This window comes from Bartonella sp. AP4SXKL (assembly GCF_042195845.1).
GTDB lineage: Bacteria > Pseudomonadota > Alphaproteobacteria > Rhizobiales > Rhizobiaceae > Bartonella.
The window spans coordinates 115,343-230,685 of record NZ_JBHIPA010000002.1 but is presented as its reverse complement, the minus strand read 5'-3'; the positions used below and the strand labels follow the sequence as shown (position 1 = coordinate 230,685).

Here is a 115,343-nt window from a genome sequence, read left to right as displayed (position 1 = left end):
GATCCAACAAAAAATAAAGTATTTTTTCGTGTATAGAAATAAAGAGTTTTTGCACTCCAAAAAATAAAATGAAAAATTATAAGAAGAAGTGTTATAACAATACTACTATAGTATTTACGGTGTTTTACAGTTTTTTTTCGGTAGGTCTTTCGTTTTGTTGCCATTACTTTTATTTTCAGTTGCGTTTATTTTTTACAAAGAAACAAATATAAATTAGGAAACGAATATGAATCAGTTTTTACTTCCAGCCAGAGAGAAGTGCATTGACATTATTGATTTTTCCTTTCAAACTCCTAAAATGAGCGGCTTCATTATATCAATTTATAAGTTGATAAATCAACAAGAGTTCTTATCAACGTTTATTCATTTTATTTTATACAAATCTTTAATGTGTATAAAGAGAGCACCAAATGATTAGCATTCAAGATCATTTTGGTATTTGCAAACTGCATTATCACATATAATTATCTAAACAATAATGCCACGTTATTCTTCATTTTGGGGCATATGTTTGCCTATTATTTAAAATAAAATTGAAAATATTTGCCTATAACGCTAAAAAGATGACAATCATTATCTATTCTTTATAATTTACATATAGATGGTTACTTATCCATAAACGGTTTGGTAATAATAATTATCTCTTAATATTATTATATTTTGGTATAAATTCCTTCTATTAAATAATTTTCATAAGTATTAATTAAATTTATGTTTACAATGTTATAGAAAAAACTGGCTTGAGATGTAATCATAAGAGATGCAGTTATTTTTTGATGTTTTTATTGACAGGTTGACTATTTTCATAACATTCCAGTAAAAATTTTATAGATAATATAAATATTTTATCGACACTAGAGTCAGAATAACAGAGTTTACTCTTTTTAGCTTTTTCAACTAAGCTAAGATGGTGGACTATTATTTAAAATAATTATGTACACCACACGATTATCTCTCTCATTTTTTATCATAGTATGTTCATTAACATGACCAGCTTGTAAGTGTATAATTTTGATGTTAATTTTTTACTGAATAGACAATGTATCCCATTTTATACAGCGGAATTGTGCCATATTTATAAAAAAGCCAATGATATAGATCCAATACATGAATACTCAATTTTATAAAAAGCACATTTTATAAATTGTTTATAAAGCAACAGTGTATAAAATGCTTCTTTTATTGTATTTACCACTGCGGTACATTGATTGTCCATGATACGTTTTTTAATCAAATTATCATTTTTTTTATTTTTTATTTTTGTCATTATTTCATTTTTTGTAGCAGATCCAAGCAGTAATCATTCTTCTAGCCCCCAAAATAATGAGACAACAACGAGCGATGTGATTGTTGCTTTTAAGGAAGCCTTAAATGACTTAGGCGCATTTTGTGACCGTAATATAAAAACCTGCAAAGTAGGAAAATCCTTTTTAAGTTCACTTGGTGAGCGCGCATATTACGGTGCAAGAGCTGCTTATGAATATTTAGGGAACATATTAGGAAACAAAAATGATATCAGAGACTTCCCCTAATGTTTCTTACAAAATCGAAATACAAGAGTTCTTACAAAACCATGCAATGTTATCTTGAAATAAGGATTTTTAACGTTCTTCGTGTTATTTATGTTAGGAAGAATAAATATTTATTTTTTATAAGTGTATTCAAGAATGATTATTCAAACGAAACAGGACTAAAATAATGGCGGAAACAATCGGTAATATTATAGAGAACTTTTCGCTTTTGGATAATTGGGAAGATCGTTATCGTTATGTCATCGAGCTTGGCTATGAATTGCCACCTTTTCCAGAAAGCGCTCGAAACGATGCTCACAAAGTTCCTGGTTGTGTTAGCCAAGTGTGGCTTCTATCTTCACGTAATAACTCAAAAGATCCAATATTGACGTTTCAAGGTGATTCCGATGCTCATATTGTGCGTGGACTCATTTACATACTTCTTGCTTTTTATTCAGGCAAAAAAGCTTCTGAAATTCGCAATTCTGATGCTCAAGAGCTCTTTGAAAAACTTGGTTTAAATGAAAATCTTACACCACAACGATCAAATGGTTTGAAATCAATGATTAAACGGATTCGTAACGAAAGCTATATGTAATCCCCTTGGTAGAAATTGCTATATATACAAAAGCTTCACACAAAACATGTATACTAAAATCAACTTTATGCACGAAACCATTTTTTCGCAAAATAAGATTATTTAGTTTTTTTCCGTTTGCTTTTGCGTCCAAGCCCCATTTCTTTGGCCAAAGCCGATCGTGTTTTTGCATAATTAGGCGCCACCATAGGGTAAGAACTATCTAACTGCCATTTTTCACGATATTCCTCTGGCAACATTCCATAATGTGTCATGAGATGACGCTTTAGAGATTTAAACTTCTTTCCATCTTCAAGGCAAATGAGATAATCAGGAAATACTGAACGCTTCGGATTAACGGCAGGCCTTTGTTTTTCAACTTCGACTTCTGTTAACTCTAGATTCCCTGCTTTACGAAAAGCAGCATGGACATCAGCAATTAAACTTGGCACTTCAGTCGGTCGAATAGAATTATTACTCACGTAGGCAGCAACAATATCAGCAACCAATGTAATAACTAAATTGCTTTCAGTCTCTAAGACTGCACGATGTTCCATTCTTGTTTCCTTTAATTTAAAATTGAGTAATTCAAAATCGAGATATAGTGCATATACTCATGATATAAAGATCTCATGCACATGAGTTTCATATTGTACAAAAATCTTTTTTGTCAATTCAATTATTCTATAAAATTGCCAAAACACAAAAAAATCAAATAAATACCTATTTTTTGTCATAATATACAATAAGAAAAACGAAATTATTACATGCTAAAATATATTTTTACCCTATAACATATCATACATAATATATAATACATCACAAATATAAAAAAATATATGATAAAATTTATTTATTTTTTTTGAGAACGTAAAAATAAAATTACTAATTATAAAAATATAATATATAAATTATTATATTTTGTTTTGAATACTTATAGTTTAGTAAGTTTATGTTTAATAAGTTTTAAATTTGTTTTTATTATTTATATTTATAAAATTTAATAATAAAAAACATGATATATTATAAATATGACATAATAGTATTATTTATAATATAAAACTATTCATTAAAAGGAGATAGGACATTTTTATTTTTTATACAGTAATAATAATATTTTAGATATATTTATTCCTTTCTGTAAAATTATGCGATTATACTGTTTCAAAAAAAATCAATTCTTTTTCTAATAGTTTAATTGTTTTACCAGTCACTTTCATTATAAAAGTGGTGTTATATCCCTAGAAAACAATAGCTGTGATATGTAATGAACAGAAAGGTATTAGTTTTAAAAATTATCATGGTGCTATTTTTGCAAGTGAATAGAACTTATAGGTTTTTACACTTGCATCAATCATTGTGATTCTAACATATAAACGAAGCTATTAACATATTTTAATATAGGATTGTGTATGACTCGCACTTTTGCAATTCCTCCCAAAGCATCTAGAATCACTCATAAGGAAATATATCATGGTATTTTTCGTGATGATCCCTATCATTGGCTACGTGCGTCTAACTGGCAAGATGTTTTTAAAGATCCTAACTGTCTTGATCCCAATATTCGACATTATCTTGAAAAAGAAAATGCTTATCAATCAGCTCAAATGGCTGATACAAAACCATTACGAGATTTGCTTTTTACCGAAATGAAAAACAGGATCCAAGAGAATGATAGTTCTGTTCCTATAAAACATGGTCCTTTTGCTTACGGATTCTCTTATGTTACCGGAGGCCAACAACCACATTATTTTCGGACACCAAGGAATGGCGGAGAAAAAAACGTGTACCTTAATGGTGATGTCTTGGCAGAAGGCAAAGAATATTTCAAATTTGGTTCAGTTCAAGAATCTCCTGACCATACACATGTGGTATGGACCTATGATGACAAAGGATCAGAATTCTATACAGCTAAAATTCGTAATTTTGAGACATTGTCTGACTGTATGGACACAATTACTGATACATCTGGTCAAATTGTATGGGATGCTAGATCTGAAGGTTTTTTCTATACTAAGATGGATAAAAACCACCGACCTTCAGAGCTCTATTATCACCAATTAAACACAGATCAATCACAAGATAAGCTTATTTTTCGTGAAGACAATCCAGGTTTTTTCTTAGATGTAAGCGGTTCTAAGCTTAATGATGTTATTTATATTAATATTCATGATCATGAAACATCCGAGATCTGGTTAATTCCTGCTGAGGCGCCTTTTACTATTCCCCAATGTGTACGGAAACGACAAAAAGGTATTGAATATTCACTTACAGAAGGTGGTGATGTCTTTTATATTCTGACCAATTTAGATAATGCAAAAGATTTCAAAATTATGGTAGCGCCATATACATCTCCACAATCAGAAAATTGGTCTGAGTTTGTTCCACATCAGCTTGGGTGCCTAATATTATCCCATGATGCTTATCAAGATTTTCTTGTCTGGATCGAACGTTTTGAGGGGCTTCCACGTATAAAAGTAATGGAACGTACCACTAAACAAGTTAATTCCATTGCTTTTACTGAAGAGGCTTATTCTTTAGGTCTGCAAGGAGTTGCAGAATATAACAGTCCAACTATTCGTTTTTCCTATTCGTCTATGACAACACCTGATCAAGTGTTTGATTATGAGATGAAAAATTGTAAACGAATGCTTTTAAAAACGCAAATAATTCCCTCTGGGCATAATAAAGATGCATATGTAACACGACGTATTACAGCAATAGCAGACGATGGTGAGAAGATTCCTATTTCACTTTTTTATCACAAAAATACTCCCCTTGATGGTGGTGCGCCTTGTCTGCTTTACGGTTATGGTGCTTATGGGATCTCTATACCTGCCAGTTTCAATAGTAATGTACTTTCTCTAGTAAACAGAGGTTTTATTTACGCTATTGCTCATATTCGCGGAGGAAAAGAAAAGGGAGTAGAATGGTATGAGAAAGGAAAACATCTCTTTAAGCACAATACATTTACAGATTTTATTGCTTGTGGGCGTTACCTTGTAAACAATAAATTCACTTCTCACGACCGGCTGATTGCTCATGGTGGTTCAGCAGGGGGGATGTTGATGGGAGCCATTGCCAATATAGCTCCACAGGATTTTGCTGGGATCGTAGCAAATGTGCCTTTTGTTGATGTCTTAGCGACAATGTTAGATGCTTCATTGCCACTCACTCCTCCAGAATGGGCCGAATGGGGGAATCCTCTTGAATCAGAAGAAGATTATAAGCTTATTGCTTCCTATTCCCCTTACGATAATGTCAAAGCTCAAAACTATCCCCCTATACTTGTGATGGCAGGATTAACAGATCCTCGTGTAACTTACTGGGAGCCTGCAAAATGGGTGGCAAAATTACGAGACCTAAAAACAGACGATAATGCAATTTTATTACGTATTAATATGGATTCAGGGCACGCTGGTGCAGCTGGACGTTTTTCAAAGCTAGAAGAAGTTGCCTATATCTATGCATATATTCTAAAGATAGCAGGAAAAGACTTTTGCTAATCCATAATATTTTGGTATGAAAGTCTCCGATAATTTATTGGATTATAGGGACTTTCATACACTAAAAAATTATTGAGACAGTTTAAAATTCACATTCTTCATAAAGTTTCAAAACATAGTCCCAATTAATTAAATGGTCTACAAAGGCTTCGAGGTACTTCGGTCGAGTATTGCGATAATCAATGTAATAGGAATGTTCCCACACATCGACACCCAAAATAGGGTGAGCATTGTGAATTAAGGGATTTTCGCCATTAGGCGTTTTCATAATTTCAAGCTTGCCATCTTTAACAGCAACCCACGCCCATCCAGAACCAAATTGGGCACTAGCAGCAGCAATAAAATCAGCGCGGAATTTGTCGTAACCACCTAGATCAGCGTCAATAGCTTTTGCTAACTTTTCAGGAAGTTTTTGGCCACCACCATTTTTTTTCATCCAAAGCCAAAAGTGGTTATGATTGTAATACTGCGCTGCATTATTAAACAAACCAATATTTTTTCCAAAACTTTTTTTAACAATATCTTCAAGGCTTTCATTTTCTAAGCCTAACTCTTTCACAAAATTATTGGTGTTGGTAAGATAAGCGAGGTGATGCTTATCATGATGATATTCAAGCGTTTCGCGTGACATATAAGGCGAAAGGGCATCGTAATCATAAGGCAACGGGGGCAATTCAAAAGCCATTTAAAAATCTCCTCGATTCTAATTGTTAAGCTTATTTCATAAGCCTAATTTGCCATTTACCGCATTTAAAAGCAAATGTTGAATACCTAGTTTGTATGAAATAGTTTTAATGTCTCTCTTTTTGTAAAAGAAGCTTTTAGGAAATGTATATTCATCAATCAAAAAGGATATTGGTCTACATAAAGATTGCTTCTGAAGATTTTTTACATCTATGAGTGGGTAATAAATATCATTATCTTTTGAATAAAAAGTAAATGGAAATAGCTATTATTCCTTGTTTTTGTATCTCTATTTTTTCAAATACCATATAAAATGTTTTTAATTTTTGCAAAACTCTTCCAGTTTATGGGTGTATCATAATGTTTTCAACAGAATAATAAGTGTTATTTTTTAGGAAATATTTTTCAATGTGCTTGATTTTATTTTATGGTGCTACCCATGAATAATATAATGTAAAAATTAGTGGACATTACCATCTTTATGCTTAATGCAAGAGCACAGCAGCACTATCATACACTTACCGGTTGCCAATGTGGAGACAGTTTTTTTTAATTGAGCAAGATGGGATTTTAATATATCAAGAAAAGTAAATCATATGCAAATTTATTAGATACATGAGTAAACTGCAAGATTTTCATTTTCTGTTCCTAGAAAATCAATACAAAGAGCAAAATAATTGATGGATAAATGGTTCCTACTTATGTTAAAATCACAACTGTATATCAGTTTCTGCTACGAATTTGTATCGATGGCAATGCCATACAAGACTCAGAAATTTTATGATAAAAAAGTAAAGTCTTTGATTTTCAGATATTGCGTCCAAACACAGGAATCGCTATAAGGTGCAGGAGTCGCTATAAAGCGTGTTTTTTTGGGGTATAGCCAAGCGGTAAGGCACCGGTTTTTGGTACCGGCATTCCCTGGTTCGAATCCAGGTACCCCAGCCAGTTCCGGTAAAATGTTAATAAAAGTTCGGCTTGAGAGTGGATCAATCCCCTTAACTATCTATTGCTATTCATAGAAAGTCTGGTAAGCTGAAAAACACCTATTTGTAGCGGGTTAGCTCTAAATATGGTAAGGTTCTCTTGCTATAGCTATCGCTTAAAGAGCTCTTTTAAAAGATTCTTTTCTATAAGACGAGGGGTAAATGATTTATGCGCACTTGCTTTAGAAAAACTATTTGGCTGGATTTTGCGCTCTATAGCAACACCGGCGGGTGATTTTCCGTATTCCACCATCTTCATTACGCCGAACAGCGTAGCAATAATGCTGATTAGGAAACACATGCCGCTGCATGTCACGTACCATACCAGCAGCATGTCCATAGGGTGCCACACAATCAATAAACCACATATATTCTCCGCCTTGCCAATCCGCATCGGACAAAAGCTCTCCCTTTTCAAGCATAGATTGATGATTTTTCTCATCTAAAAAAGCCCAAGTGATAAAGGCACAAAATTCTCCACGTTCATTTTTATAGAGCTTGTATTGCCTAGTCTGTAAAGCTGGTCCTAAATTTCGTTCGATATCCTAGATTCGCCAGCGGCGGTATAAGGAAGATGTAAGCATTAAAACAACCATAGCTCCTAACGCTGTAAGAGGGTCTATGAATGATGATGAAGGATTTTTATGCACACACATTAATCTTTATCTTTCCTTTAGAGATTGTTCTAAAATTTTGGTGATAGGCTCAAAGAAATAAGAAATGAGACGCCGTTTTGAGGTAATGACATCCGTTGTCACAGTCATGCCAGGGATAAATTTAAGTTGTTTGTTATTCAAAGTGATATGATCTTGGTCAATTTTGATTAAAACAGCGTAGACACCATTAATTTCTTTATTATAGCGCGCTGTAGCGCCTACATTAACGACTGTACCGTGGATAACACCGAAACGTTCAGGCGGAAAGGCAGAAAACTTGATGTAAGCACGTTGGCCCTTTTCTAAAAAACCAATATCTCGATTATCAAAAAATGCTTCAATAATGAGACCACCCGAACCAGGGACAATACGCATGAGCGTTTTACCAGCCTCTACAAAGCCGCCCAAAGTATGGATACTTAAATCATCGATACGTCCATCAACAGGTGCATAGAGTGATAAGTGGTCAAGATGGTATTGAGTGCTATCAAGCTTTGCTTTTAATCCTTGAAGATTCAGTTCTGTTTCACGCGAAAGTTGCCGATAGCGGGCGATTTCATCGGAAATGAGACTTTTCCGTTGTTGGCGGAGGGTGTTTATTTCGGCGGCATTTTCTTCCAAACGTCTTTGATTGGTTAAAATTTCATGCTCGACATTTTTAAAATCATGTAAACGCTCTAAATAAACGGCTTGGCTAATGACTTTTGTTTCCATCAGGCTTTTTGCAGCCTTTAATTTTCCTTGGCTTAATTGACGATCATCTTCCAACCTATCTAATTGCGCATGTTGTGTTGCACCGCTGCGCTCGACGCGGTCCGCCTGTGCTTTTAGCGCTCTTAATTTATCTTGGAGAGATTGAAGGGTAGCGCTAATGAGTTTTTCCCCTTCTATTCTTGCAGTCGTGTTGCCAGAAGGAGGAGCTGGCAGATAGGCAAGCCCTTTGGTTACAAAATCTTTATCCAAAGGATTGCTTTCAGCAAGAAGTGTTGTAGGTATGTTATAAAGAAAAGAATAACCGGTATTCCACGGTAGGTTTGTGCAAATCAAAAAGGCCACACAGTATGGAGTTGTCCAGCCTTTTTATGCAAGCAAATGGGAAAATAACGCTCACTTTACAGCATTTTCTTAGAACTGATAACGTATTCCACCAGAAAAGCTCGCTCCTGTTATACCCGTTTTTTGTAGCTTTTGTTGGTAACTAACATCACCATGAAGTACGATATTGTGGGAGAGTTGTGCATTGATGCCCAAACCGCCTTCAATGGCAGTTCCGGCAGGATCAAGGTCAAATTCCTTACCAATCTGTATTTTCCCATCATCACTAAAGGTTTTAAGAAAGTTCACTTTTCCATAAAAAGAAAAGGGATAATCACTTTCGACAGAAACAGTTTTAGTTAAACGTCCGCCAATCCGAACCAACCATTGGGAAGGATTTTTCATATCAATTTCTAGATTATCAGCATCTTTCATGGTGTCAAACGACAATTGTTGATAAACAATTTGTGCTTGTGGCTCAAACTCTATCCCTGCCATTCCTGTAGCAAATTCTTTTCCAATGGTAACCAAAGCGCTCAAGGTTTTGGCACCCTTCAAGTTTGCGGCATTCTTGATATCAGCCGTAGTGATATTTCCATCGATCATGCCATAGGAAGTTAGGACATCGACATATAAGCCATTGTTGTGTTGTATACTGCCATAAGCTGTAACCGCCCATTTATTGAGTGTGCTTTTGTCTGCACCCTCCATATCCTTAGGTGTGAAAGAGAGTTTCCCATAGGTTCCCATAAGTCCAAAATGCATGGTGATATTTTGGCTTTCCATTGCAGCTAATGCACCACCTGCTTGTACGGCAGCATAGCGAATATCAGCGCCATAGCCATATTTGAAGAGACCACGCTCAGAGGTTAAGGTAGCATTGCTACCATAGGGTGAAAAGAAGAAAGAATAATTTTGTGTTGTACGGATATCAGCTAACAATTTGCTTTGCTTAGTAATGTCGGTAAAACCAGCGTAGAAGAGAGCGTTAGGCATCACGATATAGCTTGCCACTTGCGGTACGACAGCTTCCACATGTGGACCAGGGACAGAGCCACCGGAACCGCTACCGCCACCGGAGTCAAGAAATGCTTTATGCAAGCGAAAATCCCAGAAGTTTTCATTTTTTTCATCAAAGAGGTTTTGCTCAATATTGGCTGTGCCATGGCGTGATTCTGGTCCATAAGCAGTTAGTGTGTATTTATAAGGCAAACCATCTCTTGTGATATAACCATTGGCTAATTTGAAGGAGTCTTCCATCGCTTTTCCAGAGACTTGGATAAGGGAAATACCGCCTGTATTCGAGGGGGCCGCAGCATTTTCTACACTGTTTTTATCCCCTACATCACTCTTGATATAAACTGTTGTTGTACCTGATGCATCGCCATGAATGAGAACGCGATCGGTTTTTTGATCATCTACAGCAACCCCATCGTTCCATGCCATGTTAAAGTGGATTTCTGCGTTTCCAGAAGCGTTATAGATCTCTGGAGTATCTTTTTTACCAGAACCGATATGTAATGTGTGATAATGGTTTTCTACTGGCTTTTCAAAAACAATTTTGCTGTCATTGAGGTTGAGTGCAGAAACATCAGAACGTGATCTTTGAGTGATATCAAGTAACTTGCCCGCATCATCTTTTTCTTTTGTGCTGGTGTTCACAAACCATGTTGTATTGTTTTTGAGATCAAAGCTTGTTTGTCCATTTTCGTCATTTCTTACACCACCTTGTAAGACAGAACGGTCTGCGGAGAGTGAAAAGATTTGATTAGGTTTTGGTGTATCATGGATTATCCCTACGAATAACCTATCGGCTCTGATTTCTGAATCTTTGAGGTTGAGTTTACCATTTGATGAATTGTTGGCAACAATACCCGTTCCATCTTCGATGAGAAGGTTTGTATTGGTCAGGTTTATTTCTAAAGTTTGATCGTTTTTTGAGTTATCAAAGCGTATCCCATTGCGCTGTGCTTTTGCAGAAATATCTGTGACATCAATATGTCCGCCATCTTTTACGACAAATGCTGCTCCTTTTGCACTTACACTCCCTCCCGTCATTGTGATTTTGGCTTCTTCACCATCTACATGGAGTCCGTAATTTTTAGATGTTACTGTGACATTATCATTTAAAGTAATTGTGCTACCTTGCAGAGTTTGTACTTCTCCACCAAAGGAACCTCCGCCCATTACTGTTATTTGGGAATTATCATTAGCCAAGAGAGCTTTTTCTGCATTCTTAACGGTTACATTATTTAAAGAAACCATGCTTCCTTTGTCAGCACTTATTCCTTTCTCCATAAGAAAGCCATCTTTACCGCTTGATATTTTCACATCTTTCAGCGTGTTTTCTTTGCTTGTGGTGTCAAGGAATAATGCACCTACTGCTTCGCCTTCTGTGATTTCAATAGATCCTCCTGTCATCTTGATTGTCGCATTATCACTTTGGGCTTTAACACCGATCGTAGCATTTTTAATTGTTGTGTTTCCATTCAATTCAATGGTACTGGAACCTCTTGCAAATGCGCCGAATTTTTTTCCTTTTCCATTTGCTGTGAGAGCAACGTCTTTAACATTAATATATCCACCAGCTTTTGTATATAATACACTATTGCTACCGGTAACAGTTCCCCCTGTCATAAAAATTTTTGATTGCTCACCAATTGCATGGAGGCCATCACACTCAGATGATGTGATTTTAGCCTCATTGTCCAAAGTAATGGTACTACCACTTTGAGCATTGATTGCATCTTCTTTTGCCTCAAAAGATCCACTAGAAACCATTACTTGAGATTTGTTATCTGCATAGATGCTGCGTTTTGCTTTTGTGACGGTTACATTATTTAAAGTAATTATGCCTTTTATAGCGGAGATTCCTTTCTCCATAAGAAAGCCATCTTTTCCACTTGATATTTTCACATCTTTCAGCGTGTTTTTTTTTGCTTGCGGTGTCAAGGAATAATGCACCTACTGCTTCGCCTTCTGTGATTTCAATAGATCCTCCTGTCATTTGAATGACACCATTGTCTTTTGCTTCAAGTCCAATAACAGTCTCTTTAATGGTTGCATTATTATGCAAATCAATCATGCTGTTAGGACCAGTGGATTTTGCGCCTGTTCCTTTGTTATATGCGGTGAGAGTGATATCGGCGACATCAATATATCCGCCATTTTCTGTCAACAGAGCACTTTTTTTCCCCTTTACAGTTCCTCCAGTCATTGTGATTTTAGATTGTTCACCATCTGCATGGAGTCCATCATTTTTAGATGTTACTGTGACATTATCGTTTAAAGTAATGGTACTGCATTGTTTAGCTTGTACCTCACCGCCAAAGGAACTGACAGATATTATCACATGTGCATCAGAAGATGCTGCTACGGATAAATCTGCTTCATTAACGGTTACATTTTTTAAAGTAATTATGCCTTTTCTAGCGGAGATTCCTTTGCTCATCGAAGTGTTGTCTTTACCGCTTGATAATTTCACGTTTTCCAATATCGTTGTGCCACTGTCATCAGTGTCTGATATAACGCCATAATCGGCTGCAATAACACCTCCTATCATCTTAAATGTACTACCATGCCATATTCCAACACCACTATGCAGCTGAGTATCGTTTGCACTTTTAATGGTTGTATCCCATAACTCAATTGAAGATTGGGTTCTAAGGACTACAGCATCCAAATCGTTGTTTATTGGATGACCTCCGGTCAGTGTTAAGTTTTTACCGATGACTTTTCCACCATTTGTTGTTTGAATATATTCATAAGTCTTGTTTGATACGTTTTTTACTTCTCCTTTATCAACTTCAAGAGATTCAGCATGTACGTTGAGATTTTTGCCAAAAAGCATAATTGCTGCGATAGCTGTACAGGAGAGTAAAGATTTTTTAGACATAGCTGTTCCTCCCTTATAAGCTCCGCATGTTCTCCCCGCTTAGAAGTAAGGAAAATAAACAATTTAAATTTTAATTACAATACTTACCTATTAGTTAATTTGTTATTATTTATCAAATATTATAAATTTACTTTTTAATAAAATAAATCATTTTTATTGTTTAATACATAGTATATTAATAGTTAATATATATTAATACTTAAAATATTTTAAATAAAAACATCAAATGAGAGACAAAACAATATTTTTGTTATGAAATAAGTTAGGATTGAGATATTTTCGTTTAAAAGCTTTGTCCTGAAAGAGTAAAAGCACTTTCAGTAATAAGTAATAATAGTGCAAACAAATGACAGGTTGGTAGGGATTTTTCTGTTGGAAGTAAGTACAAGTTTCTACTCATCATCTTGAGAAAGAGGAAGTGACGAGATTTCTGTATCAAGCGCATCCATAAAATCGATAATAAAAACAGCATTAGTCCCCAAATCTCTTGGCGAATAACGAGAAGCAGAACGCATATCAACAAAAGTTGTATCCCCTTCACCAGTTAAACGAATAACAATATCTGAAATAAAGCCAAGGTAAAAAGTTTTTGCCATTGTTTCAATATAAAGCGCATCTTCTTCACCTTTAAACTTTTTTTGAGCCACAACTGGCCAATCATACGCAGCTAAAACATTGAGAACGGATTCGCGAATACGGTCAGGTGATCCATCATAACGGCGCCCCGATATTTCTGGCCATTGTGACATCTGTAATGTTGTTTGTTCAGTCAAAACACTTTTGAGCGGTAAAGCAATGCACAAGCTTGTAGGCATAATTATGTGTCTACAAACTTGACAGGAAGGTTTAGGTGCATAATTTTACAAAATTATATATTTAATTTGGATTTTTTTTTATGAATGAGCTTATTAGTATTATTGTAGAATTATTATTTTCTATAGGTGCTTTATTTATATTTTTCTATACATTGTTTTCATATTATAAATCTAAAGGTTATAGTAAAAAGGAAATTTGGAAAAAAATTTTGTTAAGAATATTTTTGTTCGTTATATTATTTTCTATAATATTTTTTATTTATATACGTTATTTCTATGAACAATGATTATTAATTATTAATTTATAATTATAGATTAATTTGGAAATTTTATTTTTATATTATTTTACTTTATTAACTTTTGTATGATATAATATATATTAATGTTTATTGTTTTTATATATATTTAATTTGGATTTTTTATGAGTGATATTATTCGTATTATTGCAGAATTATTATCTTCTACATGTGCTTTCTTTATATTTTTCTATGCAATGTTTTTACGGTATAAATTTAAAGGTTATAGTAACAAAGAAATTGTGAAAAAAATGTTGTTAAGCACATTTTTGTTCATTATATTTGTTATATTACTTTCTATAACAGTTTTTATTTGTATACGTTATTTATATGAAAAATGATTATTTATTATCTTTATATAATAATGTTTTTGATATTTTATTTTCAATATTTGTTTTTATATTTTTATTAAGTTATAGATAAAGTGATGACAGTTGGAAAAATAGTATAAAGGAAGCAATTAAGACATTTAGTGGGTTATTTTTGGCGTTTTGTTTTATTTATGTTGCGTTTAAATATATTATATATTAGTATTTATATTTAAGTTATGTTTGATGAAAAATTATTTTCATTTAAATAAGTTTCTATTATTTGTAATAATATATATTTTTTTTATTATTATGAAATTTCTTTATAAAATTGAAATAATCATTTATTGTAAAATACAGATGAATTTATGTGTATTTTATTGTTAATTTTTTCTGTAACTATATTACATATGCATCATATTTTATGATAAATGTATTTCATCTTTCTTGATGAGGGTGTATTTTTCTATTTTCATTGGAAAAATGCGCCTGTAAGAAATGCTTAATTTCCTTATTAGAGAAGTCTTCTTTCCTACTTTTATGATGAGATTTCTGAGCATAAAAAATATATGTAAAATCAATTATAGTATTTAAGTTTAGAATTTGAATTCAAATATTTTATCTATATGTCACGCGCTAAAAAGAGGCTATAAGTTGCTTTTGGGTGTTTAAAGAACTTGTCAGTAATGCTTATGGCCGTCGAGAGACGATAAATGTTTTGTGCGTTTCTGCACGTCTCAAAATTTATTTTTGAAATAAGCTAATTTAGTAAATGTAACTTACTATACTTCTAATCTCTACTAATTATCTTCAGAAAGAGGAAGTGAGGCGATTTCTGTATCAAGTGCATCCATAAAATCGATAATAAAAGCAGCATTTGTCCCCAAATCTCTTGGTAAATAACGAGAAGCAGAACGCATATCAACAAAAGTTGTATCCCCTTCATCAGTTAAACGAATAACAATATCTGAAATAAAGCCAAGGTAAAAAGTTTTGGCCATTGTTTCAATATAAAGCGTATCTTCTTCACCTTTAAACTTTTTTTGAGCCACAACAGGCCAATCATACGCAGCTAAAACATTGAGAACGGATTCGCGAATAAGGTCAGATGATCCATCATAACGGCGCCCTGACATTTCTGTCCATTGTGAGATCTGTATTGCTGTTTGTTCAGTCAAAACACTTTTGAGCGGTAAAGCATCACTGGGACGTATTGTGCGAAAAAAAGCCGGCGGGTTTTGTGTATCGGTAGAAATATCGTAAAGAGCCGGTAAGGTAAACCAAAGTCCAAAAAAGAGCATCAATGGTGTCGCAGTTATGAGTGAATAAACGATCCCTTTTAAAGCTTTCATTCCCCCTAGGGCTCCATAGACCCACAAACTATGAAGTGCTTTAAGAGCGAGAAAAAGAGAAATAATCACACAGCAAGTAGAGATTCCTATCAAGATTATGAAGTCGCTTACGTTAAGTACGGAAAAACGTTGTAAAATGACCGAAAATAATAAAATAAAGAAGGCTAAACCACCAAATCGAGGGGACCATACTGCTGCTCTTGAAATTAACCGAACATATCTCTTCTTCATGAAGTTTTTCCCCTCAATTGTAAACTATAAGCCAAGTTTTTTCAGAGTGCATATCTTACAAAAAGCTTATGCTCATAAAACAAAAATAAAGCACTTATTTTTGAGGTCAAGGATGCGTAATGTCTTATAAGTTTCCAGTGGTTATTTTAGCACTTCATTGAAGGTAATCAGTATTTCTTCTATAGTTTATCATGTCATTGATGCGAACTTTATGGGAATGTTTGTAAATAAAAAGAAGTAAACTCAAATAACAAGTTTTACAATTGTTAGCAGCATATTTTTTTAGAGCTTTACTCTTGATTTTTCTCTTCTGATTGCGGGGAGTTTTTTCTGTCAGATAATGCGTATCAAATAGGATATGATGATGTGCAATAGAGATTTCATTCTACCTCAATAAAAAATTGAGGGATCTACAATCAGACAAATCTGAATTCGAATATTCAATTAATAGAGAAAAAAGATAACCATTTTGATAGGCTTCATGTATTTTGTATAGAAAGTAAGGTGTTGTACAAATGAGAGGTTAGTCGGTTTTTATTCATAAAATATACGGCAGGTCGCAGATGAAAGGAAAGCTTCACTTTCTTTTTTCGCAAGGGAAGAAGGGACAAAAGTACGTAAAATAACAAACCCTTCATTCAAATTTTTAGCAACCAAAACTGAATTGGTATTTTTTTTAGGTTTTGATTTTTTGAGTTCTATGATTTGTATTGGTTTTCCAATGATAAGATCGAGTGTCGCATCAGGGGCTGTTCGGTCATTAAGGCTATAGAAAATAATTCCGTTGTGTGTGTAGGCTGCTAGTGACCAAAATTGTCGTGTTTTCAAAGCTTTTAAATGAACAGGTCCATTTTCAAGGTTAAATCTGCAGACTTTAAGAAGAAAGAGGGGATCAGCAGATTGTTGAATAGAATTATCGGGAGTAAAAGCAACAAATTGATAAGGGGCTCCGGATTTTTTAAGTGCTGTCCATATATTATCCTGTGCCCAATAGGGGATCAGAAAGAGAACGCAAATATGAACGATAATAGCGCCAATGATTGCAAGAAGTGCGGTATAAATAAATCTAGTCACAATTTATTTGTCCTGATGGGATTTGTTCTATTGATGGCATTGTAAGCTTTTGTAATGCCGTTGCAGAGATGATTGAGGTATCGTATAAGGTAAGAATAAGCCCGAATTCTTTTTGACTAACTGTTGCAAGCCAATTGCCGGCTTGCGGTGTGGGTGAAATATTGATGCGCAATGAGCCATCATGCTCATAGATAATATTGTCAGTGTGGAGTTCAAAAGGTATTTCTTTGGATGAAGTATAAGGTTTTAGGGATTTGTCAGCTGTATAAAGGGTAAAAAGACGGGTTTCAGGGATGGTGCCTTTGAGTAAATAATGACAGTGATGATGAAGTGGACGCCCTTGGTTATCTTGCCAAATCTGGAATTGAATACCTTCAGTTCGTCCGAGTGAAACAATGCCTTGTTTAGCGGTGCGGGCGCGGGTATAAGGATCCATATTGGCGGTTCCCATTTGGGGATAAGCACTCCATTTTCCAATTCTAAAGAGTCCAAAATGAGGAAAGGAATTGAGCACATAATCGACACTCAGTGTTCCACATAAAATGGAAAAAGCGAAGATAAAAAAGAAAATGGTGATATTAAAAAACATCAGTGAATATCTTGAATTCAAAATGTTGAATCTCCAGTTGTTTTCATTTTCAAAGAAATTGCAGATGTTTTTTTCAGATCTTTGTTAATCAATCGCACGATATTTAATGTTTCAGGAGAAAGCGTAGAGGGTATTGGAGGAGGAACTTCAGAATCTGCATGGGAAGAAAGTACTGGGGGCTGATAAGGAAGGAGAGAATCTTTAACACCATAGAGCTGTTTGAGCATGATATTTTGATGTGCAGCAAGCATGATGCGATGCCATATCATGGCAGGAACGCCACCCCCAAAAGCACGATTCATCGGTGAAAAGTTATCATTTCCCATCCATACCGCTCCTGTATAATTGCCTGTAAAGCCAACAAACCAAGCATCACGATAAGATTGTGATGTTCCAGTTTTCCCAGCGACGAGAGTCATGGTTAGAGCAGCACGCTTACCAGATCCTCGTGTCGTGACACCCACCATCATTTGGTTCATATAAGCTGTTGATTGTTCACTCAGAACTCGGTGTAGTTTTTTTCCGTTATGTTCGAAATCCCACACGACACGACCATCAATTGTTTTGATTTGCGTAAACCCATGACGATTACCAGCTATCCCGCCATTGGCAAAGACATTAAAGCCAGTTGCTTGATCCATGGGGGTCATGTTGGAAGTACCAAGAACCATTGTTTTGTGTGATAAAATATGCGCGTTAATCCCCATATTCTTGATGAGATCTATGATGGGTTGGGTATCACGGTTAAGATATTGATAGGTGAGATACACAGGGACTGTATTAATAGAAAAAGCTAAAGCTGTTGCTAAATCAATTTTTCCCAAATAACGACCAGAATTATTTTTTGGTGTCCAACCTCCCCAATTGATAGGAGCATCTAAAACGATTGTCGAGGGAGACAGTCCGTGTTCCAGTGCGGTTGCGTAAACATAAGGTTTGAATGAAGAACCAGTTTGCCGTCCGCCTTGTGTTGCTCTGTTAAATTGGCTCTTTTTATAATCTTGTCCTCCAACAATTGCGCATACGGCACCGTTATTATCGAGTATAACGGTGGCAGCTTGGGTTACGCGATATTGTTGACCATATTGATGTAAATGATATGCGATTGATTCTTCTGCTGCTTTTTGAATATTCGGATCAAGGGTCGTTTGAATAATTAAACTATGGCTTGGAAGTTGATTACGCATTTTTTTGACTTCCTCGAATGCCCAATCAAGAAAATAATCTGGCTGATTATTTTCTCTTTGGGGAAGTGCCTTAGCAGGGTGGCGATGCGCATTGATAATTTGGCTCTTCGTCATAAAGCCACTATTAACAAGATTAGAAAGGACGATATTGGCACGTGTTTGAGCTGCAAAGAGATGACTATGAGGAGCATATTTTGTTGGAGCTTTAAAGAGTCCTGCTAACATAGCAGATTCACTTAAAGAGACATGACGTATGTTTTTTCCAAAATAAAATTTTGCCGCTGCGGCAATACCAAAATTGTTTCCTCCCATATATGCTCGGTCAAGGTAAAGTTGTAAAATCTGCTTTTTGCTAAAATTTGCTTCTAGCCAAAGAGCAAGATAAGCTTCTTTGATTTTACGTGTTATGGTTCTTTCGTTTGTTAAAAATAAATTTTTAGCCAATTGTTGTGTGAGAGTTGAACCACCTTGCACCACACCTTTAGCTTGCATATTTTGTGAAATTGCCCGTGTAAGTCCTTGAAAATCAATGCCCCAATGATCAAAAAAACGACGGTCTTCTGTAGCGAGAACCGCTTTAATGACAGTGTCAGGCATTTCTTCAACGGGGACAGAGATTGCCGGCAGTGCACCACGGTGCCCAATGGAATTTCCATAGCGATCTAGAAAAAGAATGGAAAAGTTTTTAGGAGAAGACCAATCTGTTTTGGTCAGTTCAAAAACAGAAATGCCCAAAATAGTGAAAAGAGTAAATCCCATCAACCCTAATGTCAGTATTTCATCGAGAACTTCAACGATAAAACGTTTCCATCCTTGAAGATGAAAATTTTGTGAGACGATTTTTGCCTTTTTCCAGAAAAAACTGTTAGCAGAACGAATGTGATAAAGCGCTGTGTCTAATCGTGCGTCTAATTCAATGAGAGCAGGACTATGAAATGGCTTACGGTGTTGCCCTTTCTTTTTTTTAAAAAAATCAAACATTTAAAGAGAGCCTATGGCAAAGCAATACAACCAAACAAATCTACAATAATTATATGGAGTAGAAGTATTTTTTTTCTATAGTTCTAACAGAAAAAGAATTTGTTTTAGAATTATGCATTTTTTGTAAGATAGTATATTAATATTTTATTATTTTATTGAATAAATTTTATTCTCATTATTAAAAATATTTTTTTGATTTTTTAAAAATTTGGAGTAATGTTAATATGTTCTTCTGTAAGATAGAGGATAAATTGTTTTCATTTGTGATTTTTTAATCGACTAAAAAAAACCATTATTTCTTTTATCCTTTATCAAGGAAGAGAAGAGATGGGTTATTGAAATATTTATGATGAAAAAAAAATTCTTGTTCGTAATAATAGCAGCTTTTTTAGGAGCAGATTCTGTTCTAGCTTCTGGGTGTGCTGAAGTAGGTAAGAAGGCTGCCGCACAAGAGAGCGGGGTTCTCGTCCGTTCAAAACCGGTTGTTCAGGATGGAAAGGACATGTGTGCAATTGTAGTTGTTGTACCAGCCCGTAATGGTGAAAAGTTACGTCGTGTTGAGTTTTTTGTTCCTGCTGATTAGTCTTTAGCAGATGGTGTTGTGATGCGTATCTTAATCGTTGAAGATGATCGGAATCTTCACCATCAATTAGCAGAAGCTGTAAGACGTGCAGGATATGTTTCCGATAGTGCTTTCGATGGTGAAGAGGCTTATTTTTTAGGGAGCACAGAGTCTTACGACGCGGTGATACTTGATATAGGTTTACCGCAGATTGATGGTATTAGTGTTGTTGAAAAGTGGCGTCAAGAAGGGCTCTCCATGCCTGTTTTAATGCTAACGGCGCGAGACCGTTGGTCTGATAAGGTGCGCGGTATTGATGCTGGAGCTGACGATTATGTTGTGAAGCCATTTCATTTGGAGGAGGTGATGGCGCGCTTGCGAGCATTAATTCGTCGCACTACGGGACATGCGACAAGTGCATTATGTTGCGGAAATGTTTTGTTGGATACAAAGACGTCTCGTGTTTTTGTGGATGGTCAATTGATTAAACTAACATCTTATGAATTCAGACTGCTTTCGTATCTCATGCATCATTGTGACAGGGTCATTTCAAGAACAGAGCTTACTGAACATCTTTATGATCAGGATTTTGATAAGGATTCGAATACGGTGGAAGTCTTTGTAGGTCGGTTACGGAAAAAGCTTGGAATGAATTTGATTGAAACTATTCGAGGAATGGGATATCGCGTGAGAACGCGAGGTGATTAATGAATGTTTTTGAAGAGAATAATTGGTATAGGAGGTTCTTTTTTGTAATTACTCGATCTCTCAGTTTACGTGTTATGATCTTATCAACATTATGGGTTGTTATTTCTCTTTTATCGATTTCTGCAGTAAGTATTTTATTTTATAAGCGTTCGACTGAACAAAGCCTAGAGCGTATCCTTTCTGCTCAACTCTACAGTCTTATTGCAACAGTGACGGTGTCATCGGAAGGTACTTTGATAGGAGGGGCTGGGATTGATGATATTCGTTATTCTGATCCAACAACAGGATGGTATTGGGAAGTTGTTGCGATATCCCATAATTTAAAAGGAAGATTGACATCTCCCTCATTGGGAACAGGCGAGATATTTACACCAAGTGATGTTGATATACCTTTTGACAATAAATTCTTTCGCTCTTATCGGATAACGGGGAACAATGGTCAAAAGCTACAAGTGATTGAGAGTGATGTTGTTCTTGATAATAAAAATCATATTGCACGTTTTCGGCTTGTTGGGAATATCGATGAAGCTCATGCCCAGGTAAAGGAATTTAAGCGAACTTTGCAAATTTTTCTTTGGAGTTTCGGTATCGGGAGTGTTCTTATTAATATTGCTATTATTTTCTTTAGTTTTCAACCGTTGAAGCTTATTCGACGTGCATTGAATGATATTCGCGAAGGAAGAGTTCATTATGTGAATACGGATTTAGTAAGCGAAGTGATGCCGCTTGTACAAGAGATGAATGCTCTCATTAATAATAATCAGCGTATTATCGAGCGATTTCGCACACAGGTTGGTAATCTCGCGCATTCATTGAAGACGCCTCTATCCGTGATTATGAATGAGACAGATAAGATGCGCGGAGAAAAGGCTAGTTTGTTGAGAGAGCAAACGCAAATAATGCAAGCTCAAATCAATCATTATCTTCAGCGTGCGCGGATTGCAGCACAATGCGATAGTGTTGTCTATCATACGTCTGTTCGCAGTGTGCTTGAACGCTTGGTGCGGGTTATGAAAAAGCTTAATCCTGAAAAACAAATTCAATTTATTATGGATGTTGATGATATTGTTTTTTCTGGAGAGAAGGAAGATTTAGAAGAAATTATAGGGAATTTGATTGAAAATGCTACTCAGTGGTCTCGCGCAAAGGTTTTGATCTCTTGTTGTTTAGAAGAAAATGCTGAAGAAACAGAATATTTTAGCATCTTTGTAGAAGATGATGGTCCTGGTTTAACAGAAGACAAAATTGATGAAGCATTAAAAAGGGGGCGGCGGTTTAATGAAAGTAAACTAGGGTCAGGCTTAGGGTTAGCAATTGTTTCAGATATGGTCAGTGAATATGGTGGGAATCTCTTTTTATCCCGTTCTGATTTGGGTGGGTTGTATGCAAAAGTTTTATTACCTAAGATGGGAGAATAACATATTTTCTCCTTAAGCAAGAAATGTCTATAAAGTTTGTAAAGCAGTATTTTCAGATAATACATCAAAGAGTAGGGAAACATTGTTTTTAGTTTCTTTGTTTAATTGATATATATAATAGATTTTATAATATTCTCCATGAAAAAATGAATTTTTATTAATTCACATCACTTTTCTCATGAAGAGGATAAAATGTAAGCGAGTTATTCTCTGTTCGTATTGGAAAAAAACGATATGCTCTTATTGATTTTTGCAGCATTTTTTCTGATTTTTCTGGCAAGTGTTCTTTTTCTTTCACTACGTTTTGATGATGAGATAAAAAAAGAATGGAAAGTTCAAACCGTGGATGGTTATAGAAGCCATAAGCGTATGATTGAGTTTAACAAGCTTTATATGCATTATAAAAAAAGAAATATTCTTAAGGCTTTAAGTATCTTGTTTGTTCTCCTTATGACATGGAATATTTATGGGCTGACAGGCAATCCAGAAGTGAAAAGTTATTTTTTTAGCGAATTAATGGATAAGGATCCTCAAACTCTTAGTAAGCAAGAAAAGCTTATTCGTTTACAAGTGCTTTTTTTCCGTGCACCTAATGATGGCAAGCTAGCAGATGCGTTAGCGGTAGGGTATCTCGAAGAAAGCCTTTTTCAAGAAGCAGTGAATACTTATTTAGATGCACTTCGTTTGAATGGAGAAACAGCTCCAAGGCTTGTAGGATACGGTTTAGCATTGGTTGGTTATGAAGGGGGAGTGATAACGCAAGAAGCGCAAAATGCTTTTCAAAAAGCAGCAGATTTAGCGCCAACAGATTTTTATCCACGTTTATTGCTAGCCGATGCATTGCATCAAGCAGGAAAAACTGCACAGGCAGTGCAATTTTTACAAAGCTTTCTTGATACAATGCCTGAAAATTTTTCAGGACAATCACGTGTTAAAAAAATGATGATTCAGTTACGTGATTTATCGAGTAAGCATACAAAGAAAAGAAATCTTGCACCTATGTAGAAGATGTGCAAAGCTCTTAAAAAATAAAATATTGATACTTAATTATAACGTATTTAAAATTTTTTCGCAGAGTGTCTATGAACAGTCAATCTTTAAAGAATTCTGCCTCATGGAAGGTTATTTTAGAGCAGCGAAAAAAAAAGCGCTTACTGATCATATTATTATGTTGTTTGGTTATGACAATTGCAGCAAGTCTCATAGTGTATGCAATGCGTCATGCGGTCAGTTTTTTTAGAATGCCCTCTGAAATTACAAGAGAAGATATTTTAACGGAGCGCCCTTTGCGTTTGGGTGGCTTTGTTGAAAAGGGAACTGTTCAATATGTTGGAGAGAGAGGCGTTGTTTTTTTTGTAACGGATAACAAAAAACATGAAAAAGTAGTTTTCAATGGTGCCTTACCGGATCTTTTTCGTGAAGGTCAGGGGGTGATCGTAGAAGGGCATTTCGATAAACAGGGCTTTTTTATAGGGATGCGTATTTTAGCAAAACATGATGAAACTTATATGCCTAAAGAAACAGCTGATCGTTTGAAAAAACATTACATTATGGAGAAATAATTCGATTGTGCTTGTCGAACTGGGTCATATTTTTTTAGCTGCAGCATTTTCAGTAAGCTTATTAGGGGCATTTTTACCTGCTTTAGGTTTTTGGTGGAGAGAGCGTTTGTTAATGCAAACAGTTGTTCCTCTAACATATATCACTTTTACATTACTGCTTTTATCTTTTTTAGTGATAATTTATGCTTATGTCGTATCTGATTTTTCTGTTTTGAACGTTGTTGAGAATTCTCATTCAGAAAAACCGATGCTCTATAAAATTACAGGTGTTTGGGGCAACCACGAAGGCTCTATGTTGTTATGGGTTTTAAGTCTTGCTTTTTTTAGCGCATTGATGGCTTTTTTTAGCCAACATTTGCCAGAAGATTTTAAGACGCTTGTTTTAATTTGCCAAAGTTGGATTACAACTGCTTTTCTTTTATTTATTCTTTTTGTATCCAATCCATTTTTACGCGTAAATCCACCAGCATTGCAGGGAAATGGTCTCAATCCTCTTTTACAAGATATCGCATTAGCAATTCATCCACCGCTACTTTATTTAGGTTATGTCGGTTTTTCACTTTGTTTTTCTTTTGCCGTTGCGGCATTGATTATGGGACAGGTTGATAGAATTTGGGCGCGTGGGATTCGTCCGTGGCTTTTACTTGCTTGGTGTTTTTTGACATTGGGTATTATGGTTGGCTCTTATTGGGCTTATTATGAGCTAGGATGGGGGGGGTATTGGTTTTGGGATCCTGTTGAAAATGTTTCGTTTATGCCGTGGCTTTCAGGAACGGCTCTTTTACATTCTGCTCTTGTTCTCGAAAAACGAGAAATATTGAAAAGTTGGACTCTGTTTTTAGCGCTGCTTACTTTTTCCCTTTCTCTGATGGGAACTTTTCTTGTGCGTTCTGGGCTTTTAGTTTCTGTTCATAGTTTTGCTGTTGATCCAGCACGCGGGCAAGCAATTCTTGCTCTTTTATTTTTTTTTACGGGAGCTGCTTTTCTTCTTTTTGCTTTGCGTACCCCTATTTTAAAAACAGAAAGATTTTTTCAACCAATTTCACGTGAAGGGTTTATTGTTTTAAATAACTTGTTACTGACAACAATAACAGCAACAGTATTGATTGGTACGCTTTATCCTTATTTTATTGAGATATTAACAGGGCAAAAAATTTCTGTAGGGGCTGCTTTTTTTAATCTTACCTGTGGACCGCTAATGGTTTTGCTGTTGTTGTTTGTTCCATTTGGGACAATGATGGCATGGAAACGCGGTGATTTTCTTGCAGTTTTTGAACGCTTGTGGTTTGTTTTTGTATTGGTTGGTATCGTCTGTTTTATAATATTCTATGCGACATCTGTGCGTGATATTTTTGCAGTTTTAGGGATTGGGCTTTCAGCGTTTGTTTTTTTAGGCAGTTTAGCGGATCTATGGGGAAAGAGTGGATATGGCAAGAGAGCTTTTTCAGTACGCGTTAAGAGATTTCTTGGATTGCCATGGTCTACTTTTGGTGCAGCAATAGCACATATGGGATTAGGCGTTACATTATTTGGTATTGTTTGCGTAGCAAGTTTTGGGCAAGAACGTATTTTAATCATGAACGAAGGGGATAGGGTGACGATAGCGGATAAAACGCTTCATTTTGATGCAGTGTATGATGGTGTTGGTTCGAATTATTCGACAATGGAGTTTTATTTTAAAATATATGAAAATAAAAACATTGTAGGTCATGTAACAGCCTCAAAGCGATTTTATTCAAGCCAAAATACATCAATAACAGAAGTTGGTCTTAAAAATCATGGCTTATCACAGCTATATATTGTACCGGGACATATTGATAATCGGGGTCTCGTTGTGCACGTATGGTGGAAGCCTTATGTAATATGTATTTGGTTAGGGGCATTCATGATGGCTATGGGGGGATGTCTTTCTCTTTTGGGGTATTGGTTTCGCATTGGCATGTACAATAGGGTAGTGCTTGCTTTAAATTTTTGGAAAAGACATTGAGATGAAAAAAATTCTTTGGATTGTATTTTTTTTAATTGCAACGTTTCCTTTTCGATTAGCAATAGCAGTAGAGCCGGATGAGATTTTAAAGAATAAGATTCTTGAAGCGCGAGCACGCCATATTTCATCGCATTTACGTTGTCCTGTTTGTCAAAATCAATCAATTGATGATTCAGATTCTGCTTTAGCACGTGATTTACGGCTTTTAATTCGGGAAAGGCTAAAAATGGGCTATAGTAATCAGCAAGTCACTGACTTTCTTGTTGAGCGATATGGTGAATTTATTCTCTTGAAACCACCATTGAATAAGATAACTTGGTTTTTATGGTTCTCGCCTTTGATCATTATTATCATTGGCGTAAGTATCATATTTTTCCACTTCAAACGAAATAATCATGAGTTATGTGAATGAAAAAGAACAGTCAAAAATGTCATTGCATTAAAAAAAATGTTACATAAAAGAAAAAAATCAGATCATCTGCAATGAGCAGACAATCTTATTGTAATTATATTAGGGAATACTGAAACCTTACAAAACTTTAATAATTTAGACAGAAAACGGTAAGGTCTGGTATTTTATAAGTGATCGGAATTGAAATAAAGGTATGATTGAATAGGAGCATAGAATAAATGGTTAAAAAGGCTTTCTTTAAAACATTTGTCGCAGTGAGTTTTTCTGCGATATTGGAAAGTGCACTGTTTTTTAGTGGATGTACATCAAGCTTGTGGATGACAAAGGCTCATGCAAGTTCTGTATTTACTTCGTTAATGCAACAACAGGGATTTGCCGATATTGTTGCTCAAGTGAAACCAGCCGTTGTAGCAGTACAAGTAAAGAGCAATAAAAAGAAAGAAGATAGGTTCTTTAGCAACTTTTTTAGTGGTCCAGGACTTGATCAATTACCAGATCAGCATCCTTTAAAAAGATTTTTTAAAGAGTTTTATGATTTTGATAAACCTAAAAATAAATTTCCGCACCAATCGCAGAGACTCCGTCCTGTTGCTTTTGGATCGGGTTTTTTTATTTCGTCTGATGGTTACATTGTGACCAATGATCATGTGATTTCTGACGGAACAAGTTATACTGTTGTTCTTGATGATGGTACAGAATTGAACGCAAAGCTCATTGGGAAAGACCCCAAAACCGACCTTGCCGTATTAAAAGTGAATGATAAAAGAAAATTTTCTTATGTTGATTTTGGTGATGATTCAAAGCTTCGTGTTGGGGATTGGGTTGTTGCCATTGGGAATCCATTTGGTCTTGGTGGAACTGTGACAGCAGGTATTGTTTCTGCACGTGGACGTGATATTGGCACTGGTGTGTACGATGATTTTATTCAGATTGATGCTGCTGTTAATAGAGGAAACTCTGGTGGTCCAACGTTTGATCTTAATGGAAAGGTTGTTGGGGTTAATACAGCAATTTTTTCTCCTTCTGGAGGAAATGTTGGGATTGCTTTTGCTATTCCAGCAGCGACTGTAAAACAGGTTGTACAACAACTTATTGAAAAAGGTTCAGTTCAACGTGGTTGGTTAGGTGTTCAGATTCAGCCGGTAACAAAGGAGATTTCCGATTCAATAGGATTGAAAGAAGCCAAAGGTGCTTTGGTTACTGATCCGTTAAAAGGACCGGCAGAAAAGGCTGGTATTAAAGCGGGTGATGTAATTATTTCAGTGAATAATGAAAAAGTTGCTGATGCGCGTGAGCTGGCGAAACGTATTGCAAATATTAAACCAGGAGAAATGGTAACCATAGGGATTTGGAGATCAGGTAAGGAGGAGAGTATAAAGGTTAAACTCGCTTCAATGTCTGAAGATGAAAGTAAGAAAGAGACTTCAAAATATTCAAATGGACAGAGTGATTTAGATGAAACATTGGAAGATTATGGTTTGATTGTTATGCCTTCTGATGATGGTGTAGGGGTTGTCGTAACGGATGTCGATACCGATTCAGATGCTGCAGATAAAGGGATACGCCCTGGTGATATCATTGTGACAGTAAATAATAAACCAGTTAAACGAGTCTCTGATATTATTAACACAATCAAAAATGCTCAGCAGTTAGGACGAAAGGCTATACTCTTACAAGTGCGAACAAATGATCAAAATCGTTTTGTTGCTCTTCCAATTTTCAAAAAATAAAGCTTTAGTTGTAGGACAAATATTTATTAAACATTTGTCCTACAACATAATAAAATAATGGAGATACGTTTTATGAAGATACTCGTTATTGAAGATGATCATGAGACGGGGCATTATCTCGAAAAAGCATTTTTGGAAGTAGGGCATTCTGTTGATGTTGCTTATGATGGAGATACGGGATACGCTTTAGCAACCACGGAAAATTATGACGTTATGGTTGTTGACCGAATGCTTTTGCATCGTGATGGTCTTTCTATTATTGCTGAATTGCGCGCTAAAGGCAATGAAACACCGGTTCTTATTCTGTCTGCTTTAGGGCAAGTTAATGATCGTGTAACGGGGCTGCGTGCAGGGGGAGATGATTATTTGACAAAGCCTTATGCTTTTTCTGAACTTCTTGCGCGTGTTGAAGTTTTACAACGGCGGAAAAATCCTAAAGAAGCAGAAACTGTTTACTGTGTAGGTAATCTTGAGCTTGATCGGTTAGCACATACGGTAAAACGAGGTGATAGAAACATTCTATTGCAACCACGAGAGTTTCGTTTACTTGAATATTTGATGCGTTATGCGGGGCAGGTTGTTACACGCACTATGCTTTTGGAAAACGTTTGGAATTACCATTTTGATCCACAAACGAATGTCATTGATGTCCATATCTCTCGTTTGAGAGCCAAAATTGAAAAAGATTTTGATGTTCCCCTTCTCCATACAGTGCGTGGAGCTGGATATATGCTGAAAGTACCAGATAACAAAGCATGAATCGTTTGATTAATATAATGCGCACGACGGCGCTAAGGCTTTCAGCACTTTACATTTTATTGTTTGGATTGGTGGCAACAGGACTTTCTATTTATATGACGGCATTTTCTGCTTCATTGTTAACAGAGCAAACTGAACAGGCTTTACATGAAGAATTAAAGTATATTGAAAATGCTTATAATTATGGAGGATTATCCTTATTAATGCGCACTATTGATTATCGTTCAAGACAACCAGGAGCATTTCTTTATCTTGTTACAGATTCTATGGGGCGTATTTTAGCAGGAAATGTAGCACGTATTGAATTAGGTCTTTTGAATCAGAGTGGTTTTATTTCTACCTCTTTTTTGTATTCCCGTTTTGGAGAACATGGCAAAACAAGTGAACATCGCGCTTTGGCGGTTATTGTTGATTTACCTAATGCTATGAAGATTCTTATAGGACGTGATTTGGATGAGCCAGAACGTTTTGCTGTTGTTATTCGCAAAGCTGTGATCATTGCACTTGCTGCAATGGTTGGAGGCGCTTTACTCATATGGTTTTTTGTTGGCAGGAGAGCTTTACAAAGGATTGATCATGTAACGGCTGCATCACAGCGCTTGATGGATGGTGATTTCAGTGGGCGTTTACCTGTTTCTGGAGTAGGGGATGAGTTTGATCGATTGTCAACCAATCTTAATGTTATGTTAGACCGCATTGAAGAGTTAAATATTGGTTTACGTCAAGTATCAGATAATATTGCTCATGATCTGAAAACGCCGTTAACGCGTCTTAGAAATCGCGCTGAAGAAGCGCTTTCAGGAAATAAGACAAAGCTTGAATATCGTCAGGTCCTTGATAGGGTTATTGCAGAATCAGATCAACTTATTTGTACGTTCAATGCGATTTTAATGATTTCACGTATTGAGGCCAGCAGTGCAATTGAACATCTTGAAATGATGAATATGAAACTGATTATTGAGGATGCTGTTGAGCTTTACGAACCTTTTGCTGAAGAGTCAGGTGTTTTACTTCAGTTGGGAGATATATTTGATAAAGAGCTAAAATTGAATCGTGAGCTTGTTGCACAATCAATTTTTAATCTTATAGATAATGCAATTAAATATGCGCCTAAAGGTGGAAGGCAAGCGAAGGTTTGCTTATCAATGGAATATCGTGATGAACATTTATTAGTTGTTGTGAGCGATAATGGACCAGGAATAGCAGAGGATAAACGTGAAAAAGTGACAGAACGATTTGTTCGTCTTGAAGAAAGCCGCACACAACCTGGGTTTGGGATTGGTTTAAGTATAGCAAAAGCGGTTATGAAGCTTCACGGGGGTGAATTGTTACTTGAAAATGCAAATCCAGGGCTTAGGGCTGTTTTGTTATTTCCTTAAAGATATTTTTCTTCACTTTCATACGTAACAACTATTTTAAAAGTATAAAGCAATAGAAAGGAAAGCAAAATGCTTTTCAAGGGAGCAGAGATGAAACAAGCTTTTTTAAAAACACAGCTTCTCCCTTTATGTCCTCTCGATAAAAGTGGTTCCCAATGGTTAAAAGACATGGAAGAACAAGCAAGGAAAGAAGGTTTAGAATCGCTTGTTTCCATCATTTCAGAGAGTGGAACGCAGATTGATTTTATCAGTTCGGTTATGACCTTATCTCCTTTTTTGCGTGAGGTTTTAATTGCCAACCCATCATATCTTAGTGCTTTATTAAATGTTGATATAGAAACAAGGCTGAGCGAAATTATAGATGATATTACAGCTATTGATAAAGATGAAGCTATAAATGAAACTTCATTGATGGCTGCTTTAAGGCGCAAAAAACGAGAAGCGCATGTTCTTATTGCTTTAGCTGATTTGGGTGGTGTTTTTACTTACGAAGTTTCATGTGCTTGGTTGACACGTTTGGGCGAAGCAGCATTAAGTGTAGCACTACGTTTTCTATTAAGAGAAGCGCATGATCATGGTAAGATCAATTTATTAAGCCGTGAGAATCCAGAAAAAGACTGTGGTTTAATTATTTTAGGGATGGGAAAGTTAGGAGCAGGGGAACTTAATTATTCTTCTGATATTGATCTTATTGTTTTCATTGATGAAACATCATCTCATATTGGTAATCTTTCTGAAAGTGTTAACGTATTTTCTAAAATGGTACGCCGATTAATCCGTATCATTCAAGAACGCACTGCGGAAGGATATGTTTTTCGTCTTGATTTTCGTCTTCGTCCAGATCCAGGTTCAACCCCTTTGGCCTTACCAGTAAGGACTGCATTGCGTTATTACGAAGGGCGTGGGCAAAATTGGGAACGAGCAGCCATGATTAAAGCACGTCCAGTTGCTGGTGATAAGAGGGCAGGTTTTAACTTTCTCAAAGAGCTTTTTCCCTATGTGTGGCGGAAATATTTAGATTATGCTGCTATTGCTGATATTCATTCGATCAAACGTCAAATTCATGCGCATAAAAATTACGGTCAAATTGCAGCTTATGGGCATAATATAAAGTTAGGTCGTGGTGGTATTCGTGAGATTGAGTTTTTTGTTCAGACACAGCAGCTCATTGCTGGTGGACGTTTTCCTCAATTACGTGGACGTCAGACAGTTGCAATGTTAGCAGAACTTCACACGCTTGGTTGGATCAGTGAGAAAACGAGAAATAGCCTTATAAAAAGTTATGCATTTCTTCGAAATGTGGAACATCGTATTCAAATGCTTTTCGATGAACAAACACATCTTCTTCCAAATGATACAGCTCAATTCACGAGTGTTGCCTATTTAATGGGTTATCAAGACAGGAGCAGTTTTATCCGTGATTTATTAAAAACACTTCAGGTTGTTGAAAAACATTATGCTGCACTGTTTGAGAATGAGCAAGAACTTGGTTTAGAAATTGGTAATTTAGTTTTTACCGGTGAAGAAGATGATCCGGAGACATTAATAACGTTAAGCCGTTTAGGCTTCGAAAGAGCAAGTGATATTTGTCGTATTATGCGCACGCTCCATTTTGGTCGTTATAAAGCAACGCAATCAGCCGAAGCACGCGAGAGATTAACGGAATTAACACCAGCTCTTTTGAAAGCTTTTGGTGGGACAAAACGAGCTGATGAGGCGATGTTACGTTTTGATGGTTTTTTACAGGGCTTACCTTCAGGAATTCAGCTTTTTAGTCTTTTGCAGTCTAATCCTTCTCTTTTGGATATGCTTGTCCTTATTATGGGGGCTGCTCCACGTCTTGCAGAAATTATTGCACGCAGGTCCCATGTTTTTGATGGAATGTTAGATCCGAATATTCTTTCAGAATTACCGACCAAAACGTACTTAGAAAAACGGCTTGAATATTTTCTTGAAAATGTTCTTTCTTATGAGGAAATTCTTGATCATTTAAGGATTTTTGCAGATGAACAACGTTTTTTGATTGGTATTCGAATTTTAAACGGTACAATTACAGGAGAAAGAGCGGGTTTTGCTTTTACTGCGCTTGCTGATCTTATGATTACAAAAACATTTGCTACCGTTCAAGAGGAATTTTCTCGTCTTCATGGTCGTATTAAAGGAGGGCGTGTTGGCATATTGGGTATGGGGAAGCTTGGAAGTCGCGAATTAACAGCAGATTCCGATGTTGACCTCGTTTTGCTTTATGAACACGATGATGATGCAGAAATATCTGATGGAGAAAAGCCTCTTTATATCTCTCAATATTATACGCGTTTAGCACAGCGCCTCGTTTCTGCTTTATCCACTCTTACAAGCCAAGGTATTCTTTATGTCGTTGATTTAAGGTTACGGCCATTAGGCAATAAAGGACCTATTGCTGTTTCTTTTCCATTTTTTAAAAAGTATTATCGCCAAGAAGCATGGATATGGGAATATCTTGCTTTAACAAGGGCTCGAGGCATTGCAGGAGACCCTGATTTTTTACAAAAGCTAGAAAATGAAGTGTGTGCAATTATTGCTATTTCTCGTGATAAGAAGGAAGTTGCAAAAGAAGTATGTGAAATGCGTGCCTTGATTGCAAAAGAAAAGCCGCCAAAAAATCAATGGGATTTAAAAACGATGTCTGGTGGCATTATGGATTTGGAGTTTATTGCTCAATTTTCTCTTATTACGCATGTCATTGAGTTTCAAATTGGAGCGACGACAGCGGATATTTTAGATCACTTACCAAACAGTTTTCTTAATCAGTCATGTATTGCTGATTTACATTATGCCTATCGTCTTTATACAAATTTGAGTCAAATTATACGGCTTTGCTTAAATGATTCTCTTGATCCCAATGACATGCCACCTGGATTAAGTGACCTTTTGTTGAATAGTGTTGGGGAACCTGATTTGCTTCGTGTTGAAAAATTAATTGCAGAAACTGGGCAATTGGTCTGTTCAGTTTTTACAAAAATCATGAAATATTAAAATAATTCTATAAGAATAAATAAAAATTATTAATTCCATTTTTATATATTAATTTTTGTCTTTCATTTCATAGACGCTTGAGAGGGTTAGAGTGAAGTTCTCTACTGTTTTTTCAAGTGTGATGAAAAAATTCTCCATTCTAGGTATCATTCTTTATACAAAAAGCGGTGAGTGATTAATTTAGTGAATCATATTTTTTATGAGCGTTATCTCATTTTTTCAAAAAATTGACATTATAATTATTTATATAATTCCAAGTAATAATGATCAATATGAAGCTATAAAAGCTACTATAGATTAATAGCTTCTGGAAATTATAAATAATATTTAAGCTTTATTTAAAACTAATTTTAATTTTTTAACTGTGTCATTTTTGCTATAGATTTTTTCAAAAAATTGTGAAACGATTTATCATTATTTATGTATCACATTAGCTTTTAGGGGAGCAATTATGATTACAAAGTATTTAGCCTCAACATCTATATTTTCTTTAATTTCAATTTCTGTAGTACAGGCGTCGGATATCGTTATTCCTGAACAACCTGTTCCTGTTATTCCAGCACCTGCTTTGTCTTGGACAGGATTTTATCTTGGAGGACAGATTGGTAACTTTTCAGGTAAAACAACTGCAAGTTATTTAAAACATGAGACAGGGATATGGAATCCAATTGGAAAGGAGAATTTACCTAAACTTTCTGGTTTTATCGGGGGAGTTTATGCAGGTTCCAATATTGATATCGATAATAGTTTTATTATAGGTATTGATACAGATATTATGTGGTTTGGTAAAAAGGATTCTAAAGATGTCAATCTACCGAAAAAAAGTCCAACTGAAGAAACACCAAAACTTGTAGAAAAAACAAGTCTAACAAGAGATTTGCATGAGGAGGATTCGACAACACCTATTAAAGCTGTACGTCATACTTTAAAACAAAAATGGGCTGGTGCTACACGGGTGAGAGTTGGTTTTGCGATTGAGCGTATGATGCCTTATATTTCTGGAGGGATTGCTTATACGCAGCTTCAGAATATTTTTGCGGCAGTAGCTGATAGCAAAAATGGAGAAGTTGATTTTTCTGATTGGTTGCATGATGAAAAAAAGACCATGATTGGTTATACCCTTGGAGGTGGTATTGATTTTGCAATGACTGATAATATTATTGTACGTGCAGAATATCGTTATTCAGATTTTGGCAAAAAGAAGTTCATACAGGATAAATTTGAAATGGGCTACAAGACAAATGATTTTCGTGTGGGTGTAGCTTATAAATTTTAATTTTTTGCAGAATTAAACACTTCAAAAGTCTCATTTTCGAATGAGGCTTTTATTTTTCAGATATGTTCTAGTAAATATCCTTTACTCAAAAGAGCTACTATTTTATTCGAACAATACTTTGATTTGTAAACATAAATTACTTTTTGTCATGTTGAGTGAGAGACCCAAGTGTCATAAGATTTTCTCATTTTAATTGAACCGATCAAAACCATGTCTTTTGCACGTCAAAAAGAGGGGGCGTCGTGAGATAAAAACATTAAAGAAAGAATAAAAATGCTTCTTATGAACCATTTTAAGTGCTAAAGGCTGTCGCTACATTAGGGGGTGGCAAAGTGTGAGATTTTGATACTAGCTTGCTTTTCCATAAACGTGAAGATGGTGTTGCTAAATGGACTTAACATTACATCATTCATAGGTACCGTCGGGAAATGGGTTTGGGTGCTTTAAAAGATGCTTTTTTAAACCAACATGTGAATTGGCAAGCTAATGGCATTTTATTTTATTTGAAAGATTTTTCATACAATCAACTTTTCTGTTTTGCGGTATCGTAAAATATTTTATTTAATAACAAAAAGCTCGCAAAAAAACTCTAAAGAACGTAAAATTACATCCGCAATATAATTCAATAATAAAATAATTATAAAGAGTATTATAAAGTGATTTATAGGAAAAAATAGAGAGAAAATTAGGAATTTATTGAGACATAAAAAACATTATTACCTATGTCTGTTATCGAAATATAATCTATTATTTTCCTAATTTTTTAATGTACGATAATAAATTTCGAGTGAAATAGTAATGGATCATTTCAAATCTATTTACGATAAATCAATCAACATCATTTGTTTATGAATCACAAGTAGGTTGGGTTATTTAAATTATATACTTTAGTTATTATTTGGCTTTTTTAGCCATTGATTTTCAGGTATAGAAGCTGAATGAGCTTCTCTATTATTCTATAAAATATCATCATTGTAATATTATAAGGATTTTACGCATTAGATGCTTTTGGAGGAGTGGATGATGAAATTCAAAGCAGGGTTTATGTGTAGAGCTTTGTGAAGTAAATCACATGCGCAATTAGCAGCTGGAACCCGTGAGACAAGAATCCGAATTATTTATAAATCAGATGTGGTAGAATTTTCGTCCTTTAGAGCGGGAAGGAAGAAAACCGATAAGTTTGTAAAAAGCTAGTCACATAAGTGGGGCAGCAGATGGAACTGTCTGAGAAAAATTGATCTATTGACAGAGAAGGTGAAACTTTATCTTTTAAGGAGAAAAAGGGAAATAAGAATTATGATTTCCAAAGGGATGTGAAATAAAAATGTTTTTATTTTTGGTTGTTTGGGCAACTATGAAGGTGTTTAAAGATTAATTTTTTCAGTACATGCAATCTCGTTTTTGGGGTTGATAATGCTATAACGTTGTAATTGGCAATGCCATTGATTTTGTAAGCGTTCAATGGAAAATAAATTAAAGCCTGCGGGCGGTTTTTTATCACCAAAAGCTTGTGATGCGGAAGGAACACCAACAATAGGAATTTTTTTAATTGGTCCTTCAATGTAATTCAATGTGGGTAAATGAGTATGTCCGTGAAGAATAAGCTCACAACCGTGGTATTTGATAATGTCTAGAAAACGTTTTATATCCCGTAGTTTTTTATGCCAAGACGTTGCCTTTGGAAAGGGGGGGTGGTGAATCATGACGACACGAAAAAGGTTGCGCTGTGCTGCTTCCTTTAAAAAGAGCGGTAAAGTTTGCGCTTGCATTTTACCAAAATAGCCAGAAGCTTGAAAAGGCAATGTCGCAATGGCTGAAGAAGCTGCTATGATGGCAACATCTTTGCGAATGCGCATATAAGGAAAGGCACTTTTTTGAGGGATGTCACCTGTAATCCAAGGTTTAAAGAGAGTGCATGCTTTTTGTAAAGCGCCGCGGACATAGGCATCGTGATTTCCAAATGTCAAAGAAATATCTTGAGGTTTTCCTAGGTTAAGTAGCCAACGATGAGCTTGTACAAATTCTTTATCGAGAGCAAGATTTACAAGATCACCAGAGATCACAAGGTGATCAGGTTTTGTTTTGTTCAAGGCATCTATTAAAGTTTCTAGGACATCTGTTGCCATCTGACTCTTACGTTTTTTTTGCCAGTTCAGATAACCGGTAAGACGTTTCCCAGAAAGTTCAAAAAGGGAAGGTTGCGGGAGAGGGGAAAGATGTACATCCGATATATGGGCAAGATAAAACATAAAAGCTCGTAAAGTATTAAAAACGATTTAAAGAATAAACATAAGATAAGTTAGTGCTTAAAGGCAAGAAAGATTGTAAAATGAAAATTAGCTTGCAAAAAAGAATGTCTCAAGCGGAATGTTCCAAATAGAATATCCCTAATAAAATATCATTGTGTTGTAGATTCACATATTTGTAAAAAAAACATTTCTCAATGCGTTTGAGCTAATTTCACGATGGTACTCGATATTATAATGGAAAGCTTCTGTGAACTATATAGGGCTTACTGTACACTACCATCTCTACACTTATACAAGGTGCAAATAAAAAACATCATACTATTTTCCCCCAATTTTATGAAAATCCTTGCTTTGCTTTAAGAGGATTCATAAGAGGTATTTCACTCTTTTCTTCAATGGTTTCTATCCATACAGCATCCCTTCTAATAATACGCAAGAGAATGTTTTTTATTGTTTTAATATGAGGATATTGGAAATAAGGAGAATTCCACTGTATTTTGAGTTATAAATCAATACGTTATCTAATTACAAAAGACAAGTAAATACGTAAAAAGATAAGCTGAATTTTAAAACTATTATACGAAATCTCAGACTTTTTAACGGCCTTCATAATACCACATGCTGCTCAACAGTAAAAGGCAAGCAAGCAGTGCAAAAAAACCAGAAAATATCGAAAAATAAAAGGTATTGATTAAACGGGTTTCTGTTGCTTCTTTCAGAACAATTGAATGTGCTGGGGAAGAGGACGGACTTGTTTTTGATTGAATCAGCTTAAATGGAGGAAGATGAATGTTTTCTTTTCCTTCAGGGTGTAAACGTCCGATGTAGCCACCAGTGTGCTTAATAATGGGGGCTAGTTTTTCTTGTGTTGAAATCAAGTCAAACAACTCAAGATTATCGAGCATCCCTACAGAAGAAAGTATTGTTAAACCGCCATTTTTAATGTTAAAAATTCCTGTCTCATCAGTGGTCACAGTTGCAGTAAAAAGGCCTTCTTTCTCTTTGGTCAGAGTAATATTTTCTTTTTTTCCAGAGGGAAAGATTATTTCAGCGGGTTCTGGATGGTCTTTTAGAGTTTGGCGGCGAATTGTTAAATGATGATGGCTGCTAGTCGCACTTAATTTTTCTTCCTCAAGTTCTGGTTCTTTCATGAGCCAATGGGCAATACGACGATAAAGAGCAGCATAAGGACCACCGCCTTCGAAACCTCGTGCCCAAAGCCAACTTTCATCAGAAAGCAACATGCCCACACGTCCTTTATCAACATGGGAGAGAAGTAAAAGTGGTTGTTCATCCGCTCCTTTCATGAGGGCGATTCCGTTATTTATGTTTTGAATAGCAATTTGTCGCAACCATTGCCCCCATTGAGAAGCGGGAAGGTTAAGTGTTGCAAGACCCCTTGTGACAGGATGGCGCTCACCTTCTTTGGTTAATGTGGGGCGAAAAGGTTTTTCAATAATAGTTCCATTGGGCAATGCCGGTAGAATGCTTATTAAAGGTGTTTTCGCAAGTGAGTTTTTTTGGGTAAATTCAGGTCCTGTTACCATCAACAATGCACCCCCCTTTTGTACATATTGGGCGATATAATCATAATAGATTAAGGGGAGAACAGTAGAGTGCTGGTAGCCATCAAGGATGATGAGATCAAAGTTATTAATTTCTTCAACAAAGAGTTTTCTTGTGGGAAAGACCACTAAGGATAATTGGCTTGAGGGCGTATTATCTGCTTTGGTGGGGGGACGCAAAATAGTAAAGTGAACAAGATCAATATTGGAGTCACCTTTCAAAAGGTCTCGCCATGTCCGTTCTCCATTATAAGGAGCACCTGAAATAAGAAGAACGCGTAAATTTTCTCTGATTCCTTCAATAATTGTTATGGCGCGGTTGTTTTCCAAGCTTAGTTCACCTTTGTGTGGATCAGTTATAACTTGGATAATATTTTTTTCAGCATGAGGAAGGGTAATTTCAGTTTGAAAAATCACGCCAGGAGTTACAGAATAATGGCCAATGTCTTGTCCATTGACGCTTAGTGTAATATTTGCTTTCTCTGATATTGTTTTTTTGGCGGGGCCTTTATCTTCTACCAAAATGGAGAGCGTTTGTGGTTTGTTGACAAGGGCAAAGCGTGGAGGAGAAATAAACTTGATTTGGCGATCAAATTCATCTGAGTATCCTGTAATCAGGGCATTGAGAGGTGCTTCATGATGAAGGTCTGATAGGTCAGGGATGTCATGCACTTGTCCATCGGTGATAAAAATGGTTCCTGCATAACGAGAGAACGGTACATCAGATAGTGCTTGTGTTAAAGCTTCAAACAAATTCGTTGAGGGTGCATATCGATTATCAGCAAGTTTCCCAGCTTCAATAAAGCGTGGTTCAAATTGTGGATAATGCGCCAGTGTTTCGACTAATTGCCTGCGCGCTTCATCACTATCATTTGTACGTGTTCCAAATGATTGGCTTTTGCTGCGGTCAATGACAATGCCTACTGTGCTTTTCAGTGGTTCGCGCTGTTCTTTTATGATCATTGGATTGAGCAAAGCAAGGATAAGGGCGCTTAATGCCATCAGACGAAATAAAGAACCTTGCCGTAGCGTAACAAGACCAACAACGACAAAAAGAATCGATATTCCGCTTAAGAGCAGAATCCAAAAGAGTGGTAAAAAAGGCTGAAAAGTGAAAAATGATATCATTGCCTTCTTTCTCTTTTAAAGCGTTCCAAGAGTGCTGGAACATGCACTTGATCCGCTTTATAGTTTCCTGTAAGCACATAAAGGACAATATTTAAACCTGCACGAAATGCCCATAGACGTTGCATTGGATCATTGGGAACAAGGGGATATTTCCATGCCCCTTTTTCATCGAGTGCCCAAGCCCCAGCAAAGTTATTTGCGGTGATGAGAAGGGAGCTTACGTTATCGCCGTTGGCAAGAGAGTTTTTATTTTTTTTGTTTGTTGATGAGGATTCAACCCATAAAGGTGAACCACGGTAGAGACCAGGAAAATCTGGCATAATATAAAAAGAACGTGCAACAACATGATCTGTTGATGCTGGCTCAATGGATGGAATATTTAACTTTTTTAAGATATCTCGTAATCTTTGCGTTTCTGGAGTAGCGTCTCCTTCAAGATTAAGATTGCTCTTTATCTGATCGCGCGTGTCAAATAAAATTGTTCCCCCATGTTTCATAAAGTTATTTATTTTTTCAAGGCTTTTGGGGGTTGGTATAGGACTCTTAACATCAATTGGCCAGTAAATAAGAGGATAAAAAGAGAGTTCATCTTTATCGAGATCAAGTGCTGTAACAGAGCCAAGGGTAAGCATTGTGCGCTCTGCGATAAATTGACTTAACGCTTCTAGACCACTTTTACTCGTTGTATCAATTTCATGATTATTGGTTATAACATAGGCAAGATGTGTTGCGCCAGCAGCTTGTACACTATCATGATGATTTTCTTTCGTTTGTGCATGAAGAGTTGGATCATATGAAAACAAGGCAATAAGACTTATAAAGGGGACGAGAAACATATTACGCCGTTTCATGAAAGAAAAAATATCTCCCATCCATAAAATGAGAAAATTGTCAAAGGCGAATAATAAGATGGCTAATCCTAAAAGTGGACCGATAAGATTTTTTTCTTTTGTATCGTAAGATAAAGGGCTTTTATTAAGAGAAGTTGGCAATGATGATTGTTTCATCAAGTGCGACGAATGAGTTAAGAGATTGAGTGCATAAAAATTGTTTTTGGCACCATAAAGTCCTGGGGGAGTATGGTAGGAAGGATGGGGTGGATTTTGAGAGTCAAAGATCAAAGGAACAACATCAGAGGGTGGTACTTGTAATTGTCCGTCAATGGCTATAGTTCGCCAAGGGTTTTGTATCACTGTTCTTTTTTCTCTGTGTGTTAGGTTTGTGTTTTCGTTAGAACCTAATGTGATTAATTTTTGCAGCATTTGTGCAAAAAAGCCAGAAAGAGGAAGGTTAGACCATGTTGGGTCAGGAGCAACATGAATGAGAATGAGGGTTCCTTTACCACGTTTTGCTGCGGTAACAAGAGGGGTTCCATCCGAAAGGCTAAGCCACGTTTTTTCAAAAAGATCTGGGGTTGGTTCTGCGAGGATTTGGCGCGAGACAGTAACATCTCCTGGAAAGGGAAGACCAAAGAAAAAGCTATTTTTTGCAAAAGGGGCAAGCTTTTGTGGTTTTGTCCAAGACATAATACTTCCAAGGGAACGTTGACCTGGGCGCAGTGGTATCGGAAGAAGGTTATCGTAATGTTCTGCGCTACTGAGTTTTTCTCCTGCAAAGCGGATGAGTGTTCCCCCTTTATTCACAAAATCAGAAAGTTTTTTTTCTGCTTTTGGGGGTATGTTAACAATGTCACCCATAATCAAAACAGATGGATTTTGTTTAAGCAAATGATCAATATCCGTTGAAAGTTCTCTTCCACCGGCTGTTATAAGCTGTGTATGACCTTGTAAGGCTTTGATAATGTAATAAAATGGAGCAAGTAAAGGCTGTGCCATTTCATTGGTATCGGGTGAGAGAAGAGCAACACGGCTTATCCTGTTATGGCTATCTACCAAGAAGGTTGCAGCAGCATGGTTTTGATTGTTTATTTTTATCCAAGCGATATCATTGCGTAGTTCAAGTGGTACATTAAAAGGAACAAGTGCTGTTGTTTCTCCTTCAGAGAAATTGTTCGTAAATTGACCGAGAAGTTGATTATTTGAATCGTAAAGGCTGAGTATAGCGGGAGTATTACTGTGTGTTGTTGAGCGGATAATACGCGCGCCCATGTTTCCATTATTATTTTCTATGGATGTTATGCCGGTTAAATCGGAAATATCAGTCAAATACCACAAGAAGTTTCTAGGTTTTAATTCTTCAAGAAGAGCAAAAGCTTGCTCATCTTCATTTGTTTGTAATCCATCACTTAAATAAGCAATATCAAGAGGTTTTCCTTTGGTTCTTTCGCTGAGTTTTTTGAAGGCATGCACACGGTTGACAGGCCAAGGACGCGGTTGCAAATGCATTAAATGCTGTTTTATAATCTTGGCTGGTTGGGGCTCTATATTGGAGATATTATTTTCAGCCGTTGCAACAAGATAAATATTTTTTTGCTGTTTTTCTGCCTGTGCAAGGAGCATTTCAGCGATAGAGATGCGCTGTTTCCATTCTTTTACAGAAACCCAACCATTATCAATAATGAGTGCAAGGGGTTGAGATCCGGAAAAGCTTATTGGTTTTTGATTCCAAGTGGGGCGTGCTAGAGCTATGATAACAAGTGCCGCTATGGTTAAACGCAACAAGAGCAACCACCAAGGTGTATGTTTTGCTGTTTCTTGTTGATGAGTTGGTTTGGGTAAGAAGCGAAAAGGGGGAAAAAGCTCTTTACGCGGAGATGGAGGAGTTATCCGCAACAGCCACCAAATGACCGGTAGGAACAAAAGCCCTAGTAACAGAAAGGGAGCAGCAAAACTCAAAGTGCCCTCCTTTTTTGCAATGGAGAGTCGCTCATTGTATTTGCAAGATGAAAAATGGTCTCTGTTAAAGGTTGATCTGTTGTACTAACGTGATAAGACCATCCTTGGCGTGCGCAAAAATTTACCAATTCTTGTCGCCTTGCGTGATATAGTTTACAATAGCTCTTACGAAGATCTTCTGCTTTAGTGGAAACATGTTTCTCTTTCGTTTCGGGATCCAAAAATTCTGTGTGACCTGTGTAGGGAAAGCTTTCTTCTGCGGGATCAGAAATTTCAATTAAATGCGCTGTCACTTGTTTTGTAGTTAAAACGGTTAAATGTTGGATGATTTTTTCAGGATAGTCGAGAAAATCACTCATTATAATGACATGTGAAAAGCGTGTAATCGTTGAAAAATCCGGAAATAAATTTTCATCTGAATGATTTTCTAAAGCAAAGGCTATTCGTTCTACGACATTGGATGTCATTGTGGGGGACATTAAGTTAGGAATAGCAATATGTTCGCCACTGCGTGCAAGAAGGGATGCCAAGGTAAGGGTAAGAATAATGGCATGATTACCTTTAGAGATTTTAGAAAAGCGCGAACAGTAATGCATTGATGCGCTCTGATCAGGACAAAGCCAAACGGTTTGTGTCATTTGCCATTCATGTTCACGGAGATATGTATTTTCATCACGCGCTGAGCGACGCCAGTCAATGCGGCTAATGGATTCTCCTTCCATATAGGGACGAAATTGCCAAAAGTTTTCCCCATTACCGCTTTTACGTTGTCTATGCCATCCGGTTATCAATGTATTAGCGATATGACGCGCTTGTAAAAGGAAATATGGCATTTTGCCAGTATCCTTATGCAGTTCATTTGCCAGCGACAATGGAGGCTTTTGTAAAACTTTTTTGCCAAGAGCCATTCAAAGAGCATCTTTCACAAGGTTATTAATAATATCTTTTACGGTTATATCTTCAGCACGGGCAGAAAAATTAAGAGCCATGCGGTGTTGTAATACAGGATAGGCCAATGCTTCAACATCATCAAGTGAAGGGGCTAAGCGTCCATAATAAAGAGCACGGGCGCGAACACAAAGTGAAAGGGCTTGTGATGCCCGTGGACCAGGTCCCCAAGAAACATAAGTATTAGCAAGGCTATTGTCTTTATGAGGGCGAGATGAGCGGACAATTTTTAAAATAGCTTCGATCACACTTTCTGAAAGAGGCATTTTGCGAACGATATTTTGAATTTTTTGCAATTTTTTGCCGGATAAAATTGGTTTTGCATTTGATTTTTTTTCTTTTGTTGTTTCTAAAATAATCCGTCGCTCTGTTGTGAGGTCAGGATAGTCAATATCGATTTGCATCAAAAAGCGATCCAGTTGTGCTTCAGGAAGTGGATAGGTCCCTTCTTGTTCGAGAGGATTTTGCGTTGCAAGAACATGAAAAGGTTGTGGCAAATCATAACGGTTACCTGCAACAGTAACATGATATTCTTGCATAGCTTGTAAAAGGGCTGACTGTGTCCGTGGGGAAGCACGATTGATTTCATCGGCCATGAGAAGTTGCGTAAAAATAGGACCTTGAATGTATCGAAAAGAACGTTTACCGTCTTTATCGGAATCCATAATTTCAGAACCAATAATATCCGATGGCATTAAGTCAGGAGTGAATTGGATGCGTTTTTCATCAAGCCCTAAGACTGTTCCCAATGTTTCAACAAGACGTGTTTTTGCAAGTCCTGGAGCACCGACAAGAAGGGCGTGACCACCAGCAAAAATAGCGATTAAAGCATATTCGATTACCTGATTTTGCCCAAAAATAACTTTGTCAATTTCTTTTTGTAAAATATCCAATTCTTTGTGTGCCGTATCAATATCATCAATAATGACTTGAGCTTCATGATTGATATTGACCTTTTTTATAGAATTGGATGATGGATCATGTTGACTCATATTTCTTCCTTAAGGCGTTTGTCGCAAAAATGGTAATTTTCTCTGCATGATAATGGATATCTTATTGTTTGTAACAGAAAATGAGAAGAAATGAAGTATCATATGCCGTTTTTTTTCATATTCGTATAGAAGAGAAAAGTTTCTTTGGAAGAATAGACGTGCTTTATAAGGGATGTCTTAAAAAATTTGTTTTATGAAGAGAGTTTTTTAAAGCAATGAAGACAACTTTTTTGAAAGGTTAAAGGGTGAATATAAGACAGAACTTCAAACAGGTTGCGTGGTTACAACAAAGTGATATCCAAACACTTCTTCGTGTTTTGTCTGTGGAGGGGGAAGAGGCGCGTATTGTAGGGGGAGCAGTGCGCAATCAACTGCTAGGGCAGCCTATTAGTGATATTGATATTGCAACAACCTGTTTGCCGCAACAGGTTATTGCACGTGTAGAAGAAGCAGGATTTAAAGCTATTCCTACAGGGATTGCTTTTGGTACAATAACAGTAGTTGCTCATTCATGTTCTTATGAGGTTACAACGCTTCGCTGCGATATTGAAACAGATGGTCGTCATGCAAAAGTGGCATTTGGTCGTGATTGGAAAAAAGATGCTGAACGGCGAGATTTTACGATAAATGCGCTTTATTGTGATGCTGCTGGCAACCTTTATGATGATGTGGGAGGTTTGAGTGATATTGCTAGCCGAACAGTTCGTTTTATTGGGGTTGCAGAAGATCGTATTGGCGAAGATTATTTGCGTATTTTACGGTTTTTTCGCTTTTTTGCGTGGTATGGAGCAGGGCGACCTGATGTGCAAGGATTGAAGGCATGTGTTCGTTTAAAACACGGTTTAAAAAAACTTTCTTCTGAACGTATTTGGGCAGAAATGAAAAAGCTTCTTGCGGCGTTTGATCCAACGCGTGCTCTTTTATGGATGCGACAAAGCAGAATTTTGGCACTCATTTTTCCTGAAACAGAACGATGGGGTATTGATGCAATTCACGCATTGGTGAAGACAGAACAGGCTTTTGGTTGGAAAGTTGATCCATTGTTACGGCTAGAAAGCCTTCTTCCTCCTGATCCCATGCGTCTTCATGAAATGGCACAGCGCTTGCGTTTTTCTCTTAAGGAAACAACGCGATTAAAAGAATGGGCAGAGTTAGAAATAATAAACCAAAACTGTTCTGATCATTTTGTGCAAAAACTGATTTATTTTTATGGACGACAGCCAGTTTTAGATCAATTATCGTTGTCTGTCGCTGCATCACATCTTGATCATCTGGAAAAAAGTGATGCTTTGCAAAAAGCAGAGGGTTATGTCAAGCTTTATCAATTTGCCAAAAAATGGCAAATTCCAACTTTTCCTATTAATGGTAACGATTTAATAAAAAAAGGTTTTACGAAAGGTATACTTTTAGGAAAAAAGCTTAAAGAGCTAGAAATGATATGGATTGAAAGCGGATTTTTAATGGATCGTCATGCACTATTAGAAAAAATTGATTTATAATATTTCTGTTTATAAACCCATTGTTTTTTATATTTTTTAAGTCAACATATTAATTTATAATAATCATTATTCATGTGAAAGAAGAGTCCACAATATTGTAAGGTTATTTCAAACCTGTTCATATTACATCAATCAAAGTTATTGCCTTACACGTCACAAGTGAGGAAAAATGATTACAGAGAGGAAAAATGTCTCTTATGAATCATCTCAAAGATAAGGATTCTCGAAAATGAGAACGAATAAAGAGAATAGTGGTAGCGGTTTGCACCTTGTATGACCATAAAGAGGGGGATGTTCACTGGATTTTTACTATGAGGAGTATTTAATCATTCATAGGTGGTGATATGAGGTGATATGAAATGGATGTGATGGGTACTAAGAAATGTTTATTTTACAAGCACTTAATTGTTTGAAAATGATAGGCATTATACGCTCTAACTGTTCTTTATATGTTGTATTATTGTTTTTCGTGATAATTTATATTTTTATAAAATACATTTTCTTTCATAATAACCAATTTGGCGCAATGCTTCTCCTGTTGTTATAGCCACGCTCATGGCGAGATTGAGAGAGCGTGCCTGTGGTTGCATGGGAATTTTCAGTGTGTAATCGGCCGTTTCATGAACATAATCGGGAACTCCAGCTGATTCCCGACCAAAAAGTAAAACATCATTTCTTTGATAGCATATCTGCGTATAGCATGTTTTTGCTTTTGTACTTAAAAGCAACAGGCGGCGGTTAAAGTGTTTCATGGAGCTTATAAAATGTTGCCAATCAATGTGTCGTTCTAAGGACGCATATTCGAGATAATCCAATCCTGCGCGTTTGAGATTACGATCCGACAGATTAAAGCCTGCAGGTTCAATAATGTGCACATGTAAACCAAAGCAAGCGCTAAGACGTAAAATCGTTCCAGTATTACCAGCAATATCAGGTTGGAAAAGAGCTATATGAAGTGTCATGTTCTCTGTAATATGATTTTTCTTTCGACTTTGTAAAGAAATACCACAATTTATTCGAAAAATATGCTTTGAGAAATACATGTTTTTTACGGTTCATTTTTATTCCCTTTAAATTTCAGGGAAAAAGTTATGTATACAGATCTGTTTGGGATAAGAGAGAAGCTCCCTATTCGGGACTTCCTTTTATTGAGCAATCCATGAAATGACTTGGCTCATTATGTTGAAAAGTGGGATATTTAATGAGGTTAGATCATCAATTTTAATTAAAATCAACAAAATATGCTTTTTATGCAAAAACAGAAGCGAAAAAAATACTCATGCAACCAGTTGGAATTGAGGGAGGGAGAGATGCTGTAAATGTGTTAAAGAAATAACCGATAAGCTCAACTTGTTTACTGAGATATGGTCATAACAAGACTATGTTTCTTTCTTTAGAAGTGTTTATTTACATGCTATCTCTGATTTTCACGGGCGGGGGAGTAATTTTGATTGATTAATATGAATAGGTTTGAAATGAAAAAACCTTACGGTGTTTAGGGATTTCATTTACTCTGTAAAACGATGAATTATCATTATAAAACAGTTTTTTGTATAAACCATACAAATGGCAGGAGTGTTTTACGGGGATGTTTTTATGGTTGAGGTAACGGAGTGATCAAGCATTGTACAATGGGAGAGGGTATGGTAAAAGAATGTTTTAGCAAAGTGTCTCTTTAAGTTAAGGCCATGGGTGAGCAAACGAGGCGGGATTTTCTGTTTTTGGTAACAGCTGTTGCAGGAGCAGTTGGAATGGGAGCGGTTGTGTGGCCTTTTATCCGTCAGTTGCGTCCAGATGAAGCTGTTTTGGCATCTTCCTCTGTTGAGGTTGATCTTTCTGGTATTGAAGAGGGGATGTCAGTAACGGTAAAGTGGCGAGGACAGCCTGTTGTTATTCGAAATCGTACGGCAAAAGAAATTGCTGATGCGCGCGCTACTGAATTGAGACTTCTAAAAGATCGTCAAGCGCGCAATCCTAATCTTGAAGGTGAAAAAGAAGCGACGGATTTTGCACGTTCAGCAGGTAAAGGACGTGAAAATTGGCTTATCGTCATTAATCTTTGTACGCATTTAGGCTGTATAACACTTGGGCAATCTGGGAAATTTGGAGGGTGGTTGTGTCCATGTCATGGGTCTGTTTATGATACAGCTGGAAGAGTGCGGTCGGGTCCAGCTAACTATAATTTGGCTATTCCTCCTTACCAATTTCTTTCTGATACTTTGCTCAAAATAGGATAAGGTTATGACAAGGTTTTCTCCTTATTGTCCTAAAAATGCACTTGCCCGTTGGTTTGATAAGCGTTTTCCTCTTCCTCGTTTTTTTTATAATGCATTTGTGATTTTTCCTGTTCCGCGTAATCTTAATTACTTTTATACATTTGGCGGTATTTTGACCATTATGCTTTTATCACAGCTTTTGACTGGTATTGTCTTGGCTATGCATTATGTTCCGGATATTCATTTGGCTTTTGAAACTAGTGAACGATTTTGGCGTGAAGGGCAGTTTGGTTGGCTTTTTCGTCCATGGCATTGTGTAGGCTCTTCGTTTTTTTTTATTGCTGTTTATATCCATTTGGCACGTGGACTTTATTATGGTTCTTATAAAAATATGCGAGAAATGGTATGGGTTACAGGTATTTTTATTTATATCATCATGATGGCAATAGCATTTTTTGGTTATGTGCTTGTTTGGGGGATGATGTCTATTTCAGCGGCTTCAGTGATTGCAGGGCTTTTAAAAACGATACCTTTGGTGGGGACATGGTTGCATGAGACACTTCTGGGTGGTTATGTCGTAGGACAACCAACGTTGAATCGTTTTTATGTTTTCCATTATGTTTTATCATTTATTTTGCTTCTTTTTGTGGGGCTGCATATTTGGGCAATTCATTGTGTTGGGCAAGGCAATCCAACGGGTCTTGCTATACAATCAGATAAGGAAACAGTTCCATTTTCGCCTTATGCGCTTATCAAAGATATTTTTGCTATTACTGTTTTTCTCATCTTCTTTGCCTGGTTTTTGTTTTATATGCCCGATTATATGGGGCAGGCTGAAAATTATAGTGTGGCAGATCCTTTAAAGGCACCTCTTCGTGTGGTTCCAGAATGGTATTTTTTGCCTTTTTATGCGATGCTTCGTGCTATAACTTTTGATATCGGTATTTTCTCTTCAAACTTTGTTGGCTTTGTTTTATTCGTCAGTTCGATTTGCATTTTAATTTTTGTGCCATGGTTAGACCGCTCTAAAATATGTTCAGCAAGATATCGACCTGTTTATAAAATTTTCTTTTGGGCGTTGGTTATTGATGTCGTTTTTCTTGGTTGGTTGGGGTCAAGAGAAATAAGTGACAAAATTCTTTTATGGACACAATTGGCTACGGTTTATTATTTTATATTTTTTTTGGTTATTTTGCCGATTTTGCCAGCGTTTGAAAAAAATTGTTCTCTTCCTTCTTCAATTATGCAAGATTTAAAACAGAAAAAAAAGAGACTATGGTAAATGTTTTTGTCGGGCTGGTTGTTATTGTTGCTATGAGTTTTTCTGCTCAGAGTTTAGCGAGTGATGCCTCTGATCAGGAAGAAGGATTTATTTCTTTTCCTTTACAGGTTCCTAAAAAACAAGAATGGAGTTTTTCAGGTCCATTTGGGCTTTATGATAAGGCGCAATTGAGGCGCGGATTAAAGGTTTATAGACAAGTTTGTTCCAGCTGCCATGGGCTAAAATATGTGGCTTTTCGCAATTTAAAAGATCTTGGGTATGATCAAGAACAGATCAAAGCTTTGGCGGGGCAATATGAAGTGCGCGATGGTCCTAATCGAGAAGGAAAATTTTTTAAACGTGCTGGGGTTGCAACGGATTATTTTCCTTCTCCCTTTTCACATGAAGAAGAAGCAAGATTTATTTTGAATAGTGCTTATCCTCCAGATTTGACATTGATAGCACGTGCACGTGGGGTATCTTTGCCGTTTCCTGCTTTAATTACTGATGCATTGACTCATTATGATACAGCTGGTCCAGATTATATTACAGCTCTTTTAACAGGATATCAGAAGGCACCGAAGGAGATAAAAATTGCGAATGGTTATTGGTATAATCCTTATTTTATTGCCGGTAATTCTTTAACTATGGCTCCTCCTTTGAGTGATGGTATGGTTACTTATGAAGATGGAACCCCAGAAATCATTGAACATTATGCGCGCGATGTTTCTGCTTTTTTGATGTGGGCTGCCGATCCTCATATGGAAATTCGTAAAAAAACCGGTTTTCGTGTTATTTTATTTTTAATCATTTTTGCAGGGTTTGTTTATATTTTAAAAAATCGTATTTGGTGTGGTTTAGAAGAAGAATTAGAGAAAGAAATAAAAGACGAAATAAAGAGAAAAGGGTAAAGCGATAAGGCTCAAAAGAGTATAGAGTATAAAGAGCATAAGGAACAAATCTTTTTATGATGCATTGAGGTTTTATAAAGTAAAAGCAAAGTAAAAATGGAGATGTTAAAATGAAAAAAATTGCATGTACTACTCTTATGTCAATTTTGATGGTTTCTAGTACTTATGCTCAGTCTTTTGAAGTGCCTTCAAAACCTGAAATGATCTCTTCGACGGGTATTGTACAGGTGGGGATAGATAAGTCTGTGCGTTATGTGACACCTTTAGCAACGGATTTTGTTGCTTCCAGTCTTATAGGCGCCAATGTATATAATATAGAAGATGAAAATATTGGTGAAGTAAAAGATATTATTTTACGTGAAAATAATATTGCAGGATTTGTTATTGCTGTTGGTGGTTTTCTTGGCATAGGCGAGAGTTATGTGGTCGTTTCTCCAGAAACAATCCAGATGACAAATGATTATGGTAAATGGAAACTTATTACAAATGCGACAAAAGATTCTTTAAAGAACGCTCCAACATTTAAATACGAAGGGCGTTGGACACGCTAATTTTATATTTCTATTCTTTAATGGACCAAGCTGTTGCTATCACAATCATATGCTAGCAACAGTTTTTTTGTTCTAAAAACTCTTGAGAATTTTTGCGACAAGATTCCAAGGAGCTATTACCAAAGTTTTCAAGATAAACTATTAAGACAGAGTGAAGATTTAAGTATTATGTTTAAATAACATGATATCGCCATCTTGCACAATGTATTCCTTTCCTTCATCGCGGGCTTTTCCTGCTTCCTTTGCACCGCTTTCTCCACCCAGAGCAATATAGTCATTATAGCTGATGGTTTGGGCACGAATGAAACCGCGCTCAAAATCTGAATGAATAATACCAGCTGCTTGGGGAGCTTTTGTACCACGCGTAATTGTCCATGCTCGTGTTTCCTTAGGCCCACAGGTGAAGTAAGTAATGAGATCAAGTAAATGGTAACCAGCGCGAATGAGGCGATTGAGACTCGGTTCAAAGAGTCCTAGCGCATTGAGATATTCTGATGCTTCAGCATCACTCAGTTGTGTGATTTCCGCTTCGATAGAAGCAGAAATGATAATGCTTTGCGCATTTTGCTCTGTTGCCATTTTTTCAACTGTTTGGGTAAAGCTATTTCCACGAGCGGCGTCATTTTCGCTTACATTACAAACATAAAGTACAGGCTTGGAGGTTAAAAGATTCAAACTCTTAAGAATGTGGTGTTCATCGGAAGAAATATCTTTGAGTAATAACCGGACAGGGTTTCCCTGTTGCAGTATGTTTAATGCTTTTTCCATAATAGGTAAAATTGTGAGAGCTTCTTTGTCTTTTCCGGTTGCTCGTTTACGGATTTGTATGATTCGTCTCTCAAGACTTTCAAGATCCGCAAGCATGAGTTCGGTTTCAACCGTTGTCGCATCACAAACAGGATCAATACGTCCCTCTACATGGGTAATATCTTCATTTTGAAAACAGCGTAAAACGTGGACAATGGCATCGACTTCGCGAATATTGGCTAAAAACTTGTTTCCTAAACCTTCGCCTTTTGAAGCTCCTCGCACAAGCCCCGCAATATCGACGAAGTTAATGCGTGTAGGAATCATTTCTTTTGAACCAGCGATTGATGCAATTTTTTCCATTCGTAAATCTGGAACAGCAACTTCTCCGGTATTGGGTTCAATGGTACAAAAAGGATAATTGGCAGCCTGTGCAGTGGCTGTTTTTGTTAATGCATTAAAAAGAGTTGATTTCCCGACATTAGGTAATCCGACAATACCGCATTTAAAGCCCATGAGAGTCTTTCTTTTCTATTAATTTTATGGTCAAGATAAAGCTTCCTTTTTATAGCATATTTTCAGAAGAGTTATAGTCCTGGTCTTGCGATAAGTGAGAAAAAAGTCTAAAGTAATAGGTATCTACTTTTTACCTTAGTTCTTCTTACCTTATTGTTCTCCTTAGTTACAAGGATAAGAAAACTTCGAATTAATGTTAATATTGTGCTAAGTTTTTCATGGTATGCAAATCTGCATAAATAATTAATCGGAGAAAATAGAAGAGTGTTATCTCGTTGTGCCTTTTTAATTGCAGCACTTTTGGCTTTGGCTGGATGTGCTACACGTCAGTCAGATATGTCATCGGTACCTTTTCAACAAGTTCGATACATTCCACCAGAAATACAGGCTTTGTATGGTCCTGTAACGAATGAGACCTATTCGTTACCTGCTGTTGATCTTGCGACAATTGATCCAAAATATTGGCGACAAGAGGTGATTTATTATACATCTTATGCGCCTGGAACATTGGTTATAGATACGCAAGAGTGTTTTCTTTACCTTATTGGTGAAAATGGAAAAGCTTTGCGTTATGGGATTGGTGTCGGTAAAGAAGGCCTAGCATTTGAAGGTGAGGGGGTTATACAGCGCAAGCGTCGGTGGCCAAATTGGGCTCCTACTGCAGCTATGATGGCTCGAGAACCAGAACGTTATGGTCATCTTGGGAAAGGAATGCCACCAGGGCCCGATAATCCATTAGGTGCGCGGGCACTTTATTTGTTCAAAAATGGGAAAGATACACTTTTCCGTATTCATGGCTCACACGAATCGTGGTCAATTGGGCGTGCTATTTCAAGTGGGTGTATCCGTTTGCTTAATCAAGATATTATCGATCTTTATGATCGTGTTCCCATTGGTTCGCGTGTTGTGGTATTGCAAAACAATAGGAGTATTCCTACAGTTTATAGTCAACAATCAAATGGTTACGATCCGCTACAGTCGACCATTCAGCCAAATGATTTTTTTTAATTTAGGGGAGAAGATTGGAGAGAGCTGTGTTTGCTGTTCAATCTTCTCTTTCTCTCAAAAGAGAATATAAGCCTTTCTTCTTCAAAGGTGTATACAAGCTTGTATTCTGTTCTATTTTCTAGCTTCTCACGTTGCCAACAGATTTTGCCTTTGAGAAAGTTTATAAGAGGATTTTTTTAAGAGTTCTTATTCATATTCTTCACGCGACAGGGGCACGCAAGCTAATGGTTCTGATTGTGTTTTATCGTTTGTGAAACTTCATTCATAAAGAGGGATTTATCATCTTTTATAAGGAGAGCGATATTTTTTGCAATTGTCTCTAAGAGAGGGGATAACCATTCTTGATCAGATTTGGTAAAATTCCCCAAGACATGTTGATGAACAAGTTCTTTGCTTCCAGGATGACCAATTCCTATGCGTATACGACAATAGTCAGTACCACAATGGGCATCAATAGACTTAATGCCATTATGCCCATTATTTCCTCCACCAATTTTTATACGAACTTTCCCCGGTGACAGGTCTAGCTCATCATAAATGATGATCAAATTCTTTAAATCTAATTTATAAAATCGCAAAGCTTCACCGATAGCTTGACCAGAAAGATTCATGAAAGTTTGTGGTTTTATAAGAAAAATTTTCTCATTATTTATGAAACCATTGGAGATTTCTGCTTGAAACTTCTTTGACCATGGAGAAAAAGAGAAGGACTGATAAATGGCATCAACAGCCATAAAACCGATATTATGGCGGTTATTTTGATATTGTAAACCAGGATTGCCAAGACCAGCAATAAGCCACATGTGTATCTTCAGTCAAAGTATGAGTAAGGGTAATGTCTCATAAATTAAGGCGGAAAAATTCCCGCCTTTTGAGTTTTATGAAGTTTGTGTGTCTTCTTCATCATTTTCTTGTTCAGAAGTTTCATCGCTGACATCCATGCCAGCAGGAGCTGCAATGGTTGCAATGGTAAAGTCTCGATCTTGGATGATGGGAGTCACATCTTTTGGCAGTTGCACTGCTGAAATGTGAATAGAATCACCAATAGAGTAGCTGGAGAGATCAATTTCAATAGCTTCAGGAATAGCACTTGCTGGAGCTGTACATTCAATTTCGTGCCGAACAATATTGAGGACACCACCCTTTTTAAGTCCAGGTGCCGTATCTTCATTGAGGAAGTGGACAGGAATATTCACTTCTACAACGGATTTTGCTGAAATGCGCAAAAAGTCTACATGGAGGGGAAAGTCACGCACGGGATCGAGTTGATAATCTTTTGGCAAAACCATAATTTTTTGCTTGTCAAGAATAATCGTTGCAATAGTGGTACGAAAGCCACCAGCATGAATTTTGTAGAAAATTTCTTTATAGGGAACTGTTATTGCCAAGGGTGGTTGTTTTTCACCATAAATGACAGCAGGAATAAGACCGTTGCGGCGAAGTTCACGGGAGGACCCCTTACCAACCCGCTCGCGTTTTTCGGCCTTAAGAGTGTAGCTTTTGCTCATAATTTAAGTCCTTTTTACATGATTGGAGATCCTTCAAAAACAGTAATAGTTTTTGCATGGATATGAAGATATGCGCTAACCAACAGCGATCACTCCATTCTACGTTGCCTCCAAGGGTGTCTACGCAGAAGTTTGTTCTATAGTTCAAACTATTCATAGATGCAAGAGTTGTGGGAAAAATCGATGATTTCTACCGTTAAAAAGGAGGAAATGTTACAAATTACGGTGTGGATGGAGAATCAACCAATATGTGCTGGCACTGATATGTTCAAAATCAAACACTGGAGATGTTATGAAGGTTGAGATTGCCTTGGGTGAGATGTCAGAAAGTCGTGCTTTGCATAAATCGATGCCAGCACTTCTTGATTTGGAAGAATTATTGGCGACACGTCTTCTTGTACAAGGTAATTCTGGTTCAGGGAAATCACATCTTTTACGCCGTCTTCTGGAGCAAAGTGCTAAGTGGGTGCAGCATTGTGTAATTGATCCAGAAGGCGATTTTGTAACTTTGGCAGATAAATTTGGTCATGTTATTGTAGAGGCTCAACGGAGCGAACTAGAATTGACACGTATTGCGCATCGCATTCGACAACATCGGGTTTCGGTGGTATTTAATCTTGAAGGTTTGGACACTGAACAACAGATGCGTGCTGTAGGGGCTTTCCTTGGGGCACTGTTTGATGTGGAACGTGATTATTGGTATCCTATGCTTGTCGTTGTCGATGAAGCACAATTGTTTGCTCCAACTGCAGCAGGAGAAGTTTCTGATGAAGCGCGTAAAATTTCTTTGAGCGCTATGACCAATCTGATGTGTCGAGGACGTAAACGTGGTCTTGCTGGTGTTATTGCGACACAACGTTTGGCTAAGCTTGCCAAAAATGTTGCGGCTGAAGCTTCAAACTTTTTAATAGGGCGGACTTTTTTAGATATTGATATGGTGCGCGCCGCTGATCTTTTGGGGATGGAGCGTCGCCAAGCGGAAATGTTTAGAGATCTTGAACGGGGAAAATTTATAGCTTTAGGCCCTGCTTTATCACGACGTCCCTTACCAATCATTATCGGTTCTGTTGAAACTTTGGCACGCTCTTCTAGCCCTAAATTAATGCCACTTCCAACAGAGCGGGATGATGTGCAAGAGCTCGTTTTTACTGCTTCACCAGAGGAAATTTTAACGCCATTTAAACAAACACGAGAGCCGATGAGGGAAAAGTCAATGCACGAGATGTTAGAGGAGGTCGTGCATAAAAAACAAGAGTTGTTAGAAGAAAACCCAAGTTTATTTCCTGAACTTTCTGATGTTGAGCGTGACGGGCAAGCAGAACATATTATTCGGGAAATTCTTGAGGATTCTGAAGCTTTTTATCGTTCAACAGCGGTGCTTTATCAAGATTTTTCAGTTCGTTGCCGTATCCATGGGATGTCAAAGGTTCCTTTTAATCTTTCACAATTTCGGCGTAAATTGGCTATTGCTCAGGCTTTTGTTGATGAACAAACGGCTGTCAGTGAACATTGGAAACATATTTTGCAGATATCAGAAAGTTTGGAAGAAGATGTTCAAGGAGTCTTCTTGAACGTGGCACAGGCCGCATTAGGGGGAAAGCCTTGTCCATCTGATGCATTTTTAGCACGCCTTTATGGGACTCATTCTTTAAGCCGTGCACGCCGACTTTTAACCTACTTTGAAGAGCGTGGACTTATTGTTATTCACACGCATTTTAGTGGTCAACGTATTGTTGCCTTTCCTGATCTTGGTGTTGAAACAGCACCGGGAGACCCCAAGGAACCACTTTAACCAAATAAGCTGGAAACCGATTGTTCTGCTGCTGTCCTTGCTATTGCTTCTCCCATAAGGTCGGCAATGGGCAAAACACGAATATTATGGGTTTTCTCAATAGCTTGTGTTGGCATAATTGAATCTGTAATAACCAATTCTTTCATCTCTGAATTAGCAATTCGCTCGATTGCATTACCAGAAAGAACACCGTGCGTGATATAAGCTGTGACACTATTGGCACCATGTTTAAGCAGAGCACTTGCTGCATTGCATAAAGTTCCACCTGAATCAACAATATCATCAAGCAAAAGGCAATCTTTTCCCGATACATCTCCAATGATATTCATAACTTCTGATTCACCGGGGCTTTCGCGACGTTTATCCACAATAGCGAGCAAACTGTTCAAGCGCTTGGCGAGCGCGCGCGCGCGCACCACACCACCCACATCAGGTGAAACAACGATAACATTTTCAAGAGAATAATGCACTTTGACATCGCGAGAAATGACAGGAACAGCATAGAGATTATCCGTAGGGATATCAAAAAAACCTTGAATTTGTCCTGCATGAAGGTCCAATGTTAAAACACGATGGGCCCCTGCTTCAGTAATGAGGTTGGCAACAAGTTTTGCAGAAATAGGAGTTCGTGGTCCTGGTTTTCTATCTTGGCGGGCATAGCCAAAATAGGGGATAACAGCTGTAATACGACGCGCAGAAGAACGACGAAGGGCATCAATCATGATGAGTAATTCCATCAAATGATCATTTGCGGGATAGGATGTAGATTGCAAAACAAAAACATCTTGTCCACGTACATTTTCATGCAGTTCTACGAAAATTTCTTGATCAGCAAAGCGCTTTACAGTTGCTTTGCCTAAGGGGATGTTCAAATAATTTGCAACATCTTCAGCTAGGCGTGGATTAGAATTTCCGCAGAAAAGTTTCATAGTAGAACCTCTGAATCATCATGGTGGGAATGCGACACGGTTTTTAATTTCTTTTTATTAAATTGCAAGAGAACAATTACAAAAGCCTTACAATTACAAAAGCCTTACAATTTTATCGATTATTATTAAAGAGCTATGCAGTATGTTTTCTCTTTTTCCAAAAGTTTATTACTTTTAGAGCAAAGTTTTTCTCCATGCGGCAAAGAAATACATATTGATTAAGCTTTTTGGTTATTACTTTATAAAAATACTTTCAATATGGGGAATGCTTCATATTTAAGATGAATGAAGGGGAGTAATAAAAAGAAGTATCATCTTGCCTTCAATCATTATAACTAAACATTGAAAATGATCATAGCGAAGGCTATCATATTTTATGGGCTGGTAGATAATTTCGTGAAAAAAGCAAAGTACAATGGGGTTTATTTTTCCATTTGGGTAAAAAGTTTAGTTTTGCAGTTTTGGTATTGTTCTCAAGCATAAAAGGGGCTCATCTTTTGTTTTTCAGCATAATAGCAGAAATTTGCCGTCCGTAATCGGGTTCGTTGCGGTGTATTGCACGGCGATAGGAGAAAAAACGCTGTTCATCTTGATAGGTACAAAGCTCTACACAAGAAGCATTAACACCTGCTTCTTTGAGTTGGTTTATAATAAATGCCCATAGATTAAAATAAAAGCGATTTATTTTGTCTGTTTTTAAAAAATATTTTTGGTATTTGCTGTGGTAATCAATAAATTGGTCGTAAAATTCATTTGTTACTTCATAGTGATAAGGGCCAATACAAGGTCCAAGGACTGCTGTTATTGATTGTCTTTTGGCTCCTTGTTTTTCCATAACAGCAATTGTTTTCTCGATAATTCCATTTAAGCTTCCACGCCAGCCAGCATGAGTTGCAGCGATGACTCTAGCTTGTGGATCAGCAAACAGAATGGGTCCGCAATCTGCTGTAAGAACCCCAATAACGAGTTCTGGGGTGGTTGTAACCAGAGCATCAGCTTGAGGAGGTGCACCGATAGTTGCTTGATGAGCTACGACAACGTTACAGGAGTGTATTTGATTAACTGTGACTAAATTTTGCGCTTCAATAGAAAAATAATTGGCAATCAAAAGACGATTCTGTACAATATATTCAAGTTGATCATTTGAACCTTTCCCAACATTAAGACTATGATAAAGATTTTTTGAAACACCACCTTGACGTGTAAAAAATCCATGTTTTATTCCATGGGGGTGTAAAGTAGAAAGATTTTTTGCAAGAATGGGATGAGGGATAGATTTCATAAAAGTTCCTTATGGAGATTATTTAAAGTGAGGATGGAGATGTTCATATTTGTCAATGAATATTTCAGATAATGATGTGCTTATTGACAAAAGCGCCGATCATTAAAATTGGGGAGGTATGGAGATATTTTTATCACTGAAATGTAAAACTTTAAATAATTTTCCCATCTGATCTGGACTAGCGAGCCGTTCGATGTCTTGGCGGATTTTGTCTTGCAAAGGAGCACTTTTGCCAACTCCAAGCTGGTTTGCGCGCTCCAGTAGCCCCATTTTAAAAAGAAATTCTCCTTGCTCTAAGATTTCAGCAAAACAGCCCTGTTCAAGAGCTATGTTTTTTAAAAAAGAAAAATCAACATGGGATGTTAAATCATGTTCACCAGGGGCATCAAAAACATCACGAAATCTATGTTTTGAGAGTGCTTGCAAGGTATCGCCAAAGGCAAGCTCACAAGCACCATAGTCGATAAGTAAAGCAGAACCTGTCACTTGCACTAAATGGTGGCTGATTTGTTGCATGAATTGATGCCGTAAGGGGGCATGTTCAAAAATTGTTCCGTCAGGCACTTTAGAACAATAGGTTTGTAGACAAGAAGAGGGAAGTTTATGCGGGGCAGCAATAAAGATGAAATCTCCATTTTGATTGACTGTAATGCGGCGCTCTTTCCATTCTCCATTGACTTTAATATATTGGTTGATAGGGAGTGTATCGAGAAATTCATTAGCAATGAGGAAGAGAGGATTTGAAGGAATTTGATTAAAATTTTCAATGCTATGGATTTGTTTTTGATAAGAGAAAAGGCGCTTTTTTTGTTCTTTTGCAAGTTTTTTGCTTATTTCGATCAGAAAAATTTCAGCAGCATTAAATGCCGTTTGAGAGAGCTTTTGGATGGTTCGCAAAATGTCATCCATCAAAGTTCCTCGTCCTGGACCTATTTCAGCGAGAATAAAAGGGTGAGGGCACCCTTGAGCTTTCCAGCTTGCAAGAGTCCAAATGCCAATCATTTCTCCAAATAATTGGCTTATTTCAGGTGCTGTAATGAAATCACCAGCACGTCCAAAAGGGGTTTGTGTTTGATAATAACCAAATTGGGGATCGGTGAGTGCCAACGTCATATATTGGCTAACAGTGATTGGTCCATTAAGGACAATCATTTCTTTAATTTTTTCTTTGAGATTGGCCATTTTCTGTCGGTTTATATTTAAAGGCGTGGAGAAGAAGATAAAACCCTACAAGAAGCATGGGAAGAGATAAAGCCATGCCATAGGTAAAACCAGTAGAATGGAAAAGAGTCGAAAACCATTCTGGATCTTCTTGAGGCGCACGGTAAATTTCAGAAATGCTGCGTGTTACTGCGTAGCCTATAATAAATGTTCCTGATACAGTACCGGGACGTTTTAATGCTTTGAACCCAAAAATAAGAAGACACAGGATGATGAAGAGAAGAAATCCTTCCATAAATGCTTCGTAAAGCTGGCTTGGATGGCGCGGTAAATAGTAAGGATCGAGAGGAAAACAAACAGCCCAAGGACGTGTAGTAATATTACCCCATAATTCTTGGTTAATGAAGTTGCAGATTCGTACAATGCCGATACCAATAGGAGCACCTGCAGCAATGATATCAAACATGGCTCGTATGTTAATACGATTTTTACGGGCAAACCAGATCATAGCAATGATAATACCAATAAGTCCGCCATGAAAGGACATTCCCCCATCCCATACGGCAATAATAGCACTTGGATGGTTAAAATAGTAAATGGGATCCCATACAAGAACTTGTCCTAAACGCCCTCCGACAACAACACTTATGGCAGACCAGACAACAAAATCTCCGATTTTTTCTTTATCCATAGGAGGATAGTTTCTATACCATAGAGATGTTTTTTTTAATAATTTTTGCGCATACCACCAAGCAAAAAGAATACCCAGCACGTAACCAAGTCCATACCAATGAAGTGTTATGGGACCTAGCTGGATAATAACAGGATCAAGAAAAGACGGAAAAGCAATGGTTGGACAAGACAAATTGTTCATGAGTTAAGCATCTTACATTATACGAGATGAATATGAAGTGACTCTGATGGTCAGAAATGACAGATGAATACACAATGGTCAAGTCAGTAGGGAGGCTAGTCAGAAAGGGAGATAGATTTCCACTGATTTATCGCGGTAAAAAATATGGTGATAAAAGGAATATTAAAAAATCTTAAACAAAATCATTATGAAAAATCTGCACAGTATGTAAAATATAGAGTAAAAGGAACAAATTACAGTATCTAAATGTTATGAGAATACGCTATAATGCGTGCGTCAATAATTAAAATTTAAGGAAAAAGGTTATGCGTAATGGATCAAATCGTATTCTTGATGAATTAGCAAAATTAGCAACGGATGCTGCTGACGTTGCGCAAGGCATACGACGTGAAGCTGGAACAGCTTTTCGTGTGCAGGCTGAAAAGATAGCAAACAAACTTGATCTTGTTTCTCGCGAAGAGTTTGAGACTTTTAAGGAGATGGTGCTGAAAATCCATGCTGATAACGCTGATTTGAAAAGACGCCTTGATGATTTAAAAAAAGATGATTAAAAAAAAACGCAGACACAAAAAAGTAAAATAGTTTAAAAAGAAAGAATCTTCAAAAAAATATCCCCAATTTTTCAATATGATGCGTGAAACTAAAAAATGCTTAATCTTGAGTCTGTTAGAGCGGAGCATTTGTTTATTTTTGATTTTTTTTTGGGTAAAGTACATTTTTTTGAATCAGGGGGGCTGGCGCTATGAAATTGTATCAATACACTGAAAAGACTTGATGATTCGTTTTATGACTATCAGGTTGCCCTAAACAGCGCGATTGTGTTCTGGGTGTTTGTGTACTGTCGATGTTTTTATGTGTATTTGTTTGGTGTAAAGGTTCTGATTGTAGCAAAATATTGTTACAGTTGAGACGGTTTATATTCTGTTGACAATGTTTTAAGATGATTGAGGATTGTGATGAGGCTTGCATTTTGCGCCACAGAAAGAAAAGAGCACCCTGTTGACTTTATCGAACAGATTGCCTGTGAATATGATTGGTCGTTTGAGCGGGATGCACAAGATGAAATTAGCGTTTGTGTGGAAGGAAAACGCGCAAACTATCGTCTTGCTTTTTCATGGATGGAAGAGCATGAAGCACTTCATTTAGCTTGTTCGTTTGATCTCTCTATTAAAAATGCTCGAACAGCTGAAATACAGCGCTTATTGCTAGCAATTAATGAAAAGTTGTTGTTGGGACATTTTGATTACTGGCAAAGGAATAATTCAGTTATTTATCGACAAGGTCTTCTTTTGGCTGGTGGGATGCATCCATCTCATATACAGGTTGAAACATTGTTGATACATGCACTTAAAGCCTGTGAAAGCCATTATGTTGCATTTCAGATGGTTGCTTTGTCGGGAGAAAGTGCTTACAAGGCACTACAGTACACTTTGTTTGAAACTGTAGGGAATGCCTAAAATATACAGTCTGTTATTTTTACAGACGGTTTGCGGAAATATTGCTCATAGGGGGACATCAAGAATAGCGCGCACTCCCCCGAGTGGGCTCTCATCTAATTGTATATTGCCACCATGGCTGCGTGCTATGTCTTGAGCAATAGAAAGACCAAGTCCTGTTCCACTTGCATCTTGATTTCGCGCTTTATCAAGTCGAAAGAATGGCTTAAAAACTTCTGTGCGCATATTTTTATGAATTCCAGGTCCATTATCATCGATTATTAATATAAAAGATTCTTGTTGAGAGTTAGCGGTTAGTTTAACGGTCGTGCCGTAACAAAATGCATTTGATACAAGATTGCTGACCAAGCGTGTAAAAGCACGGGGACGTACTTGTATTTCTGTAGGACCTTCAATAGTGTAAGAAAATTGACGTTTGTGAAGACGAGCATCGGTGGAGAATTTTTGCATAAGAGCATTTAAATCAAAAGTCTTGACACTTTCACTTCCTTCACCACGAGCAAAAGCAAGATAATCTTCTAACATATTTTGCATGTCACTTACATCTTGCTCAAGCGGTTTAATATCAAAGTCAGTATTTACTAATGCCAGCTGAAGTTTAAAGCGTGTAAGAATGGTTCTTAAATCATGACTTACTCCTGAGAGCATCATGGTACGTTGTTCAATTTGGCGTTCAATACGTTCACGCATGCGTAAAAAAGCGATGCCTGCACGTCGGACTTCATCAGCTCCTTGTGGTTGAAATCCTTTTGGTAAAGGACGACCGCGTCCAAAGCTTTCTGCTGCTTCAGCCAATTGTTGAATCGGTTTGATTTGATTGCGTAAAAAGTAAATTGCTATCAGCAATAAAACAAGAGCTGTTCCTACCATCCAGCTTAAAAAAATAGCAGTATTGGAAGCATAGGCTTGGCTGCGTGGAGCAAAGACGCGTAAAATGTTGTGACCAAGGTGGATACGGATTTCAACAAGATCAGAATCTCCTACGGTATCGATCCAGAAGGGACGGTTAATTTGGCGGGTGATTTCTTCACTTAAAAAATAGTCAAGAATTGCAAAAAATGGCTTAGGTCCTGGAGGGGGTAAGGAGGTAGGAGATAGAATAGAAATATTTAATCCCATACGTTGTTGTGCAATACGCTTGATATCTTCATAGTTATCTTGTTGGGGATATGTTTCAAGAATATCAATAATGGCTGAAATATCATGCACGACAGCCGTTGAAAGACGCTCCGTTACCATTTGCCAATGGCGTTCCATAAAGACATAAGCAATCACCGTTTGCAGAAGCACCATGGGAGCAATGATAATGATCAAAGAGCGAGCATAAAGCCGTTTAGGCATTTTTTTCGTTAACCATCGAAGAAAAAATCTTAAAGGTTTGATCATTCTTGTGCCTATTCAATAGAGAGTTTATACCCTATTCCTCGCACGGTTTGGAGCCATATAGGCAGTGCTGGGTTTTTTTCGATCTTACGACGAAGGCGGTTGATCTGCACATCAATGGCACGTTCACTTATATTGCTGTCATCGGTCGCGAATTTATGGCGCGGAATTGTATCGCCTGCATTTTCGGCAAACATGACCATCATTTCTTGTTCTTTATCTGTTAATTTAATAATTTCTCCTCCTTTTTTGAGTTCGCGTCGTGAAATTGAAAATATATAAGGACCAAAAACTATTTGCTCAATTTTAGGTTGGTGAGGGGGAAAACCACGTCGTAAAATGGCGTTGATGCGAAGGAGAAGTTCACGAGGGTCAAACGGCTTAGCCAGATAATCATCTGCCCCTGCTTCTAATCCACGGATACGATTGTCTATTTCTGATAAAGCTGTTAACATAAAGATAGGGACATCTTTTGTTTGGCGGAGTGAATGAGTGAGATCAATACCGTTTTCGCCAGGCATCATGACATCAACAATAAGAAGATCAAAATCTAAACTTACTAACAGTCGTCTTGCTTCATTCGCATTAGCTGAAACTGAAACACGAAATCCATTTTTAATGAGAAACTGAAATAAAAGATTGCGAATACGTGTATCGTCATCAATCACAAGAAGGTGAGGGGCATCGTCACACAAAACTTGAACGTGATTGCTCATTCTTAAAAAAACCTTGATAAAAATTTAGTTTACACAAAATGCAAGTTTACATAAGTTGTATAAAGCTGTCGAGCAGCACCTTTACCTTAAAGGAAAGAAAGTTTTATTTATAAATTTAAAAAAGTTATTTTTGAAAAGGATATTATGGGTAGTCTTAATATACATATTATTCCAGTTACGACATTCCAACAAAATTGCACTTTGCTTTTTGATAGTGAATGTAAAACGGGGGTTCTCGTTGATCCTGGTGGTGATTGGCCACGAATTCAAGACGTAATCGAAAAGAATGGTGTTATCGTTGAGGCTATTTGGATAACACATGGTCATTTTGATCATGTAGGAGCAGCAATGCAAGTGAAAGAAGCGCTTAATGTAAAAATTATCGGTTCACATCGCGATGATAAGCCTGTGATGGATGCCGTGAGCGAAAGCGCAAAAAATTATGGCATCACTGATGCTTGCATCTGTATTCCTGACCAATGGTTAGAAGATGGTGAGTGCGTTCATTTTGCTGGACATGTGTTTAAGGTTTTTCACACCCCAGGACATTCCCCTGGTCATGTTATTTATTTCAATGAAAAAGAGCGCTTGGCTCTCTTGGGTGATGTTCTCTTTCGTGGTTCTATTGGACGTACGGACTTCCCCTTCTGTTCTTATGAAAAATTGATGCAATCTCTTCGAGAAAAAGTTTTACCCTTAGGCGATGATGTTTGTTTTATCTGTGGGCATGGTCCCAAAAGTAGCATAGGCTATGAGCGCCAAAATAATCCTTTTCTTCAAGATTTTAATATATGAGCAAATAAAAAACGCTTTGAAGCGTTTTTTTTGCCATTTAAGACTTTTTAGTAGGGCAGAACAGAAGTTAATTTATTGGGGCATAACAAACGTGTTCCAAACCATTACGGTCTCGGAAAGTTCCTGTTTTAGGGTTGAAAGAACGGTATTTTTTCTTGCAATATTGAAGCCAATCAGATTCTAATGATTGTTGTACTGGCTCATATTCCACCGTTTGCGGAGCTTCATAAATTATCTGTTCTTGTGGAACCTGTTGATATACAATTTGATGCTGTGGTGCGGTTTGATAAACAACTTGTGGCTGTTCTGATTTTTTAAAAATTTTGCCGAGAAGTGCACCTGCTGCAAGAGCAAGAATGCCCATTGCTAAAGCTTCTCCTGAGTTATTTATATTAATACTACTGTGTTTTGTCTTTTTGCGCTCGACATAATGATATGTGTTGTGTTCAACATGATGGTGTTGTTGTGCTCCCCATTTATGGCTAACATAATGACGCGTGTGGGGGTTATCAAAAGAGTGATGTTCACTATGAGAAAAATGGGAGCTAAAATTGTGAGACGGTAAACCAGCCTCCCTTCTCATGTCATAGTTATGATACCATGCCATATCTGCAAGCGTTGGATTTAATGGCATCAAAACGGTTGCAGTAGACATTGCTGATAATACCGCTAATCTGAAGAGTTTTTTCATAATGATGCTCCTTGTGTCAATTCGTATTTTTCACATCCTACACGTTTCAAACTGAATAGAGACTGAACAATTTTGGACTTTATTGTGACAAAAAAATAAAAATTCATTTAGTTAAAACTATTATCAATACAATAAAATAAAATCATGACAGAATTTTGATTTCAATTAATGTACTCTTCTTAAGATTAATTAAGCAGCTTGTATTTAGAGCACCAAATTTTTTACTATTGGTTATAAATTATTTATTGATGAGTAATTTTTTATTGCTTGATACAATATGAATTGAACAATAGGTGTATGAACAAAAGTTATCGTTTTTTATTATAGGCTTATGGTGCTAAGATAGAACCTTATTTGTGTGATTGAATACAGTCCTGTTTGACCACTCTCTTGTGAGGCTAAATATTGAGTTCGATATCATATTATAACTGTATAAATATAATATATTGCGGGAACTTTTTTTGATATATGGGAAACATTCTTGTTGGGATATGGCTGTTAGTTTGACAGTATTGGCATAACAAAATGCATTTGACACAAGATTGCTGATGAGACGCCTGAAGGCACGTGGGCGTGCTTGTATTGGTGTAGGGCTTTCAATGGTGTAGGAAAATTGACGTTTGTGAAGATGCACATCGGTAGAGAATTTTTGCATAAGAGCATTTAAATCAAAAGTTTTAACACACTCACTTTCTTCACTACGGGCAAAAGCAAGGTAATCTTCTAACATGTTTTGCGTGTCGCTCACATCTTGTTCAAGCAGCTTGATATCAAAGTCAGTATTTGCTAACGCTTGCTGAAGTTTAAAACGGGTGAGAATGGTTCTTAAATCATGGCTTACACCCGAAAGCATCGTGGTGCGTTGTTCGATATAGTTAGAAGATGGTGAGTGTGTGTATTTTGCTGGACATGAGTTTAGGGTTTTACATACACTGGGGCATTCCCCTGGTCATGTTATTTATTTCAATGAAAAAGAGCGCTTAGCCCTCTTGGGTGATGTTCTCTTTCGTGGTTCTATTGGACGTACGGACTTCCCCTTCTGTTCTTATGAAAAATTGATGCAATCTCTTCGAGAAAAAGTTTTACCCTTAGGCGATGATGTTTGTTTTATCTGTGGGCATGGTCCCAAAAGTAGCATAGGCTATGAGCGCCAAAATAATCCTTTTCTTCAAGATTTTAATATATGAGCAAATAAAAAACGCTTTGAAGCGTTTTTTTTGCCATTTAAGACTTTTTAGTAGGGCAGAACAGAAGTTAATTTATTGGGGCATAACAAACGTGTTCCAAACCATTACGGTCTCGGAAAGTTCCTGTTTTAGGGTTGAAAGAACGGTATTTTTTCTTGCAATAGTTAAGCCAATCAGATTCTAATGATTGCTGGAGTGGCTCATATGCCACCGTTTGCTGCACTTGATAAACTCTTTGATTTTGCGGAACTTTTTGATAAATTACCTGATTTTGTGGTACTATTTGATAAACCACTTGTGGCTGTTCTGGTTTTTTTAAAATTGTACCAAGAATCGTACCTGTTGCAAGACCAAGAATACCCACCGCTAAAGCATCTCCTGAGTTATCTATATGAATATTACTGTGTTTTGTCTTTTTGCGCTCGACGTAATGATATGTTTTGTTTTCAACATGATGATAATGGTGGTGGTGGTGATGATGGTGTTGTTGTTGTTCCGTCTTACTATGTTTGGCTACAGACCTTTCATGTTTGGCTTTAAATCTTCTCTTGTCGTCATCAGAACTCTTGTGGAAATCATCAACAAACTTTTGGAAATCATCAGATAAAAAGCTACGTTTTTTATCAGAACAATGGGAGCGAGAAAAACCGCAAGGCAGAATATCAGCTTTCTTCCTCATTTCCCTTATCGCATCATCTGTTTCTTTACGCATCTTCCTCATCATATCATCTATTTCTCTCGAGATAGAGTCACTACGATTCCATGCCATATCCGCAAGCGTTGCATTTAGCGGCATCAAAACGGTCACAGTTGACATTGCTGATAATACCGCTAACCTGATCACTTTTTTCATAATGATGCTCCTTGTGTAAATTCGTATTTTTCACATCCTACACGTTTCAAACTGAATAGAGCCTGAACAATTTTGGACTTTATTGTGACAAAAAAATAAAAATTTATTTAGTTAAATCTATCGCGGAGACAGTAAAATGAAATCATAACAGAATTTTGATTTCAATTAATGTACTCTGCTTGAGGTTAATTAATAAGTTTGTATTGAGAGTCCACGATTTTTTACTATGGAATATAAACTCTTTATTTAGGGATAATTTTTTATTGTTTGGTACAATATGAATTGAACAATAGGGATATGAATAAAAGTTATCATTTTTTATCATAGGCTTATGGTGCTATGATAAAGTCTTATTTTACTTTATTTGTATTATAGGACAGTGTCCTATTTGAATATTTTCTTGTAAGGATAAATAATATTGAGTTAGATATCAGAGTATAACTGTATAAAGATAATATATTTTAGAAATTTTTTATAAAATGTTCTCTCTCATGTTGTTTTAGACAAATTGAAGCACCCTTGATGTTGGAGGTTGTCTATTTTTCGGATAACGCTGTTTGCTTTTGAGCTTTCGTCTTTTTTTAGAAGAGCTGAAGATTATTTTATGCGGTTTGAAATTTTTTGCTCCTTCATTGATTGCGTTTTTTTCGTTTTATTGTTGCTTGATTAGGGGTGTTTTTACGAGATTTTCCTTTTTGATTTTCCAAAATACCAGTGTCCATGGTTGGTCCCATGTGTGCAAGGTTTGGTTTGGAGAAAAGACTTGGTTGTAATACGCGCTCATGGGTGGATTGTTCGCTATGATGTGTTAAGGGATTTTCCGCGAGTTCTAGTTCTATCTTTTGTAATTGTTTGATTTCATCGCGAAGGTGTGCTGCTTCTTCAAAATTAAGATCAGCAGCTGCTTCATGCATTAATTTTTCGAGGTGTTTAATATGAGATGCTAAATTGTTGCCAACCATATTTTTTTTCTCGATGACATCAGGGATATTTGTACGAATATGGTTGTTTTCATAGCCTGAATTGAGAATATCTCCGATATTTTTTTTGATACTTTTCGGTGTGATATGGTGTTCTTCATTATAGGCTATTTGTTTTTGTCGACGTCTTTGTGTCTCCTGTAAGGCTCGTTTTATGGAACCAGTGATCGTATCTGCATAGAGGATAACACGGCCATCTACGTTACGTGCAGCACGTCCGATTGTTTGTATGAGGGAAGTTTCAGAGCGCAAAAAGCCCTCTTTATCGGCATCTAGAATGGCAACAAAACCACATTCTGGAATATCTAAGCCTTCTCGGAGCAAGTTGATACCGATGAGGACATCAAAGGTGCCAAGCCGAAGATCGCGTAGAATTTCAATGCGTTCTAATGTATCAATGTCGGAATGCATATAGCGTACACGAATACCTTGTTCGTGGAGATATTCCGTTAAATCTTCGGCCATACGCTTGGTTAGGACGGTCACTAGTGTGCGGTAGCCTTTTTGAATTGTTTTACGAATTTCATTCACAACATCATCGACTTGATTTTTGGCTGGACGAACCTCTGTTGGTGGGTCAACAAGCCCTGTGGGGCGAATAACTTGTTCTGCAAAAGTACCGTGAGATTGTTCTATTTCCCACCGTCCAGGTGTTGCGGAGACAGCAATCGTTTGTGGGCGCATAGCATCCCATTCTTCAAAGCGCAAAGGACGGTTATCCATACAAGAAGGGAGGCGAAAACCATATTCTGCTAAGGTTGCTTTTCTGCGAAAATCACCTCGGTACATACCACCAATTTGGGGAATGGTTACATGGCTTTCATCGATAAAAACAAGAGAATTGAGTGGAATATATTCGAATAAAGTTGGGGGTGGTTCACCGGGATTTCGTCCTGTTAAATAACGTGAATAATTTTCAATTCCCGGACATGAACCGGTGGTTTCCAACATTTCCAAATCAAAAACTGTACGTTGTTCTAAACGTTGTGCTTCTAAAAGACGTCCAGCTTCGTTCAACTCATCGAGGCGTTGAACGAGTTCCATTTTGATAGATTTCATCGCTTGGTTAAGTGTTGGGCGTGGTATTACGTAGTGTGAGTTGGCATAAATTTTAATTGATTGAAGATCGCCTGTTTTTTGTCCGGTGAGAGGATCAAATTCCGTAATTGTTTCCACTTCATCGCCAAAGAGCGAAATACGCCAAGCACGATCTTCGAGGTGGGCAGGGAAAATTTCGATTGTATCCCCTCGTACACGAAAGGAACCACGAACGAAGTTGATATCTTGTCGATAATACTGTTGAGAGACTAAATCAGCCAAGAGTTTTCGTTGATTGAGTTTGTCCCCTTTTTCTATTTCGAAGGTCATGGCCGTATAGGTTTCTACGGAACCAATTCCGTAGATGCAGGAGACAGATGCGACGATAATAACATCATCACGCTCTAAGACAGCGCGTGTTGCAGCATGGCGCATACGGTCGATTTGTTCATTAATTGAGGATTCCTTTTCAATATAAGTGTCTGAGCGTGCAACATAGGCTTCTGGTTGATAATAGTCATAATAGGAAACAAAATATTCGACGGCATTATGGGGAAAAAAACTTTTAAATTCCCCATAAAGCTGCGCTGCTAGAGTTTTATTGGGAGCTAAAATCAGAGCTGGACGCTGTGTTTTTTCAATGATATTGGCCATTGTATAGGTTTTCCCTGAGCCGGTAACACCCAAAAGCACTTGTGTACGTTCATTTTTTTGAATTCCCTCAACCAGAGTTTTAATGGCTTGAGGTTGATCTCCCGCTGGTTTAAAAGATGTTTCGAGTTGAAATGGAATACCACCTTCAGATTTTTCAGGACGAATGGGGCGGTGAGGTGTCCATAATGCACCATTCTTAAAAAGAGGATTACCTGAAGCAATAAGAGCAGAAAGAGCTTCTACTGTTGCAGTAACACCATTTTTCATTGTTGTATCCTTTGATAGAAAAGTGCTGGTGATTTTAAAGAAAATACTAATTTTTACAAATTTATTACGACAACAGCAAAACGTTATTGAACAGATTTGTTTTGGTTTATTGGAGCCTTCATTAGGATATTGATCAAGTTTTTTATGAGACAAATTCTTCGAAGTATTTCTTTGGAAGGAGCATATTTGTGGTTGTTCGTGAACACTATTGTATTTTTGCCATGATGATATTCAAGAGGGCATAAGTTATTATGGCTGTTATGGAGAATAATCGGTACGTTTGGGCATTAAAGACATTGTATATGTGTGATAAAGATCATTTCCATCTTTAAATGAAAGATAACGAGATGACACCCAACCTATTTGAGTGTTATATCGGATATGGCACCAATTTCCTTCACAGTTTTTAACAAAAACTAATTCTCCAGCAGAGATTAAGCCGCAAAGTGCATATTGAGTGCTGGGACCTGTTCTAAAATTAAGATTTCTCGTAACAAAAGCATCTGCTGCCTCTGATATTGTTGTGGCTAAAAAGAAAGAGCCAAACATAAAAAAAATGACGATTTTTTTCATTTTTCTGTAAAGAATTTCTTTAGAGATTTTCTATCCTTCTCTCTTCATATTCTATATAATTTCTTTTACTAGATTATGATAAAACAGAAAAAAATACAATTCTTTCTTCTTTAGGACACTTTAAAGAGAAGAGTGAAGTTTAACGTTTTAAACACCAAAATGAGATGTTTTAATCACTATTTGTGCATGTTTTGTTTCCTTTATTTATTTTTATATGGAAAACAGCGATACTGTACTATATAATAAAAAAGATCGTAGTTTTCGGATTCCAAAAGTAATTTTGGAAGCCGTTTTTTGTATTTTTATTAAACCTTCCGTGTAATAGAAAGGGACGGATTATGGAAAAAGTTCCGATGACTACAGCTGGTTTTGAGAGTCTTAAAGAAGAGTTGCGTTGGCGTCAACAACAGGAGCGTCCGCGAATTATTGAAGCAATTTCTGAGGCGCGTGCGCATGGTGATTTATCTGAAAATGCTGAGTATCATGCAGCTAAAGAAGCACAAAGTCATAATGAGGGGCGTATAAATGAGCTTGAAGATTATATCGCACGAGCAGAAGTTATAGATGTCTCGCGTCTTTCAGGTGACAAAATAAAATTTGGTGCAACCATTAAACTCTTGGATGAGGATACTGAGGAAAAAAAAGTGTATCAGATCGTAGGGGATCAAGAAGCTGATGTAAAGGTTGGTAAAATCTCTATTTCTTCGCCTATCGCACGTGCACTTATTGGCAAGCAAGAAGGTGATGTGATTGAGGTGAATGCACCAGGTGGTGCGCATAATTACGAGATCATTAAGGTTCAGTACATCTAAATAACATATGGATTATTATGCGTGTATCTTTGGACGAAACTGAAATTATTGCGCCTCACTTTAAAAGGCGTTTGTCGGGAGTAACATCTACGATTATTCAGCTTATTCCACTGCAACGCGAACAGGGTGTGCGTATATCCACTTTGGGGTTTGGTTTACCACGAACTTTGCCAACTCTTGCCTTTAGGGACCTTTTCGGACTTTGGAAAAGTCCGAAAGGGAAGCCGTTTCGTATTTGGCATGCGCGACGCAATATTGAGATGCTTTGCGGGGTGTTTTTACGCGATGTTTTGCGAATGAAGCTTAAACTCATCTTTACTTCGGCATCTCGACGCGAACACAAGCCTTTTACCAAATGGTTGCTTCGTCGTATGGATAAAGTTATCGCTACTAGTGTATGTACGGGAACCTATCTAGAAGTGCCTCATAAGGTTATTATGCATGGAGTGGATATTAGGCGTTTTTCACCCCCAAAAATTCCTGATGATTACTTTCCAGCAACTGGGGTACCAGGAAAATATGCGGTAGGATGTTTTGGGCGCGTGCGCTATTTAAAGGGTACTGATTTGTTTGTGGACGCGATGATAGCATTATTGCCTGACTATCCCGAATGGACAGCACTTATCGCTGGTCGGACTACAGAACAGCATTATGGTTTTGAAAAGAAATTACGACAGAAGATTGCTGAAGCTGGTTTAAACGACCGCATTATTTTTCTTGGTGAAAGGCTTGATATACCTGTGTGGTATCGCCGTTTATCACTTTATGTAACTCCTTCTCGTTTGGAAGGTTTTGGTCTGACACCATTGGAGGCAATGGCATCACAGACGGCTGTAGTGGCGAGTGATGTAGGAATTTTTAAAGAATTGGTGGTCGAGGGAACAGGAACGGTTGTTCAAGCAGGAGATGGAGCGGCTTTAACAGCAGCAATTGAACCTTATTTTGCTGATGTAGAAAAAACATTGGCAGCCGGAAAGAAAGCTTTAACCCATGTTCGTACTCACTTTCCTTTGGAAAAAGAGGCAAGCAAGATTGGAAGTGTTTACAAAGAACTGTTTGCAGAAAAAACACTTTGATTATTATATCAAAAATCTTTTTGAGGAATGATAAAAAGTATTTTTCTTAAAGGTTTTTCATAGTCATTAAGAAAACAGCTCAATGATATAAATGTTATTTTACAAAATTTATATTGTCTTTAGTAGAACACTATAAGAAGTTCCCAAAATTTTGGATAAAAGATTAAAAATGTATACGCTTGAGAGCGATATGTAGTTTATGATAAAGCATACTACGAGAGAAGAAAGCTACTTTTATTCATTGATATTTTAGAATAAGAAAATAATGCTTTAACTCAAGTCTGGGGATTTATGCACTATCTTATACGGTGTCGTGCTGATATTGTTGGTTTTGTAAGACTTAAATAGATAGCAAAAAAAACGTTTTCTTGTCTTAAAAAGATAATGATGGTATCTCCATGGATAAAATAGTCGTACATATTTTCAATAAATTCATAATAAGATGGATTTAAGATCAATATATATATATGATTTTTATAGATAATTTACCTTTTCAATTTGAATAAGAGCTTTGAGTACCGTAAGATTTTCTCATGTAAAATCTGTTGATATTAACAATGAGAGCTATCTTCTTGTACATCACAATTGGAAGAAGGCATGTGGTGGATAAAAACTATTGAAGACAGGGTGTAAAGAGATTTCTTATAAATTGTCTGAAATGCAGGCTGTTACGACATTAATAGAAAGAAAATAATATGGTGGTACTAATTTATATCTTATTTTTTGGTACCGACTTGCACCTTATTGTTATTTAAGTAAAAATGATGGTGCCCATTTTATATCTTTCATGAGGGCTGTCGTGAAATGGGGGTGATGAGTATTGTGAGATGTTTTTTACAAGCTTGTGAGTTCGTAATATAATAGCATTTTTTTCTATAAGGGTGTAACTCTATTAAAGAGAAAAAACACTTTTATCAGCAAATATTCATATTTTTTGCATGAGAGATTATTCCTAAAAAAGAATGTTCTATGCGTCCACTTTATTTGATAAAGAAGATCAATAAAGTGAAGTTTTATATGTTATGGCTTTGAAAATATTGGTATTTGATTGTTTTTGTTGAATTATTTTTATATCATTGATATGATGATTTGTATGGAAATTTTAGAAAATCTTCAGTGGATTGAGTAAGGGGTGAATATTATGACGCATACTGTTCTCGCCTTTTTATCTTGTCAATTTTTTATCATGGTAGCATAAAATACTCTATACATTAGAATTGTTCACGCCAGAAAGCGGGAATAAAAAGGACGAATATTGTTATGATTTCAAGGCGTCCAGCTAACATTAGAAAACTTAAAATCCATAAAGCATGATCGTTGATTGTAGAGAAATTACCAGTGGGGCCAATAATATCTCCAAAGCCTGGACCAACATTTGAAAGTGCGGTTAAGACCCCCGTAAAGGCAGAGGTAAAGTCAAGACCGGTTGTAAGCAAAAGTGCAGTGCCGATAACAAGGCAAAACATATAAAGACAGACAAAAAACAAAACGGCTTGAGCAACATCATTTGATATATTTGAGTGATCGTAGCGCGCTTTTACAACGACATTAGGAGAAAGAAGTTTTTCTATATTTGTTTGTGTAATACGCCAAAGAATAATGAGGCGATTGATTTTCATGCCACCAGAAGTAGAACCAGCACATCCGCCTGTAAAAGAAACAATAAAGAAAATTCCAAGCGCAAACGGTCCCCAAAGTTGATAATCTTCAGCGCTGTAACCGGTGGTGCTAATAATGGATGAAAGGTGAAAAATGACATCAAGGAAAATCAAGTGGAACGCGCGATGATCATAAAACCGTAGCCATGCCGCTAAAGCAAAGCTGAAAAGGAGAACGATATGGAGAAAAACAATCACTTGTGGGTCAAGGAAGCGTTTAGAGTGTCCAGGAAGGACTAATTTAACATAAAGTACGAAAGGTAAAGCAGAAAGCAACATGAAGATTGTTGAAATAATTAAGATGGCTGGTGTATCAGAAAAATAGCCAAAAGAAGCATCATGCGTTGAAAAACCAGCTGTTGCTACTGTACTCATTGCATGGTTAATGGCATCAAATAAATTCATGCCTGCAGCAAAATAAGAAAGCATACAAGCCAATGTTAACCCAACATAAGCGATGATAATTCCGTTAGCAATTTGGTTGATGCGAGGCAATATTTTTTCAGATTTATCAGATGATTCCATATGAAAAAGTCGCACGCCACCCACACGCAGTGAAGGCAAAATTAAGAGGGCTAAACCGATAAAACCAATGCCCCCAATCCAGCATATAAGAGAACGCCATAATAAAATACTTCGCGATAAATTATCAAGATCAGAAAGGACTGTGGAGCCTGTTGTTGTAATTCCAGAAACAGATTCAAAAATGGCTCCTGCTAGAGAAATGGGAAGAGGAGAAAGATAAAGAGGTAAGGCACCTACGATGCTTCCTGTAAGCCAAAGACAAACAGTGAGCATAAAGCCAAGCCGTGCTGAAAAGCGACAAGTAGCTCCCTTAGTTGCTAAAAGAATCAGCGTTGCTAACATGGTGGTTATGGCACAAGAATAGAGAAAGCTTATCCAATTACGATTGTTGTCGTGCAAATCCACAAAAATTGGCAAAAGCATTGCTCCTCCCATGATTAAGGCAAAACGTGCACAGACATTGATAATAAATTGAAAAATGATCGTTCCCTATCTTTGTATCTCTTTTTATTATGGTTTTGTGCTCATAAGAAGTTACATTTTTCTCTTTATAGGATAAGGATTAATTCTTAACATTAGCGTGCCTTGATGAATTAGTAATCAGACCTTTTCATAAAACTTGAAAAGAAGTATACATAACATAATTAGGGCTCTTGAAAAATATTTTTTTAAAAGGCTGCATTCCGTTATCATTTATAGAATAATTAATTTATAATAAAGTGAAGGGGATTTAATGGTACAATCGCATATTCGTCTGCTGATTATTGGCTCAGGTCCGGCTGGTTATACAGCGGCGGTCTATGCAGCAAGAGCAATGCTTAAGCCTGTTTTGGTGACGGGCTTGCAGCAGGGGGGACAATTGACAATTACAACTGATGTTGAGAATTATCCAGGTTTTGCAGATCCCATTCAAGGACCATGGTTGATGGAACAAATGGCAAAACAAGCTGAGAATATGGGGACAAAAATTGTTTATGATACAATTATAAAGGCTGATTTGTTGAAGTATCCTTTTGTCTTATATGGGGATTCAGGAACACAATATTCTTGTGATGCACTGATTATTGCAACAGGAGCTCAAGCGCGCTGGCTTGGTTTAGAAAGTGAACAGACCTTTATGGGCGGAGGTGTTTCCGCTTGTGCTACATGTGATGGCTTTTTTTATCGTGATAAGGACGTTATTGTCGTGGGAGGAGGAAATACGGCTGTTGAAGAAGCACTTTATTTATCGCATTTGGCTAAAAGTGTAAGCGTGGTTCACAGGCGGGGGCAGTTTCGGGCAGAAAAAATTTTACAAGATAGGTTGCTGGCTTGTAATAATGTGCGTGTTCTTTGGGATCATGTGGTTGAAGAAATTGTGGGGCTGCCAGCTCAAGATTCAATGGGCGCTGTTGTAACAGGGGCACGTCTGAAAAATGTTAAGACAGGTCACGAGATGAAAGTGAATGCAGAGGGCATATTTATTGCCATTGGGCATGATCCTGCTGTTTCTCTGTTTGAAGGACAGCTGAAACAAAAACGAGGCGGCTATTTATGGACAGCACCCGACTCAACAGCAACAAGCATTGCTGGTGTTTTTGCTGCTGGGGATGTGACAGATGAAACATTCCGCCAAGCTGTAACAGCTGCGGGAAGAGGATGTATGGCAGCGTTGGAAGCAGAACGGTTTTTGGATATACCCAGGCGTTAGTCATTCATTGAGAACATAGAGAATATAGAGGTAGAATTAATTGTGGCGCCACCGTTGGATTGGGATAAGTTAAGGGTTTTTCACGCTGCAGCAGAAGCGGGATCTTTTACGCATGCTGCTCAAAAACTTCATTTATCTCAATCAGCCGTTTCACGACAGGTTTCGGCTTTAGAACAAGAGGTTGGGGTATCCTTATTTCAACGTCATGCGCGTGGTTTGATTCTTACAGAACAGGGAGAAACTCTTTATCGTACAGCTCATGATGTTTTGATGAAGCTTGAAAGTGTGCGTTTGCAATTAAGTGAAAGCTATGCAAAACCAACGGGGCACTTGCGTGTGACCTCGACCTTTGGAATGGGGGCAGGGTGGATTGCAGAGCGTATGCCAGAATTTCTTAGTCTTTATCCTGATATGCAGGTTCAGCTTTTGCTTTCCGATGAAGAGCTTGATTTGACAATGTGTCATGCGGATTGTGCTGTTCGCTTACATCAACCCAAACAACCTGATCTTATACAAAGAAAACTCTTTACAATTCATATGCATGTCTATGCTTCGGAAAAGTATATTGCAAATTATGGAAAGCCGGAAAAATTGTCTGATCTCGATGAGCATCGTATTATTTCGTTCGGTGAACCTGTTCCACCTTATTTGTCTGGTTTAAATTGGTTGGAAAAGGCTGGTAGAAGTGATGGATCATTGCGCGTTTCAGTTTTACAAATCAACAATATCATCTCAATAAAGAATGCGCTTATGCGTGATCTTGGGATTGCTGTGCTTCCTGATTATATCGTCAATAATGATGAGCATTTAGTGCGTCTTTTTCCTGATATGGTTGATATTCCTTCTTTTGATACTTTTTTTTGTTATCCTTATAATTTAAAGAATTTGGCAAGGTTAAATGCTTTTCGAGATTATATTTTTTTAAAAGCTCGCCAGTGGTCTTTTTAATATTAATATCTTAATTTATAAGGAATAATTAGCTGTTTTGCAACTTGAGACTCCCGTAATATTCTTTCGTTTCAAATTTGCCTATATTGAATCAATTAAAATTATTTGTTGCACATTAAAAGTGGAGGGAGTCCGTACGGGTAAATATTTTTGAAAAGAGGGATAAATGTTTTTTATGAATACTAGCAACCGTGAGGGTTATTATATATTGAAAAATGGACAATCGTGTGATGGTGTAGTTAACATTTTTACTATTTAATTAAAGAGAGTGGTACATGATGGAGACAAATTTAAAGCTATGTGTTTATTGCATAGCAGATACGCTTAAGTCTTTATTGTGCTTTTCCTTATAAAATGACATAGAATACTATCTCTTGATTATGTTGCCTCCCAGTTTCGTTTTCTTGAGTGTTCCCTTACGAAGATCTATCAGATTGATTTTATCTCTGAGGATTTTCCAAATTTGCCGGACATATGTCCGGCTTTTTTTTAAATTTTTGAAAGAGTCCCTAGAAATTGCAATATATGGGAAGATGATAAAGAAAAAATTTCGAAACTGGTGGATATCCAACAATTTTTTTAAGAATACTAAAATTCAATGAGGAGTTTGAGAGGGGATATTCTATTGTACTGTAAAAGTCTGTCTTTTAGGGGTGTGATATAAAATATTTAAAACCTTATACATGAAGTGCTTTTTATTAGAATGTGAGGTGAATATTTAAGGCAGGTCTTGTTCATAAAGCCTATGAAGTAAATCAAGTAGTTATTAAATAGAACTTAAAGGAAACTGGATTGCTTACACAACGATGGGAGGTGGCTTCTTCTTCGTTTTAGGACGAAGAAGAAGCTGAGAAATAGAAGAGATTTTATTGTAAGGGCCTTTGATTATAAGGGCAATTGTGTTTAAAAGTGCTCGGTCTTTTTTAGAGTTATAAATTGAATGGAGAAAGTAGAATAGGCTTGTCATCTCTTATGATAATAGACCGATTCATTTATTTGATAGCTAAATTTTTTTGATCTTTATCTACAGCATCTATTTTTGTGTTTATTCATAGATATTTTTGCTGAATCGATAGATTTAGACCATGACACAGTTTCAGATATTTTCTCGGATATACTAACATTCGGCAAAAAACAATCACAAGAGATGATATTAAAAATTTTAAATTAAACTGTTGCAAAAACGCTGTATACGTATACAAGCTTTTTCAAGTAATTCTTCTGATGTTGCATAAGAAATACGAAAAGTTGATCCAAGTCCAAAAGCAGATCCTTGGACGACAGCAACAGCTTCTGTTTCTAGAAGCGCTATGGCAAAGTCTTCATCATTCGTAATACGTTGACCATTGGGTGTTTTCTTTCCAATAAGTCCGGTGCAAGAAGGATAAACATAAAAAGCACCCTCAGGCGTTGGACAGTGAATGCCAGGAGCTTGATTTAGCATGGAGACAACGAGATCACGGCGTGCTTGAAAAATACTTTTATTTTTAGCAATAAAGTCTTGTGGCCCGTTGAGTGCTTCAACCGCAGCCCATTGTGAAATGACACTTGTTCCAGATGTTTGCTGTCCTTGAATGGTATCCATGGCTTTAATGAGTTCTTGTGGTCCGCCTGCATAACCGATTCTCCATCCCGTCATCGCATAGGCTTTAGAAACACCATTCATTGTGAGTGTACGCTCATAAAGCGCTGGTTCTACTTGAGCTGGAGTCACAAAGGTAAAACCCTCATATGTGAGATGTTCATATATATCATCGGAAAGGATATAAACATGAGGATATTTTACTAAAACATCTGTAAGTTTTTTCAATTCATTATGTGTATAAGCGGCACCTGATGGATTTGAAGGAGAGTTAAAGATGAACCATTTGGTTTTGGGGGTAATGGCAGCTTCTAGCTCTTGTGGTTGGAGTTTATAAGAAAATTCGGCTTTTGTTTCTAAAAAGACAGGCGTACCATCGTTGAGTGCGACCATTTCTGGATAACTAACCCAATAAGGGGATGGAATGATGACCTCATCTCCTTTATTCAAAGTTGCCATGAATGCATTAAAGAGAATTTGTTTTCCACCGGTACCAACAATAATTTGTTCTGGTTGGTAAAGAAGATTATTTTCTCTTTTAAACTTTGCAGAAATTGCTTGGCGCAATTCTGGAATTCCTGATATGGGAGGGTATTTTGTTTCTCCCCTTCGAATAGCTTCAATAGCCGCGTTTTTGATGTTGTCTGGGGTATCAAAGTCTGGCTCTCCAGCACTTAAAGCAATAACATTGCGCCCTAATGCTTTTAAATGGCGGGCCTTTTGAGAAGCAGCAATTGTTGCAGAAGGTTTGATACGAGACAGTTTGTCGGCAATAAAAGCCATAATTTTAAATCCTTATATTATATCAACAAATGGTTATTGCTTTAAGGATATTCTATAAGAGATTATATTGTATGCAATAAAAAACTTCCAAAATACTCTTACACGGGCTTTATATTCTTCTTTTTTGAGATATTTTACAAGATAAGCTCTTCGTAGATTTTATGAAAGTTTTTGAGGAAGTATAAGAGAGGTTTGATAAATTGTGCAAAGGAGATAAGCAGTCTTTTATTTTAACAAGGTAAAATAATGCTTTATACAAAATAAAAAAATCTTCGTCTTTACAGACGAAGATTTCTAAATAAAATATTGCAGAATTTAAACTTTAAAGTGCTGCAAGGTTACCAGCGGCAAATTTTCCTGAACGACGATCTTGAAGAACATCATAAGAGATTTTTTGCCCTTCATTAAGACTGTTTAGACCTGAACGCTCGACGGCAGAAATGTGTACAAATACATCTGCACTACCATCGCTAGGCTGAATGAATCCGAAACCTTTTGTTGTATTAAACCACTTAACTGTTCCTGTAGACATAGGAAACTCCTTAGAATATATAATTATATTGAGCATTGAAGCTTTCATTTCTTCAATACGGTTGTAGATCGAAATTAGGTGGGAGAAGTTTCGTCGAAAGTGCAGATTGCACAGGAAAGAAAGTCACGTAACCGAAAATTCGATGAAACCTCTATAAAAGTTTTTAGAACAAAAAGCAAGTCTTAATCAATTTTTATATAAAGAAAAAATAAGAAAACAGTGTACATTTTGCTAAGTAGAAAAAAATTCAACTAAAATAACTTTGTAGTGAACGTACCTCAAGGTGCCTTTTTTTGAGTGCTTTGATCGCTTCTACGACGGCTTCGGCTCCAGCTATTGTTGTATAATAGGGAACATTTTGCATGAGTGCTGCATAACGTAATGATTTTGAGTCTGAGATGGCACTGGCAGTGCTAGTTGTATTAAAAATCAATTGAATTTGGCGATTACGAATAGCGTCTTCAATATGGGGGTGTCCCTCTAGAACTTTGTTAATTTTTTTTGCTTCAACGTGGTGTTCGGTGAGAAATTTTTGTGTTCCACTTGTGGCGACAACAGAAAAGCCAAGCTCAGTTAAACGTTTTACAGGATTTAAGATGCGTTTTTTATCTTCATCCCTTACAGAAACGAACAAAGTTCCCTCTTTAGGGAGTTTTACACCAGCTCCAAGTTGGGCTTTAGCAAAAGCAAGCGAAAATTCATAGTCAAGTCCCATAACTTCACCGGTTGAGCGCATTTCTGGACCAAGAAGTGTATCAACACCTGAAAAACGAGCAAAAGGAAATACTGCTTCCTTGACGGCAATATGTTGTTTTTTTTGCAAAGAAGGTAATCCACCATAAGCTTCAAGAGCATCATGAAGCGTTTCTCCTGCCATAATACGTGCAGCCATTTTAGCAATAGGGCGACCAATCGTTTTTGCAACAAATGGGACAGTACGTGAAGCACGGGGATTGACTTCTAAGACATAAATGGTGTCATCTTTTATAGCATATTGTACATTCATTAAGCCGCGAACATGAAGTGCTTGTGCTAATGCTTTGGTTTGGCGCTCTAATTCAGTAACTATTTTATTTGAGAGCGTATGGACTGGTAGAGAACATGCTGAATCACCAGAGTGGATACCAGCTTCTTCAATATGTTCCATAATACCAACGATTAGTGTTTCTTTGCCATCACATAGACAATCAACATCTACTTCAATTGCTTCTGTTAAATAGGTATCAAAGAGAAGCGGATTTTTACCAAGCAATATATTGATTTGTCCTGTTGTGTCGTTAGGATAACGGACTTTGATATCTTCTGAAATTAATTCAGGGACACTCTCAAGTAAATAATTTTGTAAGCTACGTTCATCACGAATAATTTGCATAGCACGTCCTCCTAAAACATAAGAGGGACGTACAACCAAAGGGAAGCCTAGTTCGTGGGCAATGAGGCGTGCTTGTTCAATGGAGTGGGCAATACCATTTTGAGGTTGTGTTAAATTAAGTTTAAATAACAGTTTTTGAAAGCGGTCTCTATCTTCTGCTAAGTCGATAGCGTCAGGTGAAGTACCTAGGATGGGGATATTGTGTTTTTCTAGAGCGCTTGCCAATTTCAAGGGTGTTTGTCCGCCAAATTGGACGATGACTCCAACCAAATCTCCTTTTTCCTGTTCTGCTTCTAAAATAGCGATAACGTCTTCTGTTGTTAAAGATTCAAAGTAAAGGCGATCAGAGGTATCATAGTCGGTTGAAACTGTTTCAGGATTACAGTTAATCATAATCGCTTCAAATCCTGCATCACGCAGTGCAAAAGCAGCGTGGCAGCAACAGTAATCAAATTCAATACCTTGCCCAATGCGGTTTGGTCCACCGCCTAAAATAGCAATTTTTTTGCGTTCAGAAACGTGTGCTTCCGAGTGCTCTACACCTGCAAAGGGAACTTCATATGTTGAATACATATAGGCTGTAGGAGAAGAAAATTCAGCGGCACAAGTATCAATCCGTTTGAAGACGTGTTTAACATTCAGTGATTTACGTAAAGCTGCGATATAATCGGGTTCTTTCCCTGTAAGGGAGGCTAATCGCGCATCTGAAAAGCCCATAGCTTTTAACATACGTAAATTATCTGCGTCTTGGGGTAATCCATGAATGCGGATACGCTGCTCCATTTCAATGATGGAGGCTATTTGTTCTAAAAACCACGGATCAATTTTGCTAATTTGGTGAATCTCATTTAAGGGTAAGCCTGTGCGCATGGCTTGAGCAATATAGCGTAGACGATCAGGGCTTGGTATGGCAATGGCTGAGCGTATAGAACTTTTTTCATCACCTTCAGCATGCTCTGGAATCACAATTTCATCAAGACCCGTAAGCCCTGTTTCAAGTCCACGGAGTGCTTTTTGTAACGATTCTTGAAAAGTGCGTCCAATTGCCATGACTTCTCCTACAGATTTCATCGCAGTTGTGAGGACAGGTGATGAACCGGGAAATTTTTCGAACGCAAAACGAGGAATTTTTGTCACAATATAGTCAATAGAAGGTTCAAATGATGCTGGTGTTGCACCACCCGTGATATCATTTTTTAATTCATCAAGTGTATAACCAACAGCCAGTTTAGCCGCTACTTTGGCAATGGGAAACCCCGTTGCTTTTGAGGCAAGCGCTGAAGAGCGAGAAACACGCGGATTCATTTCAATAACAATGAGGCGCCCATTTTCAGGATTGACAGCAAACTGTACATTGGATCCCCCCGTTTCAACACCAATTTCTCGCAAAACAGCAATCGAAGCATTACGCATACATTGATATTCTTTATCGGTTAAGGTGAGAGCAGGTGCTACAGTGATCGAATCACCGGTATGAATCCCCATTGGATCAATGTTTTCAATAGAACAAACGATGATACAGTTGTCGTTCTTATCACGAACAACTTCCATCTCATATTCTTTCCACCCTAAAACACTTTCTTCAATTAATACTTCTGTTGTTGGTGAAGCTTCAAGCCCACGTTCAATAATTTCATAGAATTCAGAGCGGTTATAAGCGATTCCACCACCAGTTCCACCAAGGGTGAATGAAGGACGAATAATAGCTGGAAGCCCAACAACATCAAGAGCTTGAACTGCTTTTGCTGTTGCATGAGCGATATAATGTTGTTTGCGATCAGCTTCGGTATGTCGCCAGTTGCGCTCAAGTTCTTCGAGTGCTTTGTCAAGCGCAGCACCAGAAAGTTTTGCTTTAAGTTCAGCACACGTTTTTGCGTGTTGTTGGCGATTTTCTTCTTTCAGTTCTGTTGCATTGGCTAACATAGAGCGTGGCGTTTCCAAACCGATTTTTGCCATCGCTTGGCGGAATAAAGCACGATCTTCAGCTTTATCAATAGCATCAGCATTGGCTCCTATCATTTCAACATGATAGCGGTCTAGAATACCCATACGCTTTAATGATAAAGCAGTATTGAGGGCTGTTTGTCCTCCCATAGTGGGCAAAAGGGCATCGGGACGCTCGTGAGCAATAATTTTGGCAACTATTTCAGGAGTAATGGGCTCTATATAAGTTGCATCAGCTAGATCTGGATCTGTCATAATCGTGGCAGGATTAGAATTTACCAAAATAATTCGGTAACCTTCTTCTTTTAATGCTTTACAGGCTTGAGTGCCTGAATAATCAAATTCACATGCCTGACCAATGATAATAGGTCCTGCTCCGATGATAAGAATAGATTTTATATCTGTGCGTTTGGGCATGACTTTTTCCTATGACAAATATCTGTGTGTGATTGTTGCGGGCAAAATATTTTAGTTCTGAGGCTACCGTCATTTTATAAGTTAAGTGAAAAAGAAAGTAAGCATTAAAATACCTTTTCCATGCTTTTTTTCATAAAATTGAAGATAAATTTCTTTTTTGAGTTGAGTCATCTCGTCAGTTTATCAAAAGTATGACCTTTGATAAAAAATAATAACAGTGCTCCAACAAATTAGAATATTCAAGCATACTGTGGAGCATAAAAAGCCGGAACATCTTTCCAATCCATTGCCGGCATACTTTCTTTGTGTTTTATGACGTTTTTTGCTTAAGAGAGCACGCGCTTTTTCTGTTGCTTGTAAAACATAAGCTATTATTTATGGTTCGATGGGATTTCGTAAAATAAAATGGGAAGCTTATCGTGTTGTTCCGTAAAATACTGCCGTTTAGAGTTGTGATATAAGGTATGAAAATTTACCACATTAAGGTGTTTTTGTTAGAGTGTATGATAGAATTCAGAGCAGGATTTGTCTGTAGAGAGCTTATGAAATAAACCATATCAAATGGGTTCAGTTGGAATCTGTTATATAAAAAGCAAGATTGTTGATAGATCAGCTCTGGTCGAAGTTTCCGTCTTAGGGTAGGAAGAAAGTCAATCTATGTATCTTTCCATTTCATAAAAAGGTGAGAGTGTATTTAATACAATGGCTAAGGAGATAATTTCAGAATGATTTTGTTTGTTTTTAAAAGATAGTGAATACTCTCCCTTTACTTTATGGATGATGTTCAAAACTTTTTAAAATATAAAGAAGGCTAAAATGCTGAATATTTCCCAAACGAGAGTATTCTGTCTGAAAGATGTATCAATAGGAAAGCTTTTGGTGGCTAGGTCTCAAAAAGGGATTTGTCATATAGCGTTAGGAGACACTATAGAGCAATTATTACAGGAGTTTACGATACGCTTTGGTGATGTACAACAAGTTGTAGGTGACAATACATTTAAGAGAGAAGTTGCCCATATTATAGCCATGATAGAAACACCTAAGCTGGTAAAAAAATATAATTTTCCCTTAGATATAAATGGTACAGTTTTTCAACGACAAGTATGGGCAGTATTATGTGATATACCATGTGGTGAAACAATTTCATATGAGATCTTAGCATGCCGTATTGGTATGCCGAAAGCTTTTCGTGCCGTTGCTCATGCCTGTGCACGTAACGAATTGGCTATTATCATTCCGTGTCATCGTGTTGTGCGTAAAAATGGTTTTATTTCAGGGTATCGTTGGGGGGAAAAACGGAAACAGATTTTACTACAACGGGAACAAAATGGAAAAATTTAACTTTGTGTGATGGGCATTATAATCGTTACAGTTGTTCCTTTCATTTCTTTTGAAGTAATTTCAAGTTTTCCTTTGTGGAGTTCTAGCAAGGAGCGTGAAATGGCTAATCCAAGACCTGAGCCCGTATGAGATTTAGTGAGCTGATTTTCGACTTGTTCAAAAGGTTGCCCAAGTTTTTTAATTGCTGATTGGGGAATACCAACGCCTGTATCTGTAATTTTAAAAATAAGGTTATTTTTTTTCTTGAAAGCGCAGACATCAATATTTCCGCCAGAAGGCGTAAATTTAACGGCATTAGAGATGAGATTAAGGAAAATCTGTTTCATTGCACGACCATCAACTTCAGCATGAAGTTCTGGGGTAATGTTTGTTGTAACAACAATATTTTTTTCTTGAGCTTGAGGTGTTAGTGTTCGTACTGCTTCACTAATGATGGGCTCAAGATCGGTATTTTTACAATCAAGCGTAAATCTTCCTGCTTCGATTTTTGACATATCAAGGATGTCATTGATAAGGGTTAGAAGATGGGTTCCTGAATTGTAAATATCATGCATATATTCCTTATAGCGTTGTGAACCAAGAGGACCAAAAGTCGATTGCAACATGATATCTGAAAAACCAAGAATAGCATTCAGAGGCGTGCGCAATTCATGAGACATATTGGCTAAAAATTCTGATTTAGCCTTATTAGCACTTTCGGCGCGTTCTTTTTCTGCTTTCAGACTTTTATTAAGTTTTTCAACTTCTGTTGCGCGTTGTTGAGCACTCCCTCGCGCGCGCTTGAGTTCTTGAATGAAAGAGAAAAGACGCCTTTCACTGTCTTCAAATTTTTCCTGTTGTTGTTTAAGCTCAGAAATGTCAGTACCAATACAAACCAATCCTCCATCTTGGGTTCGTCGTTCGTTAATTTTGAGCCAACAACCATCTGCCGTTTGGCGAATACTGGTTAAGTTACCAGTACCATCATCTTTAAGGGGATATTCACTGAGTGCAGGGCGTGCCATGGCTTCGACGGTTGCACGTTGGATACCTGATTGGAGAATTTGTTTAGGAATAGCGGCATATTCGCAAAATTTGCTGTTGGACATGACTAAACGTCCTTCAGCATCCCACAAGACGAAAGATTCTGAAATGTTTTCAATCGCATCACGGATACGAAGGTCGGCTTGCGCTGTTTGTTCAGCCAATTGTTGCTGTTCACTAATATCGAAGGAAATACCAACCAAATGGGGTTCTTCTTCTTCAGTAACTTCGGCACGAATGCGCATCCATACATAATGACCATCAGCATGACGCATAGGAACGTTAATATCGATATGCTTTTTTTTACCGCTCATTAATTCCTGAGCAAGGTCAAAAAAATTCGCATCATTTGGATTGATAATGGCGCTAATTTGGGAAATTGAGAGCAATGCATCTTGAGGGACATAGCCGAGCATTTCGTACATTGCTCGTGACCAGTAGACGCGTCCACTTGCCATATTCCAATCCCATAGTCCACAGCGTCCACGCATCATTGCCATATCAATACGGTTTTGAATTTTTTCTGAAACAAGATCTGTTTTGCGTGCTCGTACAATTTGGTTGTAATAAGCATAAAGAAGAGCAAGGATAACGCCACTAGTTCCAATGAACATGGTTATATTTAACGAGAGAGCTTTCCGCCATTCCATGTAAATATGTTGCATTTTTTCACTGATGAATACCCCATATTGTCCATTTTCTGTTTGCTGAAAGGAAGCGAGAGCAGGAATATCTTTTCCTATTGTAATTTTCATGATTCCAGCATGTTTTCCTAGAGCTTGTAAAGTAATGCTTTCAGAGGTAAAATTCTGTAAGGGTTTTCCTAAGACAATCTCGGAACTTGATGAAGCTAGGACATTGCCTTTTTGATCGACAATAGCAATAACAGCGCTGGTTTTTATAAAACCTTTGTTACGAAAATTAGTCAGGATATTTTGTAAATGATTATGAGAAAGAGCAGCAGCTTTTCCTTGTCGAGTGGCGGCAAGTAAGTCACGGTCGATTGTATTGGTAATATGAGAAGCTAAGAGAGCGATGGTAGAATGCGTGTTTTTATCAATTGTGTTGCGCCAATCATAGATTGATAGGAAACGGATTGCTGCTAGTATAACAAGAAATGCAAGAATTACAAATGGGAGTGAACGTCGCAGCCAAGGTTCAATAAAAAGAAGTTTTTTATAGGCAGAACCAGAAAACAGATTGGTACGCTCTGTCCGCTCCTTGCGACTTTGAGCGCTTGATTTTGAATCAGCATACACCTCCCTTGGCGCATTATATGCGTCCAATTTAGCCATCTCGCGTTCCTTTAATTCTGGAATAATGTGATTTAAAAACTGCTTCGATATTCATAGTAACCCCATCGAGTGCAATGAATCAAAACAGGAGTCTTCTGTCCAGTCTTTTTTTAAAAAAAAATAATTTTACTTTTATGATTTTGGAATATGAAAAGAAAAAAGTACTTTAAACGTGATCTATAAACAGGCTTAGATTGCCTGTTTATAGATTTAATGATGATCGAATAGTTTATAGAATTTATTTTAAAAAATATTATAGCATATTGATTTAAAATAATTTTTTGTTTCAAGTAAGCAGACGGTTGATGATATCAGCAACATCGCTTGATAATTTTGGCGCAGCAGCAATCATTTTTAATTCAGTTTCAAGTTTTTGTTGTCGAATAGGTTCTAATTGTCGCCAAGAGCGCATCATTGTTAATAATCGTGAAGCAAGCTGTGGATTTTTTTTGTCAATTTCCAAAATAACTTGGCAAAGAAAATGATAAGATGCTCCATCCATCCTGTTAAAGCCCGTGAGATTGTTAGAGGCAAAAACACCGATTAGAGAACGTACACGATTAGGATTATCTTGTGAAAACAGCGGATGTTGCATGAGCTTTTGAACATTCTCGAGTGTTGATGTGCCAGCAACCATTGCTTGAATAGAAAACCATTTATCCATGACCAAAGGGTCATTCTGATAGCTGTTTTCAAAATCATTTAAGGCATTTTGTGCCTGCTCATTTTCATTAAAACGCTTCACGAGAACAGCGATACTCGCCATACGGTCAGTCATATTATCAGCTGTTGCATACTGTATAGCAGCTCGATTTGGATTGGCTTCAGCAATGGAAAGGTAATCCAGTATGATATTCTTTAATGCTCGCTTTCCAGCTTGTGCAGTGTTTGGTGAATAGGGCTCTTGGGTTTGCATTTGTCCATAGAGTTTTGTTAAGAGCTCTTGGTGAGTTTGTGCAAGTGAAACTAAAAACTGATTGCGGACATAATGAATACGATCTGGGTCAATATTTTTACCGATTGTATGAGCAAGCTCAACTTCACTAGGTAAATTTAAACAGAAGGCACGAAATTCAGGCTCTAAGGTTTCATCTGTTATGATCGTTTCAATCAGCTTTAGCAAAGCAGAAGGGAGTGTTGCTTTTTCTTGTGTTTTATCTTGAATGCTTTGAATCAAAGCTTGCGTCATTAAATGATTAAGAGATTGCCAGCGATTGATGTGATTGTCATCATGTTGTGCAAGAAAAATAAGTTCTCTTTCATTGAATGGAGTGTGTAGAATGATTGGTGCTGAAAAGTCTCGCAGCAGTGATAAAACGGGTTTTTCACGCAGTCCCTTTAATGTAAAGGTTTGGCTTTCCTTGGATAAAAGCATAACATCTGATTGAATATTTGTATCTGCTTCATAGGTGAGGTTTTCTCCGTTAGGTCCTAACAAGCTAAATACGATAGGGATAAGCATAGGCTTTTTTGTATTTTGTTGTGGGGTTGCGGGAATATGTTGCTTTGCATGAATTGTTAAAACACCATCGCTATAATGACTATCGATTTCTACATTGGGTGTTCCTGCCTGTTCATACCATAGCATGAATTGGGAGAAGTCTTGACCAGACACTTCAGCAAAACAGGTAATAAAATCTTCAATTGTACAAGCTTGTCCATCATGACGTTGAAAATAAAGATCAGTGCCTTTACGAAAAAGAGTAGGACCTAAAATAGTCCGTATCATGCGAACAACTTCAGCACCTTTTTCATAAACAGTTGTTGTGTAAAAATTATTAATTTGGCTATATTGACGAGGACGCACAGGATGCGCAAGAGGTCCTGCATCTTCTGCAAATTGCGTTGCTTTTAATGCTTTTACATTTTCAATTCGCTGTAGGCTGCGTACATTTTGATCTGATGAAAATTCCTGATCACGATAAACAGTGAATCCTTCTTTTAAACAGAGTTGAAACCAATCGCGACAGGTAACACGATTACCGCTCCAATTATGGAAATATTCATGTGCAATGACACGTTCAACATTTCTATAATCCTGATCGGTTGCTGTTTCAGGATCGACAAGAACATATTTATCATTAAAAACGTTAAGGCCTTTGTTTTCCATTGCTCCCATATTAAAGTCGGAAACAGCAACAATATTGAAAACATCAAGATCATATTCGCGCCCAAAACATTGTTCATCCCAACGCATGGAACGTTTAAGAGCATCCATTGCATAGGTTGCGCGTTCGGTTTTTCCTTTTTCTACATAGATACCAAGCTCGATACGTCGTCCAGATACAGTTGTAAAATGGTCTTCTAACTTATCAAGATCTCCACCTACTAAAGCAAAGAGATAAGATGGTTTGGGATAAGGATCTTCCCAAATGGCAAAATGGCGATTATTTTCTAAAGTTCCTGTTTCCACCAGATTACCATTTGAAAGCAAGATTGGGATTGTTTGGGTATCTGCTTCAATTTTCACTCTATAGGTAGAAAGAACATCTGGGCGGTCGTAAAAATAAGTAATACGACGAAAACCTTCCGATTCGCATTGTGAGCAATAAACACCATTTGAAAGATAAAGCCCCATAAGTTGGCGGTTGCTTTCAGGATTCAGTTCCGTAACCAATTTCAATGTAAAAGGAACCGTTGGTGGCGTTGTAATTTCTAAACGTGAAGGCGTCACTTTATAAGTGTTTGGGGCTAATATCTCATCATTAATAGAAACGGAAATTAAAGTAAGATCATCACCAGAAAGAACAAGAGGTGTTAATTCTTTTGTATCGTGACGGGATTCAATAGACAATATGGCTGTAACATAGGTTTTTGTCGGTGCTAATTGGAAAGAAAGTTGTGTTTTAGGGATAACGTAAGGGGTTGGTTGGTAGTCTTCCAAACGATAAATAGATGTTATTGGCTGTTTCATAGTTTTTTCCCATTTGTATTTTAAGAGTTAAAGAAGGGTGTGTTAATTTTAGAAGCAATATAGGATTAAAGAATTACAAAAGGCTGTCGAGGCGATTTTTTACTTCTAAGAAGTCTATCCATGTAAGCTTCTTTTGACTAGGGGTTCTAAGAAGGTAAGCTGGGTGGAAAGTTGGCATAACAGGTATTTTTATATTATCCTCGCTTTCATAGATATGCCATTTCCCTCTTGTTCGGATAATCCCATTTTGAGATCCAGTAAGAAACTGTGCAGCAACGCCTCCTAGTGCTATAAGAACACGAGGACGCGCTAAATAAATGTGCCGTTCAATAAAAGGGCGGCACAAGGCAACTTCTCTTGGTGTTGGTGTACGATTTCCTGGCGGACGCCAAGGAATAGTGTTGGCAATGTAAACATTATTTCTTGTTAAGCCAATTGATGCGAGGATTTTATTAAGCAACATCCCGGCTTTTCCCACAAAAGGAATTCCTTGTATATCCTCGTCTCGTCCTGGTGCTTCGCCTATAAGCATCAGGGGGCTTCCTGCTGTTCCATCTGAAAAACAGGTATTTTTTGCTGTCAATTTTAATGAACAGCCATTAAATGCAAGGAGAGCAGATTTTAATTCATCAAGTGTCTTTGCATTTTTTGCACTCTCTATAGCTGTGGATTCATTTTGTATAGTCCTAGAGTTATGCAGCTGATGATGATCTAATTTTACGGTTGGAGATGTTTTGGGAGATGCTTGTTGATTATGAGAAATGTTCACGACAGATATTAATTTTCTCTCTGAACAAGCAGACTGCTTAAAACGATCAATAGGAAAATCTGTCAGAACGGCATCCGCACCACTTTCTTTATAAAAGTTTAAGAGTTCTTCATAGGAAATTGAGCATGGTGTTTGATTTAACATTTTATTTTTTCTAATGATCTAGCGATTATAGATCAAACAAAATTATCCTTCAAGTTTTATTAAATGTATTCGCTAGCCATTAATGTATAAGAACGCTGATAGGATTCTCTCTTTTCACAAAAAAGGCAAATCGTAAAATGCGAATGTTCGCGATTATATGCATCTTTAAATGTATAATTTGTTTAAATTGCGTTATTTCAACTTTTTAAACAGACTAAACTCACTCATACTAAAAGAATTTTTTACTGAATGCAAGTGGTGTGATAATATTTTTTATCATTATATTCTATATTTAATACTTAATGAAAGTGAATTTTGTAGTATTTTATTTATAAAATAAAGTATAAATTTTTATTATTATATTTTTTAAATAATTTTTATTAAAAAATAAATATATTAATGAATATATAAATATTACTTTTATATGAGAAAAATACTAAGACATTATAAACTATTTTTACAATGGGTTAAAAGCAATGTGTGGATATATTCTTTTGCTTTTTTTACAGCTGAAATGAGAGGTTCATTTAATGCTAAATGCGCTGCAATAGCGCTTGAGAGAATGCAACCTGTTCCTCGCATTGTTCCTTTTAAACGTGGAGTAGAGATATTTATGACTTCAGTTTTGTCAATGAAGCTATCAATTGCAAGAGGACCCTCCGCATGTCCCCCTTTTACTAAAATAGAGCGAGCTCCCAATGACAAAAGTTTTTTTGCTTGTTGTATTGCTTGCTTATCATGAGATGCCAATGGACTTTGGCTAAGAAGAGCGAGTTCTTCTCTATTCGGTGTTAAAAGATCAACATGAGGAAGCAGTTTATTGATCATCGTGTCGATGATTGTTTCCGTTATTAGTTTTCCTCCTGATGAAGCGACAAGTACAGGGTCCCAAATAACTGGAACATGGGGATAGTCTTTGAGTACGTTACAGATTGCTGCTATAATTGCTTTTGTCCCCGTCATACCGATTTTTATTGCGCTTATTGGATTTGCTTCTAGGGCAGCACGCATTTGCGCAGCGACGAGGTCTCCACGCATTGCAATGATTTCGACAACGCGATTATCATCTTGTACGTTAACACAAGTAATTGCTAAATTTGCTTTTATTTGAAAATGTGCAGAGGTTTCTATATCACGAACAATACCAGCACCTCCTGTTGGATCAGTGCCCGCAACAATAAGAATAGAAGGTATCAACGCCATGTTTGTGTCACTTTTATCCACTGCTGTACACGCTCTTCTGGTTTTTTATGGAGGATAATATCAGTCACAACAGCAGCACTATTTGCTCCTGCTTTTAAAACACCCACTGCGCGTTCTGGTGTTAAACCACCAATACCCACCAAAGGTAAAGCACCAATCCGCTTTCTCCATTGTTTGATTTTTTCTAGTCCTTGCGGCATCCATTTCATTTTTTTTAAGATTGTCGGATAAATAGGACCAAGTGCAATATACTCAGGATTAGCAGAGAGTGCGATATCCAATTCATGTTCATCATGTGTACTAAGACCAACTTTTATACCACTTTTACGAATTGCATGAAGATCAGCATTGCTTAGGTCTTCTTGTCCCAGATGAATAAAATTACACTTTTCATCAATTGCTATTTCCCAATGATCATTAATAATTAATTGTGCTCCCAATTTATTGCATATGTTTTTTGCACGCTTGATATGTTGACGGATTAGTTGTTGATTTTCATGTTTCATACGCAATTGTACGAGCTTGATACCAAGAGGAAGCAAACGTTCAATCCAATCAGCGTTATCAACGATGAGGTAAAATGGATCCAGTTTCATGAAAATACCGCTTTTCCAATGATTGGTGTTGAAGGGACTGCTACATTGCGTGCTTCGATCATGCCAGCTTTATATCCCATACGTCCTGCTTGAACAGCTTTAGAAAATGCTTCAGCCATCAAAACAGGATCACCTGCTTTAGCAACTGCGGTATTAAGCAGTACTGCATCATAACCGAGTTCCATCGCAATGGCGGCATGTGATGGGCGTCCAATGCCGGCATCAATAATAAGAGTAGCATCAGGAAGGTAAGCACGGATAGAACGCAATCCATCAGTATTATGAGGTCCTTTGGCAGAACCAATAGGAGCACACCAAGGCATAATAACACGGCAACCAATGTCAAAAAGTTTTTCAGCAACAATGAGATCATCCGTTGTATAGGCAAAAATTTTGAAACCTTCATTGTTTAAAATTTGAGCAGCTTCGATTAAGGAAAAAATATTTGGCTGTAAGGTATCTGAATTACCGATAATTTCGAGTTTAATCCAAGCCGTTTTAAAAAGATCTCTTGCTAATTGCGCTGTGGTTACGGCCTCTTTAACAGTATAACAACCAGCAGTATTAGGAAGCACTGTTACCCCAAGTTCTTGAAGAAATTTCCAAAATTGTCCACCTTGTTTTCCACCTGCAGTTTCACGGCGCAAGGAAACAGTTACAATTTCCGTATTCGATTTATGAATAGCATCACGAAGGATTGCTGGTGAAGGATATTGCGCTGTACCTAATAGAAGACGGGAAGAGAATTGTCGTCCATAAAGATTCAGCATAATTTTAGCCTCCTTGCATTGGGCTTAAAATTTCAATTTTATCTCCTTCATGCAAGACAAATTGGCTTCGTGCATCTATGGGAACAACTTCAGCGTTAACAGCAGTTGCAAGCCAATTTCCTTCATACCCCAATTCTTCAAGCAAGAGACCGAGAGTCATAACCTCTGTTTGGACTGTTTCACCATTAACAAATATTTGCATGTTTTATTCCAATGCCAATTCCATTGCTCGTTTTGCCATTTCTGGAGACAACAGAAAACCATGTCTATAAAATCCATTAATAGAAATAAAGTTACCATCTTTATGCACAGAAGGGAAGTTATTAGGATAACATGGACGAACACCAACGCCAGATTCAATAATTTCTGCTTCAGCAAAAGCAGGATGTAAAGTATAAGCCGCGTTGAGCAGTTCCATCATTGATCTTACAGAGATTGCACCATCAAAGTCACTTTCAATCATCGTTGCACCAATCATAAAAATATTATCTTGTCGAGGTACAATGTAGAGAGGAAACCGTGGGTGAAGAAGACGAATTGGACGCGAAATTTTAATATCGGTGCAGCGCACGAGAAGCATTTCGCCGCGTACGCCCCGTATATTTTTATCTTTTCCTAAACGTGCTATTCCTGTCGCATCAATAACAATATCAAAATTTTTTTCAGCTATTTCTACATCAACAAAACAGGCTCCATTGTTGAGAAGCTTTTCTTTTAAAGTCATAAGTGCTTTGCGAGGATCAATATGGGCTTCATTTTCATAAAAGAGTGCACAGTTAAAACGTTCCGCAAGATCTGGTTCAAGATGAGCTATTTCTGTATTATCTACGGTTTTGTGATTATGCGTACGCACAGAAAATCGTTCAAGCTCTCCTCTATCTCGTGTAGGTGCAACCACTAAAGTGCCTTTTTGTATGACAAGGTTTGGGAGCGTTTTACGCCACCATTGTATAGCTTGTACACCAAGATCTTCAACAATTTGTTCTGCACTTTCCCTTTCACAGTAAGGTGCAAGCATTCCTCCTGCATACCAACTAGCACTTCCTATAGGTGAATGAGGGGGGGCCGATACAGTAACAGAAGCACCTTTTTGCTGTAACATAAAGGCAACTGTTAAGCCGCCTACACCTGCACCTTTGATAAGAATGTTCTTCAACTATTTACTTTCTTTTTTTGAGGAGGAACAATTTCCATATAAAGGTCACCATTTTTCTGATATTTTTCGGCCATGGCGATCATACCTTCCCCTTTTGTTTTTCTTATTGCAGCTGCCTCACGAATATCATGGGAAATACGCATAGAACAGAATTTTGGTCCACACATGGAACAAAAATGCACTAATTTATGGGCTTCTTTAGGCATTGTCTCATCGTGAAAGGCACAGGCTGTTTCTGGATCAAGAGAAAGGTTAAATTGATCATGCCATCTAAAATCAAATCGTGCACGCGAAAGAGCATTATCGCGCAATTGTGCTCTAGGTAAACCTTTAGCAAGGTCAGCGGCATGAGCAGCAATTTTATAAGTGATCACACCAGTTTTTACGTCATTCCTATCGGGGAGTCCTAGGTGTTCTTTAGGTGTTACATAACACAACATAGCAGTTCCAAACCATCCAATCATAGCGGCACCAATTGCTGATGTAATATGGTCATAACCAGGAGCAATATCCGTTGTAAGAGGTCCCAAAGTATAAAAAGGCGCCTCATGACAAAGATCTAATTGTTGCTCCATATTTTCTTTAATTTTGTGCATTGGGACATGTCCTGGTCCTTCAATCATAACCTGTACATCCTTTTTCCAAGCAATTTTTGTCAATTCTCCCAAGGTTTTAAGCTCTGCAAATTGGGCTTCATCATTGGCATCGGCAATAGAGCCAGGGCGTAATCCATCCCCCAATGAAAGAGAGATGTCATACGTGCGTGCAATATCACAAATTTCATCAAAATGTTCATAGAGAAAGCTTTCTTTGTGATGATGGAGACACCATTTTGCCATAATAGAACCGCCTCGTGAAACAATACCTGTTACACGATCAATGGTCATAGGAATAAATGGTAATCTTAATCCTGCGTGAATGGTAAAATAATCAACACCTTGCTCTGCTTGCTCAATAAGGGTATCACGGAAAATATCCCATGTTAAGTTTTCGGCAATACCCTGTACTTTTTCGAGTGCTTGATACAGAGGAACAGTCCCGATGGGCACAGGAGAATTTCGAATAATCCATTCACGAATATTGTGAATATTTCGACCTGTAGAAAGATCCATAACTGTATCTGCTCCCCAGCGAATGGCCCAAACCATTTTATCAACTTCTTCTTCCATAGATGAAGTTACTGCTGAATTGCCAATATTAGCATTAATTTTAACACGAAAATTACGCCCAATAATCATGGGTTCGCACTCTGGATGATTAATGTTTTGTGGAATAATGGCGCGTCCACAAGCAATTTCATTGCGCACAAATTCCGCAGTATAAATTTCTGGTATTGATCCAGCAAATGTTTCATTTGATGGTACATTCTGCCGTTCTTTTACTACTAATCCTTCATTTTCTCGTATAGCCACATATTCCATTTCTTCGGTAATAATGCCTGCGCGTGCGTAAGCCATTTGTGTAATTGCTTTGCCATTTTTTGCTCGTAAAATAGAACGTTTTTGCTTAAAGGCTGGAGTAAGGTTTTTATCAGAAGTCAATCCATTATCTTCAGGTTTAACTAATCGTGCAGGATAAGTTTCAGTATCATCCCGCTTAGAGAGCCAAGGCAAGCTAATTGCTGGCAGGCCTTTTGTAATATCAATGATCATATCTTTATCTGTGTAGGGGCCAGAAGTATCGTAGACGTTTAAAGGTTTTTCACCACTGCCATCAGCCAGTGAAATTTCACGCAATGGTACGCGCACATCAGAAAAGAGAAGGCTCTGTTGATAAATTTTGCGTGAAGCGGGAAAGGGGCTACAACTGATTGATGGAGTATTTTTCTGCACAAACTTTTTCCTTATAGACACGGAGTTCAAAAATAGGTTGCGATGTTAATGGAGTTACGATGTTAATGGAGATGTATTCAAATTATCAATCACGAGCATTCAGATGAATAGGGATAGTATTGCTTTGTAGCAAAGAAAACCCAATACAGCTCAAGAAAAGTTATTTTGAAAAACTGATACAATATCTATTCTAATATTTGCATGCCTCCTCCCACTTGAAGTATTTTTGTTAATACGAATATGGTTGGCTTAAATATCTATATTGTCAATCATAAAAATATATTTTAAACGATTTTGGTGTGTTTTTAAGAGTGAAAATAGATATTATGAAGTGATAAACTATGATATTGAAGCTTTTATAAACCAGAATAAAGTTAAAAACGGATTATCAGGGAAAAGTAGATAGTTTATGGCTTTGATTGAGATTTTTTTCATATTAAAATAATAACTCAGAATACCATAAGATCCTCTCATCATATATCTTTTCGTATAAAAACACTTCCTTGCACGTCATAAGTGGGAGCGTATGGGGCAAAGCACTTGAAGAAAGGAAGCCAAATGTCATTTAATGAACATTCTAAGAGTGAGGCTGTCAAAACGTGGGAGCCAACAAAATGTATGATGGATTCCACTTGTATCTTCAAAAGCTTAAAGCTGATGATCTATAATGGCTTGCTATTGTATCATTGACGTGCGCTGTCGTAAAATGAAAGGAGTATATTTTGAGCAATATTTCTTAAAAAGTGCGTAATATGCAATATCATTATATTTTGTTTGGGGCATTCTATTCTTCATGAGGGGGATGTTCCCATTAAGAATGCGATAAACAAAAGCGGGAAACAATACCTAATCTTTATTATTAAAAATAATATTGTCTTGAATCTTTTGAAAATTGTGAAGATGAATAAAAAAATAACGATAAAAATGGACGTTGGCTTTTCATATGAAGATTTCACCAACACTTTTAAATAGTTGGAAGAGAAAGGAAAGCAAAAGGATGTATCTTAGCACAAAAGTATACGTAAATTCATTTAAGAGCCATATGATATCGTGCAACAATATTTACAGATAAAAAATAACTAATTATGTGTTATATGCAAGAAAAACTTACTACTTATAATGTAATTATCTTATTATTATTATAAAACAAGATAAAAATTGAATAAATTTGCGGAAAAACAATTTTTGAATAAGTAGGGAATTATGAGGAAGAGTAACCAAATTCCCACTAATATTACTGTTATTAACAGTGTTATAAATGGTAGCCATATAAAAGCTGCAGCTATACAGCCAGAGATGATTGGTACACTCCATAGATAGGCAAATGCGCCAACAAGGTCTTCATCGATAAATGCATCAGAGAATTCTTTATTTGGAGTACCATAGCATTTTATAATCGCTTTGCATTGTCCCACTCACATCATAAAACTCGTTATGCACATTATGAAGGATATAAAAACAGCTTGTTTTTTAGGTCTTGTTCAAAAAAACATATTTAAGTAGTGCGACTGCGCTAAATAACGAAGAAAATGCTGGAAGGAATAGAAAAGAACACCTAAAATATTCTTTTTTCCATTCTACTGTAACGATTTTAAGCATCCCGCCCCAATGAAAAGATTGTAAACAAAAATCCTAATATACTACATACGATAAGATCTCCAAAACTCATATTTTCATCTTTCTTTTTGTGTGTTTATTTTGTGGATTCATCAATATATTCATATCAATACGTATTATATCTTTTGTAGAGTAGATCACATTTCATTCATGTATGGTAAGATTATGTATAGCGTTATACATCTATAACGTCTGAAATTACTGGTTTTTTTATTACCTAAAGAAAATATTTCTTACATTAGAAAATATAGCAATAGCTTCAAAAACAGTAAAGAATAATCCCATCTAGAGCTGGTAAAGGCGTGTAAAGGGTGTAGCTAATAAATGATGTGTATTTTAAAAGGAAGATAGAAGTTAAAGGTGCAGAGAACACTGAAAATAAAGTCGGTAATGAGTGGAGGGGATATTCTATTTGGAAAAAACAAGCCATGGATAGTCCAATTGTCTGGCTACTTATGCAAGATTTTGTAAGGTGTTTTCTTTGATAGTTAAGGGTATAGCAAGTGTTAAATCGATGGAGCGTATTTTTTGTTTGGATTGATGAAGCAGATGAGTTAGAAAAACAGTTTAGAGAATGCTTTTTGATATTGCCATGAATTAAAAAGAACACCAATAATTGCAAGATGTTGTTTAGAATGATTTATTGTTCTTGCAAAAAAGATATACATATAATAATATATAGAGGCAGGTGTGCTAAGTGTGGGAGGGGAAAAGTTGGTTATGGGGCGTTTAAAAAACAAGGATATTGTTCATAAAAATTGGGGGAGGGCGCTAGGTTATGCTTTTTAATTTTTTCCGGATCGGATACAACCTTCAAATTTTGTGAAGGTGTGTGATATTTAATATTTCAAAGTATTTTATTTCCAGTTTAATGAAAGTGTGGAGCAAATGTCCATATTGAATATATTCTCTGTGATACATTTAGATTGAACAAAAGCTTATTCAAAAAAACATTGGTGCTAATCTTGTGACACAATTTCAGAAATCAATTGAATAAAATAGAACAAAGTATCTGCATGTGAATAAAAACATAATGAAGCATGCAAAAAATTTGAAGCTAATTTTTAAAGTTTTAATACAAATGATAGCCAAAAGATAGAATTTCTTTGTTTAAAATATATGGTATAAAATATCGACGAGATAGATTTAAACTATTGAAAAAAATAAAAAAAGATAATGTTTAAGTCAGAAACTTTCTATGTAGATGATAAGTTATTACATTCAGTAATGGTTATATGAAATCCATAATAAGAAAAATTTTGGAAGTATTTATAAATTTTGCAACAAGATGCAAGATTGAAAAAATAATTATATAACAACAGCAAAGCAACAAAACAAGATATTAAGTAACATCAGATGAGGTGGTTACATTATACATTAGAAGAGAAAGCATTAATACTAATGTTATGAAAAGCGTCTGGTGAATTTAGGTTATAAAATTGGAAGGAGTGAAGAGAGATAAAATGCGTAAATAAGGATGGTGCAGTGGTTATGATGTACCAATAAACAGCGGCAGCACATTTTAGTGCACAGAACGAGAAGTTGTTAGAAAAACTATGAAAATAATGGGGGATTTAAAATGTCTAATATCTATGATTGGTCTCTAAAGGCTGATGAAAATGCTTATTCAGATAGTATCATTAATTGGGCAGAAGGACAGCCGCCTAGTTCTGTTAATGATAGTGCACGGGCGATGATGCAGCGTGTGCGCGAATATCTTGCAGATAATGGTGGATCTATTAATTCAAGCTTTATAGTAAATTTGGAAGATAAAACAACATTAATTACCTTAAAGACAGTTTCGCCTATAAAGAAATACAACAATGATATCGTCATACGTTTTAAAGCTTGTGGTGTAAATATTGGCGTGACAACAATAACTGTTAATAATATAGGAGAAAAGCTTATCTATAAAGCCACTGATACGGGGGTTATACCATTAGAAGGTGGAGAATTTCAAACAGATGGCATTTATGAAATGGTATATAATAATGGTGTTTTAATAAAAGAGCATGAGGGTTGGTATTTATTAAACCCTACACCACCAAAGATAGAAAGTTTCCCCTCTGGATTCATTGCAACATTTGCTATGCAAAATGTGCCAAATGGTTGGCTTTTATGTGATGGTAAGGCCTATAAGCGTGAAGATTATCCGCAGTTATTCGAGGCAATAGGTGATAAATGGGGAAAAGACAGCAATAAAACTTTTAAAGTTCCCGATTTTAGAGGCATGTTTTTACGCGGCTTTGATAATGGTCGGGGTTTAGATGGTGGTAGAAAGTTTGCAGATGAACAACAAGATAGCATAAAATCACATACGCATATTGGGAGTATTGAAAACGCAGGCGAGCATGCGCATAATTTTGAGTATCAAGGGGTAGGATGGCCCGTTGGTGATATTGGGAGACTCCCGAATCATTATACTTATAATGCAACCCTGAAAGGGAGAACAGCTTCTGCTGGTGCACATACACACAAGGTAACTCTTTCCCATACGGGTGAGGCAGAAACGCGCCCTGTTAATACAACCGTTGTCTATGCTATAAAATCATGAGTATGTTTAAGTAATAATAATCTATACACCTTGATAATTTTGTTAACGCGGAGCAATTCCGCGTTATTTTCTATGCATATGAAAAGGAAATCTATATTGTTAATAGAATACTTGAGAGCGTCAAAAAACAATTTTAAAATGATTGAAAGAAAGAGTTAAGGATATAATTTATTTTATAATTATATGATAACATAGGGAAAATGTGTAAAAATCATTTAAACTGTGCCGTGAAGAGATCTGGAGATATATTTTTTCACAAGGTGTTTTGATAGGGGAAGGTAATAAAATTATTCAACCTGAGGCATAAAAAAGTACAATATTTTTAGCGTTTTTTTGTACAAAAATAGCATATCCCTGTATGAGTTAATTCATCTTATAAAGAGATTTCTCACCTTGTTGTCGATTTCATTTCTTTGCATTGCCATGGTAGGAGGCTTTATCTGTAAATGATAGTTCCCCTTTGAGTGGAATCATCATTATGCTTATGAAGCAGAAGACAAACGCTATTTCTATACTCTCTCCTCATCCCTATATTCCGCATTGTTTTTGCATTAGGGGGCTTACAAGAAGCGTTATTGAGTTTATTTTAAAGTTTTTATTCAATAGGTTAATTCTTTATGATATGCCAATAAACAATTTTTTAATAGAGAGAGAAAAGTAAAAATATCATTGTAAATCAATATTTATTTATACAAAAAGCTAAAATATATGTATTATAAAGAAAACATTACCATTAAAGTTACAAATAAATCTTTTATGCAGGGGAGAAAGGTACTTGATTTCTATATGGTCCTTAGAAGATATAATAATACACCCGTTATTATAACAAAGGCATTTATACGCATTTCTTGAATCATTTTTATAAAGATAAAAGTGATAGAAAGAGTGGGAAAACGCATGTTTATGTTGTATAAATTTGTATGATATAACAGTTTGATAGCAAATAAAATTTCACATGTTTTTAGTTACGTAAAATCTTAAAAGATTTTAAACTGGTATTTTTTTCCAAAAATATCTTTAGGGTAATTGGTCTTCTTTTTTAATGACAGATGACAAAAAGGAGTTCATATGAAAATAAAAAAGATTCTTGAATATTTGCGTGTTTTATTTTGCTATGGACTTTAGTTTTTAGATTGAAGCCGATAGCCTAGAGATCTAATTTCATAGGAGGATGTCGTTTGAGGGAGTATAAAAGGGATATCTTCTTTAGGTAATTCAGAAACGTTTAAAGAACAATGATAAACATTGCGGAGATTTTGTGTTGTCAACACATTAGTTGCATTTCCTTCGCAATAAATCTCACCTTCCTTGAGCAAGATCATGTTATCTGCATAATGTGCCGCGAGATTGAGGTCATGAAGAACAGCAAGAACGCCGCCACCAGAATGAGCAAATTGTTTAGCAATATCCATAACGATGATTTGATGTTGAATATCGAGGCTAGCAATAGGTTCATCTAATATCATCCAGCGAGGAATCCCATTATGAACAGGTTTCCAGACTTGGCAAAGTACACGGGCAAGTTGTACTCTAGCTTGTTCTCCACCTGATAATTGGTGATAATACAGGTTGCCATAATCAGAAAGGTCAACGCACTCTAAAGCTTTCTGGATAAGATTTTGCAATTCGGCTTTGGCAATGCTAAATTGGTTTACAGAAAGGCCAAGCCCTACAACTTCATGGACTAAGAATGGAAATACGAGCGTTGTTGATTGTGGTAGTACAGCGCGCATTTTTGCCATTACATGAGTTTTTGTTTGGCATACATTATAACCATTTAAGGTTATTTTTCCACTGTAAGGAATTTCACCACTCAGAGCTTTGATAAAAGTACTTTTTCCTGATCCATTAGGACCAATAATAATGGTAAAAGCACCACTTTTAGCTTGAAGATTAATGTGTTTAAGAATCTGCTTCTTTCCGCGCTGAACACAAATATTTGTCGCTTCAATCATGAAAAGTCTGTTCCTCGTTTGCATATAAGGATCCATAGAAAGAAAGGTGCACCAAAAAGTGCTGTTACAATCCCAATCGGCAATTCTGCGGGGGCAACAATTAAGCGTGCAAACATATCAGCAAAAATAAGTAATGCTGCTCCCAAGAGAGCAGAGCAAGGAATGAGATAGCGATGATCAGGACCTATGAGTTGACGTAAAATATGAGGAACAATAATACCAATAAAACCAATACCACCACTGACAGCAACAGCACTACCGCACATAAGAGCAACAAGGGGAATAGCAATATTTTTGACGCGTTGAATATGGAAACCAATATGGCCAGCAACAGCTTCTCCAAGAGCAAGGGCATTAAGTGCTCGTGATAAAAAGGGAGAGAAAAGAAGACCAATAACGATAAAAGGGAGAACAAGCCATACTTTCAACCATGTAGCGCCCGCAAGAGAGCCCAGACTCCAAAAAGTGATATCACGCAGTTGTTGGTCATTTGCGACAAAAATCAATGTTCCGACAACAGCACTGCTTAATGCACCAAGAGCAATACCTGCAAGCAGCATGGTTGCAATAGAGGTAAAGCTATTATGCGTTGCTATTATGTAGAGAATAATCGTTGATAAAAGTCCACCAAAAAAAGCACCTATGATAACTTTATAAGGCTCTAGAAAAGGTGCAAAAGAAACAGGAAAAGCAATGCCGACAACAATTGCTAAGACTGCTCCAAGTCCAGCACCTGCTGATACACCTACAATTCCGGGATCTGCAAGAGGATTACGAAAAAGCCCTTGCATAAGAACACCGGAGACAGCTAAGGCTGCTCCAATTAATAATCCCAAGATAACACGGGGAAGCCTTATGTCGATGAGCACGAGGTAATCACGCGTTTTACTACTTAGCGAAAAATCTTGTGTAAGTATCACATGGAGGAGATCAACGAAAGAAACCTTTGCTGCACCATTCAAGAGCCCACCAAAAATACTGAAAATAAGGAATATTATTAAGCTTAATAATAAAATTTTTCCCTGCTTTGAACGGTTTATTTTTTTACCTTCTTTTTCTTTAGGTAAATGCATCTTGGATGTACCGTCTACCATTTTTATCAGCTCTTACCGTTTTGATGTGCACCATAAAGTATCTCAATAAGCTCTCTTGATGCGTCTGCAGTACGTGGACCAAATCCCAAAAAATACATAGCATCCATCTGTTTTATGGCATGATTTTTCGCTGCAGTTGTTGCTTGAACTGCCGGTATGGCTAAAATCTTATCAATGCTGGTTGATCTTGCACCATGTTTTACAAGCAAAATAACATCAGGATCTGATTTCAATAATGCTTCGCCGTTGAGAAGTTTATATCCTTTATAATCGGTGATAGCATTGATAGCGCCTGAAAGTTTGATCATACTATCAGCTGCAGTACCTGTTCCAGATGCCATGACGCGTCCATTTTGCACAGAGAAAACAAAAAGAACACGCTTTGGTGTTGTTACTTTCGCCAAACGCGCATCGTTGTCTAAAAAATTACGCTTCAATTTCTCAATTAACGCCGCGGCTTGCACTTCCCGATGAATGGCTTGACCAACGAGGCGAATCTTTTCTATCACATTTTCACGGGAGTAGTCTTCTGGTATGATCACCAGAGGTATTGATGTTTTTTTGAGAATATCAATTGTTGAAGCGGGACCACTTCCTTCAACAAGCAATATACCCTCTGGAGCAAGTGATAAAACCCCCTCAGGTGAAAGAGCACGCATATATCCAAGCACAGGAAGCTTGAGCGCTTCTTGTGGGTAGACGCTTGTACTATCACGGGCGACAAGTTGATCTTGGGCTCCCAATGCATAGACAATTTCTGTAAGTGCTCCGCCGATAGAAACAATTCGAGCATTTTCAGGAAAACGCGTTGCAGGTTCAGCAATTACTTGTTTAGAAAAACAAGTAAGAGAGAGCAGTAAACACGTAAGAAAAAGGTTTGATAACCTATGTAAAAGAGATATGAACATGTCTAACCTTATCTTATCTTAGTTACTGCTGTTTTCTTGGCATGATGGCAAACTATTCAATAAAGAACGCCAATCTTCACGTTCTTTTTGACCCTCCTTGCGTACGCCAAAAAATTGAATAACCATCTCATCATCTTTATCGAAAACTTCAAGTGAACTGACATAACCATCACGGGTAGGTTTGCGAACATGCCATACTCTAGCAATCCCAGACGTGAGTAAATGAAGGTCAAATCTTGGATCAAGAACATTAAGCCAAGGTCCCATTTGCTTAATATTTTTTACAGTCCCACTAAAAATTTGAATACACCCTTTATTCCCAACAAAACACATGATTGGCAGTTCTTGTTGTGCGACTTGGTTAAGCATTATTTCAACAGCATTTACCTGTAATTCATCGGCAAATTCATTACCAACATATTTTACAGCATGATGTCGATTAATTTTAAATTCGGAAATAATTTTGTGAAGTTGGTGTACATCTGTCATTTTCCGCCAACGATCCCGAAAACTCTCAATATCCAATTCTGTTATGTCACATTGGGCTGGGAGAGAAACGGGAAGAATGTTAAGAACAGGAGACTGATCTTCAAGAAGGAGCTTTTCAACAAGTTCATTCCACTCTTCCATATTTGTCATATCTTTAGAATAGACCTTTAAAATAGCAACGCCATGTTGATCAAAGAATTGCAGACTTTTTGTAGGTTTTCCAAGAATAACGACATCATATTCAAAACCGAACTTCCATTGTTTTGTAAAAATACGCAAATCAATTTCACCAAGTGTGATAGGAATATGTTCGTTTTGAACAATTTTTTCAAAGCGTCCCGTTATTTCGTGAACAGCATATTCATTGCGAGTTAAGACCATGACGGTTCCAAGTCGAGGTGCATTTTCCAAGAGAGTAGCAACATCAGTTTGTAGCCTTTTTGCTTTTCCAATGGTACAATAAGCCGCAATAAGCTCCGCTTCAGATATACCAATCGAAACCGCAAAATCGCGGTTTCGCATTTCTTTTTTTTCTTCACGCAAACGAAGAATCATTTCAGCTGTATGTGCCATGAATTTACCTTATGTTACTTAACTCAAAAACTAACTTTCAAATTTTACAATTCCAAGGCAATAAATTAAATTCTTTTAAGAGTTCAATCTATCACAAAATAACACTCTATCGCCAACAGCTGAGCAATCAAAAAACGATAAAACAGAAAGAATTAAAACTTTTCTACCAAATCTTTGTAATTTTAAAGATGTTGAAAATAGAAACACAATAATTAATCCTTTTATCAATACGATTTTATTGACCGAATAATTAACAGAAGTGACTAAAACTTTTGTACAAACGACACCTTAAAGTTACGACCAGGCTGGCTATAATAATCTTTTGGTGTTGAACTTTTACCTGAAGGAAGTTCAGATACATTCCAATATTTTGTATTGAAAAGATTATAAACACCGGCTCTTAGAATAGGTCCCGTTTCACCGAATGGTTTCCACCACCCTGTCATATCAACGACATGATATCCTGGAATTTTTTGGTAATCAGATTCTCCGGCTACTTTGTCACGTTTAGCTGCCAAAGTAAGGATAATATCGCTTCCCCAAACCTCTTTTGCATATCCTAATCCGATAACTGCTTTCAAAGGAGGAATTGAGTTAAGATACTCCTTTTTATCAAGATCTTTTCCTTGTGAATAAGCAAGAGCAACATTGCTATGAAAACCATTTTTAAGAACTAAATGGGCTTTTGTCTCAACACCAAAAATTTGCACGTGAAAACGATTCATGTAATGCCGACGCGCAAATCTAAATTCCTCTGATGGCCCTCTATCCTCAGTATCTATGAAATTCTTATATTTATTGAAAAAGGCATTGAAGGAACCACCGAAATTTACATTTCCATACCGTAGACCAACATCATACCCATTGCTTGTTTCTGGTTGAAGATCAGGATTCCCTTTCACGTAATAAGCAGAAGGTTTGATATAAGAGACGTAAAGTTCTGAAATACGTGGTGCACGAAAAGCCTGTGCCCACTGAGCATAGAGCGTTACTTGATTACGAACATCCCACTCCACGCGTAATTTAGGAGAAAAGCGTGAACCATTTCTTTCTGGAGGGAATTTATCAGAAATCAGTGCTTTCTCATAAGAAGGTGTTTTCTGAGGAACATATTTGTACCAATCATACCGGATTCCCGGTGTTATACGAAAACGATCATCAACCAACCCAATTTCATCTTCAAAAACAAAACCTAAATTGTAACCATTTGTGTCTGGTGAATCTGATCGATTAGCAGGAACAAAAAGACATCCCCGAGCGTATTCTTTTATATGACAATTGTCTTTACCTAACAAATAGTGATGAAATTTAGATGACGAAACATTCATTACAAACTTTAACGTATGGTTTATAGTGCCAAAATCCACTTTTTTAAGGGCATCAGCATTGAAACCATAATTGATATTACGCAAGAAATTATCTCTCAAATAATCCCCTTTGGGAGCTGAAACACGAACGCCTGTCATAACGTAACGACTTGATTGCCTTTGCCAATAAAGCTGCCCATTAAACGCATCAAGAACTGCATCACCATTACCATTATAATTATAAGAAAGAGAAAAGCGCTCACGAAGTTTATTATCCTGCTCATAAACGGAACCTGGAGCGTATCTTTTAGACGAATTTAATTCATGTGTGTTACTATTATGACCAAAACGCTCTGCGGTAAAACCAAGGCGGTGATTATCACTCAAATATTGATGAATTTTAAAAAGCAAGTTATTTTTATCAAAGTGAGAAGGGTTTTTGCGCGTGCGTTCCTCATACCCTTCTACTGTTCCCATATTTTTGCGCTCATGACCTTCTACATAAGATCCTTGAAAAAGTAAAAATGTCTGGTAATTACGCACAGCAAAAGCTTGATCGATGCGCCAGCTGTTATCAACAGAATTATAACCACCTTTTATAAGGCTTCCCCAATTCTTTTCTTCCACGATCAGGTCTTCAGGATCAAGGGTACGCAACGCAATGATTCCCCCTAAGGCGCCAGAACCATAAAGACTAGAATCTGATCCTTGAATAGTATCAAACGTAGAAAGAGCATTGAAATCAAAAGTTGTGTTTCCACCTCCACCACGGAATATATCATTAAACCATGGAAGAGAAATACCATCCATTGTCATAAGAACACGGTTTGCATCTAAACCCCGAATAACGAAACTGTTATTTTCTGAGTTATAGGATACGGAAGGATTAAGACGACTCACATCATAAACATCAGTTATTTGTCTTTCATCAATATTCTTGTTGGTCTTACGATCAGTCAGAATGGTTATTGAATTTGAAGCATCTTCTATTTTTTTTCCTTTAATAAGGATTGGTTTAAGTTCAGTGACAGCACTTCCATCTTTATTTTGTGCAAAAACAAATGAAGGTATACAGACCGATAATGCACTTAAAATTACACAGCTTTTATAGATATTTTTTCGTCTTATTTGCATAACACATCATAACCCTTTTAAACATCCCCTCTCTGTTTTGAAATTTTTTTAATACAAAAAGGCTGGACTCACTGATTAAAACTTGCCAGCCAAGCAGGAATGATTTTGACAACGGCACAAAATCATTAGAAGACCATATTAAACATGACAAAATCAGTCAAGAAAAAAGTTGCAATTTCAAAATAGCCTGTTTTAATGAGATTGAACACCAATATTAAGCTTAAAATAGTGGCAGAAGAAACGATGAATTTTGCAAATACGAAACAATTATTAACTCTTTGGATTGGTGCATTTATTGGGGCTTTCTTTTTGCATGTATTATTGGCAGCACAGTTTTATTTTCAAAGTACTGGTATAAGTAATGGTTTGCTCTCGTCGGAGATTATGCTGACTTTTATGCAAGAAACTGTATATCCGGATGTTGATACAGACTTGCCAGATATTCATAGAGAGTTGGATATTAATACAGAGCAAGAAGTATTACAGTCTGATCTCCTAGAGCAGGAGTCAGAAGGATTGGAATCCGTGGATGAAGTTCAATCGGAAGAACCTCAGCATATAGTAGAACAAGATGACTTAAAGCCTTTGGAAGAACCCCTACCTCAAAAAGTGGAGCATAAAGCGTTTATCAAAAAAACAATACCGATGCCAAAGGCTGTAGTAAAGCGCTCCAATGCAAAGGCGGTACGTTCTTCTTCCATCAACAAGGGCGGCGGGACAGCAGGGCTTGAAGATATGTTGTTAATGGAGTGGTTAGCAAAGGTACAGTCACAATTAGAAAGACAAAAAAATTATATTGTGGGACAGCGCACCAATCGTACAAAAGGAACGGTGAAGTTAGAATTTATGGTGCATGAGCAGGGGAGTATTTTTTCTAGTCGTGTAGTAGTCTCTGCTGGTGACCCGGAACTTGATCGATTAGCGATGGCAGCCCTTCGACGCGTTGGTTCTTTTCCACCACCACCACCATCAAAAGTGAATAAAACAATTAGAGTATCCCTAATATTTAGCTGATTTTTATGCGGGGCGCTTTCTTATAATATATTGATTTATAATGATTGTTTATAATTTTAATGAAAGTTCAAATATAATTTATTCGAATTTTTTTGATGTTGAATCAATCAAAACCATCCGCTTACTTATGATACAAGTTGAGGAGGAGCATGGATAAAAAACTTCTAAAAAGCAGTGAATATACTTCTTATGAGTGCTCTAAATGAAAGGGCTTTTGCAACATTGGGAGTTAAGGGATGATAGAGCTATAGCTTTTATTAATTAAAGGTTAATCGTGTCTAATCGATTTTTATACCATTCGTGAGAGGATTTTCGTAAGTACTTTTCAGATACACCGTTGTGAAATGGACTTAGAAACATTAAAATAAAAGAGGAATTATAAATAAGAAAAACATACTATTTTGGGATGCTCTGTTTTGTGTGAAGGATGTGAGCTTATATGTAAAAATGAGAAAAAAAAGCAAAGTTTCATCTTCATCATTAAAAGATATTGACATATTTCAAAGTCGTAGAACCGAATGAAAGGGAAGGGGCAGAAGAGAATTGTTTGTCTTTAAGGCTTTCTAACTCAATGAGTCTGTCTTTCTGTTATCAGAGATAATCCAAACGATATATATAATAACGTGCTCTTATTTGGTATAGAAATGTTATAAGCAGGAAAAATAGTCTTAAAAGATGCTGTTTCACAAGATTTGAATATTGACTAATAAGCAACAGTAAAAGGATGAGCTATTTGTTTCACTCTTCTCTTATATTTGTAATCTCTATGATATTGTCGTCTATGTTGAGAAGAAATGAATTATTTGTACTACCTGTTGATTTATAATGATAATTCATCATTTCGAATTTATTAATACTGAATCAATTAAAATTACTTTCTTATACGTCCTAAGAAAGTGGGTATGGTACTATTTAAAAAGGAATAAAAACACTTCTTATCAACGCTTTCAAATGCTATTTGGGAAGTTAAGGCATATTATTTCCGTCGACCAGAAAGCAAGTCGGTTTTTATATCTATTTTCCCAGTGAGTCTTGCTTTGTAGACACCATAATTTTCCATGACACGCATCACGTAATTACGTGTTTCTGTATAAGGAATACGTTCAATCCAATCAATGACGTTATCGAGAGATTGACCTCGAGGATCGCCATAACGTTTTATCCATTCATTGACTCGACGGGGACCCGCATTATAGCCAATAAGAGTTAGTATATAGGATCCATTAAAACGTTCTAATTGTTCATTGAGAAAATGAGCACCTAATGTTGCATTATAATGAGCATCACTGCTAAATTTTTTAGGAGACCATGCGATTGAGTATTTTTTTGCCAGTGCTTTTGCTGTTGTAGGAAGCAATTGGAGTATACCTTGTGCACCTGCTTTTGATATGGCTGTTGGATTAAATTCGCTTTCTTGGCGTGCAATGGCATAGATAAGCGATTTTTCTTCTACAGAAATATTAGCAGAAGCTGGTATAGCTCCCAGAGGATGAGAGAGTGCACCGACATTTTTCCCCTGAAAAACAGCCATTTTTCCAATTTTGAGGCTGGTATAATAGTCTCCATTTTTTTCTGCCATAACAGCCAGAAGAGCTAATTCACCGGGGCTTTCTATTTTTTTTCCGAGCTCTCTATAAAAAATTTTAGCAAAATCAGCATAGCCGGCTGCTTCAAGACGTTGAATTGCTTTGATCGCTTTTCGTGCACTAAAATGTTGTCGCTCAGCGGTTGTTGGTTTGGGAAAGAAAACTTTAAGCTTTTTTTGGTTGAGTCGTGCAGCGGCTAATTGACCATAGTAAGTTGCACCAAAATGAGCTGCGCGATGAAAGTATTGCTGGGCATTTTGATGTTCTTCTAGCGTTTCTGCTGTTCGTCCCATCCAGTAATATCCACGTGATGCATAAAAAGGTAAAGAAGAGAGTTGAGGAATACGTGAAAAATGCTGCATTGCCAATTTAGGGTTATGAAGAAACCGTAGTGCATACCACCCTGCATGAAACTCAGCATCGACGGCTAATGCAGATGTTATACCAGTGTGCATTGCAACAAGTTGATAAGCAATTTTGGGTTTGTTTAAATCGAGCATTTCACGAGAAAGGGCGCGTTGTTCTTTCCACAATGAATGAGGGTTCATAAGGCGGAATGCATCTTTTGATGTTTTCATCATGAGTGCTGCTGCTGCATCATATTGCTCTGTTCGTCGAAGATGGCGTATTCGAGCAAACTGAAAAAGAGGATCTTTTTGCCATGATCTCTCTACAGCTTTTAATTTTTGTGTAGCTCTAGGATCATTTTTTTCAACGGCCACAAAAGCATTAAAAAGAGATTGAGCATGGGCTAATTTTGCAACGCGTGCTGCTGAATCAAAACGATGTGCATAGAGCATAAACTGCATGCGTCTCAAATGATCAATAGGTTTTAATGCAGCGTTTGCATTTTTAAGAACAAATACTTCTTCTTTTGCATTAAGCTGTGTTTTATGCCACCATGGCGCAATAACGTGTTGAGCACGAGTGGTTTGTCCCGTTGCGATAAGTGCTTTAGCGAAGAGAGCCATCCCTTGTGCTGTTTGGGGCGGGTGATGAGAAAATTTTTGGATGATTGCGCGTGTGACGTTGGTTTCGTTAAGAAAAGCACGTTCAGCATTGCGTTGCATCGTTTCTATACCGGGCCATCCTTTTAGCATGTTGATTGCATTAAATATTTCAGAACTGGGTATATTAGCTTGGTTTGACACCCCCAGCGCCCATGTCAAAATATGACGATCAAGGCTATGTTTTTCCATTGAATTACGAAGATTTATTGTTTTTGCAATATTGTTGTTTGCTAGTGCATCTAGCCCAGTTTTCAGTTGCTGAAGTGTAGCAGTATTGTGTGATGTAGTGTGTATCTGTTGAAGAGATTCTTGAGCTTCTTTTGCGGTAAAGGGAGTAGGGCGAACCAAAGGGATTGGTACTTTCCCTTGCAAAAGGGGTGTTTGCGCGTATGCACTTGAAAATAAAATTCTTATTGCCAGTATAAGTGTAGTAAAGGTTGATACGAAAAGAGAGGTGGATAATACACGCATAGAGAAAAGACCTTGAGACCTTGCTTTTTGTAAAAACTTAAGGATTTATAGAACACAAGCATGAAAAACGCGTTAATATAGACGGCTTATTTTAAAGAAATGTTCAACATTTAAGGAGGGACATTTTCATCTTATGGGGGCTTTTTTTGAAATTCATCTTGCTTCAATGATAGAGCAAGATTATGCTCTATTTAAAATTTATAAAAGGCGATTATAAAAAAATAAAAGCAAACATTATAGGGAGTTTATCATGCTCAAGGGAGCTATAACTGCGCTTATCACACCGTTTGATAACAAGGGCGCGATTGATGAGAAGGCGTTTTGTGATTTTGTTGAATGGCAGATCACACAAGGGATTAACGGTGTAAGCCCTGTTGGGACAACAGGTGAATCAGCAACGTTAAGTCATGAAGAACATAAGCGGATTATAGAATTGTGTGTTGAGCAGGTTGCAAAGCGTGTTCCTGTTGTTGCTGGAGCGGGATCAAATAGCACAAGCGAGGCTGTAGAGCTTGCACAATACGCGCAAAAAGCTGGTGCAGATGCAGTTTTGGTTGTCACTCCCTATTATAATAGACCAAATCAATCTGGCTTATACAAGCATTTTTCTTCCATTGCCAAAGCTGTTTCTATTCCGATTATAATTTATAATATTCCTGGTCGTTCTATTATCGATATGGCTGTAGAAACGATGAAAGACCTTTATCAAGATTTTAACAATATCATTGGTGTTAAGGATGCAACGAGCAGAATTGAGCGCGTTAGTGAACAAGGTGAAAAGTGTGGAAAAGATTTTGTGCAGCTTTCCGGTGATGATTGTACGGCGTTAGGTTTTAATGCACATGGAGGTATGGGGTGTATTTCAGTTTCTTCTAATGTTGCTCCAAAGCTTTGTGCTGAACTTCAAGCCGCTTGTTTTCGTGGTGATTATAAAACAGCACGAGAATTAAATGATCGCTTGATGCCTCTTAATCGTGCTGTGTTTATTGAACCTAGTCCAGCAGGTATTAAATATGCTGCTGCAAAATTAGGATTTTGTGGTGATACTGTGCGTTCTCCTATTGTTCCATTAACAGAAAGAACAAAGAAGATTATTGATGCAGCCCTCAGTCATGCTGGTCTTTTAAAAGCATAAAATGATATTGACAAAGCCATGAATAAAAAAAAGAACGCGCCCGTACGGAAAATAATTGCTGACAATCGTAAAGCACGTTTTAATTTTGAAATCCTTAATAATCTCGAGGCTGGTCTTGTCCTTCAGGGAGCGGAAGTGAAGTCCTTACGTTCTAATCATGCCAATATTGCTGAAAGCTATGCGAGTTTTGAGAATGGGGAATTATGGTTAGTAAACAGCTATATTCCTGAATATACGCAGGCTAATCGTTTTAATCATGAACCACGACGTTTGCGCAAATTATTACTTTCAAAACGTGAGATGGCACGTTTTTTTAATGCAACGTCTCGTGAAGGAATGACACTTGTTCCTCTCAAACTTTATTTTAATGAACGAGGGCGCGTTAAGTTGGAGATCGCTCTAGCGCGGGGGAAAAAGCTTCATGATAAGCGCGAAACGGAAAAAAAACGTGATTGGGGACGTGAAAAAGCAAGACTTTTAAAAAGATATGGATGATGGATGCAATTTCGATATTCTTTATTTATAGCACTTTTTAAAACAGTTTTAGCATTGATCTAAGTATGTTTTTGCTGCTTGAAAGATTTGGTGAAACATGGCGTCTGTCAAGCGCCCAGTATTTGTATTATAACGAGAACAGTGATAGCTCGAAAAGATGCGTAATCTGCCGATGTTATTGATTTCACCGTGTCCAAAAGGGTGAGATAAAACTTTTGCATTAAGGGCACGTATCGTTGAATGGTGCGCAATGGTGCCTAAGGTAATAACGGCTTTAAGTTTGGGAAGATTTGTTAAAAGAGGTGAGAAGAAATAGCGGCACGTGTTAATTTCTGCACCGGTGGGTTTATTTTCTGGTGGAACACAACGAACAGAGTTAACAATTGCTGCATCAATAAGTTCAAGAGTATCGTCTGCTCTTTCTTCAAAGGTTCCTTGGGCAAAACCAAACTTTTTTAAAGTTGAATAAAGTAAGTGCCCAGCATAATCACCAGTAAATGGACGTCCAGTTCGATTTGCTCCGCGTAATCCAGGAGCAAGCCCAACAATAAGAAGGCGTGTTGTATCTGGCCCTTTATAAGGAAAGAATGGGCGCACCGGTG

General features: G+C 37.0%; 83 protein-coding genes, 1 tRNA gene and 4 pseudogenes (2 of these 88 running past the window's edge). 36 read left to right on the top strand and 52 right to left on the bottom strand.

Features of this window, described 5'->3' with window-relative positions:
• Positions 1-164: the 5' portion of a peptidoglycan-binding domain-containing protein gene (locus ACFIMI_RS02135; RefSeq protein ID WP_375692203.1), read on the bottom strand. It extends 670 nt beyond the left edge of the window; 164 of the gene's 834 nt are visible here — the first part of the coding sequence; the start codon lies at positions 162-164; its stop codon lies beyond the left edge, outside the window.
• A gap of 1,050 nt (positions 165-1,214) precedes the next feature.
• On the opposite strand from ACFIMI_RS02135, the pseudogene ACFIMI_RS02130 reads away from it, so the two are divergent.
• Positions 1,215-1,590: pseudogene (locus ACFIMI_RS02130) on the top strand (DUF5330 domain-containing protein).
• A 108-nt stretch (positions 1,591-1,698) separates the two neighbouring features.
• Positions 1,699-2,109, top strand: coding sequence for a SufE family protein (locus tag ACFIMI_RS02125; RefSeq protein ID WP_375611146.1), 411 nt, complete (start codon positions 1,699-1,701; stop codon positions 2,107-2,109).
• Between the two features lie 98 nt (positions 2,110-2,207).
• Here ACFIMI_RS02125 and ACFIMI_RS02120 read toward each other — a convergent pair whose 3' ends face one another.
• Positions 2,208-2,645: a MucR family transcriptional regulator gene (locus tag ACFIMI_RS02120; RefSeq protein WP_012754848.1), complete on the bottom strand. Its 438-nt coding sequence runs from the start codon at positions 2,643-2,645 to the stop codon at positions 2,208-2,210.
• Between the two features lie 855 nt (positions 2,646-3,500).
• On the opposite strand from ACFIMI_RS02120, the gene ACFIMI_RS02115 reads away from it, so the two are divergent.
• Entirely contained in the window at positions 3,501-5,594 is a 2,094-nt protein-coding gene (locus tag ACFIMI_RS02115) for a S9 family peptidase (RefSeq protein ID WP_375628285.1), read from the top strand.
• Positions 5,595-5,676: 82 nt separating this feature from the next.
• On the opposite strand, the gene ACFIMI_RS02110 is transcribed toward ACFIMI_RS02115, so the two are convergent.
• Positions 5,677-6,279 (bottom strand): superoxide dismutase, encoded by a 603-nt coding sequence (locus ACFIMI_RS02110; protein WP_375628283.1) that lies wholly within the window; start codon positions 6,277-6,279, stop codon positions 5,677-5,679.
• Positions 6,280-7,151: 872 nt separating this feature from the next.
• Here ACFIMI_RS02110 and ACFIMI_RS02105 point away from each other — a divergent pair.
• Positions 7,152-7,226, top strand: a tRNA-Gln gene (locus ACFIMI_RS02105).
• 229 nt (positions 7,227-7,455) lie between these two features.
• On the opposite strand, the gene ACFIMI_RS02100 is transcribed toward ACFIMI_RS02105, so the two are convergent.
• The 9 genes and pseudogenes from ACFIMI_RS02100 to ACFIMI_RS02060 all read right to left on the bottom strand — a co-directional run bounded on the left by ACFIMI_RS02100 (position 7,456) and on the right by ACFIMI_RS02060 (position 19,683).
• Complete coding sequence (locus tag ACFIMI_RS02100) at positions 7,456-7,806, bottom strand: toxin-activating lysine-acyltransferase (protein WP_375692211.1); 351 nt, start codon at positions 7,804-7,806, stop codon at positions 7,456-7,458.
• A 120-nt stretch (positions 7,807-7,926) separates the two neighbouring features.
• Positions 7,927-8,967 carry an HlyD family type I secretion periplasmic adaptor subunit gene (locus tag ACFIMI_RS02095; RefSeq protein WP_375638059.1) on the bottom strand — a complete coding sequence of 347 codons (1,041 nt, stop codon included), beginning with the start codon at positions 8,965-8,967 and terminating at the stop codon, positions 7,927-7,929.
• Positions 8,968-9,045: 78 nt separating this feature from the next.
• Positions 9,046-11,838, bottom strand: coding sequence for an autotransporter outer membrane beta-barrel domain-containing protein (locus ACFIMI_RS02090; RefSeq protein WP_375692202.1), 2,793 nt, complete (start codon positions 11,836-11,838; stop codon positions 9,046-9,048).
• Positions 11,792-12,850 (bottom strand): hypothetical protein, encoded by a 1,059-nt coding sequence (locus tag ACFIMI_RS02085; protein WP_375638060.1) that lies wholly within the window; start codon positions 12,848-12,850, stop codon positions 11,792-11,794. Before ACFIMI_RS02085 ends, ACFIMI_RS02090 begins: the two co-directional genes overlap by 47 nt.
• Before the next feature lie 392 nt (positions 12,851-13,242).
• Positions 13,243-13,644: pseudogene (locus ACFIMI_RS02080) on the bottom strand (DUF1499 domain-containing protein); the annotation flags it as partial.
• 1,425 nt (positions 13,645-15,069) lie between these two features.
• Positions 15,070-15,852: a DUF1499 domain-containing protein gene (locus tag ACFIMI_RS02075; RefSeq protein ID WP_375613003.1), complete on the bottom strand. Its 783-nt coding sequence runs from the start codon at positions 15,850-15,852 to the stop codon at positions 15,070-15,072.
• A gap of 534 nt (positions 15,853-16,386) precedes the next feature.
• Positions 16,387-16,926: a hypothetical protein gene (locus ACFIMI_RS02070; RefSeq protein ID WP_375638061.1), complete on the bottom strand. Its 540-nt coding sequence runs from the start codon at positions 16,924-16,926 to the stop codon at positions 16,387-16,389.
• A complete protein-coding gene (locus ACFIMI_RS02065) occupies positions 16,919-17,515 on the bottom strand; it encodes a DUF1214 domain-containing protein (RefSeq protein ID WP_375631622.1) in 597 nt (198 codons plus the stop codon). Before ACFIMI_RS02065 ends, ACFIMI_RS02070 begins: the two co-directional genes overlap by 8 nt.
• 17 nt (positions 17,516-17,532) lie before the next feature.
• Positions 17,533-19,683 carry a transglycosylase domain-containing protein gene (locus ACFIMI_RS02060; RefSeq protein WP_375638062.1) on the bottom strand — a complete coding sequence of 717 codons (2,151 nt, stop codon included), beginning with the start codon at positions 19,681-19,683 and terminating at the stop codon, positions 17,533-17,535.
• 346 nt (positions 19,684-20,029) lie between these two features.
• On the opposite strand from ACFIMI_RS02060, the gene ACFIMI_RS02055 reads away from it, so the two are divergent.
• From ACFIMI_RS02055 to ACFIMI_RS02000, 12 genes are all read left to right on the top strand, one after another.
• Positions 20,030-20,266, top strand: coding sequence for a hypothetical protein (locus ACFIMI_RS02055; RefSeq protein WP_273723886.1), 237 nt, complete (start codon positions 20,030-20,032; stop codon positions 20,264-20,266).
• Between the two features lie 21 nt (positions 20,267-20,287).
• Entirely contained in the window at positions 20,288-20,953 is a 666-nt protein-coding gene (locus tag ACFIMI_RS02050) for a response regulator transcription factor (protein ID WP_375638063.1), read from the top strand.
• On the top strand, positions 20,953-22,371 hold the full coding sequence (locus ACFIMI_RS02045; protein WP_375611158.1) for an ATP-binding protein: 1,419 nt from the start codon (positions 20,953-20,955) through the stop codon (positions 22,369-22,371). The genes ACFIMI_RS02050 and ACFIMI_RS02045 overlap by 1 nt, the downstream gene beginning before the upstream one ends.
• 234 nt (positions 22,372-22,605) lie before the next feature.
• On the top strand, positions 22,606-23,376 hold the full coding sequence (locus tag ACFIMI_RS02040) for a tetratricopeptide repeat protein (RefSeq protein WP_375638064.1): 771 nt from the start codon (positions 22,606-22,608) through the stop codon (positions 23,374-23,376).
• 77 nt (positions 23,377-23,453) lie between these two features.
• The gene (ccmE, locus tag ACFIMI_RS02035) at positions 23,454-23,933 is read left to right on the top strand and encodes a cytochrome c maturation protein CcmE (RefSeq protein WP_375611160.1); all 480 of its coding nucleotides are present in this window, start codon (positions 23,454-23,456) and stop codon (positions 23,931-23,933) included.
• 7 nt (positions 23,934-23,940) lie between these two features.
• Positions 23,941-25,920, top strand: a complete 1,980-nt coding sequence (locus ACFIMI_RS02030) for a heme lyase CcmF/NrfE family subunit (protein ID WP_375638065.1) — start codon at positions 23,941-23,943, stop codon at positions 25,918-25,920.
• A 1-nt stretch (position 25,921) separates the two neighbouring features.
• On the top strand, positions 25,922-26,332 hold the full coding sequence (locus ACFIMI_RS02025; protein WP_375628209.1) for a cytochrome c-type biogenesis protein CcmH: 411 nt from the start codon (positions 25,922-25,924) through the stop codon (positions 26,330-26,332).
• Between the two features lie 218 nt (positions 26,333-26,550).
• Positions 26,551-28,062 carry a Do family serine endopeptidase gene (locus tag ACFIMI_RS02020; RefSeq protein WP_375611163.1) on the top strand — a complete coding sequence of 504 codons (1,512 nt, stop codon included), beginning with the start codon at positions 26,551-26,553 and terminating at the stop codon, positions 28,060-28,062.
• 72 nt (positions 28,063-28,134) lie between these two features.
• Positions 28,135-28,821 carry a response regulator transcription factor gene (locus tag ACFIMI_RS02015; protein ID WP_273791552.1) on the top strand — a complete coding sequence of 229 codons (687 nt, stop codon included), beginning with the start codon at positions 28,135-28,137 and terminating at the stop codon, positions 28,819-28,821.
• Positions 28,818-30,200: an ATP-binding protein gene (locus tag ACFIMI_RS02010; RefSeq protein ID WP_375610111.1), complete on the top strand. Its 1,383-nt coding sequence runs from the start codon at positions 28,818-28,820 to the stop codon at positions 30,198-30,200. The genes ACFIMI_RS02015 and ACFIMI_RS02010 overlap by 4 nt, the downstream gene beginning before the upstream one ends.
• 90 nt (positions 30,201-30,290) lie before the next feature.
• The gene (locus ACFIMI_RS02005) at positions 30,291-33,215 is read left to right on the top strand and encodes a bifunctional [glutamine synthetase] adenylyltransferase/[glutamine synthetase]-adenylyl-L-tyrosine phosphorylase (RefSeq protein WP_375692201.1); all 2,925 of its coding nucleotides are present in this window, start codon (positions 30,291-30,293) and stop codon (positions 33,213-33,215) included.
• A 451-nt stretch (positions 33,216-33,666) separates the two neighbouring features.
• A complete protein-coding gene (locus tag ACFIMI_RS02000; protein WP_375612993.1) occupies positions 33,667-34,491 on the top strand; it encodes an outer membrane protein in 825 nt (274 codons plus the stop codon).
• 1,364 nt (positions 34,492-35,855) lie between these two features.
• Here ACFIMI_RS02000 and ACFIMI_RS01995 read toward each other — a convergent pair.
• The 5 genes from ACFIMI_RS01995 to ACFIMI_RS01975 form a co-directional block, all read right to left on the bottom strand.
• Positions 35,856-36,740 carry a metallophosphoesterase family protein gene (locus ACFIMI_RS01995; protein ID WP_375612992.1) on the bottom strand — a complete coding sequence of 295 codons (885 nt, stop codon included), beginning with the start codon at positions 36,738-36,740 and terminating at the stop codon, positions 35,856-35,858.
• Between the two features lie 596 nt (positions 36,741-37,336).
• Positions 37,337-39,433, bottom strand: a complete 2,097-nt coding sequence (locus ACFIMI_RS01990; RefSeq protein WP_375675053.1) for a glutamine amidotransferase — start codon at positions 39,431-39,433, stop codon at positions 37,337-37,339.
• Positions 39,430-42,228 carry a DUF4159 domain-containing protein gene (locus ACFIMI_RS01985; RefSeq protein WP_375692200.1) on the bottom strand — a complete coding sequence of 933 codons (2,799 nt, stop codon included), beginning with the start codon at positions 42,226-42,228 and terminating at the stop codon, positions 39,430-39,432. The genes ACFIMI_RS01990 and ACFIMI_RS01985 overlap by 4 nt, the downstream gene beginning before the upstream one ends.
• Positions 42,225-43,136 carry a DUF58 domain-containing protein gene (locus ACFIMI_RS01980; protein ID WP_375638069.1) on the bottom strand — a complete coding sequence of 304 codons (912 nt, stop codon included), beginning with the start codon at positions 43,134-43,136 and terminating at the stop codon, positions 42,225-42,227. The genes ACFIMI_RS01985 and ACFIMI_RS01980 overlap by 4 nt, the downstream gene beginning before the upstream one ends.
• Positions 43,137-44,168, bottom strand: a complete 1,032-nt coding sequence (locus ACFIMI_RS01975) for an AAA family ATPase (RefSeq protein ID WP_375612988.1) — start codon at positions 44,166-44,168, stop codon at positions 43,137-43,139.
• A gap of 245 nt (positions 44,169-44,413) precedes the next feature.
• Between ACFIMI_RS01975 and ACFIMI_RS01970 the strand changes: the two genes are divergently transcribed.
• Positions 44,414-45,667 carry a CCA tRNA nucleotidyltransferase gene (locus ACFIMI_RS01970; protein WP_375692199.1) on the top strand — a complete coding sequence of 418 codons (1,254 nt, stop codon included), beginning with the start codon at positions 44,414-44,416 and terminating at the stop codon, positions 45,665-45,667.
• Positions 45,668-46,152: 485 nt separating this feature from the next.
• On the opposite strand, the gene ACFIMI_RS01965 is transcribed toward ACFIMI_RS01970, so the two are convergent.
• Positions 46,153-46,629, bottom strand: coding sequence for a tRNA (cytidine(34)-2'-O)-methyltransferase (locus tag ACFIMI_RS01965; RefSeq protein ID WP_375606355.1), 477 nt, complete (start codon positions 46,627-46,629; stop codon positions 46,153-46,155).
• 726 nt (positions 46,630-47,355) lie between these two features.
• Here ACFIMI_RS01965 and petA point away from each other — a divergent pair.
• The 4 genes from petA (at position 47,356) to ACFIMI_RS01945 (ending at position 50,606) form a co-directional block, all read left to right on the top strand.
• A complete protein-coding gene (petA, locus tag ACFIMI_RS01960; RefSeq protein ID WP_375611173.1) occupies positions 47,356-47,904 on the top strand; it encodes a ubiquinol-cytochrome c reductase iron-sulfur subunit in 549 nt (182 codons plus the stop codon).
• Between the two features lie 4 nt (positions 47,905-47,908).
• On the top strand, positions 47,909-49,165 hold the full coding sequence (locus ACFIMI_RS01955) for a cytochrome bc complex cytochrome b subunit (protein ID WP_375636225.1): 1,257 nt from the start codon (positions 47,909-47,911) through the stop codon (positions 49,163-49,165).
• A complete protein-coding gene (locus tag ACFIMI_RS01950; protein WP_375612984.1) occupies positions 49,159-50,055 on the top strand; it encodes a cytochrome c1 in 897 nt (298 codons plus the stop codon). Before ACFIMI_RS01955 ends, ACFIMI_RS01950 begins: the two co-directional genes overlap by 7 nt.
• A 110-nt stretch (positions 50,056-50,165) precedes the next feature.
• On the top strand, positions 50,166-50,606 hold the full coding sequence (locus ACFIMI_RS01945; RefSeq protein WP_375611176.1) for a PRC-barrel domain-containing protein: 441 nt from the start codon (positions 50,166-50,168) through the stop codon (positions 50,604-50,606).
• Positions 50,607-50,765: 159 nt separating this feature from the next.
• On the opposite strand, the gene ychF is transcribed toward ACFIMI_RS01945, so the two are convergent.
• Positions 50,766-51,869 carry a redox-regulated ATPase YchF gene (ychF, locus tag ACFIMI_RS01940; RefSeq protein WP_375612983.1) on the bottom strand — a complete coding sequence of 368 codons (1,104 nt, stop codon included), beginning with the start codon at positions 51,867-51,869 and terminating at the stop codon, positions 50,766-50,768.
• A gap of 264 nt (positions 51,870-52,133) precedes the next feature.
• Between ychF and ACFIMI_RS01935 the strand changes: the two genes are divergently transcribed.
• Positions 52,134-52,877: a L,D-transpeptidase gene (locus ACFIMI_RS01935; RefSeq protein ID WP_375611178.1), complete on the top strand. Its 744-nt coding sequence runs from the start codon at positions 52,134-52,136 to the stop codon at positions 52,875-52,877.
• Between the two features lie 221 nt (positions 52,878-53,098).
• Here ACFIMI_RS01935 and pth read toward each other — a convergent pair whose 3' ends face one another.
• Together pth and ACFIMI_RS01925 are read right to left on the bottom strand one after the other, a co-directional pair.
• Positions 53,099-53,680, bottom strand: a complete 582-nt coding sequence (gene pth / locus ACFIMI_RS01930; RefSeq protein ID WP_375681750.1) for an aminoacyl-tRNA hydrolase — start codon at positions 53,678-53,680, stop codon at positions 53,099-53,101.
• Between the two features lie 75 nt (positions 53,681-53,755).
• Complete coding sequence (locus ACFIMI_RS01925) at positions 53,756-54,385, bottom strand: 50S ribosomal protein L25/general stress protein Ctc (RefSeq protein WP_375611180.1); 630 nt, start codon at positions 54,383-54,385, stop codon at positions 53,756-53,758.
• Positions 54,386-54,677: 292 nt separating this feature from the next.
• Between ACFIMI_RS01925 and ACFIMI_RS01920 the strand changes: the two genes are divergently transcribed.
• Positions 54,678-56,177 (top strand): helicase HerA domain-containing protein, encoded by a 1,500-nt coding sequence (locus tag ACFIMI_RS01920; RefSeq protein WP_375692198.1) that lies wholly within the window; start codon positions 54,678-54,680, stop codon positions 56,175-56,177.
• Here the strand turns inward: ACFIMI_RS01920 and ACFIMI_RS01915 are convergent.
• From ACFIMI_RS01915 to lgt, 4 genes are all read right to left on the bottom strand, one after another.
• Positions 56,174-57,106: a ribose-phosphate pyrophosphokinase gene (locus tag ACFIMI_RS01915; RefSeq protein WP_375606345.1), complete on the bottom strand. Its 933-nt coding sequence runs from the start codon at positions 57,104-57,106 to the stop codon at positions 56,174-56,176. The two genes, ACFIMI_RS01920 and ACFIMI_RS01915, sit on opposite strands and share 4 nt — an antisense overlap.
• Before the next feature lie 490 nt (positions 57,107-57,596).
• Positions 57,597-58,388: a peptidoglycan editing factor PgeF gene (pgeF, locus tag ACFIMI_RS01910; protein WP_375612980.1), complete on the bottom strand. Its 792-nt coding sequence runs from the start codon at positions 58,386-58,388 to the stop codon at positions 57,597-57,599.
• 102 nt (positions 58,389-58,490) lie between these two features.
• Positions 58,491-59,570: a class I SAM-dependent methyltransferase gene (locus ACFIMI_RS01905; RefSeq protein WP_375645499.1), complete on the bottom strand. Its 1,080-nt coding sequence runs from the start codon at positions 59,568-59,570 to the stop codon at positions 58,491-58,493.
• The gene (lgt, locus tag ACFIMI_RS01900) at positions 59,545-60,423 is read right to left on the bottom strand and encodes a prolipoprotein diacylglyceryl transferase (protein ID WP_375628181.1); all 879 of its coding nucleotides are present in this window, start codon (positions 60,421-60,423) and stop codon (positions 59,545-59,547) included. Before lgt ends, ACFIMI_RS01905 begins: the two co-directional genes overlap by 26 nt.
• 305 nt (positions 60,424-60,728) lie before the next feature.
• Between lgt and ACFIMI_RS01895 the strand changes: the two genes are divergently transcribed.
• Both ACFIMI_RS01895 and ACFIMI_RS01890 read left to right on the top strand, forming a co-directional pair.
• Complete coding sequence (locus ACFIMI_RS01895) at positions 60,729-60,974, top strand: accessory factor UbiK family protein (RefSeq protein ID WP_273791228.1); 246 nt, start codon at positions 60,729-60,731, stop codon at positions 60,972-60,974.
• Between the two features lie 405 nt (positions 60,975-61,379).
• Positions 61,380-61,880 (top strand): YbjN domain-containing protein, encoded by a 501-nt coding sequence (locus ACFIMI_RS01890; protein ID WP_273724125.1) that lies wholly within the window; start codon positions 61,380-61,382, stop codon positions 61,878-61,880.
• 45 nt (positions 61,881-61,925) lie between these two features.
• Here the strand turns inward: ACFIMI_RS01890 and ACFIMI_RS01885 are convergent, their stop codons facing one another.
• Positions 61,926-63,266: an ATP-binding protein gene (locus tag ACFIMI_RS01885; RefSeq protein WP_375611185.1), complete on the bottom strand. Its 1,341-nt coding sequence runs from the start codon at positions 63,264-63,266 to the stop codon at positions 61,926-61,928.
• Positions 63,267-63,274: 8 nt separating this feature from the next.
• Complete coding sequence (locus tag ACFIMI_RS01880) at positions 63,275-63,979, bottom strand: response regulator (RefSeq protein ID WP_375638076.1); 705 nt, start codon at positions 63,977-63,979, stop codon at positions 63,275-63,277.
• A 144-nt stretch (positions 63,980-64,123) separates the two neighbouring features.
• Between ACFIMI_RS01880 and ACFIMI_RS01875 the strand changes: the two genes are divergently transcribed.
• Positions 64,124-64,774, top strand: coding sequence for an MBL fold metallo-hydrolase (locus ACFIMI_RS01875; protein WP_375617610.1), 651 nt, complete (start codon positions 64,124-64,126; stop codon positions 64,772-64,774).
• A gap of 67 nt (positions 64,775-64,841) precedes the next feature.
• On the opposite strand, the gene ACFIMI_RS01870 is transcribed toward ACFIMI_RS01875, so the two are convergent.
• Together ACFIMI_RS01870 and ACFIMI_RS01865 are read right to left on the bottom strand one after the other, a co-directional pair.
• Positions 64,842-65,465: a BA14K family protein gene (locus ACFIMI_RS01870; protein ID WP_375692197.1), complete on the bottom strand. Its 624-nt coding sequence runs from the start codon at positions 65,463-65,465 to the stop codon at positions 64,842-64,844.
• 472 nt (positions 65,466-65,937) lie between these two features.
• Positions 65,938-66,336, bottom strand: a pseudogene (locus ACFIMI_RS01865) (two-component sensor histidine kinase); the annotation flags it as partial.
• 4 nt (positions 66,337-66,340) lie between these two features.
• Here ACFIMI_RS01865 and ACFIMI_RS01860 point away from each other — a divergent pair.
• Positions 66,341-66,652, top strand: a pseudogene (locus ACFIMI_RS01860) (MBL fold metallo-hydrolase); the annotation flags it as partial.
• Between the two features lie 67 nt (positions 66,653-66,719).
• Here ACFIMI_RS01860 and ACFIMI_RS01855 read toward each other — a convergent pair.
• The 3 genes from ACFIMI_RS01855 to ACFIMI_RS01845 form a co-directional block, all read right to left on the bottom strand.
• Complete coding sequence (locus ACFIMI_RS01855; RefSeq protein WP_375668216.1) at positions 66,720-67,505, bottom strand: BA14K family protein; 786 nt, start codon at positions 67,503-67,505, stop codon at positions 66,720-66,722.
• A gap of 629 nt (positions 67,506-68,134) precedes the next feature.
• Positions 68,135-70,444: an excinuclease ABC subunit UvrB gene (gene uvrB, locus ACFIMI_RS01850; protein ID WP_375612972.1), complete on the bottom strand. Its 2,310-nt coding sequence runs from the start codon at positions 70,442-70,444 to the stop codon at positions 68,135-68,137.
• Between the two features lie 258 nt (positions 70,445-70,702).
• Entirely contained in the window at positions 70,703-71,017 is a 315-nt protein-coding gene (locus ACFIMI_RS01845) for an SH3 domain-containing protein (protein WP_375612971.1), read from the bottom strand.
• Positions 71,018-71,355: 338 nt separating this feature from the next.
• Between ACFIMI_RS01845 and greA the strand changes: the two genes are divergently transcribed.
• On the top strand, positions 71,356-71,829 hold the full coding sequence (greA, locus tag ACFIMI_RS01840) for a transcription elongation factor GreA (protein WP_007347010.1): 474 nt from the start codon (positions 71,356-71,358) through the stop codon (positions 71,827-71,829).
• 17 nt (positions 71,830-71,846) lie between these two features.
• Positions 71,847-72,905 carry a glycosyltransferase family 4 protein gene (locus ACFIMI_RS01835; RefSeq protein ID WP_375681173.1) on the top strand — a complete coding sequence of 353 codons (1,059 nt, stop codon included), beginning with the start codon at positions 71,847-71,849 and terminating at the stop codon, positions 72,903-72,905.
• Between the two features lie 1,211 nt (positions 72,906-74,116).
• Here ACFIMI_RS01835 and ACFIMI_RS01830 read toward each other — a convergent pair.
• Positions 74,117-75,511, bottom strand: a complete 1,395-nt coding sequence (locus tag ACFIMI_RS01830) for a TrkH family potassium uptake protein (RefSeq protein ID WP_375631664.1) — start codon at positions 75,509-75,511, stop codon at positions 74,117-74,119.
• A gap of 310 nt (positions 75,512-75,821) precedes the next feature.
• Between ACFIMI_RS01830 and trxB the strand changes: the two genes are divergently transcribed.
• Together trxB and ACFIMI_RS01820 are read left to right on the top strand one after the other, a co-directional pair.
• Positions 75,822-76,778 carry a thioredoxin-disulfide reductase gene (gene trxB / locus ACFIMI_RS01825; RefSeq protein WP_375638079.1) on the top strand — a complete coding sequence of 319 codons (957 nt, stop codon included), beginning with the start codon at positions 75,822-75,824 and terminating at the stop codon, positions 76,776-76,778.
• A 42-nt stretch (positions 76,779-76,820) separates the two neighbouring features.
• Complete coding sequence (locus tag ACFIMI_RS01820) at positions 76,821-77,726, top strand: LysR family transcriptional regulator (protein WP_273791217.1); 906 nt, start codon at positions 76,821-76,823, stop codon at positions 77,724-77,726.
• 1,162 nt (positions 77,727-78,888) lie between these two features.
• Here the strand turns inward: ACFIMI_RS01820 and ACFIMI_RS01815 are convergent.
• The 3 genes from ACFIMI_RS01815 to carB form a co-directional block, all read right to left on the bottom strand.
• Positions 78,889-80,091, bottom strand: coding sequence for a pyridoxal phosphate-dependent aminotransferase (locus ACFIMI_RS01815; RefSeq protein WP_375612967.1), 1,203 nt, complete (start codon positions 80,089-80,091; stop codon positions 78,889-78,891).
• A gap of 322 nt (positions 80,092-80,413) precedes the next feature.
• A complete protein-coding gene (locus tag ACFIMI_RS01810) occupies positions 80,414-80,623 on the bottom strand; it encodes a cold-shock protein (protein ID WP_012754908.1) in 210 nt (69 codons plus the stop codon).
• A 247-nt stretch (positions 80,624-80,870) separates the two neighbouring features.
• Positions 80,871-84,356, bottom strand: coding sequence for a carbamoyl-phosphate synthase large subunit (gene carB / locus ACFIMI_RS01805; protein ID WP_375612966.1), 3,486 nt, complete (start codon positions 84,354-84,356; stop codon positions 80,871-80,873).
• An 816-nt stretch (positions 84,357-85,172) separates the two neighbouring features.
• Between carB and ACFIMI_RS01800 the strand changes: the two genes are divergently transcribed.
• Positions 85,173-85,697 carry a methylated-DNA--[protein]-cysteine S-methyltransferase gene (locus ACFIMI_RS01800; RefSeq protein ID WP_375611196.1) on the top strand — a complete coding sequence of 175 codons (525 nt, stop codon included), beginning with the start codon at positions 85,173-85,175 and terminating at the stop codon, positions 85,695-85,697.
• On the opposite strand, the gene ACFIMI_RS01795 is transcribed toward ACFIMI_RS01800, so the two are convergent.
• The 9 genes from ACFIMI_RS01795 to thiC form a co-directional block, all read right to left on the bottom strand.
• Positions 85,694-88,015 (bottom strand): ATP-binding protein, encoded by a 2,322-nt coding sequence (locus ACFIMI_RS01795; RefSeq protein WP_375620708.1) that lies wholly within the window; start codon positions 88,013-88,015, stop codon positions 85,694-85,696. The genes ACFIMI_RS01800 and ACFIMI_RS01795 overlap by 4 nt on opposite strands.
• A 286-nt stretch (positions 88,016-88,301) precedes the next feature.
• Positions 88,302-90,929: an aminopeptidase N gene (pepN, locus tag ACFIMI_RS01790; RefSeq protein ID WP_375692196.1), complete on the bottom strand. Its 2,628-nt coding sequence runs from the start codon at positions 90,927-90,929 to the stop codon at positions 88,302-88,304.
• A 73-nt stretch (positions 90,930-91,002) separates the two neighbouring features.
• On the bottom strand, positions 91,003-91,842 hold the full coding sequence (locus ACFIMI_RS01785) for a uracil-DNA glycosylase family protein (protein WP_375674708.1): 840 nt from the start codon (positions 91,840-91,842) through the stop codon (positions 91,003-91,005).
• A gap of 444 nt (positions 91,843-92,286) precedes the next feature.
• A complete protein-coding gene (locus ACFIMI_RS01780; protein ID WP_375674727.1) occupies positions 92,287-93,045 on the bottom strand; it encodes a hydroxymethylpyrimidine/phosphomethylpyrimidine kinase in 759 nt (252 codons plus the stop codon).
• Positions 93,036-93,641 carry a thiamine phosphate synthase gene (locus ACFIMI_RS01775; protein WP_375674706.1) on the bottom strand — a complete coding sequence of 202 codons (606 nt, stop codon included), beginning with the start codon at positions 93,639-93,641 and terminating at the stop codon, positions 93,036-93,038. Before ACFIMI_RS01775 ends, ACFIMI_RS01780 begins: the two co-directional genes overlap by 10 nt.
• Positions 93,638-94,411 (bottom strand): thiazole synthase, encoded by a 774-nt coding sequence (locus ACFIMI_RS01770; RefSeq protein ID WP_375631683.1) that lies wholly within the window; start codon positions 94,409-94,411, stop codon positions 93,638-93,640. Before ACFIMI_RS01770 ends, ACFIMI_RS01775 begins: the two co-directional genes overlap by 4 nt.
• Positions 94,412-94,415: 4 nt before the next feature.
• Positions 94,416-94,613, bottom strand: coding sequence for a sulfur carrier protein ThiS (gene thiS / locus ACFIMI_RS01765; RefSeq protein ID WP_273791115.1), 198 nt, complete (start codon positions 94,611-94,613; stop codon positions 94,416-94,418).
• Between the two features lie 3 nt (positions 94,614-94,616).
• Entirely contained in the window at positions 94,617-95,567 is a 951-nt protein-coding gene (locus ACFIMI_RS01760; RefSeq protein WP_375671830.1) for an FAD-dependent oxidoreductase, read from the bottom strand.
• On the bottom strand, positions 95,564-97,399 hold the full coding sequence (gene thiC / locus ACFIMI_RS01755; protein ID WP_375688906.1) for a phosphomethylpyrimidine synthase ThiC: 1,836 nt from the start codon (positions 97,397-97,399) through the stop codon (positions 95,564-95,566). The genes ACFIMI_RS01760 and thiC overlap by 4 nt, the downstream gene beginning before the upstream one ends.
• Before the next feature lie 3,196 nt (positions 97,400-100,595).
• Between thiC and ACFIMI_RS01750 the strand changes: the two genes are divergently transcribed.
• Entirely contained in the window at positions 100,596-101,570 is a 975-nt protein-coding gene (locus ACFIMI_RS01750; RefSeq protein ID WP_375611203.1) for a tail fiber protein, read from the top strand.
• A gap of 1,121 nt (positions 101,571-102,691) precedes the next feature.
• Here the strand turns inward: ACFIMI_RS01750 and ACFIMI_RS01745 are convergent.
• The 5 genes from ACFIMI_RS01745 to ACFIMI_RS01725 form a co-directional block, all read right to left on the bottom strand.
• Positions 102,692-103,525, bottom strand: a complete 834-nt coding sequence (locus ACFIMI_RS01745) for a heme ABC transporter ATP-binding protein (protein ID WP_375629313.1) — start codon at positions 103,523-103,525, stop codon at positions 102,692-102,694.
• Positions 103,522-104,619 carry a FecCD family ABC transporter permease gene (locus ACFIMI_RS01740; RefSeq protein WP_375668209.1) on the bottom strand — a complete coding sequence of 366 codons (1,098 nt, stop codon included), beginning with the start codon at positions 104,617-104,619 and terminating at the stop codon, positions 103,522-103,524. The genes ACFIMI_RS01745 and ACFIMI_RS01740 overlap by 4 nt, the downstream gene beginning before the upstream one ends.
• A 5-nt stretch (positions 104,620-104,624) precedes the next feature.
• Positions 104,625-105,527 (bottom strand): hemin ABC transporter substrate-binding protein, encoded by a 903-nt coding sequence (locus ACFIMI_RS01735; protein ID WP_375649502.1) that lies wholly within the window; start codon positions 105,525-105,527, stop codon positions 104,625-104,627.
• A gap of 18 nt (positions 105,528-105,545) precedes the next feature.
• On the bottom strand, positions 105,546-106,589 hold the full coding sequence (locus ACFIMI_RS01730; protein WP_375638087.1) for a hemin-degrading factor: 1,044 nt from the start codon (positions 106,587-106,589) through the stop codon (positions 105,546-105,548).
• A 263-nt stretch (positions 106,590-106,852) separates the two neighbouring features.
• Positions 106,853-109,030 carry a TonB-dependent hemoglobin/transferrin/lactoferrin family receptor gene (locus ACFIMI_RS01725; protein WP_375671827.1) on the bottom strand — a complete coding sequence of 726 codons (2,178 nt, stop codon included), beginning with the start codon at positions 109,028-109,030 and terminating at the stop codon, positions 106,853-106,855.
• A gap of 243 nt (positions 109,031-109,273) precedes the next feature.
• Here ACFIMI_RS01725 and ACFIMI_RS01720 point away from each other — a divergent pair, with 243 nt between their 5' ends.
• A complete protein-coding gene (locus tag ACFIMI_RS01720) occupies positions 109,274-110,044 on the top strand; it encodes an energy transducer TonB (RefSeq protein WP_375671849.1) in 771 nt (256 codons plus the stop codon).
• A gap of 976 nt (positions 110,045-111,020) precedes the next feature.
• Here ACFIMI_RS01720 and ACFIMI_RS01715 read toward each other — a convergent pair.
• Entirely contained in the window at positions 111,021-113,111 is a 2,091-nt protein-coding gene (locus tag ACFIMI_RS01715; RefSeq protein ID WP_375671826.1) for a lytic transglycosylase domain-containing protein, read from the bottom strand.
• A 250-nt stretch (positions 113,112-113,361) separates the two neighbouring features.
• Here ACFIMI_RS01715 and dapA point away from each other — a divergent pair, with 250 nt between their 5' ends.
• Both dapA and smpB read left to right on the top strand, forming a co-directional pair.
• Positions 113,362-114,246 carry a 4-hydroxy-tetrahydrodipicolinate synthase gene (dapA, locus tag ACFIMI_RS01710; RefSeq protein WP_375612952.1) on the top strand — a complete coding sequence of 295 codons (885 nt, stop codon included), beginning with the start codon at positions 113,362-113,364 and terminating at the stop codon, positions 114,244-114,246.
• Between the two features lie 18 nt (positions 114,247-114,264).
• Positions 114,265-114,741, top strand: a complete 477-nt coding sequence (smpB, locus tag ACFIMI_RS01705; protein ID WP_012231306.1) for an SsrA-binding protein SmpB — start codon at positions 114,265-114,267, stop codon at positions 114,739-114,741.
• Between the two features lie 48 nt (positions 114,742-114,789).
• On the opposite strand, the gene ACFIMI_RS01700 is transcribed toward smpB, so the two are convergent.
• Positions 114,790-115,343 carry the 3' portion of a uracil-DNA glycosylase gene (locus ACFIMI_RS01700; RefSeq protein ID WP_375630891.1) on the bottom strand. 115 nt of this gene lie beyond the right edge of the window, so the window shows 554 of its 669 coding nt (coding positions 116-669); its start codon lies off the right edge, out of view — the gene reads right to left on this strand; it ends in the stop codon at positions 114,790-114,792.

Coding starts and splice junctions, on each gene's coding strand:
- ACFIMI_RS02050 (WP_375638063.1), top strand. CDS start 20,288: ATGCGTATCTTAATCGTTGAAGATGATCGGAATCTTCACCATCAATTA.
- ACFIMI_RS01810 (WP_012754908.1), bottom strand. CDS start 80,623: ATGTCTACAGGAACAGTTAAGTGGTTTAATACAACAAAAGGTTTCGGA.
- thiS (WP_273791115.1), bottom strand. CDS start 94,613: ATGCAAATATTTGTTAATGGTGAAACAGTCCAAACAGAGGTTATGACT.
- ACFIMI_RS02075 (WP_375613003.1), bottom strand. CDS start 15,852: ATGAAGAAGAGATATGTTCGGTTAATTTCAAGAGCAGCAGTATGGTCC.
- ACFIMI_RS02090 (WP_375692202.1), bottom strand. CDS start 11,838: ATGGAGAAAGGAATCTCCGCTATAAAAGGCATAATTACTTTAAATAAT.
- ACFIMI_RS02000 (WP_375612993.1), top strand. CDS start 33,667: ATGATTACAAAGTATTTAGCCTCAACATCTATATTTTCTTTAATTTCA.
- ACFIMI_RS01875 (WP_375617610.1), top strand. CDS start 64,124: ATGGGTAGTCTTAATATACATATTATTCCAGTTACGACATTCCAACAA.
- ACFIMI_RS01980 (WP_375638069.1), bottom strand. CDS start 43,136: ATGGCTCTTGGCAAAAAAGTTTTACAAAAGCCTCCATTGTCGCTGGCA.
- ACFIMI_RS02010 (WP_375610111.1), top strand. CDS start 28,818: ATGAATCGTTTGATTAATATAATGCGCACGACGGCGCTAAGGCTTTCA.
- ACFIMI_RS01920 (WP_375692198.1), top strand. CDS start 54,678: ATGAAGGTTGAGATTGCCTTGGGTGAGATGTCAGAAAGTCGTGCTTTG.
- ACFIMI_RS01785 (WP_375674708.1), bottom strand. CDS start 91,842: ATGTTAAATCAAACACCATGCTCAATTTCCTATGAAGAACTCTTAAAC.
- ACFIMI_RS02005 (WP_375692201.1), top strand. CDS start 30,291: ATGAAACAAGCTTTTTTAAAAACACAGCTTCTCCCTTTATGTCCTCTC.
- pgeF (WP_375612980.1), bottom strand. CDS start 58,388: ATGAAATCTATCCCTCATCCCATTCTTGCAAAAAATCTTTCTACTTTA.
- ACFIMI_RS01800 (WP_375611196.1), top strand. CDS start 85,173: ATGCTGAATATTTCCCAAACGAGAGTATTCTGTCTGAAAGATGTATCA.
- ACFIMI_RS01830 (WP_375631664.1), bottom strand. CDS start 75,511: ATGCTTTTGCCAATTTTTGTGGATTTGCACGACAACAATCGTAATTGG.
- ACFIMI_RS02085 (WP_375638060.1), bottom strand. CDS start 12,850: ATGTCTAAAAAATCTTTACTCTCCTGTACAGCTATCGCAGCAATTATG.
- ACFIMI_RS01750 (WP_375611203.1), top strand. CDS start 100,596: ATGTCTAATATCTATGATTGGTCTCTAAAGGCTGATGAAAATGCTTAT.
- ACFIMI_RS01995 (WP_375612992.1), bottom strand. CDS start 36,740: ATGTTTTATCTTGCCCATATATCGGATGTACATCTTTCCCCTCTCCCG.
- ACFIMI_RS02045 (WP_375611158.1), top strand. CDS start 20,953: ATGAATGTTTTTGAAGAGAATAATTGGTATAGGAGGTTCTTTTTTGTA.
- ACFIMI_RS02040 (WP_375638064.1), top strand. CDS start 22,606: ATGCTCTTATTGATTTTTGCAGCATTTTTTCTGATTTTTCTGGCAAGT.
- ccmE (WP_375611160.1), top strand. CDS start 23,454: ATGAACAGTCAATCTTTAAAGAATTCTGCCTCATGGAAGGTTATTTTA.
- dapA (WP_375612952.1), top strand. CDS start 113,362: ATGCTCAAGGGAGCTATAACTGCGCTTATCACACCGTTTGATAACAAG.
- ACFIMI_RS01950 (WP_375612984.1), top strand. CDS start 49,159: ATGGTAAATGTTTTTGTCGGGCTGGTTGTTATTGTTGCTATGAGTTTT.
- ACFIMI_RS01835 (WP_375681173.1), top strand. CDS start 71,847: ATGCGTGTATCTTTGGACGAAACTGAAATTATTGCGCCTCACTTTAAA.
- ACFIMI_RS01925 (WP_375611180.1), bottom strand. CDS start 54,385: ATGAGCAAAAGCTACACTCTTAAGGCCGAAAAACGCGAGCGGGTTGGT.
- ACFIMI_RS01770 (WP_375631683.1), bottom strand. CDS start 94,411: ATGCTGAATCTTTATGGACGACAATTCTCTTCCCGTCTTCTATTAGGT.
- ACFIMI_RS01730 (WP_375638087.1), bottom strand. CDS start 106,589: ATGGCACATACAGCTGAAATGATTCTTCGTTTGCGTGAAGAAAAAAAA.
- ACFIMI_RS01990 (WP_375675053.1), bottom strand. CDS start 39,433: ATGATATCATTTTTCACTTTTCAGCCTTTTTTACCACTCTTTTGGATT.
- ACFIMI_RS01965 (WP_375606355.1), bottom strand. CDS start 46,629: ATGACACTTCATATAGCTCTTTTCCAACCTGATATTGCTGGTAATACT.
- ACFIMI_RS01780 (WP_375674727.1), bottom strand. CDS start 93,045: ATGGCGTTGATACCTTCTATTCTTATTGTTGCGGGCACTGATCCAACA.
- greA (WP_007347010.1), top strand. CDS start 71,356: ATGGAAAAAGTTCCGATGACTACAGCTGGTTTTGAGAGTCTTAAAGAA.
- uvrB (WP_375612972.1), bottom strand. CDS start 70,444: ATGAAAAATGGTGTTACTGCAACAGTAGAAGCTCTTTCTGCTCTTATT.
- ACFIMI_RS01735 (WP_375649502.1), bottom strand. CDS start 105,527: ATGTTCATATCTCTTTTACATAGGTTATCAAACCTTTTTCTTACGTGT.
- ACFIMI_RS01855 (WP_375668216.1), bottom strand. CDS start 67,505: ATGAAAAAAGTGATCAGGTTAGCGGTATTATCAGCAATGTCAACTGTG.
- ACFIMI_RS02120 (WP_012754848.1), bottom strand. CDS start 2,645: ATGGAACATCGTGCAGTCTTAGAGACTGAAAGCAATTTAGTTATTACA.
- ACFIMI_RS01945 (WP_375611176.1), top strand. CDS start 50,166: ATGAAAAAAATTGCATGTACTACTCTTATGTCAATTTTGATGGTTTCT.
- ACFIMI_RS02065 (WP_375631622.1), bottom strand. CDS start 17,515: ATGTTTTTTAATATCACCATTTTCTTTTTTATCTTCGCTTTTTCCATT.
- pepN (WP_375692196.1), bottom strand. CDS start 90,929: ATGAAACAGCCAATAACATCTATTTATCGTTTGGAAGACTACCAACCA.
- ychF (WP_375612983.1), bottom strand. CDS start 51,869: ATGGGCTTTAAATGCGGTATTGTCGGATTACCTAATGTCGGGAAATCA.
- ACFIMI_RS01885 (WP_375611185.1), bottom strand. CDS start 63,266: ATGATCAAACCTTTAAGATTTTTTCTTCGATGGTTAACGAAAAAAATG.
- ACFIMI_RS02025 (WP_375628209.1), top strand. CDS start 25,922: ATGAAAAAAATTCTTTGGATTGTATTTTTTTTAATTGCAACGTTTCCT.
- ACFIMI_RS01725 (WP_375671827.1), bottom strand. CDS start 109,030: ATGCAAATAAGACGAAAAAATATCTATAAAAGCTGTGTAATTTTAAGT.
- ACFIMI_RS01815 (WP_375612967.1), bottom strand. CDS start 80,091: ATGGCTTTTATTGCCGACAAACTGTCTCGTATCAAACCTTCTGCAACA.
- ACFIMI_RS01975 (WP_375612988.1), bottom strand. CDS start 44,168: ATGAGTCAACATGATCCATCATCCAATTCTATAAAAAAGGTCAATATC.
- ACFIMI_RS01740 (WP_375668209.1), bottom strand. CDS start 104,619: ATGGTAGACGGTACATCCAAGATGCATTTACCTAAAGAAAAAGAAGGT.
- carB (WP_375612966.1), bottom strand. CDS start 84,356: ATGCCCAAACGCACAGATATAAAATCTATTCTTATCATCGGAGCAGGA.
- ACFIMI_RS02110 (WP_375628283.1), bottom strand. CDS start 6,279: ATGGCTTTTGAATTGCCCCCGTTGCCTTATGATTACGATGCCCTTTCG.
- ACFIMI_RS01715 (WP_375671826.1), bottom strand. CDS start 113,111: ATGCGTGTATTATCCACCTCTCTTTTCGTATCAACCTTTACTACACTT.
- ACFIMI_RS01955 (WP_375636225.1), top strand. CDS start 47,909: ATGACAAGGTTTTCTCCTTATTGTCCTAAAAATGCACTTGCCCGTTGG.
- ACFIMI_RS02115 (WP_375628285.1), top strand. CDS start 3,501: ATGACTCGCACTTTTGCAATTCCTCCCAAAGCATCTAGAATCACTCAT.
- ACFIMI_RS01915 (WP_375606345.1), bottom strand. CDS start 57,106: ATGAAACTTTTCTGCGGAAATTCTAATCCACGCCTAGCTGAAGATGTT.
- ACFIMI_RS02015 (WP_273791552.1), top strand. CDS start 28,135: ATGAAGATACTCGTTATTGAAGATGATCATGAGACGGGGCATTATCTC.
- lgt (WP_375628181.1), bottom strand. CDS start 60,423: ATGAACAATTTGTCTTGTCCAACCATTGCTTTTCCGTCTTTTCTTGAT.
- ACFIMI_RS02125 (WP_375611146.1), top strand. CDS start 1,699: ATGGCGGAAACAATCGGTAATATTATAGAGAACTTTTCGCTTTTGGAT.
- ACFIMI_RS01795 (WP_375620708.1), bottom strand. CDS start 88,015: ATGGCTAAATTGGACGCATATAATGCGCCAAGGGAGGTGTATGCTGAT.
- ACFIMI_RS01745 (WP_375629313.1), bottom strand. CDS start 103,525: ATGATTGAAGCGACAAATATTTGTGTTCAGCGCGGAAAGAAGCAGATT.
- ACFIMI_RS01720 (WP_375671849.1), top strand. CDS start 109,274: ATGAATTTTGCAAATACGAAACAATTATTAACTCTTTGGATTGGTGCA.
- ACFIMI_RS02060 (WP_375638062.1), bottom strand. CDS start 19,683: ATGTTTGATTTTTTTAAAAAAAAGAAAGGGCAACACCGTAAGCCATTT.
- pth (WP_375681750.1), bottom strand. CDS start 53,680: ATGTGGCTTATTGCTGGTCTTGGCAATCCTGGTTTACAATATCAAAAT.
- ACFIMI_RS01845 (WP_375612971.1), bottom strand. CDS start 71,017: ATGAAAAAAATCGTCATTTTTTTTATGTTTGGCTCTTTCTTTTTAGCC.
- ACFIMI_RS01775 (WP_375674706.1), bottom strand. CDS start 93,641: ATGAAACTGGATCCATTTTACCTCATCGTTGATAACGCTGATTGGATT.
- smpB (WP_012231306.1), top strand. CDS start 114,265: ATGAATAAAAAAAAGAACGCGCCCGTACGGAAAATAATTGCTGACAAT.
- ACFIMI_RS02055 (WP_273723886.1), top strand. CDS start 20,030: ATGATGAAAAAAAAATTCTTGTTCGTAATAATAGCAGCTTTTTTAGGA.
- ACFIMI_RS01880 (WP_375638076.1), bottom strand. CDS start 63,979: ATGAGCAATCACGTTCAAGTTTTGTGTGACGATGCCCCTCACCTTCTT.
- ACFIMI_RS01870 (WP_375692197.1), bottom strand. CDS start 65,465: ATGAAAAAACTCTTCAGATTAGCGGTATTATCAGCAATGTCTACTGCA.
- ACFIMI_RS01905 (WP_375645499.1), bottom strand. CDS start 59,570: ATGGCCAATCTCAAAGAAAAAATTAAAGAAATGATTGTCCTTAATGGA.
- ACFIMI_RS01895 (WP_273791228.1), top strand. CDS start 60,729: ATGCGTAATGGATCAAATCGTATTCTTGATGAATTAGCAAAATTAGCA.
- ACFIMI_RS01890 (WP_273724125.1), top strand. CDS start 61,380: ATGAGGCTTGCATTTTGCGCCACAGAAAGAAAAGAGCACCCTGTTGAC.
- ACFIMI_RS02020 (WP_375611163.1), top strand. CDS start 26,551: ATGGTTAAAAAGGCTTTCTTTAAAACATTTGTCGCAGTGAGTTTTTCT.
- trxB (WP_375638079.1), top strand. CDS start 75,822: ATGGTACAATCGCATATTCGTCTGCTGATTATTGGCTCAGGTCCGGCT.
- petA (WP_375611173.1), top strand. CDS start 47,356: ATGGGTGAGCAAACGAGGCGGGATTTTCTGTTTTTGGTAACAGCTGTT.